The 112,903-nt window shown below is 69.1% G+C and carries 109 protein-coding genes, 4 tRNA genes and 1 riboswitch (2 of these 114 running past the window's edge); of the genes, 42 read left to right on the plus strand and 71 right to left on the minus strand.

The genetic code is table 11. The features are described from left to right. The 4 genes in view from CKW28_RS19130 to CKW28_RS19145 are tightly spaced (at most 52 nt apart) and all read right to left on the minus strand, a layout consistent with a single transcriptional unit that may run on beyond the window. Window positions 1-894, minus strand: the 5' portion of a protein-coding gene (locus CKW28_RS19130; protein WP_003925794.1) for an MBL fold metallo-hydrolase. It extends 252 nt beyond the left edge of the window; 894 of the gene's 1,146 nt are visible here — the first part of the coding sequence; its start codon is at window positions 892-894; its stop codon lies beyond the left edge, outside the window. A 52-nt stretch (window positions 895-946) separates the two neighbouring features. Beyond that, window positions 947-1,678 (minus strand): enoyl-CoA hydratase, encoded by a 732-nt coding sequence (locus CKW28_RS19135; RefSeq protein ID WP_003925795.1) that lies wholly within the window; start codon window positions 1,676-1,678, stop codon window positions 947-949. A gap of 5 nt (window positions 1,679-1,683) precedes the next feature. Beyond that, a complete protein-coding gene (locus tag CKW28_RS19140) occupies window positions 1,684-3,819 on the minus strand; it encodes an amylo-alpha-1,6-glucosidase (protein ID WP_003925796.1) in 2,136 nt (711 codons plus the stop codon). Next, complete coding sequence (locus CKW28_RS19145) at window positions 3,816-5,051, minus strand: glycosyltransferase family 4 protein (protein WP_003925797.1); 1,236 nt, start codon at window positions 5,049-5,051, stop codon at window positions 3,816-3,818. Before CKW28_RS19145 ends, CKW28_RS19140 begins: the two co-directional genes overlap by 4 nt. A 130-nt stretch (window positions 5,052-5,181) precedes the next feature. On the opposite strand from CKW28_RS19145, the gene CKW28_RS19150 reads away from it, so the two are divergent. Then, window positions 5,182-6,660: an acetyl-coenzyme A carboxylase carboxyl transferase subunits beta/alpha gene (locus tag CKW28_RS19150; protein WP_003925798.1), complete on the plus strand. Its 1,479-nt coding sequence runs from the start codon at window positions 5,182-5,184 to the stop codon at window positions 6,658-6,660. 3 nt (window positions 6,661-6,663) lie between these two features. Here CKW28_RS19150 and CKW28_RS19155 read toward each other — a convergent pair whose 3' ends face one another. The 5 genes from CKW28_RS19155 to CKW28_RS19175 form a co-directional block, all read right to left on the minus strand. Beyond that, window positions 6,664-8,670 (minus strand): YhgE/Pip domain-containing protein, encoded by a 2,007-nt coding sequence (locus CKW28_RS19155; protein ID WP_040547024.1) that lies wholly within the window; start codon window positions 8,668-8,670, stop codon window positions 6,664-6,666. Between the two features lie 2 nt (window positions 8,671-8,672). After that, window positions 8,673-9,389 carry an ATP-binding cassette domain-containing protein gene (locus CKW28_RS19160; RefSeq protein ID WP_003925800.1) on the minus strand — a complete coding sequence of 239 codons (717 nt, stop codon included), beginning with the start codon at window positions 9,387-9,389 and terminating at the stop codon, window positions 8,673-8,675. Between the two features lie 106 nt (window positions 9,390-9,495). Next, on the minus strand, window positions 9,496-11,340 hold the full coding sequence (locus CKW28_RS19165; protein ID WP_003925802.1) for an ABC transporter ATP-binding protein: 1,845 nt from the start codon (window positions 11,338-11,340) through the stop codon (window positions 9,496-9,498). Beyond that, a complete protein-coding gene (locus CKW28_RS19170) occupies window positions 11,337-13,304 on the minus strand; it encodes an ABC transporter ATP-binding protein (protein WP_003925803.1) in 1,968 nt (655 codons plus the stop codon). Before CKW28_RS19170 ends, CKW28_RS19165 begins: the two co-directional genes overlap by 4 nt. Before the next feature lie 46 nt (window positions 13,305-13,350). Continuing rightward, window positions 13,351-15,231: an ABC transporter ATP-binding protein gene (locus CKW28_RS19175; protein WP_003925804.1), complete on the minus strand. Its 1,881-nt coding sequence runs from the start codon at window positions 15,229-15,231 to the stop codon at window positions 13,351-13,353. 84 nt (window positions 15,232-15,315) lie between these two features. Here CKW28_RS19175 and prrA point away from each other — a divergent pair, with 84 nt between their 5' ends. Both prrA and CKW28_RS19185 read left to right on the plus strand, forming a co-directional pair. Beyond that, the gene (gene prrA / locus CKW28_RS19180) at window positions 15,316-16,014 is read left to right on the plus strand and encodes a two-component system response regulator PrrA (protein ID WP_040547026.1); all 699 of its coding nucleotides are present in this window, start codon (window positions 15,316-15,318) and stop codon (window positions 16,012-16,014) included. 9 nt (window positions 16,015-16,023) lie between these two features. Next, on the plus strand, window positions 16,024-17,364 hold the full coding sequence (locus tag CKW28_RS19185; RefSeq protein ID WP_003925806.1) for a HAMP domain-containing sensor histidine kinase: 1,341 nt from the start codon (window positions 16,024-16,026) through the stop codon (window positions 17,362-17,364). A gap of 27 nt (window positions 17,365-17,391) precedes the next feature. Here CKW28_RS19185 and CKW28_RS19190 read toward each other — a convergent pair whose 3' ends face one another. Further along, window positions 17,392-17,766, minus strand: a complete 375-nt coding sequence (locus CKW28_RS19190) for an FKBP-type peptidyl-prolyl cis-trans isomerase (protein WP_040547516.1) — start codon at window positions 17,764-17,766, stop codon at window positions 17,392-17,394. Between the two features lie 82 nt (window positions 17,767-17,848). Between CKW28_RS19190 and CKW28_RS19195 the strand changes: the two genes are divergently transcribed. Beyond that, on the plus strand, window positions 17,849-19,390 hold the full coding sequence (locus CKW28_RS19195; RefSeq protein WP_110844455.1) for a phytoene desaturase family protein: 1,542 nt from the start codon (window positions 17,849-17,851) through the stop codon (window positions 19,388-19,390). On the opposite strand, the gene CKW28_RS19200 is transcribed toward CKW28_RS19195, so the two are convergent. The 4 genes from CKW28_RS19200 to pdxH all read right to left on the minus strand — a co-directional run bounded on the left by CKW28_RS19200 (window position 19,387) and on the right by pdxH (window position 23,659). After that, on the minus strand, window positions 19,387-20,775 hold the full coding sequence (locus tag CKW28_RS19200) for an MFS transporter (protein WP_050812034.1): 1,389 nt from the start codon (window positions 20,773-20,775) through the stop codon (window positions 19,387-19,389). The genes CKW28_RS19195 and CKW28_RS19200 overlap by 4 nt on opposite strands. Window positions 20,776-20,821: 46 nt before the next feature. After that, complete coding sequence (locus CKW28_RS19205; protein WP_003925810.1) at window positions 20,822-22,129, minus strand: citrate synthase; 1,308 nt, start codon at window positions 22,127-22,129, stop codon at window positions 20,822-20,824. Window positions 22,130-22,296: 167 nt separating this feature from the next. Then, complete coding sequence (locus CKW28_RS19210; RefSeq protein WP_234784958.1) at window positions 22,297-22,944, minus strand: TetR/AcrR family transcriptional regulator; 648 nt, start codon at window positions 22,942-22,944, stop codon at window positions 22,297-22,299. A gap of 73 nt (window positions 22,945-23,017) precedes the next feature. After that, window positions 23,018-23,659 carry a pyridoxamine 5'-phosphate oxidase gene (gene pdxH, locus CKW28_RS19215; protein ID WP_040547522.1) on the minus strand — a complete coding sequence of 214 codons (642 nt, stop codon included), beginning with the start codon at window positions 23,657-23,659 and terminating at the stop codon, window positions 23,018-23,020. Window positions 23,660-23,787: 128 nt separating this feature from the next. Between pdxH and CKW28_RS19220 the strand changes: the two genes are divergently transcribed. After that, the gene (locus CKW28_RS19220) at window positions 23,788-24,909 is read left to right on the plus strand and encodes a citrate synthase 2 (protein ID WP_040547030.1); all 1,122 of its coding nucleotides are present in this window, start codon (window positions 23,788-23,790) and stop codon (window positions 24,907-24,909) included. 192 nt (window positions 24,910-25,101) lie between these two features. Next, window positions 25,102-25,557 (plus strand): VOC family protein, encoded by a 456-nt coding sequence (locus CKW28_RS19225; RefSeq protein ID WP_003925814.1) that lies wholly within the window; start codon window positions 25,102-25,104, stop codon window positions 25,555-25,557. Here CKW28_RS19225 and CKW28_RS19230 read toward each other — a convergent pair. Both CKW28_RS19230 and CKW28_RS19235 read right to left on the minus strand, forming a co-directional pair. Next, on the minus strand, window positions 25,541-27,256 hold the full coding sequence (locus tag CKW28_RS19230; RefSeq protein WP_040547033.1) for an FAD-dependent oxidoreductase: 1,716 nt from the start codon (window positions 27,254-27,256) through the stop codon (window positions 25,541-25,543). The two genes, CKW28_RS19225 and CKW28_RS19230, sit on opposite strands and share 17 nt — an antisense overlap. A gap of 36 nt (window positions 27,257-27,292) precedes the next feature. Continuing rightward, the gene (locus tag CKW28_RS19235; protein ID WP_003925816.1) at window positions 27,293-28,312 is read right to left on the minus strand and encodes an AurF N-oxygenase family protein; all 1,020 of its coding nucleotides are present in this window, start codon (window positions 28,310-28,312) and stop codon (window positions 27,293-27,295) included. A 153-nt stretch (window positions 28,313-28,465) separates the two neighbouring features. On the opposite strand from CKW28_RS19235, the gene serC reads away from it, so the two are divergent. Both serC and sepH read left to right on the plus strand, forming a co-directional pair. Further along, window positions 28,466-29,578: a phosphoserine transaminase gene (serC, locus tag CKW28_RS19240; protein WP_003925817.1), complete on the plus strand. Its 1,113-nt coding sequence runs from the start codon at window positions 28,466-28,468 to the stop codon at window positions 29,576-29,578. Window positions 29,579-29,714: 136 nt separating this feature from the next. Continuing rightward, complete coding sequence (sepH, locus tag CKW28_RS19245; RefSeq protein ID WP_003925818.1) at window positions 29,715-30,518, plus strand: septation protein SepH; 804 nt, start codon at window positions 29,715-29,717, stop codon at window positions 30,516-30,518. A gap of 21 nt (window positions 30,519-30,539) precedes the next feature. Here the strand turns inward: sepH and CKW28_RS19250 are convergent, their stop codons facing one another. From CKW28_RS19250 to CKW28_RS19260, 3 genes are all read right to left on the minus strand, one after another. Beyond that, window positions 30,540-30,815 carry a DUF2537 domain-containing protein gene (locus CKW28_RS19250; protein WP_003925819.1) on the minus strand — a complete coding sequence of 92 codons (276 nt, stop codon included), beginning with the start codon at window positions 30,813-30,815 and terminating at the stop codon, window positions 30,540-30,542. Window positions 30,816-30,824: 9 nt separating this feature from the next. After that, window positions 30,825-31,622, minus strand: a complete 798-nt coding sequence (locus tag CKW28_RS19255) for a TrmH family RNA methyltransferase (protein ID WP_040547524.1) — start codon at window positions 31,620-31,622, stop codon at window positions 30,825-30,827. A 93-nt stretch (window positions 31,623-31,715) separates the two neighbouring features. Then, window positions 31,716-32,147 (minus strand): MarR family winged helix-turn-helix transcriptional regulator, encoded by a 432-nt coding sequence (locus tag CKW28_RS19260; protein WP_003925821.1) that lies wholly within the window; start codon window positions 32,145-32,147, stop codon window positions 31,716-31,718. 102 nt (window positions 32,148-32,249) lie between these two features. On the opposite strand from CKW28_RS19260, the gene CKW28_RS19265 reads away from it, so the two are divergent. Then, window positions 32,250-32,522: a DUF2530 domain-containing protein gene (locus tag CKW28_RS19265; protein WP_003925822.1), complete on the plus strand. Its 273-nt coding sequence runs from the start codon at window positions 32,250-32,252 to the stop codon at window positions 32,520-32,522. A gap of 60 nt (window positions 32,523-32,582) precedes the next feature. Next, window positions 32,583-33,038: an SRPBCC family protein gene (locus CKW28_RS19270; RefSeq protein WP_003925823.1), complete on the plus strand. Its 456-nt coding sequence runs from the start codon at window positions 32,583-32,585 to the stop codon at window positions 33,036-33,038. An 8-nt stretch (window positions 33,039-33,046) separates the two neighbouring features. Here CKW28_RS19270 and CKW28_RS19275 read toward each other — a convergent pair whose 3' ends face one another. Then, entirely contained in the window at window positions 33,047-33,880 is an 834-nt protein-coding gene (locus CKW28_RS19275; RefSeq protein ID WP_003925824.1) for a DUF3027 domain-containing protein, read from the minus strand. Window positions 33,881-34,178: 298 nt separating this feature from the next. Between CKW28_RS19275 and CKW28_RS19285 the strand changes: the two genes are divergently transcribed. Next, window positions 34,179-35,777 carry an MFS transporter gene (locus CKW28_RS19285; RefSeq protein WP_003926172.1) on the plus strand — a complete coding sequence of 533 codons (1,599 nt, stop codon included), beginning with the start codon at window positions 34,179-34,181 and terminating at the stop codon, window positions 35,775-35,777. A gap of 28 nt (window positions 35,778-35,805) precedes the next feature. Continuing rightward, window positions 35,806-36,297, plus strand: a complete 492-nt coding sequence (locus CKW28_RS19290) for a DUF2771 domain-containing protein (RefSeq protein ID WP_040547138.1) — start codon at window positions 35,806-35,808, stop codon at window positions 36,295-36,297. Between the two features lie 166 nt (window positions 36,298-36,463). On the opposite strand, the gene CKW28_RS19295 is transcribed toward CKW28_RS19290, so the two are convergent. Next, window positions 36,464-37,498 carry a glutathione S-transferase family protein gene (locus CKW28_RS19295; RefSeq protein ID WP_003926174.1) on the minus strand — a complete coding sequence of 345 codons (1,035 nt, stop codon included), beginning with the start codon at window positions 37,496-37,498 and terminating at the stop codon, window positions 36,464-36,466. Between the two features lie 52 nt (window positions 37,499-37,550). Then, complete coding sequence (locus CKW28_RS19300; RefSeq protein WP_003926175.1) at window positions 37,551-37,964, minus strand: cold-shock protein; 414 nt, start codon at window positions 37,962-37,964, stop codon at window positions 37,551-37,553. Window positions 37,965-38,196: 232 nt separating this feature from the next. Here CKW28_RS19300 and CKW28_RS19305 point away from each other — a divergent pair, with 232 nt between their 5' ends. From CKW28_RS19305 to CKW28_RS19325, 5 genes are all read left to right on the plus strand, one after another. After that, window positions 38,197-38,610, plus strand: a complete 414-nt coding sequence (locus CKW28_RS19305) for a YccF domain-containing protein (protein ID WP_003926176.1) — start codon at window positions 38,197-38,199, stop codon at window positions 38,608-38,610. Next, window positions 38,607-39,665, plus strand: coding sequence for a GTP 3',8-cyclase MoaA (moaA, locus tag CKW28_RS19310; RefSeq protein WP_003926177.1), 1,059 nt, complete (start codon window positions 38,607-38,609; stop codon window positions 39,663-39,665). The genes CKW28_RS19305 and moaA overlap by 4 nt, the downstream gene beginning before the upstream one ends. Continuing rightward, window positions 39,662-39,964, plus strand: a complete 303-nt coding sequence (locus tag CKW28_RS19315; protein WP_050811985.1) for a MoaD/ThiS family protein — start codon at window positions 39,662-39,664, stop codon at window positions 39,962-39,964. Before moaA ends, CKW28_RS19315 begins: the two co-directional genes overlap by 4 nt. Before the next feature lie 238 nt (window positions 39,965-40,202). Then, window positions 40,203-40,397: riboswitch (cyclic di-AMP (ydaO/yuaA leader) on the plus strand. A gap of 9 nt (window positions 40,398-40,406) precedes the next feature. Further along, a complete protein-coding gene (locus CKW28_RS19320; protein ID WP_040547142.1) occupies window positions 40,407-41,714 on the plus strand; it encodes a transglycosylase family protein in 1,308 nt (435 codons plus the stop codon). A 265-nt stretch (window positions 41,715-41,979) separates the two neighbouring features. Continuing rightward, entirely contained in the window at window positions 41,980-42,432 is a 453-nt protein-coding gene (locus tag CKW28_RS19325) for an NIPSNAP family protein (protein WP_003926180.1), read from the plus strand. An 83-nt stretch (window positions 42,433-42,515) separates the two neighbouring features. Here CKW28_RS19325 and CKW28_RS19330 read toward each other — a convergent pair whose 3' ends face one another. Genes CKW28_RS19330 through CKW28_RS19345 form a run of 4 tightly spaced genes read right to left on the minus strand, consistent with a single transcriptional unit; the run spans window position 42,516 to window position 44,120 of the window. Then, entirely contained in the window at window positions 42,516-42,944 is a 429-nt protein-coding gene (locus CKW28_RS19330) for a molybdenum cofactor biosynthesis protein MoaE (protein WP_003926181.1), read from the minus strand. Beyond that, the gene (locus tag CKW28_RS19335) at window positions 42,941-43,420 is read right to left on the minus strand and encodes a MogA/MoaB family molybdenum cofactor biosynthesis protein (protein ID WP_040547618.1); all 480 of its coding nucleotides are present in this window, start codon (window positions 43,418-43,420) and stop codon (window positions 42,941-42,943) included. The genes CKW28_RS19330 and CKW28_RS19335 overlap by 4 nt, the downstream gene beginning before the upstream one ends. Continuing rightward, window positions 43,417-43,917, minus strand: a complete 501-nt coding sequence (gene moaC / locus CKW28_RS19340) for a cyclic pyranopterin monophosphate synthase MoaC (protein ID WP_003926183.1) — start codon at window positions 43,915-43,917, stop codon at window positions 43,417-43,419. Before moaC ends, CKW28_RS19335 begins: the two co-directional genes overlap by 4 nt. Window positions 43,918-43,919: 2 nt before the next feature. Continuing rightward, on the minus strand, window positions 43,920-44,120 hold the full coding sequence (locus CKW28_RS19345) for a hypothetical protein (RefSeq protein ID WP_003926184.1): 201 nt from the start codon (window positions 44,118-44,120) through the stop codon (window positions 43,920-43,922). Window positions 44,121-44,179: 59 nt separating this feature from the next. Between CKW28_RS19345 and CKW28_RS19350 the strand changes: the two genes are divergently transcribed. Then, window positions 44,180-46,435 carry a helicase-associated domain-containing protein gene (locus CKW28_RS19350; RefSeq protein ID WP_003926185.1) on the plus strand — a complete coding sequence of 752 codons (2,256 nt, stop codon included), beginning with the start codon at window positions 44,180-44,182 and terminating at the stop codon, window positions 46,433-46,435. A gap of 14 nt (window positions 46,436-46,449) precedes the next feature. On the opposite strand, the gene CKW28_RS19355 is transcribed toward CKW28_RS19350, so the two are convergent. Then, a complete protein-coding gene (locus CKW28_RS19355) occupies window positions 46,450-47,325 on the minus strand; it encodes a cyclopropane mycolic acid synthase family methyltransferase (protein WP_050811986.1) in 876 nt (291 codons plus the stop codon). Beyond that, a complete protein-coding gene (locus CKW28_RS19360; protein ID WP_085975163.1) occupies window positions 47,325-48,245 on the minus strand; it encodes a cyclopropane mycolic acid synthase family methyltransferase in 921 nt (306 codons plus the stop codon). Before CKW28_RS19360 ends, CKW28_RS19355 begins: the two co-directional genes overlap by 1 nt. A 282-nt stretch (window positions 48,246-48,527) precedes the next feature. Here CKW28_RS19360 and CKW28_RS19365 point away from each other — a divergent pair, with 282 nt between their 5' ends. Then, a complete protein-coding gene (locus CKW28_RS19365) occupies window positions 48,528-50,177 on the plus strand; it encodes a DNA repair helicase XPB (protein WP_003926188.1) in 1,650 nt (549 codons plus the stop codon). A gap of 346 nt (window positions 50,178-50,523) precedes the next feature. On the opposite strand, the gene CKW28_RS19370 is transcribed toward CKW28_RS19365, so the two are convergent. Together CKW28_RS19370 and CKW28_RS19375 are read right to left on the minus strand one after the other, a co-directional pair. Beyond that, window positions 50,524-50,868: a cupin domain-containing protein gene (locus tag CKW28_RS19370; protein WP_003926189.1), complete on the minus strand. Its 345-nt coding sequence runs from the start codon at window positions 50,866-50,868 to the stop codon at window positions 50,524-50,526. Window positions 50,869-50,933: 65 nt separating this feature from the next. Beyond that, a complete protein-coding gene (locus CKW28_RS19375) occupies window positions 50,934-51,923 on the minus strand; it encodes an LLM class F420-dependent oxidoreductase (RefSeq protein WP_003926190.1) in 990 nt (329 codons plus the stop codon). Window positions 51,924-52,016: 93 nt separating this feature from the next. Here CKW28_RS19375 and CKW28_RS19380 point away from each other — a divergent pair, with 93 nt between their 5' ends. After that, a complete protein-coding gene (locus CKW28_RS19380) occupies window positions 52,017-52,442 on the plus strand; it encodes a pyridoxamine 5'-phosphate oxidase family protein (protein ID WP_003926191.1) in 426 nt (141 codons plus the stop codon). A gap of 4 nt (window positions 52,443-52,446) precedes the next feature. Beyond that, window positions 52,447-53,076, plus strand: a complete 630-nt coding sequence (locus tag CKW28_RS19385; RefSeq protein ID WP_003926192.1) for a class I SAM-dependent methyltransferase — start codon at window positions 52,447-52,449, stop codon at window positions 53,074-53,076. 57 nt (window positions 53,077-53,133) lie between these two features. Here the strand turns inward: CKW28_RS19385 and CKW28_RS19390 are convergent, their stop codons facing one another. Both CKW28_RS19390 and CKW28_RS19395 read right to left on the minus strand, forming a co-directional pair. Next, window positions 53,134-55,278 carry a 3-hydroxyacyl-CoA dehydrogenase NAD-binding domain-containing protein gene (locus CKW28_RS19390; protein WP_003926193.1) on the minus strand — a complete coding sequence of 715 codons (2,145 nt, stop codon included), beginning with the start codon at window positions 55,276-55,278 and terminating at the stop codon, window positions 53,134-53,136. A 15-nt stretch (window positions 55,279-55,293) separates the two neighbouring features. After that, window positions 55,294-56,505 (minus strand): acetyl-CoA C-acetyltransferase, encoded by a 1,212-nt coding sequence (locus CKW28_RS19395; protein WP_003926194.1) that lies wholly within the window; start codon window positions 56,503-56,505, stop codon window positions 55,294-55,296. A 137-nt stretch (window positions 56,506-56,642) separates the two neighbouring features. On the opposite strand from CKW28_RS19395, the gene CKW28_RS19400 reads away from it, so the two are divergent. Then, window positions 56,643-57,824 carry a pyridoxal phosphate-dependent aminotransferase gene (locus CKW28_RS19400; protein ID WP_003926195.1) on the plus strand — a complete coding sequence of 394 codons (1,182 nt, stop codon included), beginning with the start codon at window positions 56,643-56,645 and terminating at the stop codon, window positions 57,822-57,824. Here CKW28_RS19400 and CKW28_RS19405 read toward each other — a convergent pair. From CKW28_RS19405 to CKW28_RS19415, 3 genes are read right to left on the minus strand one after another with little or no spacing between them, the layout of a single operon-like run. Next, window positions 57,801-58,262: an SRPBCC family protein gene (locus CKW28_RS19405; RefSeq protein ID WP_003926196.1), complete on the minus strand. Its 462-nt coding sequence runs from the start codon at window positions 58,260-58,262 to the stop codon at window positions 57,801-57,803. The genes CKW28_RS19400 and CKW28_RS19405 overlap by 24 nt on opposite strands. Window positions 58,263-58,320: 58 nt before the next feature. Further along, window positions 58,321-58,761, minus strand: a complete 441-nt coding sequence (locus CKW28_RS19410; protein WP_003926197.1) for an SRPBCC family protein — start codon at window positions 58,759-58,761, stop codon at window positions 58,321-58,323. A gap of 58 nt (window positions 58,762-58,819) precedes the next feature. Further along, entirely contained in the window at window positions 58,820-59,818 is a 999-nt protein-coding gene (locus CKW28_RS19415) for an NAD-dependent epimerase/dehydratase family protein (protein WP_003926198.1), read from the minus strand. A gap of 81 nt (window positions 59,819-59,899) precedes the next feature. Between CKW28_RS19415 and CKW28_RS19420 the strand changes: the two genes are divergently transcribed. After that, window positions 59,900-61,258 carry a WS/DGAT/MGAT family O-acyltransferase gene (locus CKW28_RS19420; protein WP_003926199.1) on the plus strand — a complete coding sequence of 453 codons (1,359 nt, stop codon included), beginning with the start codon at window positions 59,900-59,902 and terminating at the stop codon, window positions 61,256-61,258. Between the two features lie 2 nt (window positions 61,259-61,260). Here the strand turns inward: CKW28_RS19420 and CKW28_RS19425 are convergent, their stop codons facing one another. The 4 genes from CKW28_RS19425 to CKW28_RS19440 all read right to left on the minus strand — a co-directional run bounded on the left by CKW28_RS19425 (window position 61,261) and on the right by CKW28_RS19440 (window position 61,891). Next, entirely contained in the window at window positions 61,261-61,530 is a 270-nt protein-coding gene (locus CKW28_RS19425; protein WP_003926200.1) for a hypothetical protein, read from the minus strand. A 61-nt stretch (window positions 61,531-61,591) separates the two neighbouring features. Continuing rightward, window positions 61,592-61,665, minus strand: a tRNA-Phe gene (locus CKW28_RS19430). Window positions 61,666-61,705: 40 nt separating this feature from the next. Next, window positions 61,706-61,782 (minus strand) — tRNA-Asp (locus tag CKW28_RS19435). A gap of 36 nt (window positions 61,783-61,818) precedes the next feature. Beyond that, window positions 61,819-61,891, minus strand: a tRNA-Glu gene (locus tag CKW28_RS19440). 138 nt (window positions 61,892-62,029) lie between these two features. On the opposite strand from CKW28_RS19440, the gene CKW28_RS19445 reads away from it, so the two are divergent. Beyond that, window positions 62,030-62,105 (plus strand) — tRNA-Lys (locus CKW28_RS19445). A 160-nt stretch (window positions 62,106-62,265) separates the two neighbouring features. On the opposite strand, the gene CKW28_RS19450 is transcribed toward CKW28_RS19445, so the two are convergent. After that, a complete protein-coding gene (locus CKW28_RS19450; protein WP_040547145.1) occupies window positions 62,266-63,297 on the minus strand; it encodes an oxygenase MpaB family protein in 1,032 nt (343 codons plus the stop codon). Window positions 63,298-63,367: 70 nt separating this feature from the next. On the opposite strand from CKW28_RS19450, the gene CKW28_RS19455 reads away from it, so the two are divergent. Further along, window positions 63,368-63,952: a TetR/AcrR family transcriptional regulator gene (locus CKW28_RS19455; RefSeq protein ID WP_040547147.1), complete on the plus strand. Its 585-nt coding sequence runs from the start codon at window positions 63,368-63,370 to the stop codon at window positions 63,950-63,952. On the opposite strand, the gene CKW28_RS19460 is transcribed toward CKW28_RS19455, so the two are convergent. The 3 genes from CKW28_RS19460 to CKW28_RS19470 form a co-directional block, all read right to left on the minus strand. Then, window positions 63,946-64,344 (minus strand): hypothetical protein, encoded by a 399-nt coding sequence (locus CKW28_RS19460; RefSeq protein ID WP_003926203.1) that lies wholly within the window; start codon window positions 64,342-64,344, stop codon window positions 63,946-63,948. The genes CKW28_RS19455 and CKW28_RS19460 overlap by 7 nt on opposite strands. A gap of 99 nt (window positions 64,345-64,443) precedes the next feature. Then, complete coding sequence (locus CKW28_RS19465) at window positions 64,444-64,821, minus strand: hypothetical protein (RefSeq protein ID WP_234784961.1); 378 nt, start codon at window positions 64,819-64,821, stop codon at window positions 64,444-64,446. A gap of 220 nt (window positions 64,822-65,041) precedes the next feature. Continuing rightward, window positions 65,042-65,485: a hypothetical protein gene (locus tag CKW28_RS19470; RefSeq protein WP_131588049.1), complete on the minus strand. Its 444-nt coding sequence runs from the start codon at window positions 65,483-65,485 to the stop codon at window positions 65,042-65,044. A 275-nt stretch (window positions 65,486-65,760) separates the two neighbouring features. Between CKW28_RS19470 and CKW28_RS19475 the strand changes: the two genes are divergently transcribed. From CKW28_RS19475 to CKW28_RS19495, 5 genes are all read left to right on the plus strand, one after another. Further along, a complete protein-coding gene (locus CKW28_RS19475; RefSeq protein WP_003926206.1) occupies window positions 65,761-66,765 on the plus strand; it encodes an acyl-ACP desaturase in 1,005 nt (334 codons plus the stop codon). Window positions 66,766-66,769: 4 nt separating this feature from the next. Then, complete coding sequence (dusB, locus tag CKW28_RS19480) at window positions 66,770-67,930, plus strand: tRNA dihydrouridine synthase DusB (protein ID WP_003926207.1); 1,161 nt, start codon at window positions 66,770-66,772, stop codon at window positions 67,928-67,930. Window positions 67,931-68,131: 201 nt separating this feature from the next. After that, complete coding sequence (locus tag CKW28_RS19485; protein ID WP_003926208.1) at window positions 68,132-70,459, plus strand: LCP family protein; 2,328 nt, start codon at window positions 68,132-68,134, stop codon at window positions 70,457-70,459. Between the two features lie 90 nt (window positions 70,460-70,549). Then, the gene (gene phoU, locus CKW28_RS19490; RefSeq protein ID WP_003926209.1) at window positions 70,550-71,215 is read left to right on the plus strand and encodes a phosphate signaling complex protein PhoU; all 666 of its coding nucleotides are present in this window, start codon (window positions 70,550-70,552) and stop codon (window positions 71,213-71,215) included. 2 nt (window positions 71,216-71,217) lie between these two features. After that, window positions 71,218-72,156, plus strand: a complete 939-nt coding sequence (locus CKW28_RS19495; protein ID WP_003926210.1) for a hypothetical protein — start codon at window positions 71,218-71,220, stop codon at window positions 72,154-72,156. Here the strand turns inward: CKW28_RS19495 and pstB are convergent. The 6 genes from pstB to CKW28_RS19525 form a co-directional block, all read right to left on the minus strand. Next, on the minus strand, window positions 72,132-72,908 hold the full coding sequence (gene pstB / locus CKW28_RS24225; RefSeq protein ID WP_003926211.1) for a phosphate ABC transporter ATP-binding protein PstB: 777 nt from the start codon (window positions 72,906-72,908) through the stop codon (window positions 72,132-72,134). The two genes, CKW28_RS19495 and pstB, sit on opposite strands and share 25 nt — an antisense overlap. Window positions 72,909-72,926: 18 nt before the next feature. Next, complete coding sequence (gene pstA, locus CKW28_RS24230) at window positions 72,927-73,856, minus strand: phosphate ABC transporter permease PstA (protein WP_003926212.1); 930 nt, start codon at window positions 73,854-73,856, stop codon at window positions 72,927-72,929. Next, window positions 73,856-74,899 carry a phosphate ABC transporter permease subunit PstC gene (pstC, locus tag CKW28_RS19510; protein WP_003926213.1) on the minus strand — a complete coding sequence of 348 codons (1,044 nt, stop codon included), beginning with the start codon at window positions 74,897-74,899 and terminating at the stop codon, window positions 73,856-73,858. Before pstC ends, pstA begins: the two co-directional genes overlap by 1 nt. Before the next feature lie 16 nt (window positions 74,900-74,915). Continuing rightward, window positions 74,916-76,031, minus strand: coding sequence for a phosphate ABC transporter substrate-binding protein PstS (pstS, locus tag CKW28_RS19515; RefSeq protein WP_003926214.1), 1,116 nt, complete (start codon window positions 76,029-76,031; stop codon window positions 74,916-74,918). A 105-nt stretch (window positions 76,032-76,136) separates the two neighbouring features. Continuing rightward, window positions 76,137-77,045 carry a mycothiol synthase gene (gene mshD, locus CKW28_RS19520; RefSeq protein WP_050812045.1) on the minus strand — a complete coding sequence of 303 codons (909 nt, stop codon included), beginning with the start codon at window positions 77,043-77,045 and terminating at the stop codon, window positions 76,137-76,139. 74 nt (window positions 77,046-77,119) lie between these two features. Further along, complete coding sequence (locus tag CKW28_RS19525) at window positions 77,120-77,911, minus strand: winged helix-turn-helix transcriptional regulator (RefSeq protein ID WP_003926216.1); 792 nt, start codon at window positions 77,909-77,911, stop codon at window positions 77,120-77,122. Window positions 77,912-78,069: 158 nt separating this feature from the next. Between CKW28_RS19525 and lmeA the strand changes: the two genes are divergently transcribed. The 6 genes from lmeA (at window position 78,070) to CKW28_RS19555 (ending at window position 81,513) form a co-directional block, all read left to right on the plus strand. Further along, a complete protein-coding gene (gene lmeA, locus CKW28_RS19530; RefSeq protein ID WP_003926217.1) occupies window positions 78,070-78,885 on the plus strand; it encodes a mannan chain length control protein LmeA in 816 nt (271 codons plus the stop codon). Window positions 78,886-78,956: 71 nt separating this feature from the next. Then, on the plus strand, window positions 78,957-79,049 hold the full coding sequence (locus tag CKW28_RS24440) for an Ms5788A family Cys-rich leader peptide (RefSeq protein ID WP_353960606.1): 93 nt from the start codon (window positions 78,957-78,959) through the stop codon (window positions 79,047-79,049). A 221-nt stretch (window positions 79,050-79,270) separates the two neighbouring features. Then, the gene (locus CKW28_RS19535) at window positions 79,271-80,104 is read left to right on the plus strand and encodes a sulfurtransferase (RefSeq protein ID WP_003926218.1); all 834 of its coding nucleotides are present in this window, start codon (window positions 79,271-79,273) and stop codon (window positions 80,102-80,104) included. 5 nt (window positions 80,105-80,109) lie between these two features. Further along, window positions 80,110-80,412 (plus strand): DUF1416 domain-containing protein, encoded by a 303-nt coding sequence (locus tag CKW28_RS19540; RefSeq protein WP_003926219.1) that lies wholly within the window; start codon window positions 80,110-80,112, stop codon window positions 80,410-80,412. 187 nt (window positions 80,413-80,599) lie between these two features. Next, window positions 80,600-81,256, plus strand: coding sequence for a heme-binding beta-barrel domain-containing protein (locus CKW28_RS19550; RefSeq protein WP_003926221.1), 657 nt, complete (start codon window positions 80,600-80,602; stop codon window positions 81,254-81,256). Continuing rightward, window positions 81,253-81,513: a hypothetical protein gene (locus CKW28_RS19555; RefSeq protein ID WP_040547150.1), complete on the plus strand. Its 261-nt coding sequence runs from the start codon at window positions 81,253-81,255 to the stop codon at window positions 81,511-81,513. The genes CKW28_RS19550 and CKW28_RS19555 overlap by 4 nt, the downstream gene beginning before the upstream one ends. A gap of 9 nt (window positions 81,514-81,522) precedes the next feature. Here CKW28_RS19555 and CKW28_RS19560 read toward each other — a convergent pair whose 3' ends face one another. From CKW28_RS19560 to CKW28_RS19605, 10 genes are all read right to left on the minus strand, one after another. Further along, window positions 81,523-82,170 carry a GntR family transcriptional regulator gene (locus CKW28_RS19560; protein WP_040547152.1) on the minus strand — a complete coding sequence of 216 codons (648 nt, stop codon included), beginning with the start codon at window positions 82,168-82,170 and terminating at the stop codon, window positions 81,523-81,525. Window positions 82,171-82,172: 2 nt separating this feature from the next. Beyond that, window positions 82,173-83,174, minus strand: coding sequence for a hydroxymethylglutaryl-CoA lyase-like TIM-barrel protein (locus tag CKW28_RS19565; protein ID WP_235653874.1), 1,002 nt, complete (start codon window positions 83,172-83,174; stop codon window positions 82,173-82,175). A 2-nt stretch (window positions 83,175-83,176) separates the two neighbouring features. After that, on the minus strand, window positions 83,177-84,403 hold the full coding sequence (locus tag CKW28_RS19570) for a CaiB/BaiF CoA transferase family protein (RefSeq protein ID WP_003926225.1): 1,227 nt from the start codon (window positions 84,401-84,403) through the stop codon (window positions 83,177-83,179). Window positions 84,404-84,433: 30 nt separating this feature from the next. After that, window positions 84,434-85,573, minus strand: coding sequence for an alpha/beta hydrolase (locus tag CKW28_RS19575; RefSeq protein ID WP_003926226.1), 1,140 nt, complete (start codon window positions 85,571-85,573; stop codon window positions 84,434-84,436). A gap of 10 nt (window positions 85,574-85,583) precedes the next feature. After that, a complete protein-coding gene (locus CKW28_RS19580) occupies window positions 85,584-86,813 on the minus strand; it encodes an acyl-CoA dehydrogenase family protein (RefSeq protein WP_003926227.1) in 1,230 nt (409 codons plus the stop codon). A 30-nt stretch (window positions 86,814-86,843) separates the two neighbouring features. After that, on the minus strand, window positions 86,844-87,623 hold the full coding sequence (locus tag CKW28_RS19585; protein ID WP_040547154.1) for an alpha/beta fold hydrolase: 780 nt from the start codon (window positions 87,621-87,623) through the stop codon (window positions 86,844-86,846). A 151-nt stretch (window positions 87,624-87,774) separates the two neighbouring features. Then, window positions 87,775-88,419 carry an IclR family transcriptional regulator gene (locus CKW28_RS19590; RefSeq protein ID WP_040547634.1) on the minus strand — a complete coding sequence of 215 codons (645 nt, stop codon included), beginning with the start codon at window positions 88,417-88,419 and terminating at the stop codon, window positions 87,775-87,777. Beyond that, a complete protein-coding gene (locus tag CKW28_RS19595; protein ID WP_003926230.1) occupies window positions 88,416-89,627 on the minus strand; it encodes a homogentisate 1,2-dioxygenase in 1,212 nt (403 codons plus the stop codon). The genes CKW28_RS19590 and CKW28_RS19595 overlap by 4 nt, the downstream gene beginning before the upstream one ends. A gap of 78 nt (window positions 89,628-89,705) precedes the next feature. Next, complete coding sequence (locus tag CKW28_RS19600; RefSeq protein WP_003926231.1) at window positions 89,706-90,569, minus strand: ABC transporter substrate-binding protein; 864 nt, start codon at window positions 90,567-90,569, stop codon at window positions 89,706-89,708. A 252-nt stretch (window positions 90,570-90,821) separates the two neighbouring features. Further along, window positions 90,822-91,700 carry an aminodeoxychorismate lyase gene (locus CKW28_RS19605; protein ID WP_003926232.1) on the minus strand — a complete coding sequence of 293 codons (879 nt, stop codon included), beginning with the start codon at window positions 91,698-91,700 and terminating at the stop codon, window positions 90,822-90,824. 64 nt (window positions 91,701-91,764) lie between these two features. Here CKW28_RS19605 and ygfZ point away from each other — a divergent pair, with 64 nt between their 5' ends. Together ygfZ and CKW28_RS19615 are read left to right on the plus strand one after the other, a co-directional pair. After that, window positions 91,765-92,841: a CAF17-like 4Fe-4S cluster assembly/insertion protein YgfZ gene (ygfZ, locus tag CKW28_RS19610; RefSeq protein ID WP_003926233.1), complete on the plus strand. Its 1,077-nt coding sequence runs from the start codon at window positions 91,765-91,767 to the stop codon at window positions 92,839-92,841. A 137-nt stretch (window positions 92,842-92,978) separates the two neighbouring features. Next, entirely contained in the window at window positions 92,979-93,143 is a 165-nt protein-coding gene (locus CKW28_RS19615; protein ID WP_003926234.1) for a DUF3073 domain-containing protein, read from the plus strand. A gap of 31 nt (window positions 93,144-93,174) precedes the next feature. Here the strand turns inward: CKW28_RS19615 and purM are convergent, their stop codons facing one another. Next, window positions 93,175-94,248: a phosphoribosylformylglycinamidine cyclo-ligase gene (purM, locus tag CKW28_RS19620; protein ID WP_003926235.1), complete on the minus strand. Its 1,074-nt coding sequence runs from the start codon at window positions 94,246-94,248 to the stop codon at window positions 93,175-93,177. Window positions 94,249-94,348: 100 nt separating this feature from the next. Between purM and CKW28_RS19625 the strand changes: the two genes are divergently transcribed. Then, window positions 94,349-95,335 (plus strand): NAD(P)H-binding protein, encoded by a 987-nt coding sequence (locus CKW28_RS19625; RefSeq protein ID WP_003926236.1) that lies wholly within the window; start codon window positions 94,349-94,351, stop codon window positions 95,333-95,335. 82 nt (window positions 95,336-95,417) lie between these two features. Here CKW28_RS19625 and purF read toward each other — a convergent pair whose 3' ends face one another. Next, window positions 95,418-96,947, minus strand: coding sequence for an amidophosphoribosyltransferase (purF, locus tag CKW28_RS19630; RefSeq protein ID WP_435405803.1), 1,530 nt, complete (start codon window positions 96,945-96,947; stop codon window positions 95,418-95,420). A 108-nt stretch (window positions 96,948-97,055) separates the two neighbouring features. Here purF and CKW28_RS19635 point away from each other — a divergent pair, with 108 nt between their 5' ends. Next, entirely contained in the window at window positions 97,056-98,285 is a 1,230-nt protein-coding gene (locus CKW28_RS19635; protein ID WP_003926238.1) for a hypothetical protein, read from the plus strand. Here CKW28_RS19635 and CKW28_RS19640 read toward each other — a convergent pair. The 7 genes from CKW28_RS19640 to CKW28_RS19670 form a co-directional block, all read right to left on the minus strand. Next, window positions 98,251-98,655, minus strand: coding sequence for a sterol carrier family protein (locus tag CKW28_RS19640; RefSeq protein WP_040547160.1), 405 nt, complete (start codon window positions 98,653-98,655; stop codon window positions 98,251-98,253). The genes CKW28_RS19635 and CKW28_RS19640 overlap by 35 nt on opposite strands. Before the next feature lies 1 nt (window position 98,656). Next, window positions 98,657-99,343, minus strand: coding sequence for an Rv0804 family intramembrane glutamic endopeptidase (locus CKW28_RS19645; protein ID WP_003926240.1), 687 nt, complete (start codon window positions 99,341-99,343; stop codon window positions 98,657-98,659). Then, the gene (locus CKW28_RS19650; RefSeq protein WP_050812046.1) at window positions 99,340-101,016 is read right to left on the minus strand and encodes an alpha/beta hydrolase; all 1,677 of its coding nucleotides are present in this window, start codon (window positions 101,014-101,016) and stop codon (window positions 99,340-99,342) included. Before CKW28_RS19650 ends, CKW28_RS19645 begins: the two co-directional genes overlap by 4 nt. A 71-nt stretch (window positions 101,017-101,087) precedes the next feature. Next, the gene (gene purL / locus CKW28_RS19655) at window positions 101,088-103,418 is read right to left on the minus strand and encodes a phosphoribosylformylglycinamidine synthase subunit PurL (protein WP_003926242.1); all 2,331 of its coding nucleotides are present in this window, start codon (window positions 103,416-103,418) and stop codon (window positions 101,088-101,090) included. A 227-nt stretch (window positions 103,419-103,645) separates the two neighbouring features. Further along, window positions 103,646-106,099 carry an alpha/beta hydrolase family protein gene (locus CKW28_RS24235; RefSeq protein WP_234784962.1) on the minus strand — a complete coding sequence of 818 codons (2,454 nt, stop codon included), beginning with the start codon at window positions 106,097-106,099 and terminating at the stop codon, window positions 103,646-103,648. A gap of 318 nt (window positions 106,100-106,417) precedes the next feature. After that, the gene (locus CKW28_RS19665; protein ID WP_003926244.1) at window positions 106,418-106,762 is read right to left on the minus strand and encodes a VOC family protein; all 345 of its coding nucleotides are present in this window, start codon (window positions 106,760-106,762) and stop codon (window positions 106,418-106,420) included. 14 nt (window positions 106,763-106,776) lie between these two features. Continuing rightward, window positions 106,777-108,036: a M18 family aminopeptidase gene (locus CKW28_RS19670; RefSeq protein WP_003926245.1), complete on the minus strand. Its 1,260-nt coding sequence runs from the start codon at window positions 108,034-108,036 to the stop codon at window positions 106,777-106,779. A 42-nt stretch (window positions 108,037-108,078) separates the two neighbouring features. Here CKW28_RS19670 and CKW28_RS19675 point away from each other — a divergent pair, with 42 nt between their 5' ends. Further along, window positions 108,079-109,128: a Dyp-type peroxidase gene (locus tag CKW28_RS19675; RefSeq protein WP_003926246.1), complete on the plus strand. Its 1,050-nt coding sequence runs from the start codon at window positions 108,079-108,081 to the stop codon at window positions 109,126-109,128. Further along, window positions 109,128-109,931, plus strand: coding sequence for a family 1 encapsulin nanocompartment shell protein (locus CKW28_RS19680; RefSeq protein ID WP_003926247.1), 804 nt, complete (start codon window positions 109,128-109,130; stop codon window positions 109,929-109,931). The genes CKW28_RS19675 and CKW28_RS19680 overlap by 1 nt, the downstream gene beginning before the upstream one ends. A 29-nt stretch (window positions 109,932-109,960) precedes the next feature. Here CKW28_RS19680 and CKW28_RS19685 read toward each other — a convergent pair whose 3' ends face one another. The 3 genes from CKW28_RS19685 to CKW28_RS19690 all read right to left on the minus strand — a co-directional run. Beyond that, window positions 109,961-111,259 (minus strand): 9-bladed beta-propeller domain-containing protein, encoded by a 1,299-nt coding sequence (locus tag CKW28_RS19685; protein ID WP_234784963.1) that lies wholly within the window; start codon window positions 111,257-111,259, stop codon window positions 109,961-109,963. A 41-nt stretch (window positions 111,260-111,300) separates the two neighbouring features. Then, window positions 111,301-111,963: a hypothetical protein gene (locus CKW28_RS23675; protein WP_131588051.1), complete on the minus strand. Its 663-nt coding sequence runs from the start codon at window positions 111,961-111,963 to the stop codon at window positions 111,301-111,303. Window positions 111,964-112,320: 357 nt separating this feature from the next. After that, window positions 112,321-112,903: the 3' portion of a WXG100 family type VII secretion target gene (locus tag CKW28_RS19690; protein ID WP_157997576.1), read on the minus strand. 473 nt of this gene lie beyond the right edge of the window; 583 of the gene's 1,056 nt are visible here — the last part of the coding sequence; the start codon falls outside the window, past its right edge — the gene reads right to left on this strand; the stop codon is at window positions 112,321-112,323.

Below are 112,903 nucleotides of genomic sequence, written 5' to 3' on the forward strand. Positions count from 1 at the left end.
GTCCGGCCAGGCCGGATGGTAGGCCCCGATGGGCAGCAGGGTGAGGTCGAACGGGCCGTGGTCGACCCCGATCTCGGTGAAGCTCTTGGTGTAGCCGGTGTCGCCACCGAAGAAGGCGCGGTGCCGGGGACCGGCGATCACCCAGGACGCCCACAGTGTGGTGTTGCGCGCGAACAGCCGTCCGGAGAAGTGCCGGGCCGGGGTGCAGGTGATCCTCAGATCGCCGATCCGCCGGCTCTCGTACCAGTCCAGTTCGACGATGCGGTGCTCGGGGATCCGCCAGGTGCGCAGGTGCGCCCCGACCCCCAGCGGCACCAGGAACGGCGCCCGCTGGGTGCGGGCCAACCGCACCACGGTGTCCATGTCGAGGTGGTCGTAATGGTCGTGGCTGATCAGCACCGCGTCGACGGCGGGCAGCGCCTCCAGCGGTGTCGGCGGCTCGTGCAGCCGGCGTGGGCCCACCAGCGCCGACGGCGAACACCGCCGGCTCCAGATCGGATCGGTGAGCACCCGGTAGCCGTCGACCTCCACCATCGCGGTGGAGTGCCCGTACCAGCGGACGGCCAGGTCGGCGGCGCCGACGCCGTGATCGGCCGGGTTCGGGGTCACCAGCGGGATCGGCGCCGCCGGCCGGGTGGCGGCCCGCCCGTCGAGGAATTCCCGGGCCAGCACCCACTGCTGCTGCCGGTCCAGGCTGATCATCGAGGCCGGGTCGAGGTTGACGAACGCGCCGTCACGGTAGTTCGGAGACCGCTGCGCCACCGGGCGGATGTCGCGGCGGTCCGCACCCACCGCGGCCGGGGCGCCGCGCAGCGCCCGGATCAGCCAGCCGCCGCCCAGCACGGTGGCCACGCCGGCGGCCTGCCGCATCAATCCCAGCCAGCTCCGGCTCATGGCCTGCCCCTCCGGTTCTCGCCCGCGCCTCCGGTTCGTCGCCCGGTCGGCCTCATGCCCCCCGGAACACCGGCGGGCGCTTCTCCATCCGCGCCACCTGCGCCTCGATCACGTCTTGACTGCCCCAGGCCAGGTCAAACAATTCCTTGTGCTCGGGCCGCTGCTCCTCGAACGCCCCGTCGTCGTTGAGCACCCGCTTGGCGTGCCGCAACGCCAGCGGGGCCAGCTGCGCGATCTCCGCCGCCCACTGCTGCGCGTCGGCCAGCGTGCCGAGCCGGTTGGCCATCCCGGTCTGCAGCGCGGTCTCGGCGGAGAGTTTCTCGGCGGCCAGCAGCATGCCCCGGGCCCGGCCGTAACCGACCAGGGTGGTGAGCCGACGGATACTCCAGTTATCCAGGGCCAGACCGTATTTGGCCACCGGGAACTGGAAGAACGCCTCGGGGGCGACGACCCGGAGATCGCAGATCATGGCCAGCTGCACACCGGCGCCGATGGCCGGGCCGTTGATGGCGGCGATCACCGGGATCGGCACCGCGTCGATCGCCTTGTTCAGCGCGATCGCCTTGTCGGGGAAGTCCGCGGCGAACACATCCCCGGACAGGTCGGCGCCGGCGCAGAACACGCTGCCCTGACCGGTCAGCACGATCACCCGGGTGTCCTCCGCGGCGGCGGCCTGCACCGCTTCCCGGAGACTGTCGACGAGCTCGGTGTTCAGTGCGTTACGACGCTCGGGCCGTTGCAGCTCGAGTGTCGTCACGGGACCTTCGCGGGTGACTCCAATCATGGACGTCACCCTAACGGGGGTGACTCATCCGCCGACGACGTGACCAACTCCCAGTCCTCCGGCAGGCCGTCGACCTTGACCGTGTCGCAGTGCGCCTCGATGTTGACGCTGCGAGATCCCAGGCGCAGCTCGGCCAGCGTCAGCCGGCCCCACGAGCTGGGCAGCCGCGGGTGGACGGTGAGCCGCCGTTCCGGCACATGCGGCTCGAAGCCCAGGAAGGACCGCACCAGCAGCAACGGCGCCGCACTGGCCCACGCCTGCGGCGAACACGAGGTCGGGTACGGCACCGGGGCGGGGAACTGCTCGCGGGGGAAGCCGCAGTACAGCTCCGGCAGCCGGCCCCCGAACGCGGCCGCCGCGTCCAGCAGCCCGGCCGTCAGCCGTTCGGCCAACTCGACCGCGCCGCGGACATGCCGGTACCGCAGCAGCCCGGCGACGGCGATCGCGGTGTCGTGCGGCCACACCGAGCCGTTGTGGTAGCTCATCGGGTTGTAGGCGCCCATCGTGGTGGCCAGCGTGCGCAACCCGAACCCGGAGTCCATCTGGTGTCCGGACAGGTTCTCGATGATGCGTTCGGCGTGCTGGTCCGACGCGATCCCGGTCCACAGGCAGTGGCCGACGTTGCTGGTCAGCGCGTCCACCTGGCGTTTGTCGCGATCCAGCGCGACGGCGTAGTAGCCCTTGTCGGGCATCCAGAACCTCTCCTGGAACCCGATCCGCAGCGCCTCGGCCCGGCCGCGCAGCAGTTCGGCCAGCGCCGGTTCGCCGAAGGCGTCGGCCAGCTCGGCGCGGGCCAGCAGCGCCGCGTAGTGGTAGCCCTGCACCTCGCACAGCGCGATCGGGGGCTCGGCGAGCCGCCCGCTGGCGTGGTTGATGCCGTCGTAGCTGTCCTTCCAGCCCTGGTTGATCAGGCCCCGGTCGGTGGCCCGCCGGTACTCGACGAAGCCGTCGCCGTCTCGGTCGCCGTACCGTTCGGCCCACTGCAGGGCGGCGTCGGCGGCCGGCAGCAGTGAGCGCACCGCGTCCTCGTCGGCGCCCCAGCGCCAGGCCTCCCCCAGCAGCATGACGAACAGCAGCGACGCGTCGACCGAACCGTAATAGACGTTGCCGCCCAACGCGTCCGCACTGGCCGGACCCCGCCGGATCTCGTGCATGATCCGGCCGGGCTCCTCCTCGGTGATCGGATTGATCTGACGCCCTTGCAGTTCGGCGAGCTGCTTCAACGTGCCGATCGACAGGTCGACGTCGATGGGCAGCGCCATCCAGGCGGTCAGCAGGCTGTCGCGACCGAACAGCGTCATGTACCAGGGCGCGCCGGCCGCCACGAACGGCCGGCCGTCCCCGTCGTCGTAGACCAGCAGGGCGCCCAGGTCGCTCTCGGTGCGCTGCAACACCTCCGCGAGGGTGGGGTGGTCGCACTCGACGGTGGTGGTGACGTCGCGCCACGCGCTGATCTTCTGCGCCGGCGCACTGGCGTCCAACCGCTCCCCGGACCGGAACCGACTGTGCACCTGCTGATTCGCCCAGGTGGGCTGGGCGACGATCTCGGTCTGCCAGCTGCTGCGCGGCGGCACCACGACCCGCCACCGCAGCGTTCCGGGCAGCACCTTGTCGACCCCGGTGGCGGTGATGGTCAGTCCGCGCACCAGGTCGCCGCGGTCACGCAACACCAGTTCGTCGTCGACGACGGTCATCTCCGCGCCGCCGGGGACCACCCGGCCCTCCTTGACGGCGAACAGGTCGACGAAGTCGCCGTCGACGAACAACTCGAGCGACACCACGGTGGGCTCGTCGTCGAGGTTGTGCAGGGTGATGGTCTCCCGCATGCCGTCGGCGATCAGCCGCTCCCGCACCAGCAGCAGTGTGCTGTCGGCCAACCCCGGTCGCGGGGTGCGACGCAGCACGAACTGCGCCGCGAACGCTTCCGGGGTCAGCACCGTCAGCGGTTCGGCACTGCGGCCGTCGACCCGCAGCTCCCAGCGGGACAGCGCGCGGGCGTCCCGGAAGAACAGGCCGTGGGCGCCCTCGAGAACGTCGCCGTGCCGGTCGGACAGGCAGAAGGTGCCGCCCTCGACCAGCGTGACGGTGTCCCTACCGGAACCGATGGCCGCCACGTTGCCCGCGTTGAGCGCGTTGGTCATGCGATCTGCTCATCCCTCTCGCCGGTCTCGGGCAGGATCTGCCGCAGGGCGACATTGCTGCGCACCGCCATCGACCCGTCGACGACCCCGCGGAAGATCTGCTCGTATCCGGAGCCGAACCGCTCGATGTCGAAGTTGGCGGCCACGTGCCGGCGGCACTCCGCCGGGTCCATGTCGGCGGTCCGCTCGATCGCGGCGGGCAGCTCGGCCGGATCCTCGCAGATCACGCCGGTGACACCGTCGACGATCACCTCGGGCACCGCGCCGCCGCGCAGCGCCACCACCGGGGTGCCGCAGGCCATCGCCTCGATCATCACCATGCCGAACGGCTCCTCCCACTGGATCGGGAACAGCAGGCAGCGGGCGTTGGCCAGCAGCTCACGTTTGGCGATGGCGTCGGCCTCGCCGAACACCTCGTCGTTCTCATTGAGCAGCGGGCGCACCTGCTCCTCGAAATACGCCTTCTCGCTGGGCTCGTCGCACTTGCCGGCGAGCACCAGGCGGATGCCGGCGCGGTCGGCGGCCTGGATGGCCAGATGGGCGCCCTTGTACGGCGCGAACCGGCCGAGGAACAGCGCATAGTCGCCCTTCTCACGCTTGAACGGCCAGTCGTGGATGCGCAGCGCGTTGTGCACGCGGCCGATCCAGTTCAGGTCGGGCGCCAGTTCACGCTGGCGGTCGCTGATCGCGATCAGGCCGACGTCGTGGCCGAGTTCGCGGTAGTACGGGTACAGGTCCTCGTCGATGGGGCCGTGCACGGTGGCTACGGTGGGCACGCCGAGTTCACGGTAGGCCGGGACGTTGAGCGGGCCGGCGAAGGTGTGGTCGTGGATGAGGTCGATGCCGCCCTCCCGGTCGGCGATGTCGGCGATCGCGCGGCGGACCTTCAGCGCGTGCATGACCTCGGGATAGGGCTGGCCGAGACGATCGGGGATCGTTCTCTCCCACAGCGGTACGAAACGAGCGGCGATCCGCGGATTCCCGGCGCCGAGCACGGTGACGCGATGTCCACGGGCGGTGAGGGAGTCGGCGAGGTCGGCGACGACGGCCTCGGTGCCGCCGTAGGCCTTGGGCGGGATGTCGAAATAGGGCGGGGCCACGAGCACGATGCGCAACGGATCGGTCGACTCGGTTTCCGACAGCAGCGCCGCGGTGTCGGCGGGCGCGGTGTCGGCCGCAGTGGCGTTCTGGTCGCGGAATGTGTGGTGGAAGCGGAATCCGTTGCCGCTCATGACGTGTGTCCCCTTTCGTCAGCTTCGATCAAACCGAATTAGCACTCAAGGGCTACGAGTGCTAATCATAGCTCGCCTCCCGGAAAGCAGCACGTCGTGCAGCGTGACCTGCGGGCGATAGCCTCGACGGATGAGCCGAATCGGAGCGGTGCAGTTCGTGGAGACCGTGCTGGACACCGGTTCGTTCGTCAGCTGGGACGACCCACCATTGGCGATACCGGCAGATGAGGACTACCGGCGTGAACTGACCGACGCAGCCGCCGTCACCGGCCTCGACGAGGCGGTTCTGACCGGTGAAGGCACCATATTCGGACGCCGCGTGGCGTTGGTGGCCTGCGAGTTCGACTTCCTGGCCGGGTCGATCGGGGTGGCCGCCGCCGAGCGGATAGTCGCCGCGGTGCAACGCGCAACCGCCGAACGACTGCCGCTGGTGGCATCGCCCAGTTCTGGTGGAACCCGCATGCAGGAAGGCACCGTTGCGTTCCTGCAGATGGTGAAGATCGCCGCTGCGGTACAACTGCACAAGCTGGCGCACCTGTCCTATCTAGTGTACCTGCGCCATCCGACCACCGGCGGCGTCTTCGCATCCTGGGGCTCGTTGGGACACATCACGATCGCCGAGCCGAACGCGCTGATCGGATTCCTCGGCCCCCGCGTCTACCAGCATCTTTACGGTGAACCGTTCCCGCCCGGGGTGCAGACCGCCGAGAATCTGCACCGCCACGGTGTGATCGATTCGGTGGTCCCGCTGCCGCGGCTGCGCTCCGAACTGGACCGCGCGCTGCGGGTCCTCGTCGATGAACCGGGGACCCCGCCCGCGCCCCCCGACGTCGACACCTCCCAGCCCGATGTGCCGGCGTGGGATTCGGTGATCGCGTCCCGCCGCCCGGACCGCCCCGGGGTCGGCTACCTGCTCAGACACGGCGCCACCGACACGGTGCTGCTGTCCGGGTCGGGCGGCGGCGAAGCGGCCACCACGCTGCTGGCGCTGGCCCGGTTCGGCGGGCAACCCGCCGTGGTGCTCGGCCAGCAACGGGTGATCGGCGCAATGGTCGGCCCGGCCGCCCTGCGCGAGGCCCGCCGCGGCATGGCGTTGGCCGCTGACCTGCAGTTACCGCTCGTGCTGGTGATCGACACCGCCGGCCCGGCGCTCACCGCGGAGGCCGAGCAGGGCGGGCTGGCCAGCGAGATCGCCCACTGCCTGGCCGAATTGGTCACCCTCGACACCGCGACGCTGTCGGTGCTGCTCGGTCAGGGCAGCGGCGGCCCGGCCCTGGCGATGGTGCCGGCCGACCGGGTGCTGGCCGCGCGGCACGGCTGGCTGGCGCCGCTGCCGCCCGAAGGGGTCAGCGCGATCGTCCACCGTGACCTGGATCACGCCCCGGAACTCGCCGCACGCCAGGGCATCCGCTCCGTCGACCTGCTGCGCCACGGCATCGTCGACGCGATCGTCGACGAACGTCCCGACGCCGCCGACGAGCCGATGGAGTTCACCGCCCGACTGGCCGACAGCATCGCCGTCGAGCTGCACCGGCTCCGCGAGATGCCCGCCGAGAGCCGGCTGGAGACCCGGCTGGCGCGCTACCGCCGGATCGGGCTGCCGCGGTGACGCTCACACCTCGATGGGCGGGTGCAGCCGTTGCATCGTGTACTGACGGTTGCGCCGCGCCGCCCACGCGCTGGCCGCCGTCGACGCCGCCAGCAGCCCGGCCAGCACCGCGATCGCGATCCACAGCCGCTGGTCGACGCCGCCGACGATCAGCTGGCGTAACCCGTTGACCGCGTAGGTCATCGGGTCGAACGGGTGGATGATCTGGAACGGCTTGGCGGTGGTCTCGACCGGATAGATGCCGCCCGCCGATACCAGCTGCAACATCAGGAACGCCAGGGTGACCACCCGGCCCACGGCGACCCCGAAGACGGCGTTGAACGCCTGGATAAGCGCCAGGAAGGTCGCGCCGATCAGGATCAGGAAGGCGACGGTGGCCAACGGGTGTTCGGCCTTCAGACCGACGCCGAAATGCACCACCGCGTACATCACCACGACCTGGGCCACCACGATCAGCAGCCCGGGCCAGAACGAGGCGAGCACCACCCGCAGCGCACCCAGCCCGTTCACGATCGGCCGGGATTGCAACGGGGTCAACAACATCCACACGATCAACGCACCGATGAACAGTGCCAGCGGCAGGAAGAACGGCGCGAACCCGGTGCCGAAGGTGGCCGCCGGATTGTGCGTCACCAGGTCCAGCTCGACCGGTGCCGCCATGGCCGCGGCGACGTCGCTGCGCTGCTCCGGGGTCCACGACGGCACCTGGGTGGACCCGTCCCGCAGTGCGTCGGCCAGCTCTCGGCTGCCCGCCCGCAGCTGTCCGGTGCCGTCGGCGAGCCGGCCGGCGCCGGTGGCCAGCTGTTGACCGCCGTCGGCCAGCCGGACCAGCCCGGCGCTGAGCTGTCTGGCGCCGGTGTCGAGTCGGTTCACCCCGTCGCGCAGTCTGACGACCTCACCGCGCAGTCCCCCGTCCAGCGCAGCGGTGAGAAACGTGCGCAGCCTGCTGTTCGGGTCGGCCAGCTCGGATTCCAGTTGAGCGGCGCTGTCCCGCAACCGGATCAGACCCTCATCGGTGGCGGGGTCGATGCCCTGGGCCCGCAGCATGCGCTGTACTCCGGCCAGCGCCTCACCGAGATGGTGCGCCGCCGGGTCGGGGTTGGTGCGCAGGAACGTCACCGCCTGGTCGAGGACCGCCGCGGCGTGGTGCTGATCGATGTGCAGGGCCGCGATGCGTTCGGTGGTGGACCGCACCGCACCGCTGAGCCGGGTGGCGACCGCCCCGACCTCGTCGGGGTCGAGTCCCAGCGCTCCCACCCGGTCCAGGGTGTGCAGCAGCGGATCGATGGCGGTGTCCACCGCGGCCGCCAGTTGGCCGGTGCCGGCTGCCAGTTGCGCGGCACCGTCCCGGGCGGTCACCAGGCCGGCCGCCAGCGCGTCGGCGCCCACCGACAGGTCATGCGCCCCGTCGTCGGCGGCGACCAGCCCGGTGTGGAGTCGATCCGCGCCGTCGGCGGCCTGCGTCAATCCCTCGCCGGCGTCGGTCAGGCCGGTGAGCACCGTCTCCACGCTCTGCTGTCCGACCCGGGCGTTGACGACGTTGAGCACCTCGCGGGCGGCGTTCTGGCCGATGATCGACGCGAGGTAGTTGTTGGCCTCGTTGAAGGTGAACCGCAGTTGCGCCGGCCGGGGATTCCCGCCCGCCGGGGAGGCGATTCCGGCGCTGAAGTCCTCCGGCAGGGTGATCGAGAAGTAGAACCGGCCGGCGGCCACGCCGGCGGCCGCCTCGGCCGCCGGCACCTCGTGCAGTTGCAGCTGACCCGAATCCAGCAGGGCGCGGGCCACCTCGTCGCCGGCGTCGATCCGGCGGCCCTGTACCTCGGCGCCGCGGTCCTCGTTGACCAGGGCCACCGGAACCTTGTCGATCTCGTCGAACGGATTCCAGAACGCCCACAGGTACATCGCCCCGTACAGCAGCGGCATCAGGATGATCGTCACCAGTGCGATGCGCGGCAACGCCCCCCGCGAGTACTTCTTGATGTCGGTGCCCAGGGACACTCCGGCAAGCACGGTTACTGGTCGCCCTTCTGTCGATGCGCGAGTTCGGCGCGGCTGGTGTTGGGGACGGGAATCCGGGCGCGGACGTCGTGGCCGACGACCTCGTTGACGGTGGCGGTGATCACGGTCTGCCGCTCCCCCAGCGCTATCAGGCGTCGCACCAGCTGATCCCGGCTGTGATCGGCGGCCACATCGTCGAGGTTGCCCGCCACCAGCAGCGCCGGACGGCGGGTGTTGGCCAACGCGATCCGCAGCAGCATCCGGTCCAGTTCGGAGAGCTCCCCGACGTATTCGCCCAGCGGAGGCAACGGCAGCTCACCGAAGACCGGCCCGCACACCGCCGCCAGCTCGGCTTCACCGGCGCGCGGGATCAACCGGTACCAGGGTGCGTCCCAGCGCACCTGTTCGGTGACCAGATCGCGGACCGTCACCGACTGCGGAATCGGGTCGACCTCGTCGAAACCGGCCAGACCGGCCACCCGGAAGATGTCGGGGGCGCGGGTCCGGCCGAACACCGTCAGCTCGCCGGACATCGGCCGCATCCGGCCGGCCAGCGTCATCAGCAGCGCGGTGCGCCCCGAACCCGGAGGGCAGTGCAACACCGTCACCCCGCCGGCCTCGATGTCGAGGTCGATCGGGCCGTACACCGGCCCCCACGGGCCGCGCATGCAGATTCCCCGCGCGGTGAGAGCCGGTTCCGGCGCCTGCTCGGGTTCGGGTTGGTCGGGCATGGGCAATATCTCAGCACACCGGATCCCCGCACACCGGATCCCCGCACACCGGATCCCCGCCCGACGTGATCGGCGGTTCAGCCGCGGGATCGTGTTCGATCACCGCTCATCCCAGCGATTCGAGCCAGGCGTGATGCAGCGCCGCATACCGGCCCTCGCCGCGGCGGATCAGTTCCCCGGGCGGGCCGTCCTCCACGACCCGACCGCGCTCGAGCACCAGCACCCGGTCGGCGATCTCCACCGTGGACAGCCGGTGCGCGATCACCAGCGCGGTGCGGTCGGCCAGCACCGTCCGCAACGCCCGCTGCACCATCCGCTCACTCGGGATGTCCAGCGCCGACGTCGCCTCATCGAGGATCAGCACCGCGGGATCGGCCAAAAACGCCCGCGCGAACGCGATCAGTTGACGCTGCCCCGCCGACAGTCGGCTGCCGCGTTTGGCGACGTCGGTGTGGTAGCCGTCGGGCAGCGCCGCGATGAACCGGTCCGCGCCGACCGCCTCGGCGGCCGCGGCGATCTCGGCATCGGTGGCCTCCGGCCGGCCGAACCGGATGTTGTCGGCGACGGTCCCGTCGAACATGAAGTTCTCCTGGGTCACCATCACCACATGCCGGCGCAACTCGCTCTGCGCGATGTCACGCAGGTCGATGCCGTCGAGGGTCACCGACCCCGCGGTCGGGTCGTAGAACCGGGCGATCAGCGTGGCGATGGTGGTCTTGCCCGCCCCGGTGGTGCCGACCAGGGCGACGGTCTGCCCGGCCGGCACCGTCAGGGTCAGCTCCGGGATCACCGGCCGGCCCGGCACATAGGCGAACTGCACGCCGTGGAACGCGATCTCGCCGCGCACCGGACGGGCCGGCGACACCGGATGCTGCGGATCCTTGATCGCCGGCTCCTCGGCGAGCACCCCGGCCAGTTTCTCCAGCGCTGACGCCGCGGACTGAAAGGTGTTGAAGAACTGCGAGATCTCCTGCATCGGCTCGAAGAACATCCGCAGATACAGCAGGAACGCCGTCAGCGTGCCGATCGTCATCTGATCGTTGAGCACCAGGTAGCCGCCGTAGAGCAGCACCACACCGGTGGTGATGTTGCCGACCAGCCGGACCCCCGGCATGAAGATCGCCAGCAGCCGCAGGGTCTTCTCGTTGATCTCGCGGTAGTCGTCGGCGACCTGCTCGAAGATCTCCTGATTGCGCGGTTCCCGCCGGTAGGCTTGAACCGCCTTGATCCCGGTCATGGTCTCGACGAACTGCACGATCACCAGCGCGGCGCTCTCCCGCACCTTGCGGTAGGTCTTCGCCGATTCCTCCCGGAACCACCACACCAGCGCGATCAGCACCGGGAACGCGCCCAGACACATCAGGCCCAGCCGCACATCGAGGGTGACGAGCAGGATCGCGGTGCCGCCCAACGTGAGCACGGCGGTGATGAGGCTGTCGAAACCGGTCTCCAGCATGTCCTGGATGGCCTCGACGTCGTTGGTGGAGCGGCTCACCACCCGCCCGGAGGTGTAGCGCTCGTGGAAGGCGACGTCCAGCCGTTGGAAATGCCGGAACAACCGGCGGCGCAACTCCAGCAGCACCTCCTGACCGATCCGGCCGGACCGGCGCAGGAAGTACATCCTGCTGGCGGCCTGCACGGTGACGACACCGATCAGCGCGGCGACGATGAGCAGCAGTTCACGGCTGGATCCGCCCGCCACGATCGGCGGGATGCAGTGGTCGATGCCGCGTTGCACCAGCAGCGGAACACTCAGCCGGGCAAGGTTTTCCACCACCACGACGACCGCCAGCAGCACCAGTGCGGCGGGGTAGGGCCGCAGCAGCGAGCCGAGCAGCGCGCGGGCCTCGCGCCGGCGGGGCACCGACTCGTCGATCGGCAGCTCGTCGTCGGGGGTCTCGTCGAGCCGGCCGCGCCAGTCCGCAGGGCTGCGGCGATCCGTGACCGTCATCGGGACTCCCGCTCCAACCGGCGGCGCTCCGGCGGCACCGTCTCGGTGTCGGTGGCCGCCTGCTCCTGCTGCAGGTGGCTGAGCCGGTCGCGCTGCTGTTCGAACTCCCATTCCGGCGTCGGCTCGGCGCCGTCGTCGAGGTCCGGGTCGGCGGCCAGGAGATAGCGGTACTGCGGCACATCGGCCAACAGCTCGGCGTGGGTGCCGACGTGGGTGATGGTGGCACCGTCGGGCCCGACCCGCTCCAGCAGCGCCACCCGGTCGGCCAGCAGCACCGTCGAGGCCCGGTTGGCGACCACGATCCCGGTGACATCGCGCAGCACCCGCCGCAACGCCTCGGTGACGACCGCCTCGGTGTGCACGTCCAGCGCGCTGAGCGTGTCGTCGAGCACCAGGATCGTCGGCGCGGCCAGCACCGCCCGCGCCAGCGACAACCGTTGCCGCTGGCCGCCGGACAGGCTCATGCCCTGCTCCCCGATGCGGGTGTGCAACCCGTACGGCAGGTCGTGGACGAACTCGGCGGCGGCGATCTCGATCGCCTCGGCGAGTTCGGCGTCACTGGCCGGATTGGCCGGCGGACGGCCGAGTCTGAGGTTCTCCTCCACCGACACCGAGAACAGCGTCGGATCCTCGAACGCGGTGGCCACCGTGCGGCGCAGCGCATCCAGCGACAGCTCCCGGATGTCGATGCCGTCGATGCGGATCTGCCCCTCGGTGACGTCGTAGAGCCGGGACAACAGCGACACCAGCACCGACTTGCCCGACCCGGTCGGCCCGACCAGCGCCAGCGTCTCCCCCGGTTCGACGGTGACCGTGACATGCCGCAGGACCCAGGTGTCCTGGCCGCCGGACGCGCCCACACCGCCGCTATCCGGGAACTTGAAGCCGACATCCCGCAACTCGAGCCGGCCCCGCCGCGGCGGTGTGGTGATCGGGCCGTCGGTGATCTCGATGGGCGCATCGAAGATCTCGGCGATGCGGTTGGCCGCGGTCATCGACTCCTGGGTCATCGACAGCAGAAAGCCCAGCGAGGCGATCGGCCACACCAGCGACAGCATCATCGTGATGAACGCGACCAGGGTGCCCATCGTCACCAGACCGGTGCCGGCCGCGTAGGCGCCGAAACCCAGCACCACGATCAGCGTCAGGTTCGGGATGATCTCCAGCAGCGTCCAGAACCGCGCGGACACCTCCACCCGGCCCACCTGGGTCCGGAACAACCTGGTGGCCTGCTCGTCGAACCGGTCGTAGCTGTAGCGCTCCCGGCCGAACGACTTGACCACCCGCACCCCGAGCGCGGCCTCCTCGACATGTGTTGCCACATGGCCGGTCTCGTCCTGCGCCTGCCGCGACAACCGGGTGTAGAGCCGCTGAAAGTGCAGCACGGTCATGGTGATCGGCACGATCGACAGCAGCGCCACCACCCCGAGCGGCCAGTACATCGCCAGCAGAATCGAGGTGACCACGGCGATCTGCAGACCGTTGAGCACCAGGAACACCAGGCCGAACGACAGCAGGCGGCGGATGGTGGACAGGTCGTTCATCACCCGCGACACCAGCTGACCGGACTGCCACCGGCCGTGGAAGGACATCGGCAGGATCTGCAGCCGGGCGTAGAGGTCCTTGCGGATGTCGGCCTCCACCCCCATCGTGGCCCGCGCCACCAACCAGCGGCGGATGAACATCAACACCGCCTCGGAGATGCCGACCGCCATCGCGGCGCTGCCCAGGATCCACAGCCCCTGCTGATCCTGCTGGCGCACCGGACCGTCGATGACGGCCTTCGTCATCAGCGGAATCGCCACGGTGGCGCTCAGACTCACGACCGCGACGGTGATCATCGCGGTCCACCGCGCCCGGTAGGGCATCAGATACGGCAGCAGCCGCCACAGATCCGCGCCCACCCACGACCGCTCCGGCGGGGGCGCGATCTTCGCGGCCTCGTGCAGACGACCGGTCACCACCGACGTATGCCCTCGCCGCCCCGACCGCAACCCGTCGTGCCGCCGGTCATGCCGCCGCCTGCCCGGCGCCGAACTGGGTCTCGTACAACTCGGCGTAGCGGCCCCGGCGGGCCAGCAACTGATCGTGGGTGCCGCGTTCGACGATGCGGCCGTCCTCGACCACCAGGATCAGATCGGCGGCCCGCACCGTCGACAGCCGGTGCGCGATCACGATCGAGGTGCGGCCGGCCAACGCCTCGGCCAGCGCCTGCTGCACCGCCGCCTCGGACTCCGAGTCCAGCGAGGCGGTCGCCTCGTCGAGCACCACCACCCGGGCCCGGCCGAGCAGCAGCCGGGCGATGGTCAGCCGCTGCCGCTGCCCGCCGGACAACCGGTAACCGCGCTCCCCGACGACGGTGTCCAGCCCGTCGGGCATCTCGGCGACCAGATCGGCCAGCCGAGCCCGGCGCAGCGCCTCCCAGAGCTGTTCCTCGGTGGCGGTCGGATCGGCCAACAACAGATTCGACCGGATCGACTCGTGGAACAGGTGCCCGTCCTGCGTCACCATGCCGACCGTGTCCCGCAGCGACGCGAACGTCAGGTCGCGCACATCGACACCACCGAGCCGCACCGCACCGGTGTCGACGTCGTACAGCCGCGCCACCAGTGAGGCGATCGTCGACTTCCCGGCACCCGACGAGCCGACCAGCGCCACCAGCTGACCGGGCTGCGCGGTGAACGAAATACCGTGCAGCACCGGCTCCCCGCCGCGGTCGTCCAACACGGCGACCTCCTCCAGCGAGGCCAGCGACACCTTGTCCGCCGACGGGTAGGCGAACCGCACATCGTCGAACTCCACCGACACCGGGCCGTCGGGCACCACGGTGGCGCCCGGACGCTGCCGGATCAGCGGCTCAAGGTCGAGCACCTCGAACACCCGCTCGAAACTGACCAGCGCACTGATGATCTCGACCCGGGCGTTGGCCAGGGCCGTCAACGGCGCGTACAGCCGGGTCAGCAACAACGCCAGCGACACGATCGCGCCGGCCTGCAACTGCCCGCCGATGGCCAGCACCCCGCCCAGCCCGTACACCAGCGCCAACGCCAGCGCCGACATCAGCGTCAACGAGTTCATGAACGTCGACTGCAGCATCGCGCGGCGCACCCCGATCTCCCGCACCCGGTCGGCGTGACGGGCGAACTCGGCCGACTCGGTCGCCGGATCGCCGAACAGCTTGACCAGGGTGGCGCCCGGGGCCGAGAACCGCTCGGTCATCTGGGTGTTCATCGTCGCGTTGTACAGCGCCGCCGCCCGCGACAGATCCGCCATCCGGGCGCCGATGCGCCGCGCCGGGACGATGAACAACGGCACCAGCAACAGCGACACCACCGTGATCTGCCAGGAGATGCCGACCATCACCGCCAGCGTCAACGACAACGTGACGACGTTGGACACCACCCCGGACAGCGTGTCGGAGAACGCCCGCTGCGCGCCCATCACGTCATGGCCCAGCCGGCTGACCAGCGCGCCGGTGCGGGTACGGGTGAAGAACGCCACCGGCATCCGCTGCACGTGGTCGAACACCGCGGTGCGCAGGTCCAGGATCAGACCCTCGCCGATGTTGGCCGACAGCCACCGGTTCACCAGCGACACGGCCGCCTCCGCCACGGCGACCAGTGCGATGACCCCGGCCAGTGTGATGACGGTCACAGCCGGACCGCCGCCGACGATCACGTCGACCACCTTGCCGGCCAGCACCGGGGTGGCCACACCGAGCAGCGCGATGATCACGCTGAGCCCGACGAACAGCGCCAGCCTGCGGTGATGCCGCGCCGAGAACCGCCAGATGCGCCGCAGCAGCGCCCGATCGGCCAGGGACCGCAGATCCCCGTCGGGCGCCTGGGTCTGCCGGTAGAGCGTGCGTCGCGCGGCCGCCTCGATATTCATGAGGTTCACCGTAGAACCTCAACCAAACATGAGGTCAACGATCCTTGCCGCGATCCCGGCGCCACATCAGGCAAGATTGCTGTCATGGACAGTGGAAATTCGCCCCGGGTCCTCGTGGTCGACGACGACCCCGACGTGCTCGCTTCGTTGGAGCGCGGGCTGAGACTGTCCGGGTTCGAGGTGTCCACCGCGGTCGACGGCGCCGAAGCGCTGCGCAGCGCCACCGAGACCCGCCCGGACGCGATCGTGCTCGACATCAACATGCCGGTGCTCGACGGCGTCAGCGTGGTCACCGCGTTGCGGGCGATGGACAACGACGTGCCGGTCTGCGTGCTGTCGGCGCGCAGCTCGGTGGACGACCGGGTCGCCGGGCTGGAGGCCGGCGCCGACGACTACCTGGTCAAACCGTTCGTGCTCGCCGAGCTGGTGGCCCGCGTCAAGGCGCTGCTGCGCCGCCGCGGATCGTCGGCGACCTCATCCTCGGAGACCATCGTGGTCGGCCCGCTGGAGGTGGACATCCCCGGCCGGCGGGCCCGGGTCAACGGCCAGGACGTCGACCTGACCAAACGCGAGTTCGACCTGCTCGCGGTGCTGGCCGAGCACAAGACGGCGGTGCTGTCGCGGGCCCAGCTGCTGGAGCTGGTGTGGGGTTACGACTTCGCCGCCGACACCAACGTCGTCGACGTGTTCATCGGCTACCTGCGCCGCAAGCTGGAGGCGACCGGCGCGCCGCGGCTGCTGCACACCGTGCGCGGCGTCGGCTTCGTCCTGCGGACCCAGTAGCGGGCTCAGATGAACCTCGTCACCAGGCTGTTCCGCCGCACCCCGTCACTGCGGACCCGCGTCGCGTTCGCCACGGCGATCGCGGCGGCCATCGTCGTCGGCATCGTCGGCGTGGTGGTGTGGGTGGGCATCACCAACGACCGCAAGGAACGGCTGGACCGCCGGCTCGACGAGGCCGCCGGGTTCGCGCTGCCGTTCGTGCCGCGCGGTCTGGAGCAGATCCCGCCGTCGCCCAACGACCAGGACGTGGTGATCACCGTCCGGCGCGGCGACGAGGTCCGGTCGAACTCCGAGGTGGTGCTGCCCGAGCTCGACGCCGACTACGCCGACACCTACATCGACGGCGTGCGCTACCGGGTGCGCACCGTGCAGACGCCGTATCCGATCCGTACCACGCTGGCCGTCGGCGCGACCTACGACGACACCATCGCCGATACCGCCAACCTGCACCGCCGGGTGATCCTGATCTGCACCCTGGCGATCGGCGCCGCCACCATCGCCGGATGGCTGCTGGCCGCGTTCGCGGTGCGGCCGTTCAAACAGCTGGCCGCCCAGGCCCGCTCCATCGACGCCGGCGACGAGGTGCCCGACGTGGAGATCCGCGGCGCCACCGAGGCCGTCGAGATCGCCGACGCCGTCAAGGGCATGCTGCAGCGCATCTGGAAGGAACAGGACCGCACCAAGGCGGCGCTGGCGTCGGCGCGCGATTTCGCGTCGGCCGCCGCCCATGAACTGCGGACCCCGCTGACCGCGATGCGCACCAACCTCGAGGTGCTGTCCACCCTGGACATGCCCGAGGAGCAGCGCAAGGAGGTGCTCGCCGACGTCATCCGCACCCAGTCGCGGATCGAGGCGACGCTCAGCGCGCTGGAACGGCTGGCCCAGGGTGAGCTGTCGACCTCCGACGACCATGTGCCGGTCGACATCACCGAGCTGCTGGACCGGGCCGCGCACGAGGCGATGCGCATCTACCCCGACCTCGAGGTGTCGCTGGTGCCGGCGCCGACGGTGATCATCGTGGGCCTGCCGGCCGGACTGCGGCTGGCGGTGGACAACGCGATCGCCAACGCCGTCAAACACGGCGGGGCCACCCGGGTGCAGTTGTCGGCGGTCAGTTCCCGCGAAGGGGTGGAGATCGCGATCGACGACAACGGCACCGGTGTGCCCGAGGAGGAACGCGAGCGGGTGTTCGACCGGTTCACCCGCGGATCGACCGCGTCGCACTCCGGGTCCGGGCTCGGGCTGGCGCTGGTCGCCCAGCAGGCCGAGATCCACGGCGGCACCGCGTCGCTGGAGGCCAGTCCGCTGGGCGGGGCGCGCCTGGTGCTCCGCCTGCCCGGCCCGCGCTGACACCCGCGCTCACGTTCGAGCAGCGGGTCAGCGGGTGGCGAGCAGGTCGATGACGAAGATCAGCGTCTTACCGGACAGGCGATGCCCACCCCCGGCGGGGCCGTAGGCCAGCTCCGGCGGGATGGTCAGCTTGCGCCGGCCGCCCACCCGCATGCCGGGGATGCCCTCCTGCCAGCCGGCGATCAGCCCGCGCAGCGGAAACGCGATCGATTCGCCCCGGTTCCACGAGCTGTCGAACTCCTCGCCGGTGTCGTACTCGACGCCGACATAGTGCACCTCGACGGTGCCGCCGGCCACGGCTTCCGGGCCGTCCCCCACGATCAGGTCCTCGATCACCAGCTCGGTGGGTGCGGGCCCGTCGGGAAAGTCGATCTCGGGCTTCTGGGCTGAATTCCGGGTCACCGCGACCACAGTACTCACCGACGGTCGGGCACACTGGATCGGTGGCCAACAACCGAGACTTCCGCGCCCGGGGTCGACTCCGCTGACGTCCACACATGACGCCGTCATCGTCGGCGGCGGGCACAACGGGCTGGTCGCGGCGGCCTACCTGGCCCGGGCGGGGCGCCGCGTGCTGGTGCTCGAACGGCTCGACCATGTGGGCGGCGCGGCGGTGTCGGCGCACGCCTTCGACGGTGTCGACGCGCGGTTGTCGCGGTACTCGTATCTGGTCAGCCTGCTGCCGCGGCGCATCGTCGACGATCTCGGCGCCCGGGTGCGGCTGGCTCGGCGCCGCTACTCGTCCTACACCCCCGACCCGGAGACCGGCGGGCGGACCGGCCTGCTGATCGGGCCGGAGACCACCTTCGCCGCGGTCGGCGCCGCCGACGACGAGGCCCGGTTCGCCGACTTCCACCGACGGTCCCGGATGCTCACCGAACGACTGTGGCCGACCATGCTGCAGCCCCTGCGCCGCCGCGGCGACCTGCGCCGGCAGATCACCGCCGGCGCCCCGGACCTCGACGCCGTCTGGCGGGCGATGGTCGACGAACCGATCGGCGCCGCGATCACCGCGGCGGTGCGCAGCGACCTCGTCCGCGGGGTGATCGCCACCGACGCACTGATCGGGACGTTCGCCCGCCTCGACGATCCCTCGCTGATCCAGAACCGGTGCTTCCTGTACCACCTGATCGGCGGCGACTGGGCGGTTCCGGTCGGCGGGATGGGCGCGGTCAGCGGGGCGCTGGCGGCGGCCGCCGCCGGATTCGGAGCCGAGATCCTCACCGGTGCGCAGGTGTCCGCGATCACCCCGGACGGGGAGGTCCGCTACCACCGCGACGGCGCCGACCGGTGGGCCCACGGTGAGGTGGTGCTGGCCAACGTGGCACCGGCGGAGCTGGCGCGGTTGACCGGGTCGGCGCCGCCGGAGGTGACGCCGGGCGCGCAGGTGAAGGTCAACCTGATGCTGCGGCGGCTACCCCGGCTGCGCGACGAGACCGTCACCGCCGAGCAGGCGTTCGGCGGCACCTTCCACGTCAACGAAGGTTTCGGCCGACTCCAGGCGGCCTACGACGAAGCCGCCGCCGGACAGGTGCCCGCGCCGCTACCGTGCGAGGTCTACGCGCACTCCCTGACCGACCCGTCCATCCTCGGCGACGGCCTGCGCGCCGCCGGAGCGCACACGATGACGGTGTTCGGGCTGCACACCCCGCACCGGCTGGCCGCCGCGGACCCGGACCGGGTGCGCGACCGGCTCACCTCGGCGGTGTTGACATCGTTGAACTCCGTTCTCGCCGAACCCATCCAGGACGTGATCGCCGAGGATGCGGCCGGCCGGCTGTGCATCGAGACGAAAACCACCGCCGACCTCGAACATTCGTTGCACATGACGGCCGGCAACATCTTCCACGGCGCGTTGCGGTGGCCGTTCGCCGAGGACGACGATCCGCTGGACACCCCGGCGCAGCGCTGGGGCGTGGCGACCGGGCATGACCGAATCCTGTTGTGCGGCTCCGGGTCCCGCCGGGGCGGCGGGGTGTCGGGAATCGGCGGGCACAACGCCGCGATGGCGGTGCTCCAGCGTTAGACGGTCGGCGCCGTACCGGTCACCAACGGCGCCAGCCGGTCGGCGGACCGCTGCGCCCGCGCCGAGGTCGAGTAGACGCCCAAACCCACGATCACCATGCTCAACGCTGCGCACACCAACCACAGCGGCCGCGCCGCGGCCGCGAAATCCGCCCCGGTTCCGGCCAGCGCCGGCCCGGCCAGGGTGCCGCACAACGCCACCCCGAGGGCCACCCCGACCTGCCGACTGGTGGACGCCACCGCCGACGCCGCCCCGGCCTGATGCAGCGGCATCCCGCTGACCGCCGCCGTGGTGATCGGCGCGTTGACCATCGAGAAGCCGATCCCGAACACCGCGAACACCACCAACACCAGCCACACCGGTGTGCGGTCGGTCAGCCCGAACAGTCCCACCGTGCCGATCGTCATCGTGGCGCCGGCGATCAGCAGCGACGGCCGGTTGCCGAATCGGCCCACCAACCGGCCCGACAACGGCGAGAAGATCACCCCGCCGATCGCGATGGGCAGGAAGATCATCCCGGTGTGCAGCGCCGAGAACCCCCGGCCCTCCTGCAGATACAGCGACATCATGAACAGGAAGGCGCCGTAGGCGGAGAACGCGCACACCGCGACCACGGTCGCGGACGTGAACGGGATGCTGCGGAAGAACCGCAGATCGATGAATGGTTCGGGATCCCGCGCCTCGAACCACAGGAACGCCGCGAACGCCACCACCGCGCCGACCGCCACCGCCACGATGCGCGGATCGTCCCAACCCAGCGACGGCCCCTCGACGAGGACGAACACCGCACCGAACAGAAACGCCGCCCCGAGCAGCTGGCCGATCAGGTCGAGCCGGCGGCGCACGGTGGCGCGGTACTCCGGCACGAAGATCGCCGTCAGCGCGATCGCCAGGGCGCACACCGGCAGGTTGATCCAGAACACCGCCCGCCAGTCCACCAGGTCGATCAGCAGGCCGCCGAGCATCGGGCCGAGTGCCATCGAGATGCCGACCACTCCGCCCCACACCCCGATCGCGCGGGCCCGTTCCACCCGGCCGGTGAACACCTGGGTGATGATCGACATCGCCACCGGGTTGAGCATCGACCCGCCGACGGCCTGCAGGAAGCGGGCGGCGATCAACGTCTCGGTGTTGGGAGCCAGGCTGCACAACAGCGACGCCAGCGCGAACACCGACAGCCCCACCTGGAAGGTGCGCCGACGGCCGAACCGGTCGGCCGCCGCGCCGGCCAACAGCAGCAGCGCGGCCAACACCACGGTGTAGATGTCGATGACCCATTGCAGCTGCGACGGGGTCGCGCCCAGGTCGGCCCGGATGGCCGGCAACGCCACGTTGACGATCGTGGCGTCCAGCGACACGATCAGCAGGCTCAGGCAACAGGTCATCAGGATGATGACCTTGCGCCGCGTGCCGAGCACCGCGCCGCGCGGATTACCGCTCGGACAGCGGGGTGTAGTCGCGCTCGCCGTAGCCGGTGTAGATCTGCCGGGGCCGGCCGATCTTGTTGTTGCCCTCGTTGTGCATCTCCCGCCAGTGCGCGATCCAGCCCGGGAGCCGGCCGAGCGCGAACAGCACGGTGAACATCCGGGTCGGGAAGCCCATCGCCCGGTAGATCAGGCCGGTGTAGAAGTCGACGTTCGGGTACAGCTTGCGCTCGATGAAGAACTCGTCGGTGAGCGCGGTCTCCTCCAGCTCCTTGGCGATGTTGAGCAGTTCGTCGTCACCGCCGAGTTTGCCGAGGATCTTGTCGGCCTGCTCCTTGACGATGCGGGCCCGCGGGTCGTAGTTCTTGTAGACCCGGTGGCCGAAGCCCATCAGCCTGACGTTGTCCTCGCGGTTCTTCACCCTGCGGACGAAGTCACGCACATCGCCGCCCTCGACGCGGATCTTCTCCAGCATCTCCAGCACCGCCTGGTTGGCGCCGCCGTGCAGCGGCCCCCACAGCGCGTTGATCCCGCCGGAGATCGACGTGAACAGGTTGGCCTGCGACGAGCCGACCAGCCGCACGGTCGACGTCGAGCAGTTCTGCTCGTGGTCGGCGTGCAGGATCAGCAGCATGTCGAGCGCCCGGACCACCTCCGGGTCGACCTGATAGGGCTCGGCCGGGAAGCCGAACGTCATCCGCAGGAAGTTCTCCACCAACGTCAGCGAGTTGTCCGGGTACAAGAACGGCTGCCCCTCGGACTTCTTGTAGGCGTACGCCGCGATCGTCGGCAGCTTCGCCAACAGCCGGATGGTCGACAACTCGACCTGACGGGTGTCGTTCGGGTCCAGCGAATCCGGGTAGTAGGCGCTCAGCGCGTTGACCGCGCTGGACAGCACCGGCATCGGATGCGCCTCACGCGGGAAGCCGTCGAAGAACCGCTTCAGGTCCTCGTGCAGCAGGGTGTGCCGCTGGATCCGGGTGGTGAACTCGGCGAGCTGATCGGTGTTGGGCAGCTCACCGTAGATCAGCAGGAAGCACACCTCGATGAAGGTCGACTTCTCGGCGAGCTGCTCGATCGGGTATCCGCGGTACCGCAGGATGCCCGCCTCACCGTCGATGTAGGTGATCGAACTCTTCGTCGACGCGGTGTTCACGAAACCGCTGTCGAACGTGGTGTAGCCGGTCTCGGCCAGCATCGACCCCAACGCGATGCCGTCGGCCCCTTCGGTGGCGCGGACGATCTCCAGATCAATCTGACCACCGGGATAGATGAGGGTGGCGTGCTTATCACCACTGCTCGCGTTTTCGGCCACGGGTTTCCCTTCATCGACGTTGGGAGAGTGACAGGAGTGTGCCCTACAAAAGGTAGTCGCAATCGAAAGGTGACGCCCGTCCGGGGCTGGTTACGGGCGTCTCCGCAACCCCTGATGGGGTACACCGTCCGGACTTCACCGGATCGGGTCTGCCGCGACACCGTCGGCTACACCGGCCGGCCGATCGCCGACGCCTGCGCGACGAACTGCCGGTAGGTGTGCTCCATCCGCTCGATCAGGTTGTCCACGGTGACGGTGTCCCAGTCGGTGTGCGGCCCGAGATCCTGCTGCGACGCCCACATGATCGCGTCCCACACCGACGACACCAGCCGCAGCCGCGAGTCCTCGAGGTCGACGGCCATCCGCTCGGCCAGCGCGACGTTGACCGCGTGGGGGCGGAACTCGCCGACGGCCTGCCGCAGCGTCGGCGAGCACATGATGATGCGGGTCATCGCCACCACCCGGTCGCTGGTGAGGTCGTCGGGCCCGGCGTCCTTGGTGCGCGCGTAGAACAGCCGGTAGGCGCAGAACAGCGCGTCGTAGTGGTTCATGTCGGCCGGCTGTTCCCGCAGCGCGCGGGCGCCCTGATCGAGGTTCTCGTCGAGCAGGGTCACGATCACCGCGTCCTTGGTGGCGAAGTACCGGCTGAACGTCCGGGGCGACACGTCGGCCACCGCGGCGATCTGATCGACCGTGGTGTTCTCGTACCCGTGGCGCAGGAAGAGCTCGACTGCGGCATCGGTGAGCATGGCGCGGGTACGTTGCTTCTTGCGTTCGCGTAGGCCGGGGACACCGCTCACAGCTGCTTCGGCCACGGCGCGATATTAACGGAGATCTTTGCAAACGTCGCCATCCACCGATCGGGATTGCTCCGGGGCGGGGCGGGGGCTACGGCTGCAACCGTCGGACGGTGCCGTCGGCGCCGACCACGATCCGGTTGTGCAGCCGGTTCTCCCGCCCCTGCCAGAACTCCACCGTCTCGGCGGTGATCCGGTACCCGCCCCAGTCCGGCGGCACCGGCACGTCGACGCCGTCGAACCGCTCGGTGACCTCCGCCAGCCGCGCCAGCAGCGCGGCCCGCGACTCGATGGGCCGGGACTGCTGCGAGGCCCAGGCGCCGAGCTGCGACCCGCGCGGCCGTTTCACCCAGTAGTCCCCGGTGACCTCGGGAGACACCTTGGTCACCGGCCCCCGGATGTGCACCTGACGGCCCAGCGCGTACCACGGGAAGGTCACCGAGGCGCGCGGGGTGGCGGCCAGATCGGCGGCCTTGGCGGACCCGTAATTGGTGAAGAACGTCAACCCGTCGGTGTCGATGTTCTTGCACAGCACCGACCGGGTGGCCGGCCACCCGCGCGCGTCCACGGTGCCGAGCACCATCGCGTTCGGTTCGGCCACCCCCGCCCGCTCGGCGTCGGCCAGCCACCGTCGGAGCAAAGTCACCCACCCGGTTGCCGGGTCGGGGCCCAACCAGTCCACGTCGAGGTCTGCGCTACCGTCTTTTTCCACCGATCCGTACTCCGCCCGCATCATGGCCAAGTGCTCGTTGTCCGGTTCGCTGTGCTCCTGCCGGGCCACGCGCCAACGCTACGCCGGGCGGAGGGCCGACCGCTGCATCGAGCGCCGAGTCCGGGTGCGAGAATGCCCACATGACTCGAATGTCCCCTTTGGTCCCCGAGGACTTCGTCCCCGGGCTCGAGGGCGTCGTCGCCTTCACCACCGAGATCGCCGAGCCGGACAAGGACGGCGGCGCGCTTCGTTACCGCGGTGTCGACATCGAGGACCTGGTCGCTCGGCGGGTCACCTTCGCCGACGTGTGGGCACTTCTGGTCGACGGCAGGTTCGGGGAGAGCCTGGCGCCGGCGGAGCCGTTCCCGCTGCCGATCCACAGCGGTGACGTCCGGGTCGACGTGCAGGCCGGGCTGGCGATGCTGGCGCCGATCTGGGGCTATCAGCCGATGCTGGACATCGACGACGAGACCGCCCGCGAGCAATTGGCCCGGGCCTCGGTGATGGCACTGTCCTATGTCGCGCAGTCGGCGCGCGGCATCTATCAGCCGGCGGTGCCGCAGCGGCTGATCGACGAATGCTCGACGGTCACCGAACGCTTCATGACCCGCTGGAAAGGGGAACCCGACCCCCGCCACGTCGAGGCGATCGACGCGTACTGGGTGTCGGCCGCCGAACACGGCATGAACGCCTCCACCTTCACCGCCCGGGTGATCGCCTCCACCGGCGCCGACGTGGCGGCGGCGCTGTCCGGCGCGATCGGCGCGATGAGCGGCCCGCTGCACGGCGGGGCGCCCGCCCGGGTGCTGCCGATGATCGAGGAGGTGGAGAAGACCGGCGATGCGCGCAAGGTCGTCACCGGCATCCTCGACCGCGGCGAGAAGCTGATGGGTTTCGGGCATCGGGTGTACCGGGCCGAGGATCCGCGCGCCCGGGTGCTGCGCGAGACCGCGAAACGGCTGGGCGCGCCGCGCTACGACGTCGCGGCCGCGCTGGAGCAGGCCGCGCTGACCGAGCTGCGGGAACGCCGCCCGGACCGGGCGATCGAGACCAACGTCGAGTTCTGGGCGGCGGTGATCCTCGACTTCGCCGAGGTGCCGCCCCGGATGATGCCGGCGATGTTCACCTGCGGCCGTACCGCCGGATGGTGTGCGCACATCCTGGAACAGAAGCGGCTCGGCAAGCTGGTCCGCCCGTCGGCGGTCTATGTCGGGCCCGGTCCGCGCAGCGTGGAATCGGTCGAAGGCTGGGAGACGATCGCCAGGCCGTGACGGCCGGGCCCTCGGGCGCCCGGTGTGCGCGGCGGGCAGGCGCGGACTCACACCCCGCGCGGCGCAGAGATGCGATCTGGTGTCGGCCCGCGGTGAAAGACTGATGGTGCGCGATGAGATTCGCCCCACGGGCGGGTCTACCTGCGTGACTGCACATCCCCGAAACTCCGACGGAGAGGGACACGACACGCCATGGCCATCGAATTCCAACCCGAGGTGATGCCGCATCTCACGGTGAGCGACGCCGCCGCCGCCATCGACTTCTACGTCCGCGCGTTCGGCGCCGAGGAACTCGGCCGGGTGCCGGGGCCGGACGGCAAGAAGCTCTACCACGCGGCGGTGCGCATCAACGGCGCCACGGTCATGTTGCAGGACGACTATCCGGAGATGACCGGCGGCAGATCCATGACCCCGGAGGCGCTGGGCGGCTCCCCGGTCACCATCCATCTGGTGGTCACCGACATCGACGCCAGATTCCAGCGGGCGGTGGACGCCGGTGCGACGGTCGTCATGAACCTCGAGGACGCGTTCTGGGGCGACCGTTACGGTGTGCTACGCGATCCGTTCGGCCACATGTGGTCGATGGGTCAGCCGGTGCGGGAGGTGAGCGCCGAGGAGATCGCCGCCGCCGTCAGACAACACCGGTGAGCGGCTGTCGCAGCGCGGCCAGCAACCGCTGACGCAGGGGCGGTGCCGGGGCGGTTCGCGCCACCGCCAGCATCTGGTCGGTGCCGGTGAACTTGACCCGGGGCCGCTCCTGCCCACCGCGATCGATCTCGGCGGCATCGATGGCCCGCCAGCCCGCAGCCGTCACCAGATCGGGCCGGCGGCTGCGCACCAGCTTGTCCAGCGCGGACGGCCGGTGAATCGGTTCGGTGAGCAGGCCGGCGTTGTAATCGTCGACCAGCTTGTGCACGGTCTCGGCGGCACACGACTTGTTGGTGCCGATGAAGCCGGTCGGGCCGCGTTTGATCCAGCCGGCGACGTAGCTGCCCGGGACCGGCCGGCCGGTCGCCGGATCGACCACCCGACCGCCGTCGTTGGGCACCACCGCGGCGGTGTCGTCGAACGGCAGATCGCGGATCGGCCGGCCGCGGTACCCGATCGAGGTCAGCACCAGCCCGGCGTCGAGGCGGCACACCTCGTCGGTGCCGGTGCGGACGAACTCGATACCGGCGGCCCTGTCGGCGGCCGGGGCACCGGCACGCAGGATGGCCCGCGGGGTCAGCTGATAGGCGAACCGGATGCGGGGCCGGGTGATCGGCGCCGCGGCGTCCGGCAGCTTGGCCAGGATCTCGAGCTTGTTGCGGGTCAGCGAATCGGTGGTGCGGGCCAGATCCCGGTCGACCAGTTCGTGGTCGCGGGCGTCGAGCACCACGTCCGCGGTCGCGGTGAGACCGATGAGCTCGGGCAACGTGAAAGCCGAATCGGCCGGACCGCGCCGGGCGGCGATCACCACCTCGCGCACCCGGGACGACCGCAACGCGGCCAGCGCGTGATCGGCGATGTCGGTGCGGGCCAGCTCATCCGGATCGGCGGTCAGGATCCGCGCCACGTCCAGCGCGACGTTGCCGTTGCCGACGATGACCACCCGGTCGCCGCTGAGATCCACCGGCAGGTCGGCGAAGTCGGGATGCCCGTTGTACCAGGCCACCACCTCGGTGGCGGTGCCGGTGCCCGGCAGACCCATCCCGTCGATGTCGAGCCGGCGGTCGTTGGGCGCCCCGACGGCGTACAGCACGGCGTGATGGTGCGCGAGCAGCTCGGCGTGGCTGAGATGGGTGCCGACCTCGACGTTGAGGTAGAACTCGAAGCCGGGCTGCTGCGCGATCTTGTCGAACAGGTCGGTGACGCCCTTGGTCTTCTGATGGTCCGGCGCCACCCCGGCCCGCACCAGCCCGTACGGGGTGGGCAGCCGCTCGAACACGTTGACCAGGACGTCGTCCTGGGTGAGCAGTTCGTCGGCGGCGTACATCGCGGCCGGCCCCGATCCGACGATCGCGACCCGCAGCGGCCCGCCGCGCCGTTCGATGCGTGGCGCCGGGATCACCGGGGCCAGCTTCGAGGTGGGCGGCAGCTTCTCATCGGGATCGCGCGGTGGATAGAAGGCCGCGTTGAGCTCGATGAACGGCCGCTGGGTCGCGTCGAGCCGGTGGTCGGGCGCGATCGCCCCCACCGGGCAGGCGGTGACGCAGGCGCCGCAGTCCACGCACGCCACCGGATCGATGTAGAGCATCTCGGTGGTGGCGAAGCCCGGTTCGTCCGGGGTCGGATGGATGCAGTTCACCGGGCACGCGTACACACAGGACGCGTCGCTGCAGCACGACTGCGTGATCACATGGGGCACGGAAGGACTCCGGTCGTTCGGCCGTACTCGGCTGCGTTACGCGGCGGCCGCCACGACATGGCGGCGCTGCGGTTCGCTGCGGTAGCGGCTGGGCGGGCCGTCGATCTTGCACAGCCGCCAGATGAGCCTGGCGACCGGGTTCATCAGGCCGGTGTCGTAACACAGCGCGCGGACGTCGGCGAACATGTCGCGCAGCATCTGCCTCGACTCCGGCGCCCGGAAGAACAGTTCCCTGCGGACCTCGCGCGGGATGTCGAACTCCTTGAAGAAGCTGCGCGGCGGCACGAGGATCGCCTGGCACAGGATCCGCATGATCAGCGGCACGTTCAGCGACAGCCAGAACCGCTGCCGCCGGTTCAGCCGCGGCAGCCGCTTGCGCAGGAACTCGTGCGCGAACGAGATGTGCCGGGCCTCCTCGGCGACGTGGATCGCCATCACCCGTTCCATGATCGGATGCAGTTCCTTGCCCTCGCGCAGCACGTTCTTCTGGGTGTGGTCGATGGGCTCCTCACCGGCGAGCACCCCGAAGAAGAACGGCACCGGCAGCGGACCGGCCACCTGCGGGATGAACGGCGCCAGCCAGCGCAGCACCCGCGGCATACCGGGCACGTCCGCACCGATCCGGTTCACCATCTCCTGGAACATCAGGGTGTGGTTGCACTCTTCGATCGTCTCGTGCAGGCAGTACCGGTACTCCGGGGAGCCGTTGGGCACCCAGAACGCGTAGTTCGTCAGACCACGGATCAGGATGAGCTCGAACTGCAGGCCCACCTTGGCGACGTTGGCCTGCCGCCACATCCCGATCTCGATCTGCTTCTTCACCGGCTGCGCCTGGTACCACGGATGGCGGCCCAACGGGTCGGTCGCGGGCAGGATCCAGCGCTCGTCGTCGGGTGTGACGGCGAACTCGGGAGCATCCCAGTCGATGTCGATGTAGGGGTTGAAGTTCCGACGCACTGACCCTTCCGACAGCGTGTTCAGCATGTCGACGTACTGCGCGTCGTCGGTGACCTCCATGCTGCGGCGCCAGCGCCTCACCATCCGAGTGCGAGCCATGGGGAGCCTCCTTGTGAGGTTTACATCTAGCGGCTTAATGTCGAACGGTACCGCAGGTATCGCATAAATTCCATACCCGGATTCCCGGCCCGCCAAAACCGCACTTCGGCGGCGGTTACCGCGACGGGCCACCGGATCACTACCCTTGTCCCCATGGCTGAACTCAAGATCCCCGCCGATCTCAAACCCAGTGACGGTCGGTTCGGATCCGGGCCGTCGAAAGTCCGGCCCGAACAACTCAAGGCACTGACCGCGGCGGGCGATCTGTTCGGCACCTCGCACCGCCAGGCGCCGGTGAAGAACCTGGTCGGCCGGGTCCGCGACGGCATCCGGGAACTGTTCTCGCTGCCCGACGGCTATGAGGTGGTCCTCGGCAACGGCGGCACCACCGCGTTCTGGGACGCCGCCGCGTTCGGGCTGATCGACAAGCGGTCGCTGCACCTCACCTACGGCGAGTTCAGCTCGAAGTTCGCCAACGCGGTGGCCAAGAACCCGTTCATCGGCGATCCGGTGATCATCAAGGCCGATCCGGGCAGCGCCCCGCAACCTCAATCCGACCCGTCCGTCGACGCGATCGCCTGGGCCCACAACGAGACGTCCACCGGCGTCGCGGTGCCGGTCTGCCGGCCCGAGGGCTCCGGTGACGCGCTGATCCTGATCGACGCCACCTCGGCGGCCGGCGGACTGCCGGTGACCATCGCCGACGCCGACGCCTACTACTTCGCGCCGCAGAAGAACTTCGCCGGCGACGGTGGCCTGTGGCTGGCCGTGCTGTCGCCGGCCGCGTTGGCCCGCATCGACGCCATCGCCGGATCCGGGCGCTGGGTGCCCGACTTCCTGTCGCTGCCGACCGCGGTGGACAACAGTTTGAAGAACCAGACCTACAACACCCCGGCCATCGGCACCCTGGTGCTGCTGGCCGAGCAGCTGGACTGGATGCTCGGCAACGGCGGTCTGGACTGGGCCGTGGCGCGCACCGCCGACTCCGCCCGCCGGCTGTACTCCTGGGCCGAGGCCTCCGAGTACGCCACCCCGTTCGTCACCGACCCGGCGCTGCGCTCCCAGGTCGTCGGCACCATCGACTTCAACGACGACGTCGACGCCGCCGCGGTCGCCAAAGTGTTGCGGGCCAACGGCATCGTCGACACCGAGCCCTACCGCAAGCTCGGCCGCAACCAGTTGCGGATCGCGATGTTCACCGCCATCGAACCCGACGACATCAGCGCGTTGACGCAGTGCATCGACTGGGTGGTGGAACGGCTCTGACCGGTGCTCAGCGTGTCAGCACGGTAACGAGGCGATAACACACTAGGGTGGCCGGTTAAGGCCCGGTACCCGCCGCCAGGTGTTCGCAGGACACCGCCGGGGCACCGCGACGAGACCGGGTCCGGAGGAGGTCGGTATGCGAGAGCTCAAGGTCGTCGGACTCGACGTCGACGGCAAGCGCATCATCTGCGAGACCGAGGACTCCGGCGAGAAGTTCGTCCTGCACGCCGACGACCGGTTGCGTGCCGCCGTACGTGGGGACCGAACCGTTTCGAACCAAACCCAGATCGATGTCGAGGTCTCAACGGTGCTGCGTCCCAAAGATATTCAGTCCAGGATCCGCGCGGGCGCATCGGTCGACGAGGTCGCGGCCGCTGCCGGGGTGGACCGCGAACGGGTGGAGCGGTTCGCGCACCCGGTGCTGCTGGAACGGGCCCGGGCCGCCGAGCTCGCGACCGCGGCGCATCCGGTGCTCGCCGACGGGCCGGCTGTGCTGACCCTGCTGGAGATGGTGACCAGCGCGCTGATCTCCCGCGGCCTCGACCCGCACGCCACCAGCTGGGACGCCTGGCGCAACGAGGACGGCCGCTGGACGGTGCAGCTGTCCTGGAAGGCCGGGCGCTCCGACAACGTGGCGCATTTCCGGTACGTGCCCGGGGCGCACGGCGGCACCGTGACCGCGTGCGACGACGCGGCGCGCGAACTGATCGACCCGGACTTCACCCGGCAACCGCTGCGGCCCGTCGCACCGCTGCCCGAGCTCGAATTCGAGGAGAAGCCGGCCCCCGCACCGGCCCCGGATCAGGCCCCGGACGCCGCCGAGCCCGCCCCGGCCGCCGAACCGGCCCCACGGCGGCGGACTCGCAAGGCCAAGTCCCGCCCGACGGTGCCGGCCTGGGAGGACGTCCTGCTCGGGGTGCGGTCCAGCGCCGAACGCTGAGACCCGCGGGCCCGGCCCCGGTCAGATCAGCACGGCGGCCAACGCCAACCATCCGGTGGCCACCCCCGCCCCGGCGCCCAGCGCGAACCACCGCCACACCGGCCGACTGCGCCATTCCCACACCGAGGGTGCCAGCCCGCCCACCGCGACCAGGTTCAGTCCGATCGTCAACAGCGGATGGATCCGGCTCAAACCGATCCCGAGCACGACGACCGCGGCGGCGATCACCGCCGCGACGAATGCGGCGACGGTCAGCCCCAACGCCCACGGGGTGGCCTCGTCGTCACCGGACTCCACGCCTCGAATCTATCCGCTCGGCCTGGACCGCTCGTAGAACGCCAGCGCGGCGGCGGTGGCCACGTTGAGCGAATCGGTGCCCCGCGACATCGGGATGCGCACCCGCACATCGGCGGCCCGCATGGTCGACTCCGCCAGCCCGGGTCCCTCGGCCCCGACGAGTACAGCCACCTTCTGCGCGGCCAGCCGCGGCATCACCGCCGCCAGCGTCTCCGCCTTCGGGTTCGGCGTCATCGCGAGTAGCTGAAAACCGTTGTCGCGCAGCAATCGCAGATCGGCCGGCCAGTGACGCGCCCGCGCGTACGGCACCAGCAGCGCATGCCCCATCGACACCCGCACCGCCCGCCGGTACAGCGGGTCGGCGCAGCCGCTGCCGAAGATCACCGCGTCGACCCCGAGGCCGGCGGCGTTGCGAAAGATCGAGCCGAGGTTCTCGTGGTCGTTGACGCCCTCGAGCACCGCGACGGTGCGGGCCCCGTCGAGCACCTGCGGCACCGTGAGTTCCGTCGGCCGCGCCGCCGAGGCGAGCACCCCGCGATTCAGGTGGAATCCCACCACCTCGGCCATCACCTCGGCGTCGGCCCGGTAGAACGGGGCGTCGACGGCGGCGAGGTCGGCACGCAGCTCGGTGAGCCGCCGATCCGTGCCGAGAAACGCACGCGGCGTGAACCGCGACGCCAGCATCCGCTGCACCACCAACACACCCTCGGCGATCACCAGCCCCTTGCCGCCGGGCAGATCCGGGCGCCGGTCCACACTGTTGAGGTCGCGGAAGTCGTCGACCCGCGGGTCGGCCGGATCGGTGATGTCAGTGACGTCGGGGCCGTCAGTGACGTCGGGGCCGTCGGGGTCGTCGGGGTTCGGGCCGCTGAGCGTGTGCACTCTTGAAACGGTAAGACCTCAAGCGGATTCGTCGACGAGCACCGCCATCAGTTCGGCGGCCTGCGTCAACGTCTCCCGTTGCGCCGCGTCCAACCCGGCCAGGCGCTTCATCAGCCACTCCTGACTGGTGCTGCGGTGCGCCTCGACCAGGCGCCGGCCCGCGGCCGACACCGCGATCAGCACCTGCCGGCCGTCGACCGGATGTGCGTCGCGGGCCACCAGACCGAGTTCGAGCAACGACGACACCACCCGCGTCATCGACGGCGGACGGACCCGCTCCCGCGCCGCCAGCGCACCCGGCGTCATCGCACCCTCTTTGACCAACGTCGACAAGGCCGACAACTGCGCCAGCGAAAGCTCAGACTCCGCCCCGCGGGCCCGCAGCTGGCGCGCCAACCGCACGACAGCGAAAGACAATTCGCTGGCCAGCCGGGCTTCCGAGTCGTCCACATCGCAAGAATAGCCAGCATCACGCCGCCAATACCCGCAAACGAATCAACTGCTGCCCGGCCCCGTCGGCGCAGCGGCGGGGTTCACGCTAGATTGACGATGATGGCCACCGAGACCCCCGCCGATACCGCACCCCGGCCCCCCGCGGCCCCTCCGCTGCCGCGGATCCTGCTGCAGCCGTGGCCGGTGATCACCGTGATCACGGTAGGTTGGCTCGTCGCGGCGCTGCTCGCCTTCACCGTGGACAGCCTGCACACCTGGCGCCCGTACACCGTCGCCGGGCTGGCGGTGGGGGCTCTTGGCACGCTGATCTATGTATGGCAACGTCACGCCGTACGCCGGGGCGCGCGCGGCGCCCAGGACGGACTGCTTTGACGAAACCCCCGGACCGACAAGACATCACCCCAGACGACACCCAGGACGAGAGGAAGCGCCATGGCGGCACCGCTGTTGCAGGCAGAGATCGAGATCAACGCACCGGTTTCCCGCGTGTGGGAGCTGGTCTCCGACCTGAGCCGGATGCCGCAGTGGAGTCCGCAGTGCCGGCGGATGCGGGTGCTCGGTCAGCTGCGGCCCGGCGCCCGCACCATCAACCTCAACCGCCGCGGGCTGATGGTGTGGCCCACCACATGCACCATCACCGAGGTGATCCCGGAGAAGAAGCTGGCGTTCCGGGTCAACGAGAACAACACGGTGTGGAGCTACGAACTGGAGCCCACCGAGTCGGGCGGCACCCGTCTCATCGAGAGCCGGCACGCCGAGAACGGGGTCAAGCCGATCTCGAACTTCCTGGTGAACCGGTTCATGGGCGGCGTCCCGAACTTCGAGCAGGAGTTGCTCGACGGGATGAACGCCTCACTGGCCCGGATCAAGGCCGCCGCCGAGAGCTGACCGAACCGTCAGGTCTGCTCCACCGATTCGGTGATCTCGATCAGACCGTCGTCATACGGTTCGTACAACGGTGAACCCGTACCCGGCGGGCGTGGGGTGTCCGAGTGGGCGCCGCAACCGTACTCGGCGTCCACCACCCGGCCGTCGGCGGAGAACTCGTTGGCGCACACCCCGAACATCCGGCCCATCACCCCCGCCAGCGGCAGATAGAAACCACAGTCCCGGCAGACCCGGCGGGTGGCCCGGGCCATCGCGGAATGCGGGCCGTACTCGCCGGAATGCCAGCGTCGGGCGGCCTCGGCACGCCCGAACTCGCTGAGCACCCACCGCCGACCGAGGCCGAGCTCGAGGGCGACCTCGTCGATCGCCGGATCGCCGGTGGCGACGTGACCGGGCACCAGGCGAGGGTCGTCGACCGCGGGGGCGAGCAGATCACCCGGACCCAGATCACCCGGCCGGATCCGTTCCTGCCACGGCACCCACTTCGGCGCGACCAGCGCCGTCGGACCGGGCACCAGCACCACCTCGCTGATGGTGGCCTGATCGGTGCCCGGATATCCGGCGACCACCACGGCCCACTGCCACCCGCGGTAGCCGGGCAGTTTCGCCAGGAAACGGTGGGTGGCGGCGGTGGAGTCCTCCAGCGCGGCGCCGAGGTAGTCGCCCACGGTGTCCGCACCGCTGAACTCGACGACCGCTGCGCGGGCTTGCTCGACGGCGCCCAGCAACAACTCCTCGAGCTCGGCGACTCGCGGGTCCGCCACCTCGGCGCCCGGGTTCTCGGGCACCGCCGATTCGGGCCCCGCCTCGTCGGGCCCCGCCGTTTCGGTCACGCTGTCCATCGTCACCCATCCTGCCCGAGTGCGGGCCGTGATAGCCACACCGGTCGCCTACAACCGGCCGTCGTGATGATAGGGAACAATTGTCGGTGTGACCGGACCGCGCCGTGACCCGCGCAGCCCGGCGGGCCGCCGTGACCCCCGGTACTACCCGCCGCGGCCGGCCGGCGACCCCTCGAACGCCCGCGCCGGGTCTGATCGCGGCGCCCGCGCCGGGTCTGATCGCGGCGCCCGCGCCGGGTCTGATCGCGGCGCCCGCGCCGGGTCTGATCGCGGCGCCCGCGCCGGTGAGCACCCCGGGATGGCGAACTACCCCAGTGACGACCCCGCCCCGCGGCGACCGGGACGGCCCAAGGCCCCGCCCAGCGCCAACCGCTGGCTACCGCCACTGGACGAGGACCGCCCCACCTTCGACCGCGGGGCCGGCGAACCACCGCCGCGCGGATACCGGTCCACCGGCCGCCCGCGGTCCGATGAGCGGATCACGGTGACCCGCGCCGCCGCGCAGCGCAGCCGCGAGATGGGTTCGCGAATGTACGGCCTGGTGCACCGCGCGGCCACCGCCGACGGTGCCGACAAGTCCGGGCTGACCGCGTTGACGTGGCCGGTGGTGGCGAACTTCGCCGTCGACGCCGCCATGGCGGTGGCGTTGGCCAACACGTTGTTCTTCGCCGCGGCCACCGGGGAGAGCAAGGCCCGCGTCGCGCTGTACCTGTTGATCACGATCGCGCCGTTCGCGGTGATCGCCCCGCTGATCGGGCCGGCGCTGGACCGGCTGCAACACGGCCGGCGGGTGGCGCTGGCCACGTCGTTCGGGTTGCGCACCGCGCTGGTGGTGGTGCTGATCGCCAACTACGACGGCGCCACCGGCAGTTTTCCGTCCTGGGTGCTCTACCCCTGTGCGCTGGCGATGATGGTGCTGTCCAAATCGTTCTCGGTGCTGCGCAGCGCGATGACCCCGCGGGTGCTGCCGCCCACCATCGATCTGGTGCGGGTGAACTCGCGGTTGACGATGTTCGGCCTGCTCGGCGGGACGATGCTCGGCGGGGCGGTCGCCGCGGCGGCCGAGTACGTGTTCAACCTGTTCGAACTGCCCGGCGCGCTGTATGTGATCGTCGCGGTCTCGCTGGCCGGCGCGGTGCTGTCCATGCGGATCCCCCGATGGGTGGAGGTCACCGAAGGCGAGGTGCCCGCCACCCTCACCTACCACGGGGATCTGCGGCGGCATCCCGACCAGCGGCGGCACTCGGGTGCCGCGCGGCAGCCGATGGGCCGCAACACCATCACCGCGCTGTGGGGGAACTGCACGATCAAGCTGATGGTCGGGTTCCTGTTCCTGTACCCGGCGTTCGTCGCGAAGTCCCATGAGGCCACCGGCCTGGAACAGCTGATGATCCTGGGGTTGATCGGGGCGGCCGCCGCGGTGGGCAACTTCATCGGCAACTTCACCGCCGCCCGGCTCGAACTCGGCCACCCGGCGCAGCTGGTGGTGCGGGCCGCGATCGCGGTGACCATCGGCGCGCTGGCCACCGCGGTGACCGGCGAGCTGCTGGTGGCCGCGCTGGCGACCTTGATCACCTCCGGCGCCTCGGCGATCGCCAAGGCGTCGCTGGACGCATCCCTGCAGGACGACCTGCCCGAGCAGTCGCGCGCGTCGGCGTTCGGCCGGTCGGAGTCGCTGCTGCAGTTGGCGTGGGTGGCCGGCGGGGCGACCGGCGTGCTGGTCTACACCGAGCTGTGGATAGGGTTCACCACGATCAGCGCGATCCTGATCCTGGGCCTGGCCCAGACCATCGTCAGCTATCGCGGTGATTCGTTGATCCCGGGCTTCGGCGGCAACCGTCCGGTACTGGCCGAGCCGGAGGGACGAAACGACCACCCGGCCTTCACGCCGCGGTGAACGCTGAGCTCGAAGTGAGACGGGTGCGATGAAACGAGGGTTGGCCATGCTGGCCGCGGTGGCGGTGCTCGCCGCCGTCGGCACCGGGCTGTTGATCACGAGGCTCTCCGCGCAGCAGGACCACCAGCTTCCTCGGATCAGCGTGTACAGCGCCGGCCACCTGATCCGCGTCGGGCCGTTCCAGTACTGCCCGGTACTCGATCTGGACAACTGCGAGCTATCCGGCGAGCAGGGCGAACTGCCGGTCAATGAACGCGATGTGGTGCAGCTGTCGGTGCCCGGCGCGATCGCCGGCGGGCCGTGGCGGCTGCTGCGGGTCTACGAGGATCCGATCGACACCACGGTCAGCCACTACCGCCCCGACACCCGCTTCGCGGAGACCATCGAGACGGTGGATCCGCACCGCGGCCGCCTCACCGGTATCGCGGTGCAGTTGATGACGTTAGTGCAGGACGAGAACGGTGAGTTGTTCGACGTGCCCCATGCCGAGTGGTCAGTGGCCACGGTCTGGCCAGATTAGACACGGCCACGGTCTGGCCAGATTAGACACGGCCACGGTCTGGCCAGATTAGACACGGCCACGGTCTGGCCAGATTAGACACGGCCACGGTCTGGCCGGATTAGGCACGGCCACGGTCGGGTCGAGTGTCGGCTTATGGCACGCTCCACCGCCTCGGCGCGTGTCATCACCCCACGCTCGGCGGCGAGAGCGGGTTGTGCCCGGCGGGCACCCGCTCGCCGTCGGGTGTCGGCCCGGGTGGGGTGCCGTCGCCGAACGGTCTGCCGCCCAACTCCTCCCGGCCGTGCGCGGTGAGCCAGTTGGCCAGATCCGGCCCCTTGGGCACCACCCGGGTCGGGTTGATGTCGGTGTGCACGATGTAGTAGTGCTGCTTGATCTGCACGAAGTCGACGGTGTCGCCGAAGCCCGGGGTCTGGAACAGATCACGGGCATAAGCCCACAGCACCGGCATCTCGGTGAGCTTGCTGCGGTTGCACTTGAAATGCCCGTGATAGACCGGGTCGAACCGGACCAGCGTGGTGAACAACCGCACGTCGGCCTCGGTGATGGTGTCGCCGACCAGGTAACGCCGGCCACTCAGCCGGTCGGACAGCCAGTCCAACGCGGTGAACAGCCGGTCGTAGGCGTCCTCGTAAGCCCGTTGTGACCCGGCGAATCCGCACCGGTACACCCCGTTGTTGACCTCGGTGTAGATGCGCTGCGCGACCTCGTCGATCTCGTCGCGCAACGGTTCGGGGTACAGCTGCGGGGCGCCGTCGCGGTGGTACCGCGTCCACTCGGTGGAGAAGTCCAGGGTCATCTGGGCGAAGTCGTTGGTGACGACCTCGCCGGTGGACTCCTCGACGATCGCGGGCACGGTGATGCCCTTGTCGTAGTCGGGGAACCGTTTCAGGTAGGCGTCGCGCAGCCGGGGAATCTTCAACACCGGGTCCACCCCGCCGGGATCCAGGTCGAAGGTCCAGCTGCGTTCGTCGTGGGTCGGGCCGCAGAAGCCGATCGAGATCGCGTCCTCCAGCCCCAGCAGCCGACGCACGATGATGGTGCGGTTCGCCCACGGGCACGCCCGCGCCACGATCAGCCGGTAGCGGCCCGGCTCCACCGGGTAGCCGTCGCGCCCGTCCGCGGTGATGCGGGTGGAGATGTAGTTGGTGTCACGCCTGAATTCGCCACCTTCGGACGTGCCGGCGACATAGGAGCCCACGCCCCCAGTGTTACCCATTCCGGCGGGTCACCACCGCGGTACGCCGAACAGCTCAGTGTTCGAGCTCGGCGGCGACGGCGCGCACCACCTCGGCGACCCGGCGAGCGGTCTTGCGGTCCGGGTAGCGGCCCTTGCGCAGGTCGGGCTGCACCGCGCTCTCCAGCAGGGTGATCATGTCCTCGATCAGCCCGTGCAGTTCGTCGGGGCTGTGTTTGCGCTCGGCGGCCGCGGCCTGCCGGCGGGCCCGGCTCAGGCTCGGCGGCGGATCGATGATCTGGACGCTCAGCGCCTGCGGTCCGCGGCGGCCCGTCGCGATGCCGAATTCGACCCGCTGACCGGATTTGAGGGTCTCGACCCCTTCGGGCAGCGCCGACGCCCGGACGTAGACGTCCTCCCCACCGTCGTCCTGGGACAGAAAGCCGAAGCCCTTCTCGGCGTCGTACCACTTAACCCTGCCGGTCGGCACTGGTCTCACCCGCTTGTCTGGTCGAACCCACTGACATCACAACGAAAGCGTCCCCCCCTGCGCTGGTCAGAGTCGCCGGGTCTGCCGGCTCCGGGACGCGTCGGGCTGAATCCTACTCGGCCGCCGATCCGGCGAGCACCTCAGATTCCGTCTGGCCGCTCACATCCCGGCCCCCGCAACCCGGCCCGGCCGGACGGGTTCTGGGTAGGCTTGACCCACCGCTGGAGGAGAGATGCGCCTGTTACTGAATGTCGTCTGGTTGATCTTCGGCGGTTTGTGGCTCGCGCTGGGGTATCTGCTGGCCTCGCTCATCTGCTTTCTGCTGATCGTCACGATCCCGTTCGGGTTCGCCGCGTTCCGGATCGGCATGTATGCGTTGTGGCCGTTCGGCCGCACCGTCGTCGACAAACCGGGGCCGCGGCCGGGCGCGCTGATCGGCAACATCATCTGGATCGTGCTGTTCGGCATCTGGCTGGTGCTCGAGCATCTGATCACCGCGGCGTTGATGGCGATCACGATCATCGGGATCCCGCTGGCGCTGGCGAATCTGAAGATGATCCCGATCTCCCTGATGCCGCTGGGTAAGGAGATCGTGCCGGTCGACGGTCTGCGCGCCGTCCCCGATCCCACCGGAGCCGCCGCATGACCGTGACCGCGCTGGGCCTTCCCGCTGTGCGACGGCCGTCGCCGCCATCGGCTCCGCCGGCGAGCGGACCGCTGGTCGACACCTTCGGCCGGGTGCACACCGACCTGCGCATCTCCCTGACCGACCGCTGCAATCTGCGCTGCACCTACTGCATGCCGGCGGAGGGGCTGGACTGGCTGCCGGGCGAGCATCTGCTGCGCCCCGATGAGCTCGCCCGGCTGCTGCACATCGCGGTGACCCGGCTGGGCATCACCAATGTGCGGTTCACCGGCGGCGAACCGCTGGTCGCCCGGCACCTCGAGGAGGTGGTGGCCGCCGCGGCGGCGGAACGTCCCCGACCCGAGATCGCGCTCACCACCAACGGCATCGGACTGGCCAAGCGCGCCCGACGGCTCAAGGACGCCGGACTGGACCGCGTCAACGTCTCGCTGGACACCGTCGACCCGGTGCGATTCGCCCGGATCACCCGCCGCGACCGGCTTGCCGATGTGCTCGCCGGTCTGGAGGCCGCCCGGGCCGCCGGGCTGACCCCGGTCAAGGTCAACGCGGTGCTGGACGCCGAAACCGGCCTCGACGATGCGGTGCAGCTGCTCAGGTTCTGTCTGGACCGCGGCTACCAGTTGCGGATCATCGAACAGATGCCGCTGGACGCCGGGCATCAGTGGCGGCGTGACCAGACCCTGAGCGCCGATGAGGTGCTGGCCGCGTTGCAGCGTGAATTCCGGCTCAGCCCCGATCCCACCCCGCGCGGGTCGGCGCCGGCGCAGCTGTGGCGGATCGACGGCACCGGCGCCACCGTCGGGATCATCGCCACGGTGTCGCATGCGTTCTGCTCAGCCTGTGACCGGACCCGGCTGACCGCCGACGGTCAGGTGCGCAACTGCCTGTTCGCCCAGCAGGAGACCGATCTGCGCGGGCTGTTGCGCAGCGGCGCCGACGACGACGCGGTGGAGGCCGCGTGGCGGGCGGCGATGTGGGCCAAGGCGGCCGGGCACGGCATCAACGATCCCGACTTCGTCCAACCCGCACGACCCATGAGCGCAATCGGAGGATGACGGTGGCGACACCCACCCAGCCAACGCAGACCCGCCCGGGACAACCGGTGGTCGAGCTGACCGTGCGGTACTTCGCGGCCGCCCGGGCCGCTGCCGGCGTCGACGAGCAGACGGTCCGGGTGCCGGCCGGCGCCACCGTGCAGGAGCTGGCCGACCAGCTGGCCCGCGGCAGCGCCGAACTGTCCCGGGTGCTGCCCCGCTGTTCCTATCTGTGTGACGGCGTCGCCGTGCGCGACACCGCGCAGCCGCTGCATCCCGGACAGACCGTCGACGTCCTGCCTCCGTTCGCCGGTGGTTAATCCGATGTCATCCCGACAAGATGGTGATTTACGTCACATAACGAGACGATAACGACGCCCTTATATCGCGCTGAGCTGCCTTTTTCTGCCCCAAAAGTGACTAAAGTCCTGCGGCTTTAGAGCTCCTTTAGGATTTGCCGGTCCCCGGAAACGCCGGGGCCGGCAAAAGGTGACGTCTCGCGCCTCAGCCGTTACGGTTCAACGCGGGTCAGGCGAGCCTGATCGGCTGGCCCACCTGGTTCGGTAGCGCCGAACTCCATCCGCCGGGCCAGGACACCGACAACAACCTGGATGGAGGCGGGGGACCCACCGGTCCACCCGAAGGGACCTGGGGCCGACCGGCCCCTAGGGGTGAAGCCGATACGACATCGGCCGGGTGACCTCTCCGACCCGAACCCGACAGCTGACCTCGAAGGCGCCCAAGAGAGGACCTACCGGATTCATGAGTGGACGGCACCGCAAGCCCACGACATCATCCGTAAACGTCGCGAAAATCGCTGTCACCGGGGCTGTGCTCGGCGGTGGCGGCCTGGCGATGGCCGGTCAGGCCGGTGCGGCCACCGACGCCGAATGGGATCAGGTCGCCCGTTGCGAGTCGGGCGGAAACTGGGCCATCAACACCGGTAACGGCTATCACGGGGGCCTGCAGTTCGCTCCCGGCACCTGGAGGGCCCACGGCGGCGGCGAGTTCGCGCCGTACGCCCACCTGGCCACCAAGGAGCAGCAGATCGCGATCGCCGAGCGGGTGCTGGCCAGCCAGGGCAAGGGGGCGTGGCCGACCTGCGGCAAGGTGCTGTCCGGCGCGACCCCGCGCAATGTGGTGAACGATCCCGCGCCGCAACCACTGGACGCGCCGCCGGTCAACGAGCTGGCGCCGCCTCCGCCGCCTGATCCGTTCGCCCCGCCGCCTCCCCCGCCGCCGGGCGATGTGCCGCCGCCGGCCGATGCACTGGCCGCCCCGGCACCCGAGGCGCCGTTGCCTCCGCCGCCGGGCGACGTGCCACCGCCGCCGCCCGCTGAACCGGCGATCGTCGAGGCGGGCTTCGCCGCCCCCGAGGCGCCCCCCGCTCCCCCGGCTCCCGAGGCTCCCCCGGCTCCCGAGGCCGCACCGGCCGAGGTGCCGCTGGCCCCACCCGCGGAGGTCGCGCCGGCCCCGGCCGAGAACGTCATCGTCGAGGCCAGCCTTCCGGCGCCCGAGGCTCCCCCTGCCGAGGTGCCGCCGGCCCCACCCGCGGAGGTCGCGCCGGCTCCGGCCGAGGAGACCATCGTCACCGCATCGAACTGGGAGTTCGCCGAGGGCCCGGTCAGCCAGGCCGAAGCCTGGTCGCTGCCCGGCGGCCCGGCACCGGCCCAGCCCGCGCCCGTCGCGCCGGAACCCGCTCCCGCCCCGGTGCCGGATCCGGTGGCGGCGCTCAACGCGGTCGACATCCCCGCCGAGGCATACGACCTTGCGAACCAGGCGGTGACCGAGGGCAAGCCGCCGCTGCCCGAGGGCATGCCGCATCTGCCCAGCCCGGACAATCTGCCGGACGGCTACACCGTGGATCCGACCGTGGTGGACCGGCAGAACCCGAACGTCACCTACCTGCGGGAGCTGTGGCACGCGATCCAGACCCAGGAGATCTCCGGGGCCGACGCCCTGCTGGCATTGACGCAGCGTCCGTTGACCACTCCGGACACCCCGGGTGGGCCCGGCCCGAACATGCCGGCGCCGCCGCCCACGCCCGCTGACGCGGCCCCGCCCGCCTGATCCGTCGCCGTCGGGGTGAACCCACAGCGACCGTGCAACCCGCGCGTCGACGATGCTGTCGGCGCGTCGACCGTGCAACCGGCGCGGTGATCGTGCATCCCGCGCGTCGACAGTGACACAGCCGTCGTCCACAGCCGAAAAACGCGCGCTCAGCCCACAGTCGAAGCGCTCAATGCACACCCGCCGCGCTCACCGCACGCTCGAAGCACAGAGCACACTGGGAAACCGCGTGGTCACGAACCGCCGTGAACACCAGAGGACGAGAATGACGCAGAAATTCGTTCGGCGTGCGGGCCTGACGCTGGTGGGCGCACTGCTTCTGGCCGGCCTTCTGCCGCCGGCCGCCTCCGCCTCGCAGGGCCGGTCAGTCGTGCATCAATTTCGCGTATACGAGATTTTCGAGCACAACAAGCAGGCTTTTCACGAGCGCTTCCGTGATCACGCCATGCGCATCATGGCCAGATACGACTTCGAGATCGTCGCCATGTGGGAAACCAAGCACGAGGAGCGCACCGAGTTCGTCTATCTGTTGCAGTGGCCGGATGTGGCCACGCTGCAGGATCGCTGGGCCGGGTTCCTGGCCGACCGGGAATGGTCCGAGATCAAGATGCGCACCGCCGCCCGGCACGGCCAGCTGGTGGGAGAGATCGAGGACCGCATACTGACGGTCACGGACCATTCCCCCACGAGGGAGTTCGCACTGCCGGTTCGCCCCTGAACGACGGCCCCCAGCCGAGCCGGGAACCATATTCACCTGGGTCCACCTGGGCCCGGCCTCGGGGCCTGCGATGACGGTTCCGGTCAGGCGCAGTTCACCCACTCATCGGTGCCGTCGGCGAAGAACTGGTGCTTCCACACCGGCAGGCGTTCCTTGACCAGGTCGACCAGCCGGGCGCAGGTCTGGAACGCCTCCGAGCGGTGGTCGGCGGCGACCGCCGCGACCAGCGCCGCATCTCCGATCGAGAGCGGCCCGACCCGGTGGCTGACCGCGATCGCCCGCACCCCCCGGCTCGCGGCGGCCACTTCGGCGGCCACCTCGGCCAGGGTCCGCTCGGCCGACGGGTGCGCGGTGTACTCCAGCCGCAACACCTCGCGCCCGCCGTCGTGGTCGCGGACCACCCCGGCGAAGCCGACCACCGCACCGGCGGCCCGGTGGCCGACCAATGCCTCGTGTTCGGCCACCTCGATCGGATCGGAGGTGACCGTGGCGCGCAGAACCTCTGCGTTCATCGAACGTGATCCTCACCGCTGAGCTGATCGAGGGCGTGCTCGAGCACGTCGTCGAGCACCCCGAGGCCGTCCTTGACCCCGCCCGGTGAGCCGGGGAGGTTGACGATCAGTGTGCGTCCCGCCACGCCGCAGACCCCGCGGGACAGCACCGACGTCGGCACCTCGGGCAGCCCGGCCCGGCGGATCGCGTCGGCCAGGCCGGGAATCTGATAGTCGAGCACCGCGAGCGTGGCCTCCGGGGTGGCATCGGTCGGGGAGATCCCCGTCCCACCGGAGGTGATGATCACGTCGACGTCCTCGTCGACGGCGGTGCGCAGCGCGGCGCCGACCGCGTCCCCGTCGGGCACCACCACCGGCGCCGGGACCCGGTAGCCGCGCTCGGTCAGCCAGTCGACGATGATCGGCCCGCAGCGGTCCTCGTACACCCCGCCCGCGGCCCGGGTGGATGCGATGACGACCCGGCCGGTGCGGGTCACGGCCGCGTCCAAACGCCGGTCTTGCCGCCTTCCTTGCGCAGCACCCGGATATCGCCGATGCGGGCCGCCGGGTCGACCGCCTTGATCATGTCGTAGAGCGTCAGCGCGGCCACGCTCACCGCGGTCAGCGCTTCCATCTCCACCCCGGTGCGGTCGGTGGTGCGCACCGTGGCGGTGATGTCGATGTGTGCCTCACCGATGTCGAAGTCGACGTCGACACCGGTCAACGCCAGCTGATGGCACAACGGGATGAGGTCGCTGGTGCGCTTGGCCGCCATGATCCCGGCGACCCGGGCGGTGGCCAGCGCATCACCCTTCGGCAGCCCGCCGGCGGCGATCATCGCCACCACGTCGGTCCGGGTCCACAACACACCCGCCGCGATCGCCTCCCGTTTGGTGGGCGCCTTGGCGGTCACGTCGACCATGTGCGCCGCGCCGGTGTCGTCCAGGTGCGACAGGCGGGGGGCGGAGGAACCGGCTCCTGCGGGCTCGGGCACCGTTACCTGTTGATCACCGTGACCGGATGCATGTACGGCAGCTCATCGTGCGGCAACGGGAACTCCTCGTCGCCGAACGGGGACAACGCGCCGGCGAGCTCCGCCGTCAGCTCGGTCACCGCGTGCTCGTCGTCCGGGATATGAGTCGGCCAACCGCCGTCGACATAGTGCTTCTTCTGCCGCTTGTTGTCTGCCACGCCCACATTGTGGCAAACGTCTCCGTGCGTGGCGAGGTCGGGCGGCTGCTTTACGCTGGTCAGCGATGACCGAACACGCACCGGGCGTCCCGTTGGGCACCTGGTTGGCCGAGCTCTCCGACGAGCAGCTGGTGCGGCTGCTGGAGTTGCGGCCCGACCTGACCCAGCCCCCGCCGGGCACCATCGCGGCGCTGGCCGCGCGGGCGCAGTCGCGTCAATCGGTCAAGGCGGCGACCGACGCGCTGGACTTCCTGCACCTGGCGGTGCTCGACGCGCTGCTGGTGCTGCACGCCGACACCGCACCGGTGCCGGTGACCAAACTGCTCGAACTGCTCGGGGACCGGGCCGATCCCGACGACGTCACCGCCGCGCTGGCGACGCTGCGGGAGCGGGCGCTGGTCTGGGGTGACACCGCGGTGCGGGTGGCCGCCGAGGCCGCCGGCAGCCTGCCCTGGTATCCGGGCCAGGCCACGGTCGAGGACACCGGGCACACCGCCGAGGACATCACCGCCCGGCTCGCCGAACTCGACACCGCCCAGAGTGAGCTGCTGGCCCGGCTGTTGGAGGGTTCCCCGCTGGGCCGCACCCGCGACGCCGCACCGGGCACCCCGCCCGACCGGCCGGTGCAGCGGCTGCTGGCCGCCGGGCTGCTCCGCCAGCTCGACGACGAGACGGTGATCCTGCCCCGGCTCGTCGGTCAGGTGCTGCGGGGCGAGGCACCCGGACCGGTGCGACTGCGGCCACCCGATCCGGTGGTGTCGACGACGACGGCCGCCGACGTCGACGCGGTGGCCGCCGGGGCCGCGCTCGAACTGCTGCGCGAGGCCGAGGTGGTGCTGGAGACGCTCGGCGCCGCCCCGGTCGCCGAACTGCGCAGCGGCGGGCTGGGGGTGCGCGATCTCAAACGGCTGAGCAAGTCCACCGGCATCGACGAGCGCCGGCTCGGGCTGATCCTGGAGGTGGCGGCCGGAGCCGGGTTGATCGCCGCGGGCACCCCCGACGCGGTGCCCGACGACGGGTCGGCGCCGTTCTGGGCCCCGACGGTGGCCGCCGACCGGTTCATCGAGTCGCCGCCGGCGGTGCGCTGGCATGTGCTGGCGTCGACCTGGCTGGACCTGCCGGCCCGGCCCGGGCTGATCGGCAGCCGGGGACCGGACGCGAAACCGTACGCGGCGCTGTCCGATGCGTTGTACTCCACCGCCGCGCCGCTGGACCGGCGACTGTTGCTGTCGGTGCTGGCCGATCTACCGCCCGGCGCCGGCGGTGACGCCCGCTCACTGTCCGCGGCGATGATCTGGCGGCGGCCGCGCTGGGCCGCGCGGCTGCAACCCGAGCCGGTCGAGGCGCTGCTCGAGGAGGCCCACGCCCTCGGTCTGGTGGGCCGCGGCGCGATCGCCACCCCGTCGCGGGTGCTGCTGAGCGCCGACGACGCCGAGAGTGTCGTCGCGGCGATGGCCGACGCGTTGCCGTCGCCGGTCGATCACTTCCTGGTGCAGGCCGATCTCACCGTGGTGGTGCCCGGCCCGCTGGAACGTGAGCTGGCCGAACAGCTCTCCGTGGTGGCGCGGGTGGAGTCGGCCGGCGCGGCGATGGTCTACCGGGTCACCGAGGACTCCATCCGCCATGCCCTGGACACCGGACGCACCGCCGGTGATCTGCACAGCTTCTTCGAACGGCATTCGAAAACCCCGGTGCCGCAGGGGTTGACGTACCTGATCGACGATGTGGCACGGCGGCACGGGCAACTGCGGGTGGGCATCGCCGCATCGTTCGTGCGGTGTGAGGATCCGGCGCTGCTGGCCCAGGCGGTCGCCGCGCCGACGGTCGCGGAGTTGGAGGTGCGGTTGCTCGCCCCGACGGTGGCGGTGTCGCAGGCGCCGCTGTCGGATGTGCTCGACGCGCTACGCCGGGCCGGATTCGCACCCGCCGCCGAGGATTCCACCGGTGCGGTGGTCGACCTGCGGCCGCGCGGAGCCCGGGTGCCGGCGCCGCCGGGCCGGCGCCGCAGCTTCCGGCCCAACCCGCCGAGCCCGCAGACCCTCGGCGCGATCGTGTCGGTGCTGCGCAAGGTGGCCGCGGCGCCGTTCGGCAGTGCCCGCCTGGATCCCGCGGTGGCCATCGCCGAACTGCAGGAGGCCGCGCTGCAGCAGGCGTCGGTGGTGATCGGCTACGTCGATCCGGCGGGTGTGGCCACCCAGCGCGTGGTCGAACCGATCAGCGTCCGCGGCGGACAACTGACCGCCTACGATCCGGCGTCGGGCCGGGTGCGCGACTTCGCCATCCACCGCATCACCTCGGTGGTGTCCGGCGACCGGGATTGACCCGACCGGCCTGATCAACCGCCTTTGACCATCGTGAACTGGCCGACCTCGGTGATGCCGCGGCGGAAGAAGTCCGCGCAGCCGGTGAGGTACCGCAGGTAATTCGCGTAGACCTTCTCGGATGTCACCGCGATCGCCTCGTCCCGCCGGTCCTGCAGGTTGTCCGCCCAGGTGTCCAGCGTGCGCACATAGTGCGGGTTCATCAGCTGCAGATCCTCCTGGCGGAAACCGGCCGCGGTGGAGATGTCGACGACATCCTCGGCGGACGGCATCTCACCGCCGGGGAAGATCTCCTTGCCGACGAACCGCATGAACCGCAGATCGCTCATGGTGATGGCGATCCCGTGGTCGTGCCAGTAGCTCGGCGGATGGGTGAAGATCGTCTCCAGCACGAACCGGCCGCCGTCGGGCAGGATCCGGTGGGTCAACTCGAAGAACGGTTTGTAGCGGGGTTTGCCGAACGCCTCGAACGCCTCGATGCTCACGATGCGGTCGACCGGTTCGTCGAACTGTTCCCAGCCCTGCAGCAGCACCCGGCGGGACCGGTCGGTGTCGAGGCCCGCCAGCAGGTCGCGGCTGTAGGCGCACTGGTTGCGGCTCAACGTCAACCCGATGACGTTGACGTCGTGGCGCTCGACCGCGCGTTTCATCGTCGAGCCCCACCCGCAGCCGATGTCGAGCAGCGTCATCCCCGGCTGCAGCCCCAGCTTGTCGAGCGCCAGGTCGATCTTGGCCAGTTGCGCCTCTTCCAGCGTCATGTCGTCGCGGGCGTAGTAGGCGCAGCTGTAGGTGCGGGTCGGGTCCTGGAACAACCCGAAGAACTCGTTGGACAGGTCGTAATGGGCCTGCACGTCCTCGAAATTCGGGCGCAGCTCCGTCGACTCGACCATCACTGACCTTTCCTGCAGGTGAACTGGCAGACGTCGGTGTATCCCTTGGCGAACAGGTCCGAGCAGCCGGTCAGATAGCGCAGGTACCGGTCGTAGACCTCCTCGGAGGTGATCTCGATCGCCGCCCGGCGGTTGGCTTCCAGGTTGGCCGCCCAGGCGTCGAGCGTCTTGACGTAGTGCGGACGCAGCCGCTGCTTCTGGGTGATCCGGAATCCCGCGTTGGTCGCGGCGTCCTCGACCTGGGCGATCAACGGGATCCGGCCGCCGGGGTAGATCTCGTCGACGATGAACTTGAAGAAGCGCAGCAGCGACATCGTCGTCGGCAGGCCGAGTTCGGCGACCTCTTCCCTGCTGGTGGACACGATGGTGTGCAGCAGCATCACCCCGTCGTCGGGCAGCAGGTCGTAGGTCTTCTTGAAGTAGAAGTCGTAGTTGTCGAATCCGAAGTGTTCGAACGCGCCGATCGACACGATCCGGTCGACCGGTTCGTCGAAGTCCTCCCAGCCCTGCAGCCGGACCTCCTTGCGGCGCGGGCTGTCCGAGTTCGCGAACCAGTGCTCCTCGATGTGCCGGCGCTGATTCTCCGAGAGGGTCAGCCCGATGACGTCGACGTCGTGTTCGTCGACGGCCCGCATGATCGTCGAACCCCACCCGCAGCCGATGTCGAGCAGCGTCATCCCCGGTCGCAGGCCGAGCTTGCCCAGCGCCAGGTCGACCTTGGCCAGCTGTGCTTCTTCCAGCGTCATGTCGTCCCGCTCGAAATACGCGCAGCTGTAGGTCTGGGTCGGGTCCTGCCAGAGCCGGAAGAACTCGTTGGACAGGTCGTAGTGCGAACGCACCTCGTCCGCCGACGACCCGGGAGCCCGGCCCGCCCGGGTTCGCTCTCTGGTCCGCGGCTGGCTCGTGCGCGATTCGCTCACCCCGTCCGGCACGGTTCGCCCCCCATCGCTGTCGGCGTCGGGAACAACAACGGGGCACCCCGTGTTGCCCCCGTTACGGAACACGGTGCCGCCGACCTTACGCCGCTCGTCTGGTCCTGACGAGCCGATCCGCCCGACTCGCCGCGCCTCTTCGGCGCGAATGACGTTTGCGCAGGTGAAGGCCGGTGTCAGCGGTGCTGTCCGAACGCGCAAATATAGTGGTCGAGATGGCCGGGGCGCGTGCCGGCGGGAAGGTTTTTGCATGGCTGGGACGGAAGGCGCATGACAGACGGACCTCTGATCGTGCAGTCCGACAAGACGGTGCTGCTCGAAGTCGATCACGAGCTGGCGGGTGCGGCCCGGGCCGCGATCGCCCCGTTCGCCGAGCTCGAACGCGCCCCCGAGCATGTGCACACCTACCGCATCACCCCGCTGGCGTTGTGGAACGCGCGCGCGGCCGGGCACGACGCCGAACAGGTGGTCGACGCGCTGGTGACCTATTCGCGCTACGCGGTGCCGCAGCCGCTGCTTGTCGACGTCGTCGACACCATGGCCCGGTACGGCCGGCTGCAGCTGGTGAAGCATCCGGCGCACGGGCTCACGCTGGTCAGCCTGGACCGCGCGGTGCTGGAGGAGGTGCTGCGGCACAAGAAGATCGCCCCGATGCTCGGCGCCCGCATCGACGAGGACACCGTCGCGGTGCATCCCAGCGAACGCGGCCGGATCAAGCAGATGCTGCTCAAGATCGGCTGGCCGGCCGAGGACCTCGCCGGCTACGTCGACGGGGAGTCGCATCCGATCCGCCTCGAGCAGAACGGCTGGCAGCTCCGTGACTATCAGCAGATGGCGGCGGACTCGTTCTGGTCCGGCGGCTCGGGTGTGGTGGTGTTGCCGTGCGGCGCCGGTAAGACGCTGGTCGGCGCGGCGGCCATGGCCAAGGCCGAGGCCACCACGCTGATCCTGGTCACCAACACGGTGGCGGGCCGGCAGTGGAAACGCGAGTTGATCGCCCGCACCTCGCTGACCGAGAACGAGATCGGCGAGTACTCCGGCGAACGCAAGGAGATCCGGCCGGTCACCATCGCGACGTATCAGGTCATCACCCGCCGCAGCAAGGGGGTGTACAAGCATCTGGAACTGTTCGACAGCCGCGACTGGGGGCTGATCATCTACGACGAGGTGCACCTGCTGCCCGCGCCGGTGTTCCGGATGACCGCCGATCTGCAGTCGCGGCGGCGGCTCGGGCTGACCGCCACGCTGATCCGCGAGGACGGCCGGGAGGGCGACGTGTTCAGCCTGATCGGCCCGAAACGGTATGACGCGCCGTGGAAGGACATCGAAGCCCAGGGCTGGATCGCGCCGGCCGAGTGCATCGAGGTGCGGGTGACGATGACCGACAACGAGCGGATGCTGTACGCGACGGCCGAACCCGAGGAACGCTACAAGCTGTGCTCGACGGCGCACACCAAGGTCGCGGTGGTCAAGTCGATCCTGGAACGGCACCAGGGTGAGCAGACCCTGGTGATCGGCGCCTATCTGGAGCAGCTCGAAGAGCTCGGCAGGGAACTGGACGCCCCGGTCATCCAGGGCTCGACCAAGACCGCCGAACGCGAGGCGCTCTTCGACGCGTTCCGCCGCGGGGAGATCTCCACGCTGGTGGTGTCCAAGGTCGCGAACTTCTCCATCGACCTGCCGGAAGCCTCCGTGGCGGTGCAGGTTTCGGGGACGTTCGGTTCGCGGCAGGAGGAGGCCCAGCGGCTGGGCCGGCTGCTGCGGCCGAAGGCCGACGGCGGCGGCGCGGTGTTCTACTCGGTGGTGTCGCGCGACAGCCTCGACGCCGAATACGCGGCCCACCGTCAGCGGTTCCTGGCCGAGCAGGGGTACGGCTACATCATCAAGGACGCCGACGACCTACTCGGCCCGGCGATCTGAGTTCGGCGCTTCGTACCGGCGTCGTTTTTTTGCGCTGGCCTCGTTTTTGCGTCGAGGGCTGTTGATCGCGCCGACCAACAGCCTTGTCTGCAATATCGAAGGCCGTGACCGACGTGAACTCGACCGGTGACGGAAAACAGCGGCTACTCGCCCCACCCACCGCCACACGGCCATCGCCGTACACCGCCACCGTCGTCGTGACGTATGAACTCACCGGCTGCGAAGCGCAGACGACCACCCGCCGCAGCAACGCCGTTCTTGCGCACAGGGCTGCTCTCGAAGCGCTCAACAACGACCCTGAGTGCAAAAACGGCGAATATGCGACGCCGCCGGCCGACGATTCAGATCAGGTGTGCGGCCCGACCGGTTTGACCACGGTGAGCAGCACCACCGAGTCCTCGATCGCCCGCAGCGCGTGCCGTTCCGCGGGGATCATCAGGTGATCGCCTGGAGAGCCGTCCCAGCCGTGCGGCCCGGCGGTGAGGCGCACCCGGCCCTGCAGCACCTGCAACGTCGCTTCACCCGGGCTGTCGTGCTCGGCGAGTTCGCTTCCGGCGGTCAGCGCCATCAACGTCTGCCGCAGCGCACGATGATGCCCGCCGAAGATGGTCTGGGCGCTGCGTCCGCTGCTGGCCGCCTTCGCACTGGCCAATTCCTGACGTGCGAGCGCGGTGAGTGAGATCTTCTCCATCGCCCCATCGTCGCACTACAACCCGCAAAAATGCACCTAAGGCGAGCCTCACTGCGCCGAAGGGCTCAGCTCAGCGCCGGAATGACCTTCTGCTCGAACATCTCGATGCCCGACCGGTCGTAGGCGGCTTCGGGGAAGTACATGATCGCGTACTCGCAGCCGAGGTCGCGCATCCGCTGCAGCCGTTCGATGACCTGATCCGGGGTGCCGGTCGCCGAGGACGGTGCCTTGATCGAGTCGACCATCCCGTCGGCGGCGTCCTCGCCCACCCGGGACACCAGCCGGGCCCGCACCTGCTGCAGCCGGTCGGCCACCTCCGACTCGGTCTCTCCCAGCACCGCGTTGAAGTTGGCCGACCGCACGATCGCCTCGAAGTCGGTGCCGACGTCGTGGCAGTGTTCGGCGAGGATCTCGGACTTGCGTTCGAAACCCTCCGGGTCGCAGGTGTAGTTGGTGTAGTCGGCGTACTTGGCGGCGATGCGCAGGGTGACCTTCTCCCCGCCGCCGGCGATCCACAGCGGGATGCGCTCGTCCTGCAGCGGCCGCGGTTCCACGATCGCGCCGTCGACCTGATAGTGCTCGCCGTCGAAGCTGACGATGCCGTTGAGCCAGGCGTCGTGCATGATCTGCACGCCCTCGTCGAGCCGGCCGAGCCGCACCTTGGCGGGCGGGAAACCGTAGCCGTAGGCGCGCCATTCGTGTTCGTACCAGCCCGCGCCGATGCCCATCTGCACCCGGCCGCCCGAGATGACGTCCACCGTCGCCGCCACCTTGGCCAGGTAGACCGGGTTGCGGAAGCTCATCGCGGTGCACATCTGGCCGAGCTTGATCGACCGCGTGCTCGCCGCGTACGCCGCCATCAGCGACCACGCCTCATGGGTCGCCTCGTGGGTCGGCATCGGCACGGTGTGGAAGTGGTCGTACACCCAGATCGAGTCCCAGGCACTCTGATCGGCGTACACCGCGAGGTCGCGCATCACCTGCCAATGCCGCTCGGGTGGGATGTCGACCAGGTCGAGTCGCCAGCCCTGCGGGATGAACAAACCGAAGCGCATGGCACCCGACTCTACGACTCTTCACCGGCGCACATGTCGGCGGCGCGGCCTTTCCGCTGCGAGGTGCTTTCCCGGTGGTTAGCCTGGGATTTCATGGCGCTCTCCAAAGCCGAACGAGAAGAGTTTCTGGCCGAACCGCGGGTGGCGGCGCTGTCGGTCTACGCCGGTGACCGGCGCGGACCGCTGACGCTGCCGATCTGGTACCAGTTCCAGCCCGGCGGGCAACCGTGGGTGTTGACCGGATCCGGGTCGCGGAAACACCGGCTCATCGAGGCGGCCGGGCACTTCTCACTGATGGTCGAGCGCACCGAGCCGACCACCCGCTACGTGTCGGTCGACGGGCCGGTCAGCCGCATCGAGCCGGGAACCGACGAGATGATGGCGGAGATGGCCCGCCGCTATCTCAGCGCGGAGTCCGCCGACCGGTATCTGCAGTTCGCGCGGGAGAACCTGGGCGAGCACGTGGCCATCTACCTCGAACCCCGGCACTGGCTGTCCGCCGATCTCGGCAGTTTCTAGCACCATGTCCTCACGGCGCTTGCTGTTCCGCACGCTGTATCGACTCGGTATGACGCCGTGGGACGGTCACCCGCTGGCGGCCAGTCTGCGCGGACTCGTCGAAGGCGGCGTCGAGGGCTTCGAGCCGCTGCCCCCGGGCGCCGCGCTGGATCTGGGCTGCGGAACCGGTGACAGTTCGATTTATCTGGCCCGGCACGGCTGGATGGTCACCGGCGTCGACTACATCGAGAAACCGCTGCACAAGGCCCGCGCCAAAGCCGAAGCGCAGGGCGTGGACGTCCACTTCCTGCAGGCCGATGTGACCCGGCTGCGTCAGGACGTCTCACCGGACGTCGTCGGCGCCGGTTTCGACCTGATCATCGACAACGGCTGCCTGCACGGGATGAGCGCCGAGGACCGCGACGCGTACGTGCGGGAGGTGACGGCCGTCGCCGCCCCGGACGCGCGGCTGCACATCGTCGCGTTCACGCCGGGCGGGCTGTTCGGCGTGCCCGGGATCACCCCCGAGGAGGTGGAACAGCGGTTCAGCGCCGACTGGACGCTGCTGTCCTCAGGCGTCGAGGCCGAGTCGGCGCGGGGCAACCAGGCGTCGCGCTACTACCTGTTCGCCGCGAGCAGACGCAGAACCGCATGAGATCGGCTGCCGCCGTGCGATTCTGCGTCTGCCCGGCGCTGAGAACTCCCCGGTGAACTAGAGCAGCGACTCCGGCGGGTTGAACCGGTCGCCGTAGCGTTCGGCGAGCTGCTTGGCACGGGCCACGAACGCCTCCTTGCCGGTGCCGAGTTCACCCTGGTAGCCCACGATGAACTGGGCGGTGCCACCGGTCCACGGCGGGAAGCCGATGCCCATGATCGAACCGATGTTGGCGTCGGCGGTCGAGGTGATCACGCCCTCGTCGAGGCACTTCTGCGTCTCGAGCGCCTCGGCGAACAGCATCCGGTCGATCATGTCCTGCAGCGGCGGGGTGGACGAGCCCGACTTGAAGGCCTCGCGCAGCCCCGGCCACAGGCCGGCCCGCTTTCCGTCGGCGTACTCGTAGAACCCGGCGCCCTTGGCGCGGCCCGGGCGGCCGAGCTCGATCATCGTGTTGACCACCGCCTCCGCCGGGTGCGGCTCGTAGGTGCCGCCGGCGGCCTCGACACCCTTGCGGGTCTCGGTGGCGATCTTCTGCATCAGCTCGAGGTTGAGCTCATCGGACAGCTGCAGCGGCGGGGCCGGGTAGCCGGCCTGCCCACCGGCCTGTTCGATGCTGGCCGGCTCCACACCCTCACCGAGCATCGCCAGCGCCTCGTTGACGAAGGTGCCGATCACCCGGCTGGTGTAGAAGCCGCGGCTGTCGTTGACGACGATCGGGGTCTTGCCGATCGCCAGCGTGTAGTCGAACACCCGGGCCAGCGCCTCGTCGGAGGTCTTCTCCCCCTTGATGATCTCGACCAGCGGCATCTTGTCGACCGGCGAGAAGAAGTGGATGCCGATGAAGTCCTCCTGGCGCTTCACCCCGGCGGCCAGCCCGGTGATGGGCAGCGTCGAGGTGTTGGACCCCAGGATCGCCTTCGGGTCGACGATGTCCTCGATCTCAGCGAACACCTTGTGCTTGAGTTCGGTGTTCTCGAAGACCGCCTCGATGACGAAGTCGACGCCCTTGAAGTCGGCGACGTCGGCGGTCGGCTTGATGCGGTCCAGCAGCGCCTTGGACTTCTCCGGGGTGGTGCGGCCCCGCTCCAGCGCCTTGGCCTCCAGCTTCTCGCTGTAGCCCTTGCCCTTCTGGGCCGCCTCCAGGGTGACGTCCTTGAGCACGACCTCGAAACCGGCCTTGGCGGTCACGTAGGCGATGCCGGCACCCATCATCCCGGCGCCGAGCACGCCGACCTTCTTCGGCAGCGTCTTCTCGATGCCCTGGGGCCGCGACCCACCCGAGTTGATGGTCTGCAGGTCGAAGAAGAACGCCTGGATCATGTTCTTGGCGGTCTGACCGGTGACCAGCTGGGTGAAGTAGCGGCTCTCGATGCGCGACGCGGAGTCGAAGTCCACCTGCGCACCCTCGACCGCGGCGTTGAGGATCGCGCGCGGGGCCGGCATCGGCGCGCCCTTGAGCTGCTTCTTCAACAGCGCCGGGAACGACGGCAGGATGCTGGCCAGGCCCGGACTGCTCGGCGTGCCGCCGGGCATCTTGTAGCCCTTGGCGTCCCACGGCTGGGTGTGGGCGTCGGGGTTCTCCTTGATCCAGGCCTTGGCGCGGGGCACCAGTTCGTCGACGCTGTCGACCAGCTCGTCGACCAGGCCGACCTCCTTGGCCTTGGCCGGGCGGAACCGGGTGCCCTGGCTGAGGATCTCCATGAAGGCCTTCTGGATGCCGAACATCCGCACGGTGCGGGTGACGCCACCGCCGCCGGGCAGCAAGCCCAGGGTGACCTCGGGCAGGCCGATGACCGAACCCTTGACGTCGGCGGCGATGCGGCGGTGACACGCCAGCGCGATCTCCAGGCCGCCGCCGAGCGCGGCGCCGTTGATGGCCGCGACGACGGGCACCCCGAGCGTCTCCAGCCGGCGCAGGTCCCGCTTGACCGCTTCGACCATGTCGAACGCCTGCTGGGCGTCGTCCGGGCCGATGGTCATCATGCCGTTGAGGTCACCGCCGGCGAAGAAGGTCTTCTTGGCGCTGGTGATCACCACGCCCGTGATCGAGTCCTTCTCGGCCTCCAGGCGGTCGACGGCCTTGCGCATCGACTCCTGGTAGTGCTCGTTCATCACGTTGGCCGAACCGGTCGGATCGTCCAACGTCAGGGTGACGATGCCGTCGGCGTCTTTATCCCACTTGATCGTGTTCTCTGCCATCGTTTCTCAGGCCTCTCAGACTCGCTCGATGATGGTGGCCACGCCCATGCCGCCGCCGACGCACAGCGTGATCAGCGCGCGGCGCGCACCCCGCCGCTCGAGCTCGTCGACCATGGTTCCGGTGATCATCGCGCCGGTGGCGCCCAGCGGGTGGCCCATCGCGATGGCGCCACCGTTGACGTTGAGTTTCTCGTCGGGGATGTTGAGGTCCTTCTGGAACTTCAGCACCACCGAGGCGAACGCCTCGTTCAACTCGAACAGGTCGATGTCGTCGACCGTCAGGCCGGCCCGGTCCAGCACCTTCTTGGTGGCCGGGGTGGGGCCGGTCAGCATGATGACCGGGTCGGCGCCGCTGGTCGCGGTCGCCACGATCCGGGCCCGCGGGGTCAGACCCTGCGACTCGCCCGCCTTCTCGCTACCGATGAGCACCAGCGCGGCGCCGTCGACGATGCCCGAGGAGTTGCCGCCGGTGTGGACGTGGTTGATCTTCTCCACCCAGTGGTACTTCTGGCGCGCCACATCGGTGAAACCGCCCATCTCGCCGACGGCTTCGAAGGCGGGCTTGAGCTTGGCCAGGCCCTCCATGGTGGTGTCGGGCCGCATGTGCTCGTCGTGGTCGAGGATCACCAGGCCGTTCTGGTCGCGCACCGGCACCACCGACTTGGCGAAGTAGCCGCCGGACCAGGCCGCCGCCGCGCGCTGCTGGCTGCGCAGCGCGTAGGCGTCGACGTCCTCACGGGTGAAGCCCTCGATGGTGGCGATCAGGTCGGCGCCGATGCCCTGGGGCACGAATCCGACGGTGTAGTTGGTGTCCGGGTCGGTCGCCCAGGCGCCGCCGTCCGAACCCATCGGCACCCGGCTCATCGACTCGACGCCGCCGGCGAGCACCAGATCGTCCCAGCCGGAGCGCACCTTCTGCGCGGCCATGTTGACCGCCTCCAGACCCGACGCGCAGAACCGGTTGATCTGCACCCCGCCGGTGGTCTCGGGCATACCCGACGCCAGCACCGCGGTGCGGGCGATGACCGCACCCTGATCCCCCACCGGCGACACCACGCCCAGGATGATGTCGCTGATCAGGTTCTCGTCCAGATCCGGATAGCGCCGCCGCATCTCGTCGATGAGACCGGTGACCAGGCTGATCGGCTTGACCTCGTGCAACGATCCGTTGCGCCCCTTACCGCGGGGCGTGCGAATCGCCTCGTAGATGAAGGCTTCTTCGGACATGTGTCTCTCCAAGTCCTTGTTCTGAGAAAAGCGAAATACTCGCTGACTCGGAGCGTAACAGGCCGATAAACCAACCTGTTGGTTGACTTCCTCCTCGCGACTGCTGCCGGAGGGGTGACTCACCTTACTCTCATTCCATGACGGTCGAGCGGCTGCGCCCGTACGCCACCACGATCTTCGCCGAGATGTCGGCCCTGGCCGCCCGGGTGGGGGCGGTGAACCTCGGGCAGGGTTTCCCCGACGAGGACGGTCCGCCGGCGATGCTCGAGATCGCCCGCGACGCCATCGCCGAGGGGATGAACCAGTACCCGCCGGGTATCGGGATCGCACCACTGCGGCAGGCGATCGCCGCGCAACGCGAACGCCACTACGGCGTCGAGTACGACCCGGACACCGAGGTGCTGGTGACCGTCGGCGCCACCGAGGCGATCGCCGGCGCGGTGCTCGGCCTGGTCGAACCGGGCTCCGAGGTGCTGCTCATCGAACCGTTCTACGACTCCTACTCCCCCGTCATCGCGATGGCCGGCGCGCACCGGGTGGCGGTGCCGCTGGTCACCGACGGGCCGGGCTTCGCGGTCGATCTGGACGCGTTGCGCCGGGCCGTCACGCCGCGCACCCGGGCGATGATCGTGAACTCGCCGCACAACCCGACCGGCATGGTGCTCACCGAGGCCGAACTGGCGGGGATCGCCGAGCTGGCGGTGTCGGCGGACCTGCTGGTGATCACCGACGAGGTGTACGAGCATCTGGTCTACCCGTCGCCGGCCGGGCGCCGGCACATCCCGCTGGCGTCGTATCCGGGGATGGCCGAACGCACGGTCACGATCTCCAGTGCGGCGAAGATGTTCAACTGCACCGGCTGGAAGATCGGATGGGCTTGCGGCCCATCCGATCTCATCGCCGGGGTGCGGGCGGCCAAACAGTATCTGTCGTACGTGGGGGGTGCGCCGTTCCAGCCGGCGGTGGCTCACGCGCTCGACCACGAGGACGCGTGGGTGGCCGCGCTGCGCGACTCGCTGCAGTCCCGGCGCGACACCCTGGCGGCGGCGCTCACCGAGATCGGTTTCGAGGTGCACGACAGCGCGGGCACCTACTTCCTGTGCGCCGATCCCCGGCCGCTCGGCTACCCCGACAGCACCGAGTTCTGCGCCGGGCTGCCCGAGCGGGTGGGGGTGGCCGCGATCCCGATGTCGGCGTTCTGCGATCCCGCGGCGCCGCACGCCGAGGTGTGGAATCACCTGGTGCGGTTCACCTTCTGCAAACGCCCGGAAACCCTCGAGGAGGGCATCCGCCGGTTAGGTGCGCTTCGGCGCGGATGACCCCAGGCACCGGTACACCCGTTCCTTGAGCTTCTCGGTCGCGACATCGAGCACGATCCGGCGGCCCCGCTTGATCAGGAAATGCGGGACCGGTGCGGCGAGCTCCATGATCAGGTCGAACCGGACCCGGGTGCGGTCCTGCCCCACCGGGGTCAGGTTGTACTCACCGTGTTGTCCACGCTGCTGAAACGTCTCCTCGGCATCCCAGACCATCCAGCTCGGGCCCCAGTGGTACTCGAGGATCTGCCTGTCGGTGACGCCGAGGATCCTCAGGGTGGCCCGCACATGGTGCGGGCGGCCGTCGGGATGACGGTCGAGCACCTCGGCCCGCCGGTGCAGCGTCGACCAGCTGGGCACCTGGTCGATGTCGGCGAGCACGTCCAGGATGGCCTCGACCGGGGCGTCGATGACCACTTCGCGGGATGCCCGCACCGCCATGGCAACCGATCGTAGTGAGCGGTCCCGCCCGCCGCAGCCCGTTCGCCGGGGGCGGCGATCACCGGCCGTAGAGCTGCTCGACCCGTTTGCGCAGACCGTCGGTGGCGGTCTCCATCGCACCCCTCATCGCCCGCTTGAGCACGAAACCGGGCAGCGGAACCGACGGGTCGACGGTGATCTCGAAGGTGACCTTGGTCCTGGTCCCGTCGGGCCGCAGGGTGTATTTCGCGTCCTGGGACCGCAACTGGCCGGCGCTGACCAGCGTCCAGGCCGCGCTGTGGTCGGTCCAGGTGTAATCGACGATCTGTTCGTCGGTGAGCCCGGCGGCCTTGACCTTCATCTTGACCCGGCGGGGCCGGCCGTCGGGGTGGGCGTCGAGGACCTCGGCGCTCAGATACTGCGGGGACCATTCCGGCACCGCCGCGACATCGGCGATGACGTCGAGGATCTGTGCGGGTGTGGCGTCGATGACCACGTCGCGGGAATCGCTGACAGCCATGGCGGCACCTTAGCCAGCGCCGGCCCGGCCGGCTCCGGATTGCCGGAATGCACCCACGTCAGGTCGGCCGGGCGGCGAGCGCCGCGAGGGTGTCCGCCGCGGTGTGGGTGGGGGTCCAGCCCAGCAGCCGCTTGGCCTTGTCGACGTCCATCACCACCGAGGTGCGGCCGACGTGCAGCCACTCCAGCGTCGACGGGATGAACGGCAGCCGGGCGACGAGCTCCGACGTCGCGGTCATCGCGGCCCTCGGCACCCGGATCGGCCGCGCCCCCAGGGCCGACGCCACCTGCGACATCGACAGCACCCCGTCGGCGGCGATGTTGTAGGCGCCGGGCGGCGCGGAGGTGGTGGTCGCCGCCAACCGGATCGCCTCGGCGACGTCGTCGTGGTGCACCAGCTGCAGCGGGGTGCCCGGATCGGGAAAGGGTGGCCGCAGCAACGGCAACGCCTGAGTGATCCGCTTGACCGGCTTGGGCAGCTGGTTCCACGGCATCGCGTCGGCCAGGGCGGGCGCCCGCGGGCCCGCCACGATGCAGGGCCGCAGTACATACACCTCCACCCCGGAGCCGTCGGTGATCTCGGCCAGCAGCGCCTCACACGCCGCCTTCTGCGCGGAGTAGTAGTGCTCGGGTGATCCGCGGGGCGCGACGGACTCGGTGATCGGCACCGGGTTGTCGGAGTGGTAGCCGTAGGCCGCCACCGAGGAGGTGTAGACCAGCCGCCGCGGCCGCCCGGTGCGGGCGTGGTGATCCACCACGGCCTGGAAGACGTTGCGGGTGCCGGTGAGGTTGACCCGTTCGCTCTCCGCCCGCGAGCCCATGATGATGAACGCCAGATGGACCACGACGTCGGCCGGTGCGACCAGCGCGTCGACGGCCTCGCGGTCGAGGATGTCGCCCTGCCGGTATTCGGTCTTGGTCCAGCCGTGCGCGGCCGCGTCGAACGGGCGGCGCGCCATCCCGACGATGCGGCCGACGGCGGGATCTCGTTCCAGCGCTTCGACGGCCGCCATCCCGATCTCACCGGTCGGACCGGTGACCGCCACCGTCAACGCCATGGCGGTGGCGTTCCCGGAGCCGGTGCCGGTGAAACCCCCCGGCCGATGGGTGGAATCGGCGCGGACGGGTAATCGGCAGGGATGAGGCTGATCTCACCGGCGGATTCGATGTTCCTGCTCGCCGAATCCCGTGAGCACCCGATGCATGTGGCCGGCCTGCAGCTGTTCGAACCGCCCCCGGGGACGGCGGGTCCGGAGTTCCTGCAGGGTCTGCATCAGCGGCTGGCCGCCGGGCGGGAGCTGCACCCGACGTTCCGCAAGCATCCGGCCACCCTGTTCGGCGGAATCGCCCACCTCGGCTGGGCGGTGGACGACGACGTCGACTTCGACTATCACCTGCGCCGGTCGGCGCTGCCCGGCCCGGGCCGGATCCGCGAGCTGCTGGACCTGACGTCGCGGTGGCACGGCACACTGCTGGACCGGCACCGGCCGTTGTGGGAGGTGCACCTGGTCGAGGGCCTCGCCGACGGCCGGGTGGCGATCTACTTCAAGGTGCACCACGCCCTGATCGACGGGGTGGCGGTGATGAAGCTGATGCAGCGCACACTGTCCACGGATCCGGGTGACGACGCGCGGGTCCCGTGGAATCTGCCGCCGCCCCGGCGCAACCCGGCCGGCCCGGTGTCGCGGCTGCGGTCCGCGACCGGCGCGGTCGGGTCGGTGGCCGCGCTGGCCCCGTCCACGCTGTCGCTGGCCCGGGCGGCGCTGCTGGAGCAACGGTTGACGCTGCCGTTCGGTGCGCCGCGGACGATGTTCAACGTGCGGATCGGCGGCGCCCGCCGGGTGGCCGCGCAATCGTGGCCGCTGCAGCGGATCCGCCGGATCCGGCAGGCCGCGGGGGTGACGCTCAACGACGTCGCGCTGGCGATGTGCGCGGGCGCGTTGCGTCAGTACCTGCTCGAGCACGACGCGCTCCCGGCCACCCCGCTGGTGGCGATGGTCCCGGTCAGCCTGCGCTCCGCGGACGAGTCCGCCGGCGGCGGCAACCGTACCGGTCTGGTGCTGTGCAACCTGGCCACCGACAGCGACGATCCGGCCGAGCGGCTGGACCGCATCAGCTCCTCGATGCGGTCCAACAAGAGGGTGTTCAGCCAGTTGCCCAGGGTTCAGGCGATGGCGTTGTCGGCGGCGATGATCGCACCGCTCGGGCTGGGCGCCGTGCCGGGGGTCGTGTCGTCCGCCCCGCCGCCGTTCAATCTGGTCATCTCGAACGTGCCCGGGGCGCCGGAGCCACGGTACTGGATGGGCGCCCGGCTGGCCGGGAACTATCCGCTGTCGATCGTGCTGGACGGTCAGGCGTTGAACATCACCCTGGTCACCAACGCCGATAACCTCGACTTCGGTCTGGTGGGGGCCCGGGGCAGCGTGCCGCATCTGCAGCGTCTGCTCGGCCACCTCGAGGACTCGCTACAGCAGCTGGAGCGGGCGGTCGGGGGGTGAGCTCAGCGGACCGTCGGGCTGTGGCCGACGCTGGTCCGCGGGGTGGTCGGGCGCGGCTGATTCTGCGCGAACCCCACGCACACACCGAGATTCCCGCCGACGCACGGCACACCGTTGAGGGTGGGGACCGGTTTCCCGGAGATCACCGTGGGGGCGCCGTTGTAGCCGGGCTGCGGGTCGCCGGCCGGATCGACCGGTGCGGCGGCGGCCTGCACCGCGGCGATCACGGCGGCACCCGCCAGCGTCGTGAAGTACCGGAGGAGAGAGATCATCGGCGGAGAGCTTTCGTCGGCTGCTGCCAGCGTACCGGCGGCCGAGCCGCGAAGCTCGAGGTGGCCAGGGCCGGGATCGAACCGGCGACCTTCCGCTTTTCAGGCGGACGCTCGTACCAACTGAGCTACCTGGCCGGGCGGCTCCGGCCATCTCAACCGAAATGCCTCGCCGTGATGGCGACCCTGACGGGACTCGAACCCGCGACCTCCGCCGTGACAGGGCGGCGCGCTAACCAACTGCGCCACAGGGCCATGCTGCGTGACGTCCTAACGCCTCTACGTTACGCGTACCCCCTACGGGATTCGAACCCGCGCTACCGCCTTGAAAGGGCGGCGTCCTAGGCCGCTAGACGAAGGGGGCCTGAGCCGAATCTCTCCGGGGCACTCGCAACGTTTCTCACGTTGGGAGCGTCGATAGCTTAGGGTACAGGCACCGAAAACCCCAAACTCACCCGCCTCATCCCAACGCCGGGGAACCAGTATTCTGTTTCACGCACACGCCCCTATAGCTCAGTTGGTAGAGCTACGGACTTTTAATCCGGAGGTCCTAGGTTCGAGTCCTAGTGGGGGCACCACAGCCACGATCTCAGCCACGATCTGCGCACAATGCGGCGGACGGGTGCCATCGGGTGGCATCGATCCACCGCACAGGAGTCCACGGCACACGGCCCCGATCGTGCCGGGGCCGATGCGACGAAGATCACTTTCCGCGTCCCGCGAGCCGGGCGCGCAGGCTCAGACGTCCGGGCAGTAGTGGATCGGCTTGCCGCGGTGCTCGACCGGCGGCAGGTTGCGCGCCGGGGTGTGCACCAGCGGCGCATCGGCCGGGATGCGGCCGGTGGCGCGGTCCCAGCCAGCCCGGGCCCGCGGATGCATCCGCCGCCGCTTCGGCAGCAGCTTGAACGCCAGGTTGACGGCGCGGCCGAACAGCCGGTGCAGCCGCTCGTCCCGCTCCGACCAGGTGTAGCCCATCAGTTCCCGCACCGGCGGGTCGTAGAGCCCGACGGTCACCCACACCGCGAACGGCCCCAGCACTTTCAGCTGCAGCTTCCACAACCAGTCCGGGATCCACTGCAGCGACGGGTGTTTCGGCATCGTCGACAGGTCGAGCACCTGGCGGGCGGCCCAGGTGTTCTCCAGCACGTTGCGGCACATGTGGTCCCAGTACTGCTGGAACTCCTCCCAGCTCCCGGGCACCGGCCGCATGCTCATGCCGTACATCCGGTACCAGGTGATGTGCTCATCGAACAGCCGGCGTTTCTGATCCTCGGTGAGGCCGTCGCCGAAGCGTTCGGCGGTGAGGATCGTGCCCATGAAGAACGTCGAATGCGCCCAGTAGAAAACGTCGGGGTTGAGCGCGCTGTAGCGGCGCCCCTGCTCGTCGACCCCTTTGATGCCGATGTGGTAGTCGCGGACCTCGGCGCCGGTCCGCGGCGCGCGGTCGCCGTCGAACACCACGCCGCCGATCGGATACAGCGAACGCAGCAACCGCGGGATCCGCTCGGTGAAGAAGATCGAGTGGTCCTTGACCGCCGCACCCAGCTGCGGGTGCATGTTCTGCATCGAACCGGCCCACGGCCCCTGCAGCAGGCCGCGCCAGTCACCGAAGATCTTCCAGGTCAGCGAGTCCGGCCCGAGCACCTCCGGCGGGGCGTCGTAGCCCCCGGCCGACACCGGACAGCCCGCTGCGGGCACAGTGGAGGCATCCCCCGCTGCCGGGACGGAGCCACTGGTCACTGGGCATACCTCAGAAGTATCTTGAGTCACTGGTGAACTTTCCGTTCCCGTCAGCAGGCAAACTGACTACGTATGTTGTCAAAGTGAGTTTAGGAGGACCGTGTCCACCGGTCAACGGCGGGGCCGCTGGTCTGGCGTGCCCCTGTCGGATCGTCAAACCCTCCGGCGCGAGGAGTTGATCGCCGCCGGGGTGAAGTTGCTCGGGCATCGCGAAGGCCCGGCGCTGACGGTTCGCGCGGTGTGCCGGGAGGCCGGGCTGACCGAACGCTACTTCTACGAGAGCTTCGCCGACCGGGACGAGTTCGTCCGCGCGGTGTACGACGACGTGTGCGCGCGGGCGATGTCGACGCTGATGACGGCGGATACCCCGCGCGACGCGGTGGAGCGCTTCGTGGCGCTGATGGTCGACGATCCGGTGCGCGGACGGGTGCTGTTGCTGGCGCCGGAGGTGGAGCCGGTGCTGACCCGGTCGGGCGCCAAGTGGATGCCGAACTTCATCGACCTGCTGCAGCGCAAGCTGACCCGCATCACCGACCCGGCGCTGCAGGCGATGGTGGCCACCGGTCTGATCGGGGCGCTGACGGCGTTGTTCACCGCCTATCTCGACGGCCGGCTGGCCGCCACCCGCGAGCAGTTCATCGACTACTGCGTGGGGATCCTGCTCAACCCGGTGGCGAGCTACTGATCGCCGTCCCGCCCGGTGTCCGACGCCGCGGCCCCGGGTTCGGGGGTCTGGGACCGGGGAGCCACATCGCAGTTGACGCTCAGCTGGACCTCGCCGCCGTCGGCGTAGTACTGCGGGTACTCCTCGTCGACCGTGGCGGGCCGCAGCGCCGACACCTCACGCATGTTCGTGACGATGCACTGCTCGAGCGGGAGGTTGTTGCCGACCACGGCGCCGATCACGACCGTGCGCCCCGCGTCCCGCAGCGACGAGGCGGCGTCGCCGAATGGTTCGCCGACCACCGTAGGGTCGGCGGTCGCCGGGCCCGATCCGAAGAGTCCGGCGCCGAGCAGCAGGGCCAGCCCACATCCCGCCGCCCCGAGGCCCAGTCGGTGTTCGCAGAGAGTGTTCACGGCGCGCCCCCATGTCGATCCGGTGTGATGTCACCGGATACACGCGACACACGCGGGCGAAACCCGATTCACCGGATCGGGCCCGGCTCTCCCCCGGCTCTACTCGGCGGATTCGGACGCCGCGGCGAGGGCGGCTCGGGCTTCCTCGGCCTGCTTGGCCGCCCGGCCCTCGGGGCTGAGCACCGACGCGCCCGGATCGGTCGCGGTGGCGCGGGCGCCGTTGCAGTTCAGCGCGACCATCACCTCGCCGTCGTCGGGCACGAACTCGTCACCGGCGTCCCGGACGAACGACGCCTCCCACGCGTTCGTGACGATGCATTCGTCGTCGGACAACTGGGTCCCCACCCGCGACGCCACCCGCGGTGTGCCGCCGGCATCCTCGATGGCCTGCGCTGCGTCCGCATACGGCTGGCCCACCACCGCGGGCACCGCCGCCGCCGTCGCCGCGCCGCCGATGGCCAACATGCCCCCGGCCACGATCGCGCCTGCGCAAAGACCCCACTGCTTCATAGACCCCGCCCTCCGAAATATCGGTGATTCCGGGCGAAAGCCTACCGGCGAGCAACAGACCTCGCAGCGCGAGCAGGGCGTTGTGCTGCGACAACGCCAGCAAAGATGCCGCCTGGTTAACTCTTTGCAAACTGCGTGTTAGGCACGGGTTTCGCTCAGGGAAATCAAAACTCCACCGGCGCGCATCTCAGCCGCTGTAGGAGCACAGGTCCGAGTGCCGCTGGCAAAACCGGATGCAGAAGGCCTGGGTGTCGGCGGACTCCTCGCAGACCTCCGGATTGCGGTTGATCAGCCGGGCGTTGTGCTCGACCGTCTTCCAGGACTTACCCTCCTCGGTGGTCACCGAGTTCCCGGGCCGGCCCGCTGCCGCGACGCGGGCGTTGCAGTTCAGCACGAGCATCACTTCTCGAGTGCCGGAAGGAAATCCCTGCGCGTCCCGCACGAAGGAGCCGTCCCAGGCATCGGTCACGATGCAGTCGCCCTCGCTGAGCTGGCTGCCGTAGCGGGCGGCGATGACCGGCCGGCCGTTCTGCCGTTCGATCACCGAGGCCGCCTCGTCGTAGGTTCGGCCGGACACGTTCGGGGCCGCTGCCGCTCCACCCGCTCCGCTGACCGCTAACCCCGTCGCCATGACCAGACCCGCGATGAGAACGATGAACCGTCGCACGTGGCTCCTAACGCTTCTATTTTGCTTTTCAACCACTTTCACCGGCCGGAAACGGTCCCGGACCCGAGTCAGCAAATGTTACCGCGCGGTCTGCCCGCAAGATGTGTTGTTTGTCTCAAAACCTCATGACAGTAGCGATATCGATATCCCGCGACCGGGCCCGGCAACTTGAATGTCACCGAAGTACACAGATACTCTGAGTGCTACTGGCAGGTACAGATAAATTGGAGGGGCCCCTGATGCACGAGAACTTGACCGACCTGCACCTCCTACGGGAGCTGGAGCCGGTCGTCGAGAAGCTGCTCAACCGGCACCTGTCCATGTCCAAGGACTGGAACCCGCACGACTACATCCCATGGTCGGACGGGAAGAACTACTACGCGCTGGGCGGTCAGGACTGGTATCCGGAAGAGGCCAAGCTCTCCGAGGTGGCCCAGACGGCAATGGTGCAGAACCTGCTCACCGAGGACAACCTCCCTGCCTATCACCGCGAGATCGCGATGAACCTCGGGATGGACGGGGCCTGGGGCCAGTGGGTGAACCGCTGGACCGCCGAGGAGAATCGGCACGGCATCTCGCTGCGGGACTATCTGGTCGTCACCCGCGCCTGCGACCCGGTCGAGCTGGAGGAACTGCGGGTCGAGCAGATGACCCGGGGCTTCTCCCCCGGCCAGAACCAGCAGGGCGACCTGTTCGCCGAGAGCCTGTTCGACTCGGTCATCTACGTGACCTTCCAGGAGCTCGCCACCCGGGTGTCGCACCGCAACACCGGTAAGGCCTGCAACGAGACGGTCGCCGACCAGCTGCTGGCCCGGATCTCCGCGGACGAGAACCTGCACATGATCTTCTACCGCGACGTCTCGGAGGCCGGCTTCGAGATCGCGCCGGACCAGGCCATGCACTCGCTGCACCGGGTGCTGCGCAACTTCAAGATGCCCGGATTCACCGTTCCGGAGTTCCGGCGCAAGGCCGTGGTCATCGCCGTGGGCGGTGTCTACGATCCGCGCATCCACCTCGACGACGTCGTGATGCCGGTGCTGAAGAAGTGGCGGATCTTCGAACGCGAGGACTTCACCGGCGAGGCCGCGCGGATGCGCGACGACCTCGGCAAGCTCGTCGAGGAGCTGGAGGAGGCCTGCGAGAAGTTCGAGGTGTCCAAGCAGCGCCGCCTGGAGCGCGAGGCACGGCAGGCCGAGAAGGCTGCCGAAAAGAAGAAGTCGTTCGCGGCGTCCACGGCGTCATGACCGCATGACGGTCGCAGCCGACACTCGACCGCTGCGGATCGGATCCATCGAACTCGCCAGTCCGGTCGTGCTGGCCCCGATGGCCGGTGTGACCAATGTGGCGTTCCGGACGCTGTGCCGGGAACTCGAGATCGCCCGGGCCGGCACGGTCAGTGGTCTGTACGTGTGCGAGATGGTGACCGCGCGCGCCCTGGTGGAGCGCCACCCGGCGACCATGCACATGACGACATTCGGCCCGTCCGAGACGCCGCGGTCACTGCAGCTGTACAGCGTCGATCCGGACTACACCTACCGGGCGGCGAAGATGATCGCCGACGAGAACCTGGCCGACCACATCGACATGAACTTCGGCTGCCCGGTGCCGAAGGTCACCCGCCGGGGCGGTGGCGCCGCGCTGCCCTACAAGCGCCGGCTGTTCGGCCGGATCGTCGCGGCGGCGGTGGCGGCGACGGAGGGCACCGGCATCCCGGTGACGGTGAAGTTCCGGGTCGGCATCGACGACGAACACCACACCCACCTCGATGCCGGGCGGATCGCCGCCGAGGAGGGCGCCGCCGCGGTCGCCCTGCACGCCCGCACCGCGGCCCAACGCTATTCCGGCACGGCGGACTGGTCGCAGATCGCCGCGCTCAAAGCGCATGTGCCCGACATCCCGGTGCTGGGTAACGGCGACATCTTCGAGGCGTCCGATGCGGTGGCGATGATGGCCGAGACCGGCTGCGACGGCGTGGTGATCGGCCGCGGCTGTCTGGGCCGGCCGTGGTTGTTCGCCGAATTGTCCGCCGCGTTTGCCGGCAGGGACATTCCGACGCCGCCGACCCTGGGCGAGGTGGCCGGGATCATCCGCCGCCATGCAGAGCTGTTGGCCGCACACTTCGGCGAGGACAAGGGCCTGCGCGACATGCGCAAGCACATCGCCTGGTACCTGCACGGCTTCCCGGCCGGCGCCGAGCTGCGCCGGTCGCTGGCGTTGGTCAGGACCCTGGCCGAACTGGACGACCTGCTCGCTCAACTCGATCCGACGGTGCCGTTCCCACCAGCGGCGACGGGTCCGCGAGGCCGCCAGGGATCGGCGGCGTCGGTGACGCTGCCCGAGGGCTGGCTGGACGATCCGGACGACTGCACGGTGCCCGCCGGCGCGGACGTCATGCACTCCGGTGGCTGACTCGTGCCGATTTCGAGACAGCTCTGACACCTCGGATTTCCGGATGCCTGAGTACCATGGGGTCGCAGTCGAAGGTGGCTTCAACGGTGAAGCCTGCCCCGGTGCTGGATTTTCTCTGAAATCGCTCAGTGCTACGTTCCTCAGTGCTGCTGATGTACAGCGGGACGCACCACGTACGCAGAGTCGGAGGCCGTTTAGGACATGAGTGACGGCGACAACGCCACTCCTGACCGCCGGCGACCGCATGCGGAAGGTGCCGACGATTCGGTAAACCAATGGCTTACCCGAAGTCCGCGGCCCACACCAGGCGCCGCGCCGTGGGAGCGCGGCCGGGATTTCCGTGATCTCTCCGGCCACGGCGCCGGCGCCGCCGACAACCAGCCGGACCCCGACGTCGCGTCCGATCCCGCCGCCGACGATCCCGGCGGACCCTCCGGTGACCACAGGGCCGGCGTCACCGTCGCCGATCTGATCGCCAAGGTGGCCGCCGACGGGCACGTACCCCGGCGCCGACGCCGACGCCGCGCCGCTGAACCTGATCCCGAACCGGCCGACCTCCCCGCTGAGCCCCCGGAGCCTGCTGAGCCCCCTGAGTCTGCCCAGCCCACCGGGGCCCACCCCGAAGCGCCCCAAGCACCCCAAACACCCCCCGCTCCCGCAGCCGATGACTTCTCCCGGCATGACCTGACCCAGGTCCTCGAGCCGATCTCGGAGGCACCCGCCGAGTCGTACTTCGCCGGTTCGGCCGACGAGGATCCGTTCGCCGGTTCGGCCGAGCACTTCGGCGGCTCCCCCGATCCCGACAACGCCGACACCGTCGTGCTGCCGGCGGTCGCCGCCTACGCCGGTGAGCTGCCCGTCCTCGGTACCGCGCGCGACGATCTGCATGACACGAGGCGGGTGGGACCGGTCCGGGTCGGATCACCGCGCCGCAGCGCCCCGGACCGCCCGAAGTCCCGGCGGCGCCGCAGACGGGCGCTGCTGGCCGGCCGGGCCGCGGCCGCGCTGGTGGCCGCATCGGCGCTGGTGCTGACCGGTGGCGCGTGGCAGTGGCAGACCTCGAAGAACAGCAGCCTGAACCGGGTCTCCGCGCTGGACCGGGATTCCCGCGACATCCTCGACCCCAACGCCCAGTTCGGCGACGAGAACTTCCTGATCGTCGGTGTCGACAGCCGCATCGGCAAGAACGCCGAGATGGGTGCGGGCGACACCAGCGACGCGGCCGGGGTGCGGTCCGACACCGTGATCCTGGTCAACATCCCGGCCAACCGGAAACGGGTGGTGGCGGTGTCGTTCCCGCGCGACCTGGCCATCGAACCGATGAAGTGCGAGCCGTGGGATCCGGAGACCGGTGAGTACGGGCCGGTGTGGTACGAGGACTCCCAGAGCTACGGGCCCGAGGAGGTGTACACCGAGTACAAACTCAACTCGGCGTACGCGTTCGGCGGCCCGAAGTGCCTGGTCAAAGTCATTCAGAAGCTGTCCGGCCTGTCCATCAACCGGTTCATGGCGGTCGACTTCGCCGGCTTCTCCAACATGGTCGACGCGCTCGGCGGTGTCGAGGTCTGCACCACCGAACCGCTCACCGACTACGAACTGGGCACCATCATCCCGACCGCCGGCCGCCACATCGTCGACGGTCAGACCGCGCTGAACTACGTGCGGGCCCGGCAGGTGACCACCGAGTACAACGGCGACTACGGCCGGATCAAGCGTCAGCAACTGTTCCTGTCCTCGTTGCTGCGGTCGCTGATCTCCAAGGAGGTCTTCTTCTCGCTGTCGAAGCTCAACAACGTCGTCGACATGTTCATCGACGACAGCTACGTCGACAACATCGACACCCGGGACCTGGTGCAGCTGGGACAGTCCATCCAGGGGGTGAACGCGGGCCGGATCACGTTCGTCACGGTGCCCACCGGTGAGACCGACGAGTACGGCAACGAACCGCCGCGCACCGCCGACATGCGGGCGCTGTTCGACGCGATCATCAACGACACCCCGCTGCCCGGGGAGAAGAACCCGGACAACACCCCGGTGCCCGGCACGCCGGAGTCGGCCACCACGACCACCACCGCCCCGGACAGCCTCTCCGCCTCCGGTCCGAGCACCAGCGTCGTCGACGCCGTCGCCACCGATCCGCAGGACGTCACGGTCCAGGTGTCCAACTCCACCGGCATCTCCGGGCTGGCCGCCGGCGCCGCGCAGGTGCTCGAGCAGTACGGCTTCAACGTCGCAGAACCGAACGACTACCCGACGCCGCTGAGCGAGACCACCGTGATGTTCTCCCCCGGCAACGAGCAGGCCGCCGCCACGGTGGCCTCCGCGTTCGGCGAGCCGACCATCGAGCAGGTCAACGGCATGGGCAACACGGTCCGGGTGGTGCTGGGCAGCGACTTCTACTCGGTGCAGCCGCCGTCGCCCAGCGGCGAGCCGGTGCAGGTCCAGGTGGTGCGGGGCACCAGCACCTCGACCACCAAACTGCCCGAGGACCTGACCGTCACCAACGCCGCGGACAGCACCTGCGACTGACCGACCAGAACACCGTCGGTCCAGGTCGCATTCACCACGCGTTTACCCGGCGTGCTGCCTTCCTTGACCCGTACACCGTAGGGTGGGTTCATGCGGACTGCGTACCACGAGCAGCTGGCGGACCTGAACGAGCAGCTCGCCGACATGTGCAAACTGGCCGGTGTGGCGATGGAACGCGCCACCCAGGCCCTGCTCCAGGCCGACCTCGAGCTCGCCGAACAGGTCATCAGCGACCACGAGAAGATCAGCGCGATGAGCGCCCGCGCCGAGGAGACGGCGTTCGTGCTGCTGGCTCTGCAGGCGCCGGTGGCCGGCGATCTGCGCACCATCGTGAGTTCGCTGCAGATCGTGGCCGACGTCGACCGGATGGGCGCCTTGGCCCTGCACGTCGCCAAGATCGCCCGGCGCCGACACCCCCAGCATGCGCTGCCCGAGGAGGTCAACGGCTACTTCGCGGAGATGGGCCGGGTGGCTGTGGAGTTGGGCAACTCCGCCGAGCAGGCGTTGCGGACCCGCGACCCGGAGCGGGCCGCCCAGATCCGCGATGACGACGACGCGATGGACGATCTGCACCGCCACCTGTTCACCGTGCTGATGGACCGGGAATGGAAGCACGGGGTGGCCGCGGCCGTCGACGTGACCTTGCTGGGCCGGTTCTACGAGCGCTTCGCCGACCACGCGGTCGAGGTGGCCCGGCGGGTGATCTTCCAGGTGACCGGGGAGTTCCCGGAACCGGAGACCATGCACGCGCACTAGTCGTGCGTCGATCCACCCCCGCCGCCGCTCCCGCCGTCGCGGGACGCCGCGACATCGCGTTGGACACCTACCGGTATCTGCGCGGCGGCATGGTGGTCATGACGTTGATGCTGGCCGCCGCGATCGTCGCAGAACGCCTCCGCGCCGGCTGTTGGCTCGATTCGATCAGCGCCTACTACTACTCGGCGGCGCACAACGTGTTCATCGCGGCGGTGTGCGCGATCGGCGCTCTGCTGATCGTCTATCGCGGCGGCAGCGACACCGAGGACACCCTGCTGAACCTGGCCGGGATCCTGGCCTTCGTGGTGGCGTTCGTCCCGGTGCCGCCGCCCGGGACCGTCTGCGGGACACCTCTGCCCGCCGCCGGGTGGGATGTGGAGATCGGGATCAGCGTGTGGCCGTTGATCATCGCGCTGGTGGTGTCGAGGATCGCGTCCTGGTGGTTGTACCGCAGCACCGGAACCTCCGAGCCGCACAGCACCGTGGGCGCGGTGGCGATGTGGGGTCAACGGCTGGTGCTGGCCGTGGGCCTGGTGGCCTTCGTGGTGTTCCGGGAGTTCTTCGACACCTACGCGCACCGGATCGCCGCGGTGCTGCTGTTCGTGATCATCGTCGTCACCGTGGCGATCACCGCCCGGCTGGTCACCCGGCAGGATCAGGCCCGTTCACCGCATCAGCGCGCCTACCACCGGGCCTACCGGGTGATCGCCGTGCTGATGGGACTGACGATCCTGGTCGTCATCGCGATCCATGTGCTCGTCGACGGGTTCAGCCACGCCGCGCTGATCGCCGAGAGCGCGCTGATCGTGCAGTTCGCGGCGTACTGGCTGATCCAGACCGTCGAGTTGTGGCATGTCCGGGAACGCGCCGAATTGCTGTGCGGCGATGAACGATCCGCGGACGATCCGCTGCCGGGTCAGCCGAACCGGCCGGAGATGTAATCCTCGGTGGCCTTCTGGCTGGGGTTGGAGAAGATCTTCTCGGTGTCGTCGATCTCGATGAGCCGGCCCGGCCGTCCGGTCGCCTCCAGGTTGAAGAAGGCCGTCTGATCGCTGACCCGGGCGGCCTGCTGCATGTTGTGGGTGACGATCACGATCGTGAAGTCCTGCTTGAGCTTGGCGATCAGATCCTCGATGGCCAGCGTGGAGATCGGGTCGAGCGCCGAGCACGGTTCGTCCATCAGCAGCACATCCGGTTCCACCGCGATCGCCCGGGCGATGCACAGCCGCTGCTGCTGACCGCCGGACAGCCCGCCACCCGGCTTGTCCAGCCGGTCCTTGACCTCGTTCCACAGGTTGGCGCCCCGCAGTGAGCGTTCGCACACCTCGTCGAGCACCTTCTTGTTCCGCACGCCCTGCAGCTTCAGCCCGGCCACCACGTTGTCGCGAATCGACATGGTGGGAAATGGATTCGGCCGCTGGAACACCATGCCGATGGTCTTGCGGACGCTGACCGGGTCGACACCGGGTGCGTAGATGTCCTCACCGTCGAGCAGTACCGAACCCTCCACCCGGGCGCCCGGGATGACCTCGTGCATCCGGTTGAGGGTGCGCAGCACCGTCGACTTGCCGCACCCGGACGGACCGATGAACGCGGTCACCATCCGCGGCGGCACGGACAGGTTGATGTCGGCGACGGCGTGGAATCCGCCATAGTAGATGTTGACGTCTTTCAGATCGAGCCGTTTGGCCATGGTTTCTCCTGAACCTGCTCAGACCTTCTTGGGGGCGAACAGTTTGGCGAGGAATCGGGCCCCGATGTTGAGCAGTGCGATGAGCACGATCAAGGTCAGCGCAGCGCCCCACAACCGGTCGGTGGGGATCGGATTCGCGCCGGCGCCGGCCGACGTCTGGTCGTACATCATGCCGGGCAGCGACCCCATGAACCCGGTGAACATGTCGAAGTTCATCGCCTGGGCGTAGCCGACCAGCACCAGCAGGGGCGCGGTCTCGCCCATCACCCGCGCCAACGCCAGCATGATGCCGGTGACGATGCCCGACAGTGCGGTCGGAATCACGATCCGGACAATGGTCTTCCATTTCGGTACGCCGAGCGCGTAGGCGGCCTCCCGCAGATCCATCGGCACGATGCGCAGCATCTCCTCGGTCGACCGCACGATGACCGGAACCATCAGCAGCACCAGCGACAGTGACACCGCCAGACCGGAGCGGCCGAATCCGAGGGTGGCAACCCACAGCGCGTAGATGAACAGCGCCGCCACGATGGACGGCACCCCGGTGAGGATGTCCACCATGAACGTGGTGAGCTTGCCGAGCCGGGTTCCGGCGCCGTATTCGACGAGGTAGATCCCGACGAACACGCCGATCGGAATCGAGATGGCGGCGCACACCAGGCCCTGCAGCAGGGTGCCGACGATCGCGTGATAGGCGCCGCCACCGGCGGCGAACGCCGTCATCCCGGCCTGGGAGTGGGTCCACCAGGTGGTGTTCGTCACCACGCCGATGCCCTTGACGAACACCGACACCAGCACCCAGACCAGCGGTATCAGCGCGATCAGCACGGACGCGGTGACCAGCACCGTCGCCATGTGGTTGACCGCCTTGCGGCGCAGGCTGACCGGCTGGAACGTGGTGGGTTTGACCGGTGCGTCCAGTTCGGCCGTGGTGGTCGGGGTGGCCATCAGCGGTTTCCTTTCCCGGCCACCGCGGCGCGCGCCAGCGAGTTCACCACGAAGGTCAGGATGAACAGCACCAGGCCGGCCGCGATGTAGGCGCCCGCCTTGTACTGGTCGTTGAACTCCGAAGCGGCGGAGGCGATCAGGCTGGCGAAGGTGTAGCCGCCGTCGAACAGCGACCAGCCGAACGCCTCCTGGGTGCCGCGCAGGATGATCAGCAGCGCGATGGTCTCACCGAGTGCGCGGCCCAGCCCCAGCATGGCGCCGCTGATGTAGCCGGACATGCCGAACGGCAGCACGGTGGTGCGCACCACCTCCCAGCGGGTGGCGCCCAGGGCCAGCGCCGCTTCGATGTGGCCGCGCGGGGTCTGCACGAACACCTCGCGGGTCACCGCGGTGATGATCGGCAGGATCATCACCGCCAGCACGATGCCGGCGGTGAAGATGGTGCCGCCACCGGCCACCGATGCGGTTCCGGTGGAGAACAGGAAGAACCATCCGAGGTTCTCGTTGAGCCACAGGGCGACCGGCCGCAGAACCGGCGCGAGCACGTACAGCCCCCACACGCCGTAGATGATCGAGGGCACCGCGGCCAGCAGGTCGACCATGTAGGCCAGTGGCCCCGCCACCCGCCGGGGCGCGTAGCTGGTGACGAAGATCGCGATCCCCAGCGCGATCGGCATCGCCAGCAGCAGCGCGAACACCGACACGAAGACGGTGACCTGCAGCAGGTCCAGGATGCCGAAATGCATCGCGGAGGTGTCGGTGGTGATCCAGGAGCCGCGGTAGAGGAAGAAGTTCTCCTCGTTGCGGGCCAGCGCCGGAATGGCACGCCACACCAGGAAGAACCCGATCGCGCCGATGAGGGCGACGATCAGGACCCCGGATCCCTCCGAGAGTCCGCTGAACACCCGGTCCCCCACCCGCACTTTGGCGTGGCGGTTCGGATCGGTGGAGATCGGATCCGGCGCCGGGGCGGGCATCGCCAGAGCCTCGCCCGATCCGGCGTCAGCAGGATTCGGAATCGTCACAGCCGCCTTGTCGGTCATCGGTGGCCACCCACACTCAGGGGTTCGAGCCGATCGCGTCGATCGAGCCTAGCAGCCGCTCCTTGAACCGCTCCGGGAGCGGAACGTATCCGGCGGCGGACAATCCGGACTGGCCGTCGTCGGCCGCCGCGGTCAGGAACGACTTCACCGCGGTCGCGGTGTCGGGGTCATACCCGTTGGAGCAGACGATCTCATAGGTGGCCAGCACCAACGGGTAGGCACCCGGCTCCCTGGTGCCGTACAGCGAGTTCAGGTCCAGCACCAGATCCTGTCCGTCGCCGGCGAACCGGGCCGCGTCGATCGCCTTGCCGGCCGATTCGTCGGTGAGCTCGACCGCGCCGGCGCCGCTGTCGAGTTTCGCGTACGGCACGCCGGCCTGCTGGGCGAAGCCGACCTCGACGTAGCCGATGGCACCGGGGGTGGCCTGCACGGCCTGCACCACGCCGGCCGACTTCTGCGCGCCTTCACCGGCGCCGCCCTGGAACTCGCTGCCGTCGCCGCGGGTCCAACTCTCCGGCGCGGCCGCGGCGAGGTACTTCTGGAAGTTGTCGGTGGTGCCCGAGGAGTCGGACCGGTAGATCGGGGTGATCGGGGCGTCCGGCAGGGCGACGCCCTCGTTCAGCGCGGCAATGGCCGGATCGTTCCAGTTGGTGATCTGGCCCTGGAAGATCCGGGCCAGCACATCGGCGTTCAGCACCAGGTCGTCGACACCGTCGAGGTTGTAGGCCAGCGCGACGGGGCCGAAGACCAGCGGCAGATGCCATGCCGGGTGTCCGTCGCACCGCTGGGCGGCCTGCGGCACCTGACTCTCCGACAGTGGGGAATCCGAGCCGGCGAAGTCGACCTGGCCGGCGATGAACTGCTCACGGCCGGCGCCCGACCCGGTGGGGTTGTACGACATGTTCTTGCCCGGGCAGAGCTGGCCCCAGACCTGGTTGAACATCGCGACCGCGTTCTGTTGGGCCGTCGACCCCTCGGCGGTGATGTTGGTCTTGCCGCCGCAGTCGGCCGCACCCGTGGGCGCCGCTCCGGTCGGGACGTTGTCGTCGCTGCCGCAGCCGGCCAACACGAGCGCGGCGACGGCCGCCACCGACACGCTGCCGAACGCCCTGCCAAAGCCGTCGAACTTCACCTGTCCCACTTTCGCCTCGATGCCATTGCTGTAAGGCAAGTTATTCGGCGGTGGTGGACGGAGCGGGGATGGCAGGTTAACGGAAGGTGAACAGGTTTGCCGATCTCACTGTCCGGCGGGGGTGTCCCCGGGGGTGGTGAAGGCGTAGGCGACATCGACGCCGAACACCTCGAAACCCAGCTTGCGGTAGGTGGCGACGGCCGCGGCGTTGTCCGCCTCGACATAGAGCATGACCATCGGATGTGACGAATCTGACAGCCGTTCGGCGAGATGGTGCAGCCCGATCAGGGTGAGCACCCGGCCCAGGCCGCGGCCCTGCGCGGCCGGGTCGACCCCCACCACGTACACCTCGCCGAGCCGGTCGCTGTGCACCTTGGTCCAGTGGAAGCCGAGGAGTTTGCTGGTGTCGGCGTCGGCGGCCAGGAACAAGCCGTCCGGATCGAACCACGGCTCGGCGCGCTGTTCGGCGAGATCCTCGGCGGTGAGGTCGCCCTGTTCCGGGTGCCAGGCGAACGCGGCGTTGTTGACCCGCAACAGTTCGGCGTCGGCGTCGGGGCCGGGGTAGGTGAAGATCCGCACCCCGTCCGGCACCTGCACCGGCGGCAGCCCGGTGAGCGGGCGGCGCATCTGCAGCAGTTCACGGACCACCCGCATGCCCAGCACGGCCGCGACGGCCTGGGCGGGTTCGAGATTGCCGTGCGCCCAGACCCGGGCATCCGCACCGCCCGCGGCCAGTCCGCGGCGGATCATCTCGGAGCCGATGCCGCGGCGACGAGCCTGCGGGGCGACGACGAGTTCCGCCATCGCGGGACCGTTTTCGGTGGCCGGGGCCAGGTTCAGATAGCCGACGATCTCACCGTCGATGCGCGCCAGCAGATGGCGGGTCCGGTCCGTCGGCAGTTCCCGCAGGACCTGCTCGCCGACCGGGGCGACCCCGTCGTGTTCGGTTGCCGCGGCGATGATGTCGCGGATGCGCTGCTGCTCGGCCGGCGACAGGCTGGTCTGCCAGGCGATCCGGGCGGGGTTGGTTTCGGCCGCACCGCGGCCCGGGTTGGTTTCGGCCGCACCGCGGCCCGGGTTGATTTCCGTCACTGGGTCTGCAATTTGTCGGTGAGCTTGTCGGGCATGGGTGGGTAGTCGGCGTCCGGGGAGTCCGCGTCGGCCTGCTCCGCCGGGCCGCGGGAACCGTCCCGGGACTCGGAGCTCCGATTCCGCGCCGGACGTACCGCCTTGTATCCCACATTGCGCACCGTACCGATCAGCGATTCGTGTTCGGCGCCGAGCTTGGCCCGCAGCCGACGGACGTGCACGTCGACGGTGCGGGTGCCGCCGAAGAAGTCGTAACCCCACACCTCCTGCAGCAGCTGGGCGCGGGTGAACACCCGGCCGGCATGCTGGGCGAGGTACTTGAGCAGTTCGAACTCTTTGTAGGTGAGGTCGAGCGGCCGACCGCGCAGCCGCGCGGTGTAGGTGCCCTCGTCGATGACCAGGTCGCCGAGGGTGATCTTTCCGGCGGACTCCTGGGCGGCGGCCCCGCCGCGGCGGCCGACCAGCAACCGCAACCGGGCGTCGAGCTCGGCCGGTCCGGTCCCGGGCAGCAGGATGTCGTCCAGCCCCCACTCGACGTTGACCGCGACCAGACCGCCCTCGGTGACGACCGCGACCACCGGCACCGACGACCCGGTGGTGCCGAGCAGCCGGCACAGTCCACGGGCAGCCGCCAGGTCGGTTCTCGCGTCGACGATCGCGACATCGGCCGAACCCGCGTCGAGCAGCGCCGACACCTCGGCCGGCGCAGGCCGGACGGTGTGCGGGAGCAGTGCCAGTGCGGGCAGCACGGCCTCGGGATTCGGGTCGGTTGTCAGCAGTAGTAGATCCAACTGGCCCTCCAGCGTGCTGGCACATCGCCGAGGACATCGATGTCGCCGGTGATCTCCCAGATCCATGGCTGACATGCGGCCGTTACCCGGCCGACAGCTCTTCCACGATAGCGCGCAACCTGCCGATCAGCCGCACGGAAGAAAGCCGTTCGACCACGGTGGGTGAGAATGTGCGGGTGCGGAAGCTGGTGATCGGTGTGGTCGCGACCGTGGCCGCGGTGGCGGTGGGCGCGGTGGGTGTCGATTTCGGGGCGGCCATCTACGCCGAATACCGGCTGGCCAGGTCGGTTCGGACGGCCGCGGAGCTGGACCGGGATCCGGCGGTGGCCATCCTGGGTTTCCCGTTCATCACCCAGGCGCGCGACCGCCACTACGACGAACTGGAGATCCGCGCCAGTGGCGTTGATCACCCCGGGGTCGGCCGGGCCGCGCTGGAGGCCACCCTGCACTCCATCGACGTCTCCGAGGCGTCCTGGTTGATCCCGCCGGACGCCGAGCTGCCGGTGGGCAAGGTGGAGAGCCGCATCATCATCGACTCCACCCATCTCGGCCGGTACATGGGCATCACCGACCTGCTGGTGGAGGCGCCGACGCGGGAGTCCAACGACGCCACCGGCGGGACCACCGAATCGGGCATCTCCAGCAACCGCGGGCTGGTGTTCACCGGAACGCCCACCGCGGCGGACTTTCACGAGCGGGTCAGCATCGCGGTCGACCTGTCGATCACCGGTCCAGACCAGACCACGCTGGTGTTCACCCCGACCGGGGTGCTGACCGGGCCGAACACCGCGGACCGGGAGGTGCCGGAGGACAAGCTGCCCGCGGTTCTCGACGCGTTCTCCGCCGTCCTGCCGGATCAGAGGCTGCCGTTCGGGCTGGCCCCGACCAGCGAAGGGGCCCGCGGCTCCGACATCATCATCGAAGGCATCGCCGAGGACATCACGATCGCGTTGCCGCAGTTCCGCCAATCGTGACCGGATCCGGCGGTGCGGGTCGGGGTACCGCCGTTGACCGGACCGGACGGGGTTTGGGTAAGCTGTTCGGCGTGTCCGCCCGCCTCGAGCTGATGCTCACCAAGCGCCGCGCAGTCGATCTGTGCCGCACGGCGGGTTGCTTCTGTTGTTGTTGTAGCTGCTGAGCGCCGTCTCCTCACCGACGTCAACCGCTCGTAAGCAGCCGTTTCAGGGACTGTCGCCGCAGCCCGTCCAGACAACGATCAACAGGAGTCTCTCCGTGTCACCGATTCCCACCGCACCGCCGTCACAGCGTGCCGTGTCGCTGCACCCTGTGAGCCCTGACGTGTTGTTCGACCCTGTGTCGTTCGACTTCTGAAACCCGATCAACCGAAAGGATTCATCGATGGCCCGCTCCGATGTCCTGGTCACCGCCGACTGGGCCGAGCGCAACCTGAACACCCCCGGCGTGGTGTTCGTCGAGGTCGACGAGGACACCTCGGCCTACGACGACGGCCACATCCCGGGTGCGGTCAAGCTCGACTGGAAGACCGATCTGCAGGATCCGGTGCGTCGCGACTTCGTCGATCAGCAGCAGTTCTCCAAGCTGCTGAGCGAACGCGGCATCTCCAATGACGACACCGTGATCCTCTACGGCGGCAACAACAACTGGTTCGCCGCCTACGCGTACTGGTACTTCAAGTACTACGGCCACCAGAACGTCAAGCTGCTCGACGGTGGCCGCAAGCGTTGGGAGCTCGACGGGCGTCCGCTGACCGAGGAGGTGCCGAAGCGGCCCGCGACCACCTACGTCGCCAAGGAGCCGGACAACAGCATCCGCGCGTTCCGCGACGAGGTGATCGACGCCATCGGCAAGAAGAACCTCGTCGATGTGCGCTCCCCCGACGAGTTCTCCGGCAAGATCCTCGCCCCGGCGCACCTGCCGCAGGAGCAGAGCCAGAAACCCGGGCACATCCCCGGCGCGATCAACGTGCCGTGGAGCCGGGCGGTCAACGAGGACGGCACCTTCAAGTCCGACGAGGAGCTGGAGAAGATCTACGCCGAGACCGGCCTGGACGGCGAGAAGGAGACCATCGCCTACTGCCGCATCGGTGAGCGTTCCTCGCACACCTGGTTTGTGCTGCAGGAACTGTTGGGACACAAGAACGTCAAGAACTACGACGGTAGTTGGACGGAGTACGGCTCCCTGGTGGGGGCCCCGATCGAGTTGGGAAGTTAGAAGATATGTGCGCTCCACCCAAGCAAGGACTGACATTGCCGGCCAATGTCGACCTGGAGAAGGAGACCGTGATCACCGGTCGTGTGGTCGACGGCAACGGAGAGGCCGTCGGCGGCGCCTTCGTGCGCCTGCTGGACGCCAGCGACGAGTTCACCGCCGAGGTGGTCGCGTCGGCCACCGGTGACTTCCGGTTCTTCGCCGCTCCGGGCACCTGGAAGGTGCGCGCGCTGTCGCGGGCCGGCAACGGCGACGCCGTCGTCGCGCCGTCGGGCGCGGGCATCCACGAGGTCGACATCAAGGTCGCCTGACCCCTCGCGCCGCGAGCGTGCGCCGATCCGCGCACGCTCGCGGCGCGACGCCGGTGACGGTGGGGTCCGGCTCACGATCTAGACTGAACGCCGTGGTGCTTTTCTTCGAGATCCTGCTGGTGGCGTGTGTCGTCCTGGTCACCTGGTTCGCGCTGTACGCGCTGTACCGGTTGATCACCGACGAGTCGTGACGGCTGAGGACGATTCCACCACCCGGCGTTCCGGGGACCGGGCGATCGCCGAGGCGGCCGAGCGCGCCAGGGTGACCGCCGCCCGCAACATCCCCGTCTTCGACGATCTGCCGATTCCGGCCGACACCGCCAATCTGCGCGAAGGCGCGAACCTGCACGACGACCTGCTCGCCCTGCTGCCGCTGGTCGGGGTGTGGCGGGGTGAAGGCGAGGGCCGTGACGAGGCCGGTGACTACCGGTTCGGTCAGCAGATCATCGTCTCGCACGACGGCAACAACTACCTCAACTGGGAAGCGCGGTCCTGGCGCATCTCCCCCTCCGGCGAGTACGAGCGGCATGACCTGCGCGAGACCGGGTACTGGCGGTTCGTCAACGATCCGAACGATCCGTCCGAATCCCAGGCCATCGAGTTGCTGCTGGCGAACTCCGCCGGCTACATCGAACTGTTCTACGGCCGGCCGCTCAACCAGTCCTCCTGGGAGCTGGTGACCGATGCGTTGGCGCGCAGCCGGTCCGGGACCCTGGTGGGCGGCGCCAAACGGCTCTACGGCATCGTCGCGGGCGGCGATCTGGCCTACGTGGAGGAACGGGTGGACGCCGACGGGCATCTGGTGCCGCACCTGTCCGCACGGTTGTCGAGGTACGTGGGATGAGACGGCCACGACTGCTGTTGGCGGCGTGCGCCGCACTGGTCGCGGTCGGCTGCTCGGCCGGTGACCCGGCCCCACCCGAGACCAGCAGCACCACTGAGGATTCCACCAGTCACGGTGCCTTCGCCGAATGCCTGGACCGGCACGGCGTTCCGGTGCCGGCGGGTCCGGCCGCCGGCACCCCGGAGGGCGTCGACGAACAGCGCTGGCAGCAGGCGATGGCGGACTGCGCCGAGTTCGCGCCCGGTCCGGCGAACTAGGCCCCGGGTCTACTCGCCGGCGTGCCGGGCGGCGAGGATGTGCGCCCGCATCACGGCCTCGGCCCATTCCGGGTCCCGGGCCCGGGCGGCCTCGACCAGTTCGGCGTGGTGGTGCATGCTCAGCCGCAATGCCCGCTCGCTGTACTTCTGGAAGGTGAGCGTCACGAGCGCCGGCCGCACCACCGCCTGCATCGCGGCGGTGAGGTGACGGTTCCCCGCCTCGGCGAGGAAGATGCCGTGGAAGGCGTTGTTGAGCCGACTCATCTGGTGGGTGTCGAGCGGCCGGCGGTCCAGCAGCGCCTCCATCCGCGTGGCCAGGTCGGCCAGCTCGGCGATGCGCTCCTCGGTCAGCTGCGGCACCGCCAACCGCACCGCCAGCGGCTCGAACCGGGCGCGGAGGTCGAACAGCGCCTCGACGTCCTCGTCGCTGAACGACACCACCTGCGCACCGCGGTTGGGCACCAGCTCGATGGCGCCTTCGGCGGCCAGCCGGTTCAGCGCCTGCCGCACCGGGGTTCGGCTCACCCCGATCTGCTCGGCCAGGGTCTGTTCCCGCAGCCAGCTGCCGGCGGGCGCCTCCCCGTCCAGGATCATCTGCAGCACAGCCTGATACGCGCGTTCGGACGCGTCGCCGTTGGACTCCACGGTCCTGCTCATCGCTAGACGGTCTCCGACCATTGGGCGGTCGCCAGGTCGTGGCGGGAACCGCCTCGGGCGACGAATGCCGTCGTCGGCACGCCGGTCAGCTGTTCGGCCAACCGCGCGACGTCCAGGTAGTCGGGTAATGAGATCCCAGTCCGCACACCCAGAGCATCGCAAAGGTGGATCAAATCCTCCATCGGCGCGTTGCCCAACACGCTCGGGTCACCGGGAAACCACAGGTCGCCGCCGAGCCCGCAGAAGCTGCCCTCCAGCCAGGCCGCCCCGGCCTGCATCGCGGCGATCGCGTTGGCCGCGGCGAAACCGTTGCGGTTGTGCAGGTGTACGCCCACCCGCACCGCGGGATGGCGGCGGCGAACCTCACCGACCCGCTCGGCCACCTCGCCGGGATGTTCCTGGCCGGTGGTGCAGGCCAGATACAACGCGTCGACTCCGGTGTCGACGGCGGCGTCGACGACCCGCAGATACTCCTGACGCGGTACCGGGCCGCGGGCCGGGGCGAAGAACGCGCACGCCACGGCGACGATGAGCCGCACGCCCGACTCCCGGGCCAGCGCGGCCACCCCGGGCAGTTCGGTGAGCATCTGCTCGACGGTGCGGCGTTGATTGCGGACGCTGACCTCCTCGTCGGCGGACACCACCAGCACCCACTCGTCGAGCCCGCAGGCCACCGCCCGGTGCGCGCCCCGCAGGTTCGGCACCAGGCCGCGGTAGGTGACGTCGGGCGGTCGCGGCACGGCGGCCATCACCGCCTCGGCGTCGGCCAGCTGCGGAAGCACCTTCGGGTGGGCGAACGACACCGCCTCGATGGTGCGGAAGCCGGCGTTGATCAGGCCCTCGACGATCGCGACCTTCTCCGCCGTCGGCACCGGCCGGGTGACGGCCTGCAGGCCGTCACGCAGCCCGACTTCGACCAGCTCGATGGAGTCCGGCAGACCGGGCAGCGCCGGCCGCGCGGAGCCCGCCGCATCCCGCGACGGCGGGGCCACCGGAGACGGCACCGTCACACCACCCCGGCGTCATGCAGCTTCTGCAGCTCCTCATCGCTGAGGCCGAGCTGGCGCAACACCTCATCGGTGTGTTCGCCGAGGCCGGGCCCGGGCCAGCGGATCGATCCGCGGGTGCGGCTGAGCCGCGGGAAGACGTTCTGCATCTGGATCTCTCCCAGCACCGGATGGTCGACGCTGGTGATCGACTCGCGGGCCCGGAACTGAGGATCGGCCAGCATCTCCTTGGGGCGGTAGATCTTTCCGACCGGCACGTTGTGCTTGTGCATCAGCGCCTCGACCTCGGCGGCGGTGTGCCGGCGGGTGAACTCGGCGACAATCTCGTCGAGTTCGGCCTGATGCTCACCGCGGGCGACGTGGGTCGCGTACCGCTCGTCCTCGGCGAGTTCGGGTCGGCCCATCGCCTCGGCGAGCCGGCGGAACACGGTGTCCTGGTTGGCCGCGATCAGGATCCAGGTGTCGTCGCTGGTCGGGTACACGTTGCTGGGCGCGATCTTGGGCAGGATCGCACCGGTGCGTTCGCGCTGGTAACCGCTGACGGTCCACTCCGGCACCAGCGATTCCATCACGCCGAGGACCGCTTCGTAGATCGCCGAGTCGACCATCTGGCCGCGTCCGCTGATCTCGCGTTCCCGCAGTGCCGCCAGGGCGCCGATGGTGGCGAACAGCGCGGCCAGGGTGTCGCCGATGGAGATGCCCACCCGTGACGGCGGAGTGCTGGGATCGCCTACTACGTAACGCAATCCGCCCATCGCCTCACCGATCGCGCCGTAGCCCGGCCGCGAGGCGTACGGTCCGTCCTGCCCGAATCCGGAGACCCGCACAATCACCAGTCGGGGGTTGATCTCGGCCAGGTCGGAGTATCCGAGCCCCCACCGCTCCATCGTTCCGGGACGGAAGTTCTCGACCAGGACGTCGGCCTCCGCGACGAGCTGCCGCACCAGTTCCTGGCCGCGGGGTTCACGCAGATTGATCGTCACGGAACGCTTGTTGCGTCCGACGATCGAGAACCACAGCGATTGCCCCTTGGGCCGGTTCTGGCCCCATTGGCGCAGGGGGTCACCCTTGCCCGGGTCCTCGATCTTCACCACATCGGCGCCCAGATCGCCCATCATCTGTCCGACGATCGGGCCGGCCAGCAGAGAACCCATCTCCACCACCCGGATGCCGTGCAGTGGGCCGGTGGTCGGCTGGGTCGCAGTCGTTTCCACCTCTGTGGTCATGTCCGTCCTTTGGTTGAGTTGTCCGGGGTGTCAGCGCAGATCGTGTCGCTCGAGCCAGTCGACGACCTTGTCGCAGAACCGGTCGAGCAGTTCCGGCTGTCCCTTGAAGTAGTGGTTGGCGCCGGGGATTTCGAACAGCTCCTTGTCGTCGTGTCCGACCCCGTCGTAGAGCGCCCTGGCGTGTGCGGGGAACGCGGCGTTGTCCGCGGTGCCGTACGCCACCAGCACCGGCACCGAGACCCGGCCCAGATGGTAGGGGCCGTCGGCGTTGCTGTCGTCGATGCTCCACTGGCTCAACCACGACCGCAGGCTGGTGTTGTGGCCCAGCGAGGCGGGCAGGTAGTTGGCCACCCAGGGTTCACCCCACAGCGTCGCCGGCTCCCGGTCCGACGGTTCGATCGACGGGTCCAGGAACCGCAGATCCGCACAGGTCCCGTGCACGGTGAACGGCAGATCGGCGACCCCGGTGTCGGCAGCGGCGAGCTCGTCGAGCTGCCGGCGCACCCACGCGGTGATCCGCCGGTTGCGCTCCACCTGGGCCTGCCGGTACCGCGCGATGAACTCCGGGCTGAACGGTGGCCCGTTCTTCGGATTGAACGCGTCCAGTTCCGGGTCCCGGTCGAACGGCCGCTGCTCGTCGACGATGGCCGGATCGAGCCACTCGGTGTACACCGCCGCCCGGCCCGGGTGGGCCATCGCGCAGATGACGCCGTCGGCCGGCGGCAGGTCGGCCTGGGTCAGGTCGGGCGGATCCCCGGCGGGTGTGGCGGTGATGGAGGGCTTCTCGGCCTGGCTCTGGTACAGGCTGACCAGTCCGCCGCCACCGGAGTTGCCCATCAGCACCACCTTCTCGAACCCGCGGTCCTTGAGGTAGCGCACCCCCGCCCCGACGTCGAGCACGCAGTTCTCGGTGATCAGCGCGGAGTCGTTGCCGAGGTAGCGGGTGTTCATGCCCACCGCGGTGATTCCGCGGCGCGCCAACGGTTCCAGTGCGTAGTGGCCGAGGAAGTTCGACGTCGGATGCACGATGAGCACCGCGGTCCTGCTGCCACCGGACGGGGGCCGGTGGCAGCTGGCCCACAGTTTCCCGGCCAGCCGGGCCACTCCGGAGTAGACGTCGAGCCGTCCCCCGGCCACCATCGGGATGGCCAGGAGTTCCTGTGAGGTCATTGCCGCCCCGTCACAGGATCGGCGTCATCTGCTGCTCCGGAGCACCCAGCAGCGAACGGCCGTAGACCTCGTGCTTGAGCCCCGGAACCGACAGACCGTGCCGCGATCCCATGTGCATGTCCCGCCACATCCGCTGCAGCGGGCTGGCCAGCGCGAACGAACCGGCGCCATTGACGTCGAGCACGAGGTCGAAGGCCTCCCGGCACATCCGGTGTCCTTCGGCGGCCTTCATCGCGAACCTGGCGCGCTCGGCGTTGGAGAACGGCTTGCCGGTGCGGGCCTGCGCGTCGATCGCGTCGGCGGTCGCGAGCATCTGGTCGAACGCGGTGTCGATCAGCCACGACGCCCGGGCCATGGCGAACTGGGTCGCCGACGACTTGGTGGTGTCGGTGTAGAAGGTGTAGGCCATCGCCTTGGGCGACGACGTGATCCGGCGCAGCACGTATTCGTAGGCGGCCCGCGCCAGCCCCAGCACCGGCGCCAGGGTGGCGACGTGGAAGATGGTGCCGGCGTCCTGGTGGTACTGGGCCTCGTGCTTGTGCGGGGTGCGGAAGTTGCCGGACATGATCTCTCCGAAGGTGATCGTCTCCTCGTCCGGGATCACGACGTCCTTGAGCACGACGGTGTTGCTGCTGGTGCCGGCCATCCCCGACACATGCCAGGTGTCCTTGATCCCCTCGGCCTGATCCATCGAGATCAAACCGATCGCGTTGTCGACCGGCGTGCCGTCGGGACCGAACACCGGGAAGCCCATCACGCCCCACTTCGCGCGGTCGCTGCCCGAGGAGTACGGCCACTCACCGGTGAGTTTGGTTCCGCCGTCGACCCGTTCGATGCTGGAGCCGGGCGCCGGGGTGAGCGGAACGATGACCTTCTCGGTGGCGCCGTTGGCCCACACCTTGTCCTGCACCGCCTGGCTCATCTGGCCGATGTGCCAGTCGCCGTGGTTGAGGATGAAGCAGAACCAGCCGGACGATCCGCACGCCCCGGCGACCTTGGCGGTCACCTCGACGTAGGTCCGGTAACCGGCCTCCAGGCCGCCGGCCCGCCGCGGCGCGAACAGCCGGAGCGCACTGGATTCGATCAGAGCGTCCCAGCTCTCCTGCGGCACGGCGCGGTTCTTCTCGGCGGTGTCGGCGTTGCGCTCCAGGACGGGCAGGATGTCGTCCACGGCCGCGAGCACCTCACGGCGGGTCGCTTCCAGGTCGGGATGGTTGTTGGTGTTGATGGTCTGGGTCATGAGTGTGCCTTTCGGTGTGCAATCCGGGGGTCAGCTTGGTGAGTCGGTGGACTCGCCGAGGAAGAACTTCTCGAGGGTGGTGGCCAGCCATACCGGTGTCTCGTACATCGCGTAATGGCCGGCGTTGGGAATCACCTCGAGTTCGGCGTTCGGGTAGAACTTCAGCCACGTCACCTTCATCACTTCGGCGTTCATGGATGGATCATGTTCGCCGACAATGGCTTTCACCGGATGCTCGAGTCCGGTGACGTCCTTTGAGATGTCCGTGCGGACCCACGAGGGCAGATGCCCACCGAAGGCGTCGACGGTGCTGTACGTCCGCGACTCGTCGACGATCCGCTTCAGGAAGGTGTTGTTGAGTCGGAAACCCGTTGAGTAGTGGGTGAGTTGGGCGCGGACCTCATCGTCGTTCGCGGCCTTGTCGAACAGCGCGTAGGTTTCGTCGTCGAACTGTGCGCCGGTGGCCGGCACCCCGCTCAACGCCGCCAACCGCAGCACCCGCTGTGGCGCGTCCTTGAGCACATGCTGCGCCGCCAGCCCGCCCATGGAATGCCCCAGCAGATTGAACCGGTCCCAGCCCAGTTCGTCTGCGGCTTGCAGTGCGTCACGGCTGATCTCGGAGATGGTGTAGTCGCCGGACACCTCCTTGCGCTCGCCGTAGCCGCGGTAATCGACCAGCGCATAGGTGAACTGGTCCCGGTCGATGAAGTCCAGGAACGGACCCCACCCCTTCGATGATCCGAACCAACCGTGGAAGGCCAGTACCCGGTTGGGGCCGTGACCGATCACGACCGGCGATGGGCTGCTCATCGCACCTCCTTGCCATGACTCTTGCCCGCAGACTATGGGCGTTTCAACGTGAAGTCAATTGAATTGTATGCAATTAAGCGCACCTGGGCGCCCAATTCTCAGGATTTCTCCGGAAGTGACCGGAAATCTGTATCCGATCTTGATCTTGATGTCACTCTCCTTTGAGCACGTCCGCGAGTTCCCGCTTGGCCGCCACCACCCGCGGTTCGAAGTGCTGCCAGCCCAGTTCGGTCAGCGTGACCACCCCGATCGCGGCGGGCAGACCGGGCAGATCGGGCACCGCGGCCACCACACCCGTCGCCCCGGCGGTCAGCTCGCCGTGGGTGACGAAGACGCCGTCCTCACCCTTCGCGGCCGCCGCCAGCGCCTTGCCCACCGCACCTTTCCCCAGCGGATGCCGGGCACCCGGCCGGTAGGCCAGGTGGAACGTCGTCGAGGTGGGCTCCACGACGCAGATGGCCAGCGATTCGTCGCCGTCGGCCACCGCGAGGTGGGCGGTGGCCTGCACGTCCTCGGCCAACCGCTCCAGGACCGGCAGCGCGGACTCCCGCAGCGAGGGGTAGAAGTTCTCGGTCAGGCTGAGCACCCCGAGGCCGACGGACAGTCTGCCGTCGGCGGTACGCCGCACCAGACCGTGTTCGACCAACGTGCCGACGAGCCGGTAGACGACCGTGCGGTTGAGCCCGAGCCCGGTGGCGATCTCGGTCATGGTCAGCGGAGTCGCTGACGCGGCAACGAACTTCAGCACGTCGAGCCCTCGGCTCAACGTCTGTGCGGTGTCGGCGGTTCTGGTCATGCGCGCCGGCCCGCCCAGGTCCACGGGTAGTCGTCGACGTCGCACGCCAACGCCCCTTCACCGAGCCGCAGCGAGTTGAAGGTGTCGACCATGAAGGCCATCTCCTTGCTCTCGGTGGCGCCCACCGAGTTGAGGTAGGCCTCCCGCGTCGGCCCGTGGGTGTAGGCCGCGGGATGCAGTGACACCGAGGCGTTTCCGATGCCGGTGCCCTTCCGGGCCGCGGTTTCGCCGGCGTAGTAGAACATCACCTCGTCGGCGTCGACGTTGGAGTGGTAGTAGGGCACGGTGATCGCGCCTTCGCCGTACTCGAGCATCCGGGGCACGAAGTTGCAGACGACGAAGTTCGGGCCCTCCAGGATCTGGTAGGTCGGTGGCGGCTGGATGATCTTGCCGGTGACCGGGGAGAAGTCGCGGTAGTTGAAGGCGTACGGGTAGAGGTAGCCGTCCCAGCCGACGACGTCGAACGGATGGTGGTCGTAGACCACGATCGAGCCGTGCACCTCCGAGCCGTGGCCGTGCTTGACATACACCTCGGTGTCCTGGTCGGCCTCGTCGGCGGCGGCCAGCAGCGGCCCGACCGGCCCGCGGATGTCCCGTTCGGTGAGCGGCGCGCCCTCGATGAACTGACCGAACCTGGTCAGGTACTTCGCCGGGATCTCGATGTGCCCGTTGCCCTCGACGCAGTAGGCCTTGAGCGGACCGGCGGTGTCGACGTTCTTGGGGATCCAGCGGTGGATCGCCACCCGGGGGATGACGACGTTGTCACCCTGCCCGACCGACAGGGTGCCGAACACGCTCTCGACGTCGGCCTCGCCGCTCTCGATGTACACCACCTCGTCGCCGAGGCCGTTGCTGTACAGCGGTGAGGGGGTGTCGGCGACGACGTAACTGATCCGCACGTCGTCGTTGGCCAGGATGAGCCGACGGTGCCGCACCACGTCCTTGCCCCGTTCGGCGCCGGCCGGGAACAGGTCCGGAAGCCGGAAGTGTCGGGGCCGTAGGGGGACGTTCGGCCGGGTCGACAGATCGCCGATCTCCCAGGTGCGGGTATCGACCAGGTTGGCCGGCACGCCCAGGTGGTACAGGTGCGACGCGGTGCCGGAGAACCCCTCTTCGCCGATGAACTCCTCAAAGGTGGGGCGCCCGTCTGCGGTGGTGAAGACGGTGTGCCGGGTCTTCGGGAACTCGCCCACTGCGCGGTAGTACATGCAGCCCTTTCGTCCACGTCCAGTTGTGAGCGACTATAGAACGTGGACGCACGAAAATCGACCGCAGGGCGGACGCGGTCAGGGCAGGAACGGCGCGGCGCCGGGTCCGGCGAGCCATTCCTTCTGCAGCCGGAACAGGTCGCCGTTGTCACCGAGCTCGTCGACCGCCTGGGACACGCAGTCGGTCAGCGGGCTGTCCTTGGCAAGCACGATTCCGTACTGCTCGGAGTTGCCGGGCTCGGGTTCGAGTTGGCCGATGATGACCGATCCGGGCAGCTCCAGCTGGGTGGAGAAGGCGGTCCGCAGATCCAGCACCAGCACGTCGATGTCACCGTTCAGCAACGCCTCACGGCCTTCCTCGTCGGTGGCGAACTCGATGGCCGGGTATTCGCCGCTGAGCCGCACCGCGGTCTGGTGGTTGGTGGTCCCGGTCCGGGCTCCGAGCCGCACCCCGCTCAGCTCGTCGCGGGTGGTGATGCCGGCGGCCGGGGACTGTGCGGTGGTGAGGAAGGCGTGGGTGGGGTTGTAGTAGCCGGAGGAGAAGTCCACCGCCTGCCGGCGCTCCTCGGTGATCGTCACCTCGGACAGGTTGAGGTCGAAGGGTTTGTCGCCGGGGGCGATGGTGTCGGTGAACTCGGTGCGGATCCAGCGCACCTCCGAACGGTTGTAGCCCAGTTTCTCGGCGACCGCGTAGGCGACCGCCGATTCGTAGCCCTGCCCGTTCTCCGGCTGGTTGTTGATGTACCAGGGGTTGACGGCGATCGGCTTGGTCGCCAGTGTGAGCACCCCGGGCTCCAGCGTCGGCAGGTGCTCCTTGTGGCAGGCCGGCGGCTCGGCCACCGGCTCGGTGGCGGTCGGCTCGTCGGTGCCCGCAGCGCACGCGTTGAGCGCCACGGTCAGTGCGGATGCGGTCAGCAGCAAAGCGGCCCGGGAAATCGACATGGCCGCATCATCGCAGACATGGAGCGGCCCCCGAGCCGTTGGTTCCCTGGTTGGACGGACCAAGGGGCTCGGGGGCCGGGTGACTGCGGGGAATTCGCCGGCGCGCGCAGGTGATTCCTCGCATGCGCAGCTGCTAGCGCGCAGTCACCTCACAAGTCCATGGATCAATCAATTTCCGGACCACCTCCTTCCCTGTGTAGGAGCGACCGTACTCGGCGCAAGGGGGTGCGACAACCGATTTTCGCGCTGCGCTCAACGATCGCTGACGATCGCGGCGTCGACGAGCTCGGCCATCTCCGCGGCCAGCGCCGCCCCCGGCATCGGCCGACCGTCCAGGGTGTGCACCCGGGCGCCCAACGTGATGCTCGAAACCAGCCAAACCCCCTGCGCCGCAAACAGGTCAGCAGGACGTAGCGGCTGGAAGTCGCACTGGTAGCCGCGGTTGCGGGCGACCTCGAACAACGCCTGCTGGGTGGTGCCCCGCAGGATCGGATACCACGGCGGCGGGGTGAGCAGACAGGTGACGCCGTCCATCTCGGTGGCGATCACCACCGTGGAGCGCGGCCCCTCCAGCAGGTAGCCGTCGGTGCTGACGAAGATCACGTCCCCGGCGCCGTGCCGTTCGGCGTGCCGCAGCGCGGCCATGTTCACCGCATACGACAGTGTCTTGGCGCCGGCAAGCAGCCAGGGCAGATCGGCAGCGGTGCTGGCCATTCCGCGGTCCAGCGTGATCGCCGACACCCCGTCCCGGCGGGCGGCCGCCACCCGCTCCGGCAGCGCGGCGACGGTGACGTAGCCGGTGGGGCGGCCGGCGCCGCTCTCCCGGCCGCGGCTGTACACCAGCCGCATCACACCCTCGTCGTCGGTGCGGTCGCACCACTGGCGCACCGCGGTGGCCACCGCGGCCCGCCAGGCGGGCAGATCCGGTTCGGGCAGGTCCATCAGCCGCGCCGAACCGGTCAGCCGCGTCAGGTGGGCTTCCAGCAGACACGGCCCGCCGTCGCGGATCAGCAGGGTCTCGAAGATCCCGTCGCCGCGGACGGCGGCCAGATCGTCGGCGTACAGCAGCGGTTCGCCGGGGGCGCGCAGCTGTCCGTCCAACGTCACCACAACCGCCGGTGCATTCGCCATGGCGCATCAGCGTAGCCGCGCCGACGCCCGCGGCCGCCCGCCGCATCGACCGTAGAGTTGAGTCATGTCCGCAGTTCCCAGCCCCGAGTCGGGGCCCGACGCCGGCACCGTCTGGCATCACGGCGATCCCTTCGGTGAGCAACGCGCCGCCACCACCGAGGTGGTGGTCGTCGACCGCTCCCACCGGGCGGCGTTGACACTCACCGGCGGGGACCGCAAGAGCTGGCTGCACAGCCTGTCCACCCAGCACGTCAGCGAGCTGCCCGACGGTGCGGTGACCGAGAACCTGAGCCTGGACGCCCAGGGCCGGGTCGAGGACCACTGGATCCAGACCGAGCTGCCGGGCGTCACCCACCTCGACACCGAACCGTGGCGGGGCGAGCCGCTGCTGACCTATCTGCGCAAGATGGTGTTCTGGTCGGAGGTGACGGTCGAGCCGGCCGACCTCGGGGTGCTGTCGCTGCTCGGGCCGCGCGCCGTCGACCCGGCGTTGCTGGAAACCGTCGGCGCTCCCCCGCCGCCGGACGGGGCGGACGCCGCCCCGCTGCCCGACGGCGGTTTCGTGCGCCGGCTGCCGGGCCGGGACACCGAACTGGATCTGGTGGTGCCCCGCGCTCAGGTCGCGGACTGGCTGGACCGGCTCACCGGCGCCGGTGTGCGCCGGGCCGGGGTGTGGGCGTACGAGGCACTGCGGGTGGCCGCCGTGCGTCCCCGGCTGGGGGTGGACACCGACGAGCGCACCATCCCCCACGAGGTCGGCTGGATCGGCGCCGCGGTGCATCTGGACAAGGGCTGCTACCGCGGCCAGGAGACCGTCGCGCGGGTGCACAATCTCGGCAAGCCGCCGCGGATGCTGGCGCTGCTGCATCTCGACGGGTCCACCGAGGACCGTCCCGCCACCGGGGATCCGGTGCTGGCCGGCGGGCGCGCGGTGGGCCGGCTCGGCACCGTGATCGACCACGTCGATCTCGGCCCGATCGCGCTTGCGCTGGTCAAACGCGGCCTTCCGGCCGATACCGAGCTGGTCACCGGCGGCGCGGTGCAGATCGCGGCGAGCATCGACGCGGACTCGGTCCCGGACACCGACACCGGCGGCGCCGGACGGCGGGCGGTCGAGCGGTTACGCGGCCGCGCGCAGTGATCTGACGCCCGGGAGTGACGGGCCTGACAGCACGAAGCGAGAAGGCACGGTAGAGTGTCGGCAGGACAGAAACAAGACACGACAGATCGGAGCCGCCTGTAAAAGGCCGCTCCGTTATTGCGCGAGGGGGTCCCCCGATGGGCCGCGGCCGGGCAAAGGCAAAGCAGACCAAGGTTGCACGTGAGCTCAAGTACAGCTCACCTCAAACGGACTTCGCGAGGCTTCAGCGCGAACTGTCCGGCGCCAAGTCGGACGACATCAACGGCGACCAGTGGGATGATGACGACGACTGGCGTCGCTGATCGCTGACTCGGCGAGTCTGCTGACGGTTACTCAGAACCGCGGGTGCTGCCCGACAAGGCGCGCCCGCGGTTCGTCTTTACCGGCCTTGGTGACGGTGCCGAGAACCCAGCAGTCCAGATGCCGAGCGGTCAGGATCGCCAGCGCGCGGTCGGTGTCCTCCGGCGCGACGATGGCGACCATCCCGACGCCCATGTTGAAGGTGCGCTCCATCTCGGCCCGTTCGATGCGGCCGCGCTGGGCGATCATCGCGAACACCGGCGCCGGGGTCCACGTCCCGCGGTCGAGTTCGGCGGACAGCCCGTTGGGGATGACCCGTTCGAGGTTGCCGGCCAGTCCGCCGCCGGTGATGTGGCAGAACGTGCGCACGTTGGTCTCCGCCGCCAGCGCCAGGCAGTCCCTGGCGTAGATGCGGGTGGGTTCGAGCAGTTCCTCGCCCAGGGTGCGGCCGAACTCCTCGACGTGGCCGGCCAGGTTCATCCGGTCGATCTCCAGCAGCACCTTGCGGGCCAACGAGTAGCCGTTGGAGTGCAGCCCGGATGAGCCCATCGCGATGATGACGTCACCGGGGCGGACCCGCTCCGGCCCCAGCAGGTCGTCGGCTTCGACGATGCCGACACCGAATGCCGACAGGTCGTAGTGGTCGGGCGCCATCAGGCCGGGATGTTCGGCGGTCTCCCCGCCCAGCAGGGCGCATCCGGCCTGCACGCAGCCCTCGGCGATCCCGCTGACCAGCTCGCTGATGCGTTCCGGCACGGTACGCCCGACGGCGATGTAGTCCTGCAGGAACAGGGGTTCGGCGCCGCAGACCACCAGGTCGTCGACCACCATCGCGACCAGGTCCAGGCCCACGGTGTCGTGCTTGTCCATGGCCTGGGCCACGGCGAGCTTGGTGCCCACCCCGTCGGTCGACGAGGCCAGGATCGGCTCGCGGTAGCCGCCACGGAGTTTGAACAGACCGGCGAACCCGCCGAGACCGCCCATCACCTCCGGTCGGGACGCTCTGGAAGCCAGCGGTTTGATCAGTTCGACGGCCCGGTCACCGGCTTCGATATCCACCCCGGCCGATGCATAGGAGATGCCGTGTTGTTCGGCGCGCTCGGTCATCGTGACAAAGGCTACCCGGGCGGTTCCGCGGCCTGCTGACAGCCGTGCGAAATCGTCCGGGCCGGGTTTGCCGCGCGGCCGAAACGGTCATACCGATGCGATGCCCGACCTTCCCCGCTGCCTGGTCACCGGCGCCACCGGCTATATCGGCGGCCGGTTGATCCCCCGGCTGCTGGACCGGGGTCATCCGGTGCAGGCGATGGCCCGCAACCCCGAGAAGCTGGCCGGTGCGCCGTGGCGGGACCGCGTCGACGTGGTTCAGGGGGACCTGACCGACGGTGATTCGCTCACCGCCGCGTTCGCCGGCGTCGACGTCGTCTACTACCTGGTGCACTCGATGGGTTCGGCGGACGACTTCGCCGCCGAGGAGGCCAGATCCGCCCGGGAGGTGGTGGCCGCCGCCCGACGGACCGGGGTGCGGCGGCTGGTCTACTTGGGTGGGCTGCATCCGCCCGGCACCGGGCTGTCGACACATCTGGAGTCGCGGGTCGAGGTCGGCGACATCCTGTTGGACTCCGGCATCGAGACCGTGGTGCTGCAGGCCGGCATCGTGATCGGGTCGGGGTCGGCGTCGTTCGAGATGATCCGCCACCTCACCGACCGGCTGCCGGTGATGACCACCCCGAAGTGGGTGCGCAACCGGATCCAGCCGATCGCGGTCGATGACGTGCTGCACTATCTGGCCGAGGCCGCGACCGCGGCGGTGCCCGGCTCGCGGGCCTGGGATGTGGGCGGGCCGGATGTGCTCGAGTACGGCGAGGCGATCCAGGTCTATGCCGAGGAGGCCGGGCGGCGCCGTCGCGTCATCGTGCCGCTGCCCTGGCTCACCCCGCGCATCGCCAGCTGGTGGGTGGGCCTGGTGACGCCGCTGCCGCCCGGGCTGGCGCAGCCGCTGGTGGAGTCGCTGGAGTGCGATGCGGTGATGGCCGACCATGATGTCGACACCGTCATCGCACCGCCGGCCGGCGGGTTGACCGGCTACCGCGATGCGGTGCGCCGGGCGTTGCGGCACGGGCCGCTGCCGAGCGATCCGCCGTGGGCCGGTCCCTCGTCGTGGGGCGATCTGGTGCGGCGGCGCGGCGCCTGAGCCGTTTCGGCGCGCGATTTCTGCAGCCAGGGTCGTGATCGCGCGCGGGCCACAGCCCTGGTGCAGAACGCGGACGCCGGGACTAGGGGCGGCGCACCGCCGAGACGTTGTCGTTCTCGGCCTGCAGCGGTAGGCCGCTGCGGGCCGCGCTCGCGAGCATGTGCTCGACCACGTTCTTGCCCAGCGCGGTCTCCCCCGGCAGTTCGATCGGGTAGTCGCCGTCGAAGCAGGCGCTGCACAACCGCGACGCCGGCTGCTCGGTCGCCGCGATCATGCCCTGCTGGGAGATGTAGCCGAGGGTGTCGGCGCCGATCGCGCTGCGCACGGATTCCAGCATCTCCGGTCCGCTGTCGTCGTCGCTGGTGGCGTTGGCGATCAGCTCGGCCGGGGTCGCGAAGTCGATGCCGTAGAAGCACGGCCATTTCACCGGCGGGGAGGCGATCCGCACGTGCACCTCGACGGCGCCGGCCTCGCGCAGCATCCGAACCAGCGCGCGCTGGGTGTTGCCGCGCACGATCGAGTCGTCGACGACGATCAGCCGTTTGCCGCGGATCACCTCGCGCAGCGGGTTGAGTTTGAGCCGGATGCCGAGCTGGCGGATGGTCTGCGACGGCTGGATGAAGGTGCGGCCCACATAGGCGTTCTTGGTGAGTCCCTGCCCGAACGGGATGCCGGACTCCTGGGCGTAGCCGACCGCGGCGGGGGTGCCGGACTCCGGCACGCCGATCACCAGGTCGGCGTCGACGGGTTTCTCCCGGGCCAGCTGGCGCCCGATGTCCACCCGCGCCTTGTGCACCGAACGCCCGGCGATGATGCTGTCCGGGCGGGCCAGGTACACGTACTCGAAGACACAGCCCTTCGGCGTGGGCGCGGCGAACCGGCTGGACCGTACCCCGTCGGCGTCGATGGCCAGCAGTTCACCGGGTTCGATGTCACGCACGAACGAGGCGCCGACGATGTCCAGCGCCGCGGTCTCCGACGCCACCACCCAGCCCCGGTCCAGCCGGCCCAGCGACAACGGCCGCACGCCGTACGGGTCGCGCGCCGCGTACAGGGTGTTCTCGTCCATGAAGGTCAGGCAGAACGCGCCGCGCACCGTCGCCAGCAGTTCGAGCGCCGCCTGTTCCAGGGTGGCGTCGGCGGCGCCGTGCGCGAGCAGCGCGCCGAGGATGTCGGAGTCCGTGGTGGCGGACGCGCCGGCGCGGTTGTTGATCAAACCGAGTTCGCGGGCCCGGTCGGTCAGCTCGGTGGTGTTGACCAGGTTCCCGTTGTGCCCCAGCGCGACACCGGTGCCGGCCGCGGTGTTGCGGAAGACCGGCTGGGCATTCTCCCAGGTGGTGGATCCGGTGGTGGAGTACCGGCAGTGCCCGATCGCCACGTGGCCGTGCATCGCGGCCAGCGTCGGTTCGTCGAACACCTGGCTGACCAACCCGAGGTCCTTGAACACCAGCACCTGGGAGCCGTCGGCGACGGCGATGCCGGCGGCTTCCTGGCCGCGGTGTTGTAGCGCATACAACCCGTAGTAGGTGAGTTTGGCCACATCCTCGCCGGGGGCCCAGACCCCGAATACGCCGCACTCTTCTCGAGGTTCACGTTCCGTGTGCTCGCCGATCACGATAGGGCTGCTCCAGGGGCCGGGTCTGACGCCCCAAGTCTACGGCCATGGCGCGGTGGAAAAGGAATTGACAGCGATGTGACGGGTGGTGATACCAAGCGGGACGTGAAAACCGCCGATGACGTCCAGCCGTGGAATCCGCTCACCCGCGTGGCCTTCCGCTTCTGTTTCCTGTACTTCGGCCTGTTCTGCCTGTGGTTCGCGCAGATCACGTTCGCGTTCACCGGCCTGGTCGCGCCGATGCTGCCGCAGCGCGCGGTGCTGTGGCAGATGGTGGTGCTGGAACCGGTCGCCCGGTGGGTGGGACGGCAGGTGTTCGGCGCCGACGTCAGCCTGCATCTGGATTCCGGTAGCGGGGATCAGGCCGTCATCTGGGTGATGGCGTTCTGCGGGCTGGTGGTCGCAGTGGCGGGCACTGTGGTGTGGAGCGTGCTCGACCGCCGGCGCACCGAGTACCGGCGGCTGCACGCCTGGTTCCTGACGTTCCTGCGGATCTGCGTCGGCGGGCAGATGATGTTCTACGGGATGGCGAAGGTCATTCCCAGCCAGATGCCGGCGCCCTCGCTCACCTCGCTGCTGCAGCCGTTCGGCGAGTTCAGCCCGATGGCGGTGTTGTGGCTGCAGGTGGGCAGCTCGTATCCGTACGAGATCCTGCTCGGAGCGGTGGAGTTGCTCGCCGGGATCCTGCTGTTCATCCCCCGCACGGCGACGTTGGGCGCGCTGGTCGGCCTGGTCAGCATGGTGCAGGTGTTCGTGCTGAACCTGACCTTCGACGTCCCGGTCAAGATCCTGTCGTCGCATCTGCTGCTGATGACCCTGGTGCTGTTGGCTCCGCAGGCCCGCAGGCTGGCGAATGTGCTGGTGCTGGAACGGCCGGCCGATCCGGTGGTGACGCCCCGGCTGTTCGAGTCCGCGCGGCCCAACCGGATCGCCGCGGCCGTGCAGGTGGCGCTCGGGGTGTGGGTGCTGGCCGGGTGTGTGACCATCGGGGTCAACGGGTGGTTCGAGTTCGGCGGTGGCCGTCCCAAACCGGAGCTGTACGGGATCTGGCAGGTGACCGACTCCGCCGGTGGACCGGCGTGGCGGCGGGTGGTGGTCGAGGAGCCGGATGTGCTGACGTATCAGTCGGTGTCGGGCGAGCTGGAGACCGTGGACCTGACCACCGAGCCGGGGTCGACCTTCACCTTCCACCGGACGGCACCGGACCGGCTGGAGTTGACCGGCCGGTGGGACAGCGGGTCGTTCACGATGACGCTCGAGCGGGTCGACCTGTCCGAATTCCCTTTGCTGGGGCGGGGTTTCAACTGGGTGCAGGAGTATCCGTACTTCGGCTGACCGGCAACCAGTCGGCAATCTCCCCGGCGCGGACCCCGGACAGCTGCAACGTTCCGGCGGCCACCGCGTCGGTGACGGTGAGCAGCCCGGTGGCCAGCCGCAGCCAGGTGCGCGGATCGGTCTCCACCACATTCGGTGGATTCCCCCGGTTGTGCCTGGTGCCTGAGATGCATTGCACCGCGACGAATGGCGGGATGCGCACCTCCACACTGGCGCCGGGAGCCAGGGCGGCGAGGGTGCGGGCGGTCATCCGCACCGCGGCGCCGATGTCGGCGCGAGGCGGTTCGGGGTGGTCGTCGTCGCGCAGCCAGGCGCCGACGGCGGCCACCGCGGCCTGCGTCCGGGTCGGGTCGGGGCGTCGGGGAGCCATGTCAGCTCCCCCGGGCCGCCCGGCGGCGCTGCACCGCGATCGCGATCAGCGCGCCGGCTTCGTTGACGGCCAGGTGCGCCAGCATCGGTGCGAGCAGGCTGCCGGTCCGTGCCCGCAACCAGTCGAACACCCAGCCCGCCACCCCGGTGACCAGCACCGTGCCCCACACCGGCTCGCCGGCGGCGCGGGCGTCGGCGATGTGGGACAGCCCGAACACCGCCGACTGCACCAGCCGGCCGGCGGTCGGCCCGAAGGCGGCGCGGCTGGCGGTGGACAGCGCCCCGCGGAACGCGACCTCCTCCGCCCACACCGTGCCGAGCGGGATGTCGACCAGACCCCACCGCCAGGCCGGGTCCGGCAGTTCGCGGGCGGCCATCGCCTGCCGGACGGCGGGGACCGCGGTGGTGGCGGCGACGGCCCCGGCCACCGTCGCCCCGGCGGCCGAACCGAGTCGCAGACCCGACCACACGTGCGGCGGCCGCAACCCCATCCGCGGGCGCAGCAGCGCGGCCAACCCGGCGCCGAGCGCGGCCTGGGTGGCCCAGTGCTGCAACCATCTCCGGGTGGCGGTGCCGCCTGCGCCGCGGAAACTCCAGCCGAGGAGCGCAGCGGCCAGCGCGGTCGCGGTCACGACGGCGCGGGTTCGTCCGGTGTTCGGTTCCGTGGTGCCTGTGGTGTGTGCGTTCATTCGAATTCGGGGCTGCCGGAGGCCATGGCCTGTTGCATCGACCGGCGGATCCGTTCGGTGTCGGCGGCGGTCCAGCCGTCCGGGGCGATCACCGCGACCCAGCCGTCGAGTTGGGTGTCGCTGTAATTGTGCCCGTGTCCGGGCGGCATGGCCGCCGCGTTGAAGATGTCGAACCCGACCTGCCAGAACGTCACGATCGGGTACCAGCGCATGGCTGTGGTGCGGTCGTATCCGGGCGGTTCCACCAGCCAGTCCGGGCGTTCGAACAGCAGGTCCGGCGACCACCACGTCACCGGATCGGATGGGTGCTGCAGGAACAGCACCCGGGTGCCCTCCCACGGCGCGGCGGTGTCGGCGGCCACCTGCTCGGGGTTCGCCGCCTCGGAGAACCGCACCGTGCGCCCGTTGTCGTAGCGCGGCGCCACCTGCGGGGTGCCGGGATCACGGCGGGCGGTCACCGCCCGCCACAGCGGGCTGGCGTTGGGCGGGCCCACCCACAGCACCGCGGAGAACTCCATCTGCACGATGTCGGGAAGGTATTCGAACGCGGCCTGGCCGGCCATCGAGCCCAGGCTCTCGCCGTAGAGCACCAGCTTCGGGCGGCGGTTCTCGGGCCACTGCGACCAGCGTTCGTGGATCGCGTGCACCATCGCCCGTCCGGCGTCCATCGAGGTCTGCTGGTCGGCGACGAACGAGATCCAGCTGGGCAGATACGAATACTGCATGGCCACCAGCGCGGTGTCGCCGTTGTACATCGATTCGATCGCCCGCGCGGCCACCGGATCCACCCAGCCGGTGCCGGTGGTGGGGATGATGACCAGCAGTTGGCGGTCCTGCACGCGGGTGCGCTGCATCTCGCTGAGCAGCACATCGAGCCGGCCCTGGGTGGTGTCGGCGGTGGCCAGCCCGGCGTAGAGGCGGATCGGCTCCTTGGCGGGGCGGCCGTTGAGCGCGGTGAGCTCAGCGGCGTCCGGCCCGGTGCCGACGAAGTTTCGGCCCTGATAGCCCAGGGTGTCCCACGGCGCGAACGACTCCGGGCTGCCGGACCGTTCCGGCACGGTCGGCTGTTCCACCCCGGCCTGGGTGCTGGCGTTCTGCGGCTGGAACACGCGGCCGGCCCCGGCGATGAAACCACGCAGCAGCACCCCGTTGATGAGCGTGATCAACAGCACCACCACCACTGCGGTGCCGATGAAGAAGGCGATCTCGTCGTTGACGTGCCACCGTCGGATCTGCCACTGCGCCAACGCTCTGATCAGCTCGAGCAGCAGCCGCGACACCCCGATCAGGGCGGCGGCGACAAGCACCGCGACGACCAGTGTGCGCAGGTAGCCCAGGGTGGTGGGGCCGGTCATCCCCATCAGTTCGGACACCTGCCGCTGCCACGCGGCCGCCTGGATCAGCATCAACATACCGACCGTCACCGACACCGCGACGACCGCGGTCTGGGCCAGGTACCGCACCCGTTTCGACGGTGGCCACCAGTGCCGCTGGCGCAGCGCGAAGCGGTGGCCGATCTTCCCGACGAGCACCCCGAGGCCGTAGCCGATGGTGGCGTTGATGCCGCAGATCAGTCCCTGGAACATCCAGTCCCGCGGCAGCAGCGACGGGGTGAGCGACAGGCAGAAGAACAGCGTCGCGAACGCCACCCCGACGAAGTCCAGCCGCACCATCGACCACGCCCACCGCGCTGCCCACTGCAACCCGGGGACGGGGCGGTGATCCACCGCCTCGGCGGTGACGGTCACCCGAAATACCTGGGCAGCACGCTTTCCGACGTACTCCGCAGCTCCTCCAGTGTGACCGTGAACAGTCCCTGCACCTCGACGGTGGATGGTTCGCCCTCCGGACCGGGGTCGACCACCCCGATGCGGGTGGCCGGCAGCTGCCGGGCCTCACACATCGAACGGAACCGGCTCTCCTCGGTGCGGGGCACCGCGACCAGCGCCCGTCCGGCGGACTCGGAGAACAGGAAGATGAACGGGCCGGTGCCGTCCGCGAACTCCTCGGGGATCACCAGACGGCAACCGGTCTCGCCGGCCAGCGCGGATTCGACGACGGCCTGGATCAGCCCGCCCTCGCTGAGGTCGTGGGCCGCCGACACCAGCCCGTCCCGGGAGGCGGCGACGAGCACCTCGGAGAGCAGTTTCTCGCGGGCGAAGTCGACCCGCGGCGGCCGTCCACCGAGGTGGTCGGCGGTGACCTGGGCCCAGATGGAGCCGTCGAACTCGTCGTGGGTGTCGCCGAGCAGCCACAGCGTCTCGCCGGGTTCGGCGCCGAATCCGGTGGGGATGCGGCGGTGCACATCGTCGATGACGCCGAGCACCCCGACGACCGGGGTGGGCAGGATCGGGGTGGATCCGGTCTGGTTGTAGAAGCTGACGTTGCCGCCGGTGACCGGGATGCCCAGCGCCGCACAGCCGTCGGCCAGCCCGCGGACGGCCTCGGCGAACTGCCACATCACGTCCGGGTCCTCCGGGGAGCCGAAGTTGAGGCAGTTGGTCACCGCGAGCGGGGTGGCTCCGGTGACCGACACGTTGCGGTAGGCCTCGGCCAGCGCCAGCTGCGCCCCGGTGTAGGGGTCCAGGGCGGTGTAGCGACCGGACGCGTCGGTGGAGATCGCGATCCCGCGCCCGGTGGTCTCGTCGACGCGGATCATGCCGGCATCGGCGTTCTCGGCCAGCACGGTGTTGCCGCGGACGTAGCGGTCGTACTGTTCGGTGATGAAGGCCCGGCTGCACAGGTGCGGGCTGCCGAGCAGCTTGAGCAGGGTCTCGCGGAGTTCGTCGCCGGTCTGCGGGCGGGGCAGCTTCGCCGAGGTGTCGGCGTTGAGCGCGTCCTGGCTTTCCGGCCGGGCGTAGGGACGTTGGTAGACGGGGCCTTCGTCAGCGACCGTGCGCGGCGGCACGTCGACCACGGTCTGCCCCTGGTAGGTGATCACCAGCCGGTCGCCGTCGGTGACCTCACCGATGACGGTGGCGGGCACCTCCCACTTGCGGCACACCGCGAGGAACGCCTCCACGTTCTCCGGTTTCACCACCGCGCACATGCGTTCCTGGGATTCGCTGGACAGGATCTCCGCGGGCGTCATGTTCGGTGTCCGCAGCGGCACCCGGTCCAGCTCGACCCACATGCCGCCGTCACCGGCGGAGGCCAATTCGGAGGTGGCGCAGGCCAAACCGGCTCCGCCGAGGTCCTGGATGCCGACCACCAGGTCGTTGGCGTACAGCTCCAGGCAGCACTCGATGAGCACCTTCTCCAGGAACGGGTCACCGACCTGGACACTGGGCAGCTTCTTGCGGCTCGCCCCCTTGCCGGCGGCGGCCGCGCTGTCCTCGAAGGTCTCCGAGGCCAGCACCGACACCCCGCCGATCCCGTCCAGGCCGGTGCGGGCGCCGAACAGGATGATCTTGTTGCCGGTGCCCGACGCGAACGCCAGGTGCAGGTCCTCCTTGCGCAGCACCCCCACACACAGGGCGTTGACCAGCGGATTACCCGCGTATGAGGCGTCGAACACGGTTTCGCCGCCGATGTTGGGCAGTCCCAGCGAGTTACCGTAGCCGCTGATGCCGCGCACCACGCCGTCGAAGACGCGACGGGTGTCGGGGGCGTCGACCGGGCCGAACCGCAGCTGGTCCATCACCGCGACCGGGCGGGCGCCCATGGCGAGAATGTCGCGGACGATTCCACCGACGCCGGTGGCGGCGCCCTGGTAGGGCTCGATGTAGCTCGGCGAGTTGTGCGATTCGACCTTGAACGTCGCCGCCCAGCCGTCGCCGATGTCCACCACTCCGGCGTTCTCGCCGATCCCGGCGAGCATCACGGCCTTCATCTCCTCGGTGGTGGTCTCGCCGAAGTAGCGCAGATGGACCTTCGACGACTTGTAGGAGCAGTGCTCGCTCCACATCACCGAGTACATCGCGAGTTCCGCGTCGGTGGGCCGCCGGCCGAGGATTTCGCGGACGCGCTCGTATTCGTCGTCCTTGAGGCCGAGTTCGCGATAGGGCTGCGGTTGATCCGGCGTTTGGGCTGCGCGTTCGACGGTGTCAACCTCGCCAATGAGCTCCGACGTCACGGCAGCCAGTGTATTCGTTCAGCCAGAACAGTCCCGCCGCGCAGCGGATGGCCGTAGGTCGCCGGAGGGCGGCGGGCGGGTGGACAGTGACCGGCACCACAGCGATGCGCGCGAAGGGCAGGAACTACAACCTGATCTGGTTCACCGCGCAGCGTCTCGAGAACGCGCCCAGCGGAGCCCCCTGCCCGTCGCGCGGGCAGGGGGCTCCGTGCTGCCGGGGGCCTGTCCTAGCCGGCGTCCTCGCTCGTCGGCTTCCCGGTACCGGTCTCTCCGGTCGCGGCGGGCGCCGGCTTCCTGGGCTGCGGTTTCTTGTCCAGACCGGTGAAGGCCGCGGTCATCCGCTGCCCGGCCCGGGTCAGCCGCTCACCGGCGTTCTGGACCGCCTTGCCGAACTGGCGGGCCACTGGCGTGTCCGGCTTGGTCACGGGTCGTTTCCCGGGCGTGCGACCGTTGCCGACCCGGGCGTCGGACGGGATCGGTTCAGCCTCGGCGGTGTCGAGTTTCTCCTCGGCGGTTTTCTCCGGGGCGTTCGCCTGCGGTTCGGGGGCGGGCGGCTCGCCTGCGCCCTTGGCGTTCTCGTCGCCCGCGTCACCGCCGGCGGGCGGTTCGCCCTGCTCCGGCGGGGTGGACAACGTCAGTTGCGTGCCGGTGGCACGCTGACGTTCGCCGAACGGCAATGCGGCGGCCGGGGTGCCGGAGGCGGTGGACTCGGGCTGCGGTGCGGCCCGGTCGGCCGGCGGCGTGAAGCTCTGGCTTGTCCGGTCGGTGAGGGTGACGACGTCATCGACGTCGACACCCTCCAGGACATCGTCGAGGAAGTCGCCCAGACCCGGGATGCCGTCGAGCAGCCCGCCGAGGTCGCCCACTCCGAGCAGGCCGGCGAGCAGCTGCAGGGGGTTCGGTCCCGCCGCCGGGCCCCTGACACCGGGAATGCCTCCGTCGAAGAAGGCGCTTTCGACGCCGGCCGCCAGCGCGGTGAAGAGGTCCTCGGGCACGCGAGTCCAGTCGATGTTCTCCGGGACACTGAGGAACGGCGCGTACTCGCCGCCGAAGTTGCCGGAGAAGTCCCGCGGGTACGGGTCCAGCGGGTCGGTGATGTCCTGGGTGACATTGGTGTAGCCCAGGTTGACCAGAAGCTTCAGCGCCGGTTCGATCGCGTCGGCGAACGGGTTGGTGAACCCGAACGCCCCGCCGGTGAAGAGATTGGCGATGTCGGCCGGATACCGCAAGGGCTCCAGGAGCGGCAGCGCGTTCTGCTCGATGGTGAGGTAGGTGTTGGTGGCGAAGTAGTCATCCGGAATCTCCATGCCCAGCGCACCTTCCACGACAGAGCCCAACAAACCGAGCAAGTCTCCGCGCACGTCCAGTTCGAACGGACCAACGTCGGGTACGGAGAAGGCGGGAGATAGTACACATCCAAACGCGCCGCATGGCACGTTCAGCACATCGACGCCGGCGATCTCGAGATCGCTCGGGATAGACCCGACGAAGCCGTAAGCGACATTGCCCGCGATCCCGGGCAGTGCCGCGCCGAGAATCTGGGCGATCATTTCGGGTAGCCCGGCTTCCGAGCCACGCAGGATATAGGTCGGAAAGAGCAGTGCCGCTTTGTTGTTTGCGAGGGTGAACGGATTCGGCCACGCAGCGAAGTCCGACAGCGGATCGTATTCCACCGTGGCGTCGACCTTGTTCGGCACGAGCCTGGCGCCCAAGTCTTGGAAAACCTCGAACTCCGGTGTCACCGTGTTGATTCCGAAGATGCGAAAGATCGGTGCGAAGCGGGCGGCGATACCGCCGTCGGCACGCCCCGGGTTGCGGAGCAGAATCATGGTGAGGATGGTCAGGCTGCGACCCTCTTCAGCGCCTTCGGCGGTGCCTCCCGGCTGGTCCGACAGATCCGCCACCACCCGGTCCCACGCCATGCCGGCAGTGAGGGAGCCGAGGCCGAACCCGAGCACGATGGGCACTCGCAGATTCGGGAGGCCGATAGGGAACGAGTCGGGACCGCAATCCACCTGATCGCACAGCGAATTGGCTGCACGAAGCGACCGTATGCCCAGATTGTAGGGACTCTGAGCCAACGCTGCGGTGAGCAGAAGTGTAACCGGACTGGGTAGCGAAACACCCAGATCCAGCGGCAGATACGGTGTCCCGTTGACCTGCTCCGCGATCGCACTCGGAAAAACCGGTACCCAGAACGGATTCAGGCCGAGAATTCCGAGCGCTCCGAACGGAGGGCCCGTCGTGACGACATTGACCCCGGGGACATCGAGCGGGAGTTCAAGCAGATCCCCGAGACCCGGCGGGTTCAGCCCGAGCGCCCGGAACAGGGCGCCGAAGTCGATGCCGCCGATGAGGTCGGCGACATCCCCGCTGTCGATCAACGACAGGGCTCGGCTGGGATCGAGGCTGGAGAAGTCCTCGAGAAGCCCGCTGAGTTCCCTTGGCAGTACTGCGGGTAACTCATCGCCACCAGCGAGAAGGCCGCTGAGTTGAGCCAAGCCGTTGACCAACTCGATGCTGCGCTCGGTCGCAGCGGCCTCCCTCGCGGATGCGGCGAGCGCCCCCGCCGACGGCGCCGACAACCCGAGCGCCACAGCGATCGCCGTCGCTGCCGCCCCACCCGCGACCGCCGCTCTCGTCATGACGGTGCGCGCGGCCTCATCCCCCTGCTTTGTCAATGCCCTTCCCTTCCAGCACCTTTCAGTTACCGGAAGAGAGCCAACTAGATCGTCCTGGTTTTAGCCCGCGTACCTGGGAGTAACCTGGGCGGTCGTTCTGTTTACAACTATTTCGTTCGCAATTACGTTGCCTAGCTGCATGTTCAAGATCTGCGTCGGCGTTATCAAGATCAATTTGGTTGTTTGCCTATGCAACTGAATCGCGTCCCCGGGGTGCTGATCGCCGGCGTTTTCGCAATTTATTGCAGCGTAGTAAATTTCATGACTCCGCCGGCACAAATCCCGGCCGGTGAGAGCTCGTCCCGCGCTTCGGACAGGTCAGCCGGATATGCAGAACGCGTTGCCGTCCGGGTCGGTCAGCACGATCCACCGGAAATCCTCGATGGCGTGCCGCGCGACCTCCGACGCACCGGCGGCGGTCAGACGCGCGACGGCGCCTTCCGGGTCATCGGTGTGAAAGTCCAGATGGATCCGGTTCTTTCCCGGCGTCGGATCGGGCACGCGCTGGAACGCCAGCCGCGGACCCTCCCCACAGTCCACGACGAGAAACTCGCCGGGCATCAGCGCGTGCACCTCACCGCCGGTCTGTTCGGCCCACCACCGCGCAAGCGGCGCCGGGTCGACACAGTCGAACGTGACGTTCTCGATCCGAAGCGATGCCATGCGGGCAGCGTATTTCAGGCCGGCGACAGAAACGCCCGTAACGCCGCGGAGTAGGAGGTCACATCCGCGGCGCCCATCAGCTCTCGTGCCGAATGCATCGCCAACTGCGGGGCTCCCACATCGACGGTGGGGATGCCGGTGCGGGCCGAGGTCATCGGGCCGATCGTCGACCCGCACGGCAGATCCGCCCGGTGCTCATAGCGCTGCAGCGGCACCCCGGCCTGCTGGCAGGCCAGTGCGAACGCCGCGGCGGTGCGTCCGTCGGTGGCGTAGCGCAGGTTCGGCTGCACCTTGAGCACGGGCCCGCCGTTCACCTCGATGAGGTGGCCGGGTTCGTGCCGGTCGGGGTAGTTCGGGTGGGTGGCGTGGGCCATGTCGCCGGAGGCGACCATCGAGCCCGGCAGGCGGCGCAGGAAGTCCTCGCGGGTGCCGCCGGCCGCCAGGGTGATGCGTTCCAGCACGGTCAACAGCAGCTCGGACTGGGCGCCGGCGTCGGAGGTGGATCCGACCTCCTCGTGATCGAACAGCGCCAGCACCGGCAGATGGTCACCGGGTTCGACGGAAAGAAGCGCCTCCAACCCGGCGTAGCAGCTGGCCTGGTTGTCCAGCCGCGGGGCGCTGATCAGATCCCGATCCGAACCGATCAGCTGGGACGGCGCCAGATCGTGGGTCATCAGGTCGAACCCCAGCACATCGGCGGCGGCGACACCGGCGTGGTCGGCCACATGGTCGAGGAAGGCACGGTCGCGGTCCGCCACCCCCCAGACCGCGTTGACGTGCTGTTGCGGGTTGAGCGTGACCGATTTGCGGTCCTCGGCGAGGTGGATGGCCAGTTGCGGCACCCGCAGCACCGGCTCGTCGATGCGGATCAGCCGGTGTTCCAGACCGCTGCCGCTGCGCACCGACAGTCGTCCGGACAGCCCGAGGTCGCGGTCGAGCCAGGAGTTCAGCCACACGCCGCCGTACGGCTGCAGCGCGACGACGCGCCAGCCGGCCACGAACCGGTCCGGATGTTCCTTCACCCGCAGGTTCGGGCTGTCGGTGTGGGCGCCGACGATCCGGAAGCCGGCGCCGGTGTCCGCGGTGGTGCGCCATGCGATCAGCGAGCCGGCGCGCACCGTGAAGTAGTCGCCCGCGGCGCCGGGCCAGGGGTCGCGTTCGAGCAGCTCGACGAAGCCCGCGGCGCGGAGCCGGTCCGCCACGGTCGCGCAGACGTGGTAGGGCGACGGCGACGCGTCGATGAACTCACAGAGACCTTCGGCACTTGCGGACATATCAACCATCATCGCCGACGGCCGGACGCTAAGGTCAAGATCATGGCCGAGGTCCTGCCGCAGCCGATACTGGAACCGCTCACACCGGCGGCGATCTTTCTGGTGGCGACGATCGACAAGGGCGGTGCGGCGAGGGTTCACGACGTGCTGCCGGAACTCTCGGGCATGGTGCGGGCAATCGGCTTTCGCGATCCGACGAAGCGGTTGTCGATGGTGACCTCGATCGGGTCGGACGCCTGGGACCAGTTGTTCTCCGGGCCCCGCCCGGCGGAACTGCATCCGTTCATCGAGCTGGAGGGGCCACGGCACAAGGCTCCGGCCACCCCGGGGGATCTGCTGTTCCACATCCGCGCCGAGGCCTTGGACGTCTGCTTCGAGTTGGCCGGACGCATCGTCAAGGCGATGGACGGCGCCATCACCGTGGTGGACGAGGTGCACGGGTTCCGGTTCTTCGACAACCGTGACCTGCTCGGGTTCGTCGACGGCACCGAGAATCCGGACGGACCGGAAGCACGCAGCGCCACCCGCATCGGCGACGAGGACCCCGACTTCGAGGGCGGCTGCTATGTGCACATCCAGAAGTACGTGCACGACATCGCGGCCTGGGAGGCGTTGTCGGTCGACGAGCAGCAACGGGTGATCGGCCGCACCAAACTCGACGACATCGAACTCGACGACGATGTGAAGCCCACCAACTCCCACATCGCGCTGAACGTCATCGAGGACGAGGACGGCAACGAGTTGCAGATCGTGCGGCACAACATGCCGTTCGGCGAGGTCGGCAAGGGCGAGTACGGCACCTACTTCATCGGGTATTCGCGCACCCCGTCGGTGACCGAGCAGATGCTACGCAACATGTTCCTCGGCGATCCGCCGGGCAACACCGACCGCATCCTCGATTTCTCCACCGCCGTCACCGGTGGGCTGTTCTTCGCCCCGACCGTCGATTTCCTCAACGATCCGCCGCCGCTCCCGCACACGCCCGCCGCCGCGGCGCAGGATGTGGCCGAGACCGGCGACACCTCCCAAACCCACGATGGCGAAATCCACGATGGCTCGCTCGGCATCGGAAGTCTGAAAGGAATCCCGTGATGAACAACCTGTACCGCGAGCTTGCCCCGGTCACCGACGTCGCGTGGGCCGAGATCGAGCTGGAGGCCAGCCGCACCTTCAAGCGGCACATCGCCGGCCGGCGGGTTGTCGATGTCAGCGGGCCGAGCGGTCCGACCACCGCGGCGGTCAGCACCGGCCACCTCAACCGGGTCAGCCCGCCGTCGGACGGGGTGATCGCCGACCTGCGCGACAGCAGACCGCTGGTGCGGCTTCGGGTTCCGTTCACGGTGACCCGTGAGGCGATCGACGACGTCGAACGCGGCGCGCAGGACTCCGACTGGGATCCGGTCAAGGAGGCCGCCCAAAAGCTCGCCTGGTCCGAGGACCGCGCGATCTTCGAGGGATATGCCGCCGCCGACATCGAGGGCATCCGAGCGTGCAGCTCCAACCCTGCGCTGGCGCTACCCGATGATCCGCGCGACTTCGCCGACGTGCTGGCCCAGGCGCTTTCGGAGTTGCGGCTGTCCGGTGTCGGCGGCCCGTACTCGGTGCTGCTGTCGGCGGACGCGTACACGAAGGTCAGCGAGACCACCGAGCACGGCTATCCGATCCGCGAACACCTCAACCGGCTGATCGGCGGCGGCGACATCATCTGGGCGCCGGCCATCGACGGGGCCTTCGTCTTGTCCACCCGCGGAGGCGATTTCGAGTTACTGCTGGGCACCGATGTGTCGATCGGATATCTGTCCCACGATGCGGACACCGTGCAGCTCTACATCGAGGAGACGATGACGTTCCTGTGCTACACGTCCGAGGCGTCGGTCGCACTGACCCCCAGCTAGCTGTCGCGCGAGCGTAGCGAACGCAACGACTACGCAGGAGGCACCAACGAGAAGAGTCGGTCATTGGTGCGTTGAATCAACGTGGTGTGGACCTTCCAAACCTCTTTGGCTTCAGTAGGTCCTGAACGCGCCAACGCCCATAGCGTTTCGCAGGTTGCAAGGTCAATGGCGTGCGCCGGCGCGCCCCCGAGTGCGATAGCCACGTCACCGTCGGAGGCGATGTAATAGGAACCGAGGCTATCGCCTTCGCAAGTCTTTCCAGTTGTACCGGTTCCCAAGTCGAACTGCTGCCACTTTTGCTCATCCGAGGTAGTCGTCACGAAGAATCTCCCCCCGATCCGGCGAGCCTCGGATGCCGCGACAGAAGCCGGTAGCTGCAGTAATTGGCGACCGTCGATAGTAAAGACCAGCCGGCTCGTGGCCGTAGAGACCATGGGAAGGTCGAGAGACCCATCTTCGATTCTTCCATCCGGGACCGGCTCACTCAGCTGCGTACCCTTGTCGTCGAAGAACGCCACGCGGGTCGTCGAAAAGTCATCTGCCAGCGAGTATTCGTATCCAAATCCACCGGGATAGACGACGGCACGTTCAAGTTCAACGTCCTTCGGCAGCGACGGCGCCACAATAGAGCCGTCAGCGACCGAGAACACTACATCGGCAACACCACCACTGCTTTGAACCGCAAGGTTCGAGGGCGACGAGTCACGCGCCCACGTCTCAAAGTAGGCCGGCAATACACCGCCGCCTGGCACGAACCACGTCAGTTCCGCACGTTCCCCCACGCCGTACATGCCGCTTCCCGCAACCCGCGCGACGACGTAATCACCGATCTGCTCCAACTGGGGTTGGTCTTGTGAATACACCCGCAGGTCGCTCAGGCCCTCGAAAGCAATTTCTCCCGAGACTGTGTCGACTATCCACGCTGTCGATCTAGCACCCTGATCTGCACCCTGACGAACGCACAGAACCATGGGCGGACCGTTGACATAGCAATCGAAATCTGTCGCTTCCTCGGCAGACCCAAGTCGTATCGGCCCGAAAGTCCGCTGCCCATTGCTGACGTTGAGCCCGAACAGCCACCAACCCTCGTCGGTGATCCCTAGAAATATGCCTCTGTCGCCGATGTTTCTCACCGGCCGCATCACCGTACCCGGCGGAAAGTTGAGGTCGTTACTTGTGATTGTCCACCCTGGCACCGGCTCACGCCGCATCGAATCCGAAAGTAACACTTGCGGCGGCAACTCGGGAGACGGCGCCATGGCTTCCGGTTGATCTGCGGTCGTACCACCGCTACAGCCAGTTAACACCAGGACCGCGATGACAGCCAACAGTCTTCTTCCGACTCGTTGCGGTGACATGCTTTCCGTCGTCACACAGCACCGGGCGCTTCGATTTGAAGACGTTGCACTATTCGGGCGTCGACTAGTTCCCCGCGCCGCGCGGGATTACGCCAATAGAACCGGATCAGCTTGCGCAGCGCACGACCGCCCGGCGTGTACCAGTTGGATGGAAGCGTCCGAGTCCGCCCATCCACGGTCGTGATGTAGGTTGCACCCGTGGGACGATTTCCGTTCTGCGGTTTGTCCGCCACAGATATCACGTCATCCCAGGATTGCCGCACCGTCGACGTCGTGGTTGCGGTCTCGATTCCATCTAAAGTCAACCGGATATAGCTCGTACCTCGCGCCTTGAGTATTTGCCGCAAGCTGAATACGCCGACCACGACTCCAATGGCGCATACCAGTACGTAGTAACGATCGTCTCTGTGAGCTACGGGGATACTGAGCCAGCCTTGGGGTGCGGAGATCGCGTAGCACGCCATTGCTACGAATGCCCCAGTCGTGGCAATCAGAAGGAGACAGTCGACTCTCATATCGGGGCGGATGGTCGCACCAGCGTCATCGTTTGAAATGCGTGGCGTCACTCGACCTAACACGACAAGCACCAGCATCGCGACCAGCCCTAACGAAAACGATGCGGCCCCAGTTGCGACCACCGCGGAAAGATAGTCGCTACGCAGGAGAAAAATCATACTCCAAACGAGGCAGAATGCCCCAAATGGAGCGAAAATAGTACACAGAACGGCAGTGGCGAAACCGACCATATCAGGGCCCGCACATCACGTTACCGACCAACTTCCCGACGTAGCCAAAAGCGAAGCCCCCGACGGTATTAGCACCCATGGCTGCGATCGGACCGACGTCCGGTATGGCTCCGACCGCAATAGTCGTGGCTACGCCACCCACGGTTGATACGCCGCCTGACCATAGGGCGACGCACCTCTCGTATACGGTGTCCGCCGAGAAGGTGCTGAAGACCGTGTGGGCTACGCCCATCGCCGGTCCACCGAATTTGGCGCCCGCTTTGAGGCCATCGAGTGCGGGTGCACTCAAACCATTGATCCCTTTCCCGGCCTGGACCTCCAGTCCGGAGAGCGCGGCACTTGCCAAGTTCGGAACTGAGTCGTGGAAAAAGAGTCTGGGAGTATCGCGTAATCGGTCTTCGTCGTACAGCTACCAGTACGCGTTCCGTCGGGGTTCTGTGAGATAGCGATTGTTGTCCCATCGGCCCACGACACCGTGGTGAGATTCCCCCCGTCCTCTCGGGGCATTGACGTTGTGTCCGATATCCAATTTTTGTTCTTGTCGACGTGGAGGATTTGGATAGTTCCTGCTGGGTGAATCTGTTGACTGGGAAGCCCCTGATCGATCCAGTCGGTACGGATATGCTCGCTGCCATCGACCATGTGGAACGTGGTCACAGCGTTTCCGTACCGGTCGGTCGTCTCGCTAACTTCTCGTATGGTCGTCGCCATGTCCTGAGCCCGCGCAATTTCCTGAAACAGCTTGCCGTCTTCTGTTGAGGGGTCCGGCACCTCATCACGGGGAGCCGGTTCCACAATGCTCGGCGCCGAATAGGCGAGGTTTGCGAATGCCGCCCCTTTGCCCGCCGCGGCCGCAGTGAGTTGCAGT

The sequence above is a fragment of the Mycolicibacterium thermoresistibile genome, from assembly GCF_900187065.1.
In the GTDB taxonomy this organism is placed as follows: Bacteria; Actinomycetota; Actinomycetes; order Mycobacteriales; family Mycobacteriaceae; genus Mycobacterium; species Mycobacterium thermoresistibile.

Coding starts and splice junctions, on each gene's coding strand:
- CKW28_RS19350 (WP_003926185.1), top strand. CDS start 44,180: ATGACCGAACACGCACCGGGCGTCCCGTTGGGCACCTGGTTGGCCGAG.
- CKW28_RS19145 (WP_003925797.1), bottom strand. CDS start 5,051: ATGAGCGGCAACGGATTCCGCTTCCACCACACATTCCGCGACCAGAAC.
- CKW28_RS19140 (WP_003925796.1), bottom strand. CDS start 3,819: ATGACCAACGCGCTCAACGCGGGCAACGTGGCGGCCATCGGTTCCGGT.
- CKW28_RS19165 (WP_003925802.1), bottom strand. CDS start 11,340: ATGACGGTCACGGATCGCCGCAGCCCTGCGGACTGGCGCGGCCGGCTC.
- CKW28_RS19555 (WP_040547150.1), top strand. CDS start 81,253: ATGAGACGGCCACGACTGCTGTTGGCGGCGTGCGCCGCACTGGTCGCG.
- CKW28_RS19220 (WP_040547030.1), top strand. CDS start 23,788: ATGTCCCCTTTGGTCCCCGAGGACTTCGTCCCCGGGCTCGAGGGCGTC.
- CKW28_RS19320 (WP_040547142.1), top strand. CDS start 40,407: ATGAGTGGACGGCACCGCAAGCCCACGACATCATCCGTAAACGTCGCG.
- CKW28_RS19640 (WP_040547160.1), bottom strand. CDS start 98,655: ATGGCTCCCCGACGCCCCGACCCGACCCGGACGCAGGCCGCGGTGGCC.
- CKW28_RS19290 (WP_040547138.1), top strand. CDS start 35,806: ATGAAACGAGGGTTGGCCATGCTGGCCGCGGTGGCGGTGCTCGCCGCC.
- CKW28_RS19270 (WP_003925823.1), top strand. CDS start 32,583: ATGGCGGCACCGCTGTTGCAGGCAGAGATCGAGATCAACGCACCGGTT.
- CKW28_RS19470 (WP_131588049.1), bottom strand. CDS start 65,485: ATGGCGACGGGGTTAGCGGTCAGCGGAGCGGGTGGAGCGGCAGCGGCC.
- CKW28_RS19410 (WP_003926197.1), bottom strand. CDS start 58,761: ATGGCTGTCAGCGATTCCCGCGACGTGGTCATCGACGCCACACCCGCA.
- CKW28_RS19605 (WP_003926232.1), bottom strand. CDS start 91,700: ATGGCGAATGCACCGGCGGTTGTGGTGACGTTGGACGGACAGCTGCGC.
- serC (WP_003925817.1), top strand. CDS start 28,466: ATGGCTGAACTCAAGATCCCCGCCGATCTCAAACCCAGTGACGGTCGG.
- CKW28_RS19670 (WP_003926245.1), bottom strand. CDS start 108,036: ATGTCCGCAAGTGCCGAAGGTCTCTGTGAGTTCATCGACGCGTCGCCG.
- CKW28_RS19175 (WP_003925804.1), bottom strand. CDS start 15,231: ATGAATATCGAGGCGGCCGCGCGACGCACGCTCTACCGGCAGACCCAG.
- CKW28_RS19600 (WP_003926231.1), bottom strand. CDS start 90,569: ATGTCGATTTCCCGGGCCGCTTTGCTGCTGACCGCATCCGCACTGACC.
- CKW28_RS19200 (WP_050812034.1), bottom strand. CDS start 20,775: ATGACCTGTTGCCTGAGCCTGCTGATCGTGTCGCTGGACGCCACGATC.
- CKW28_RS19150 (WP_003925798.1), top strand. CDS start 5,182: ATGAGCCGAATCGGAGCGGTGCAGTTCGTGGAGACCGTGCTGGACACC.
- CKW28_RS19625 (WP_003926236.1), top strand. CDS start 94,349: ATGCCCGACCTTCCCCGCTGCCTGGTCACCGGCGCCACCGGCTATATC.
- pstB (WP_003926211.1), bottom strand. CDS start 72,908: ATGGCCAAACGGCTCGATCTGAAAGACGTCAACATCTACTATGGCGGA.
- CKW28_RS19385 (WP_003926192.1), top strand. CDS start 52,447: ATGTCCTCACGGCGCTTGCTGTTCCGCACGCTGTATCGACTCGGTATG.
- CKW28_RS19395 (WP_003926194.1), bottom strand. CDS start 56,505: ATGTCCGAAGAAGCCTTCATCTACGAGGCGATTCGCACGCCCCGCGGT.
- CKW28_RS19615 (WP_003926234.1), top strand. CDS start 92,979: ATGGGCCGCGGCCGGGCAAAGGCAAAGCAGACCAAGGTTGCACGTGAG.
- CKW28_RS19650 (WP_050812046.1), bottom strand. CDS start 101,016: ATGGTGCGGCTGGACTTCGTCGGGGTGGCGTTCGCGACGCTGTTCTTC.
- CKW28_RS19265 (WP_003925822.1), top strand. CDS start 32,250: ATGGCCACCGAGACCCCCGCCGATACCGCACCCCGGCCCCCCGCGGCC.
- CKW28_RS19365 (WP_003926188.1), top strand. CDS start 48,528: ATGACAGACGGACCTCTGATCGTGCAGTCCGACAAGACGGTGCTGCTC.
- CKW28_RS19405 (WP_003926196.1), bottom strand. CDS start 58,262: ATGGCGGTGCGGGCATCCCGCGAAGTGGTCATCGACGCCCCGGTCGAG.
- CKW28_RS19235 (WP_003925816.1), bottom strand. CDS start 28,312: ATGGCTCGCACTCGGATGGTGAGGCGCTGGCGCCGCAGCATGGAGGTC.
- pstA (WP_003926212.1), bottom strand. CDS start 73,856: ATGGCCACCCCGACCACCACGGCCGAACTGGACGCACCGGTCAAACCC.
- CKW28_RS19585 (WP_040547154.1), bottom strand. CDS start 87,623: ATGAGCAGCCCATCGCCGGTCGTGATCGGTCACGGCCCCAACCGGGTA.
- CKW28_RS19355 (WP_050811986.1), bottom strand. CDS start 47,325: ATGGTCGAGTCGACGGAGCTGCGCCCGAATTTCGAGGACGTGCAGGCC.
- phoU (WP_003926209.1), top strand. CDS start 70,550: ATGCGGACTGCGTACCACGAGCAGCTGGCGGACCTGAACGAGCAGCTC.
- CKW28_RS19590 (WP_040547634.1), bottom strand. CDS start 88,419: ATGACCAGAACCGCCGACACCGCACAGACGTTGAGCCGAGGGCTCGAC.
- CKW28_RS19380 (WP_003926191.1), top strand. CDS start 52,017: ATGGCGCTCTCCAAAGCCGAACGAGAAGAGTTTCTGGCCGAACCGCGG.
- CKW28_RS19285 (WP_003926172.1), top strand. CDS start 34,179: ATGGCGAACTACCCCAGTGACGACCCCGCCCCGCGGCGACCGGGACGG.
- CKW28_RS19160 (WP_003925800.1), bottom strand. CDS start 9,389: ATGCCCGACCAACCCGAACCCGAGCAGGCGCCGGAACCGGCTCTCACC.
- pstC (WP_003926213.1), bottom strand. CDS start 74,899: ATGACCGACAAGGCGGCTGTGACGATTCCGAATCCTGCTGACGCCGGA.
- CKW28_RS19315 (WP_050811985.1), top strand. CDS start 39,662: ATGACGGTGGCGACACCCACCCAGCCAACGCAGACCCGCCCGGGACAA.
- CKW28_RS19540 (WP_003926219.1), top strand. CDS start 80,110: ATGTGCGCTCCACCCAAGCAAGGACTGACATTGCCGGCCAATGTCGAC.
- CKW28_RS19645 (WP_003926240.1), bottom strand. CDS start 99,343: ATGAACGCACACACCACAGGCACCACGGAACCGAACACCGGACGAACC.
- CKW28_RS23675 (WP_131588051.1), bottom strand. CDS start 111,963: ATGATTTTTCTCCTGCGTAGCGACTATCTTTCCGCGGTGGTCGCAACT.
- CKW28_RS19595 (WP_003926230.1), bottom strand. CDS start 89,627: ATGTACTACCGCGCAGTGGGCGAGTTCCCGAAGACCCGGCACACCGTC.
- moaA (WP_003926177.1), top strand. CDS start 38,607: ATGACCGTGACCGCGCTGGGCCTTCCCGCTGTGCGACGGCCGTCGCCG.
- CKW28_RS19325 (WP_003926180.1), top strand. CDS start 41,980: ATGACGCAGAAATTCGTTCGGCGTGCGGGCCTGACGCTGGTGGGCGCA.
- CKW28_RS19375 (WP_003926190.1), bottom strand. CDS start 51,923: ATGCGCTTCGGTTTGTTCATCCCGCAGGGCTGGCGACTCGACCTGGTC.
- dusB (WP_003926207.1), top strand. CDS start 66,770: ATGACGGTCGCAGCCGACACTCGACCGCTGCGGATCGGATCCATCGAA.
- CKW28_RS19680 (WP_003926247.1), top strand. CDS start 109,128: ATGAACAACCTGTACCGCGAGCTTGCCCCGGTCACCGACGTCGCGTGG.
- CKW28_RS19135 (WP_003925795.1), bottom strand. CDS start 1,678: ATGATTGGAGTCACCCGCGAAGGTCCCGTGACGACACTCGAGCTGCAA.
- CKW28_RS19400 (WP_003926195.1), top strand. CDS start 56,643: ATGACGGTCGAGCGGCTGCGCCCGTACGCCACCACGATCTTCGCCGAG.
- CKW28_RS19330 (WP_003926181.1), bottom strand. CDS start 42,944: ATGAACGCAGAGGTTCTGCGCGCCACGGTCACCTCCGATCCGATCGAG.
- CKW28_RS19390 (WP_003926193.1), bottom strand. CDS start 55,278: ATGGCAGAGAACACGATCAAGTGGGATAAAGACGCCGACGGCATCGTC.
- CKW28_RS19560 (WP_040547152.1), bottom strand. CDS start 82,170: ATGAGCAGGACCGTGGAGTCCAACGGCGACGCGTCCGAACGCGCGTAT.
- CKW28_RS19575 (WP_003926226.1), bottom strand. CDS start 85,573: ATGACCTCACAGGAACTCCTGGCCATCCCGATGGTGGCCGGGGGACGG.
- CKW28_RS19570 (WP_003926225.1), bottom strand. CDS start 84,403: ATGACCACAGAGGTGGAAACGACTGCGACCCAGCCGACCACCGGCCCA.
- pdxH (WP_040547522.1), bottom strand. CDS start 23,659: ATGCGGGCGGAGTACGGATCGGTGGAAAAAGACGGTAGCGCAGACCTC.
- CKW28_RS19305 (WP_003926176.1), top strand. CDS start 38,197: ATGCGCCTGTTACTGAATGTCGTCTGGTTGATCTTCGGCGGTTTGTGG.
- CKW28_RS19275 (WP_003925824.1), bottom strand. CDS start 33,880: ATGGACAGCGTGACCGAAACGGCGGGGCCCGACGAGGCGGGGCCCGAA.
- ygfZ (WP_003926233.1), top strand. CDS start 91,765: ATGTCCGCAGTTCCCAGCCCCGAGTCGGGGCCCGACGCCGGCACCGTC.
- prrA (WP_040547026.1), top strand. CDS start 15,316: ATGGACAGTGGAAATTCGCCCCGGGTCCTCGTGGTCGACGACGACCCC.
- sepH (WP_003925818.1), top strand. CDS start 29,715: ATGCGAGAGCTCAAGGTCGTCGGACTCGACGTCGACGGCAAGCGCATC.
- CKW28_RS19225 (WP_003925814.1), top strand. CDS start 25,102: ATGGCCATCGAATTCCAACCCGAGGTGATGCCGCATCTCACGGTGAGC.
- CKW28_RS19675 (WP_003926246.1), top strand. CDS start 108,079: ATGGCCGAGGTCCTGCCGCAGCCGATACTGGAACCGCTCACACCGGCG.
- CKW28_RS19665 (WP_003926244.1), bottom strand. CDS start 106,762: ATGGCATCGCTTCGGATCGAGAACGTCACGTTCGACTGTGTCGACCCG.
- CKW28_RS19415 (WP_003926198.1), bottom strand. CDS start 59,818: ATGGCGTTGACGGTGGCGGTCACCGGTCCGACCGGTGAGATCGGGATG.
- CKW28_RS19370 (WP_003926189.1), bottom strand. CDS start 50,868: ATGGAGAAGATCTCACTCACCGCGCTCGCACGTCAGGAATTGGCCAGT.
- CKW28_RS19535 (WP_003926218.1), top strand. CDS start 79,271: ATGGCCCGCTCCGATGTCCTGGTCACCGCCGACTGGGCCGAGCGCAAC.
- CKW28_RS19485 (WP_003926208.1), top strand. CDS start 68,132: ATGAGTGACGGCGACAACGCCACTCCTGACCGCCGGCGACCGCATGCG.
- purM (WP_003926235.1), bottom strand. CDS start 94,248: ATGACCGAGCGCGCCGAACAACACGGCATCTCCTATGCATCGGCCGGG.
- CKW28_RS19475 (WP_003926206.1), top strand. CDS start 65,761: ATGCACGAGAACTTGACCGACCTGCACCTCCTACGGGAGCTGGAGCCG.
- CKW28_RS19185 (WP_003925806.1), top strand. CDS start 16,024: ATGAACCTCGTCACCAGGCTGTTCCGCCGCACCCCGTCACTGCGGACC.
- CKW28_RS19425 (WP_003926200.1), bottom strand. CDS start 61,530: ATGATCTCTCTCCTCCGGTACTTCACGACGCTGGCGGGTGCCGCCGTG.
- CKW28_RS19420 (WP_003926199.1), top strand. CDS start 59,900: ATGAGGCTGATCTCACCGGCGGATTCGATGTTCCTGCTCGCCGAATCC.
- CKW28_RS19580 (WP_003926227.1), bottom strand. CDS start 86,813: ATGACCCAGACCATCAACACCAACAACCATCCCGACCTGGAAGCGACC.